Annotated in this window: 100 protein-coding genes (1 of these 100 only partly in view); 50 read left to right on the plus strand and 50 right to left on the minus strand. The window is 62.1% G+C overall.

What is annotated here, in order from left to right; translation table 11 throughout:
* From M0H32_RS16845 to M0H32_RS16880, 8 genes are all read left to right on the plus strand, one after another.
* Positions 1-230: hypothetical protein (locus M0H32_RS16845; protein ID WP_248156092.1), on the plus strand; the 230-nt coding region annotated here is incomplete at its 5' end.
* Positions 231-427: 197 nt separating this feature from the next.
* The gene (locus tag M0H32_RS16850; RefSeq protein ID WP_248156093.1) at positions 428-1,642 is read left to right on the plus strand and encodes a transporter substrate-binding domain-containing protein; all 1,215 of its coding nucleotides are present in this window, start codon (positions 428-430) and stop codon (positions 1,640-1,642) included.
* Complete coding sequence (locus tag M0H32_RS16855; RefSeq protein WP_248156094.1) at positions 1,639-2,241, plus strand: ANTAR domain-containing response regulator; 603 nt, start codon at positions 1,639-1,641, stop codon at positions 2,239-2,241. Before M0H32_RS16850 ends, M0H32_RS16855 begins: the two co-directional genes overlap by 4 nt.
* Positions 2,219-3,133 (plus strand): ABC transporter permease, encoded by a 915-nt coding sequence (locus M0H32_RS16860; RefSeq protein ID WP_248156095.1) that lies wholly within the window; start codon positions 2,219-2,221, stop codon positions 3,131-3,133. Before M0H32_RS16855 ends, M0H32_RS16860 begins: the two co-directional genes overlap by 23 nt.
* A 2-nt stretch (positions 3,134-3,135) precedes the next feature.
* Positions 3,136-4,056, plus strand: coding sequence for an ABC transporter permease (locus M0H32_RS16865; protein WP_248156096.1), 921 nt, complete (start codon positions 3,136-3,138; stop codon positions 4,054-4,056).
* A 68-nt stretch (positions 4,057-4,124) separates the two neighbouring features.
* Positions 4,125-5,747: an ABC transporter substrate-binding protein gene (locus tag M0H32_RS16870; RefSeq protein WP_248156098.1), complete on the plus strand. Its 1,623-nt coding sequence runs from the start codon at positions 4,125-4,127 to the stop codon at positions 5,745-5,747.
* Positions 5,737-6,687 (plus strand): acetamidase/formamidase family protein, encoded by a 951-nt coding sequence (locus M0H32_RS16875; protein ID WP_248156100.1) that lies wholly within the window; start codon positions 5,737-5,739, stop codon positions 6,685-6,687. Before M0H32_RS16870 ends, M0H32_RS16875 begins: the two co-directional genes overlap by 11 nt.
* Before the next feature lie 67 nt (positions 6,688-6,754).
* A complete protein-coding gene (locus M0H32_RS16880) occupies positions 6,755-8,536 on the plus strand; it encodes an ABC transporter ATP-binding protein (RefSeq protein ID WP_248156102.1) in 1,782 nt (593 codons plus the stop codon).
* Between the two features lie 6 nt (positions 8,537-8,542).
* On the opposite strand, the gene maiA is transcribed toward M0H32_RS16880, so the two are convergent.
* The 6 genes from maiA to xdhA all read right to left on the minus strand — a co-directional run bounded on the left by maiA (position 8,543) and on the right by xdhA (position 17,386).
* Positions 8,543-9,187 carry a maleylacetoacetate isomerase gene (gene maiA, locus M0H32_RS16885; RefSeq protein WP_248156104.1) on the minus strand — a complete coding sequence of 215 codons (645 nt, stop codon included), beginning with the start codon at positions 9,185-9,187 and terminating at the stop codon, positions 8,543-8,545.
* Between the two features lie 424 nt (positions 9,188-9,611).
* Entirely contained in the window at positions 9,612-10,985 is a 1,374-nt protein-coding gene (guaD, locus tag M0H32_RS16890) for a guanine deaminase (RefSeq protein WP_248156106.1), read from the minus strand.
* 69 nt (positions 10,986-11,054) lie between these two features.
* Positions 11,055-12,638 (minus strand): xanthine/uracil/vitamin C permease, encoded by a 1,584-nt coding sequence (locus M0H32_RS16895; protein WP_248156108.1) that lies wholly within the window; start codon positions 12,636-12,638, stop codon positions 11,055-11,057.
* A gap of 66 nt (positions 12,639-12,704) precedes the next feature.
* On the minus strand, positions 12,705-13,559 hold the full coding sequence (gene xdhC, locus M0H32_RS16900; RefSeq protein WP_248156109.1) for a xanthine dehydrogenase accessory protein XdhC: 855 nt from the start codon (positions 13,557-13,559) through the stop codon (positions 12,705-12,707).
* Positions 13,560-13,563: 4 nt separating this feature from the next.
* The gene (gene xdhB / locus M0H32_RS16905) at positions 13,564-15,906 is read right to left on the minus strand and encodes a xanthine dehydrogenase molybdopterin binding subunit (RefSeq protein ID WP_248156110.1); all 2,343 of its coding nucleotides are present in this window, start codon (positions 15,904-15,906) and stop codon (positions 13,564-13,566) included.
* A gap of 16 nt (positions 15,907-15,922) precedes the next feature.
* Positions 15,923-17,386: a xanthine dehydrogenase small subunit gene (xdhA, locus tag M0H32_RS16910; protein WP_248156111.1), complete on the minus strand. Its 1,464-nt coding sequence runs from the start codon at positions 17,384-17,386 to the stop codon at positions 15,923-15,925.
* Between the two features lie 203 nt (positions 17,387-17,589).
* On the opposite strand from xdhA, the gene M0H32_RS16915 reads away from it, so the two are divergent.
* Positions 17,590-18,489: a LysR family transcriptional regulator gene (locus M0H32_RS16915; RefSeq protein WP_248156112.1), complete on the plus strand. Its 900-nt coding sequence runs from the start codon at positions 17,590-17,592 to the stop codon at positions 18,487-18,489.
* Positions 18,490-18,752: 263 nt separating this feature from the next.
* On the opposite strand, the gene M0H32_RS16920 is transcribed toward M0H32_RS16915, so the two are convergent.
* Complete coding sequence (locus M0H32_RS16920; RefSeq protein WP_248156113.1) at positions 18,753-20,012, minus strand: urate hydroxylase PuuD; 1,260 nt, start codon at positions 20,010-20,012, stop codon at positions 18,753-18,755.
* A gap of 131 nt (positions 20,013-20,143) precedes the next feature.
* Here M0H32_RS16920 and M0H32_RS16925 point away from each other — a divergent pair, with 131 nt between their 5' ends.
* Positions 20,144-21,061: a LysR family transcriptional regulator gene (locus M0H32_RS16925; protein ID WP_248156114.1), complete on the plus strand. Its 918-nt coding sequence runs from the start codon at positions 20,144-20,146 to the stop codon at positions 21,059-21,061.
* A 39-nt stretch (positions 21,062-21,100) separates the two neighbouring features.
* Here the strand turns inward: M0H32_RS16925 and M0H32_RS16930 are convergent, their stop codons facing one another.
* Positions 21,101-21,856, minus strand: coding sequence for a hypothetical protein (locus tag M0H32_RS16930; RefSeq protein WP_248156116.1), 756 nt, complete (start codon positions 21,854-21,856; stop codon positions 21,101-21,103).
* 70 nt (positions 21,857-21,926) lie between these two features.
* Positions 21,927-22,859 carry a LysR substrate-binding domain-containing protein gene (locus tag M0H32_RS16935; protein ID WP_248156118.1) on the minus strand — a complete coding sequence of 311 codons (933 nt, stop codon included), beginning with the start codon at positions 22,857-22,859 and terminating at the stop codon, positions 21,927-21,929.
* Between the two features lie 133 nt (positions 22,860-22,992).
* Here M0H32_RS16935 and M0H32_RS16940 point away from each other — a divergent pair, with 133 nt between their 5' ends.
* From M0H32_RS16940 to M0H32_RS16975, 7 genes are read left to right on the plus strand one after another with little or no spacing between them, the layout of a single operon-like run.
* The gene (locus M0H32_RS16940; protein ID WP_248156120.1) at positions 22,993-23,469 is read left to right on the plus strand and encodes a TRAP transporter small permease; all 477 of its coding nucleotides are present in this window, start codon (positions 22,993-22,995) and stop codon (positions 23,467-23,469) included.
* Positions 23,466-24,764: a TRAP transporter large permease gene (locus tag M0H32_RS16945; protein ID WP_248156123.1), complete on the plus strand. Its 1,299-nt coding sequence runs from the start codon at positions 23,466-23,468 to the stop codon at positions 24,762-24,764. Before M0H32_RS16940 ends, M0H32_RS16945 begins: the two co-directional genes overlap by 4 nt.
* 56 nt (positions 24,765-24,820) lie before the next feature.
* Positions 24,821-25,810, plus strand: coding sequence for a TRAP transporter substrate-binding protein DctP (gene dctP, locus M0H32_RS16950; RefSeq protein WP_248156125.1), 990 nt, complete (start codon positions 24,821-24,823; stop codon positions 25,808-25,810).
* Positions 25,811-25,868: 58 nt separating this feature from the next.
* Positions 25,869-26,969, plus strand: coding sequence for an NAD(P)/FAD-dependent oxidoreductase (locus tag M0H32_RS16955; protein ID WP_248156127.1), 1,101 nt, complete (start codon positions 25,869-25,871; stop codon positions 26,967-26,969).
* Positions 26,944-27,249: a (2Fe-2S)-binding protein gene (locus tag M0H32_RS16960; protein WP_248156128.1), complete on the plus strand. Its 306-nt coding sequence runs from the start codon at positions 26,944-26,946 to the stop codon at positions 27,247-27,249. The genes M0H32_RS16955 and M0H32_RS16960 overlap by 26 nt, the downstream gene beginning before the upstream one ends.
* Positions 27,242-28,645 carry an FAD/NAD(P)-dependent oxidoreductase gene (locus M0H32_RS29515; protein WP_282449415.1) on the plus strand — a complete coding sequence of 468 codons (1,404 nt, stop codon included), beginning with the start codon at positions 27,242-27,244 and terminating at the stop codon, positions 28,643-28,645. Before M0H32_RS16960 ends, M0H32_RS29515 begins: the two co-directional genes overlap by 8 nt.
* Complete coding sequence (locus tag M0H32_RS16975) at positions 28,642-28,983, plus strand: RidA family protein (protein WP_248156129.1); 342 nt, start codon at positions 28,642-28,644, stop codon at positions 28,981-28,983. The genes M0H32_RS29515 and M0H32_RS16975 overlap by 4 nt, the downstream gene beginning before the upstream one ends.
* 55 nt (positions 28,984-29,038) lie before the next feature.
* Here the strand turns inward: M0H32_RS16975 and M0H32_RS16980 are convergent, their stop codons facing one another.
* Positions 29,039-29,629, minus strand: coding sequence for a SagB/ThcOx family dehydrogenase (locus M0H32_RS16980; protein WP_248156130.1), 591 nt, complete (start codon positions 29,627-29,629; stop codon positions 29,039-29,041).
* Between the two features lie 252 nt (positions 29,630-29,881).
* On the opposite strand from M0H32_RS16980, the gene M0H32_RS16985 reads away from it, so the two are divergent.
* The gene (locus M0H32_RS16985) at positions 29,882-31,216 is read left to right on the plus strand and encodes a mechanosensitive ion channel family protein (protein WP_248156131.1); all 1,335 of its coding nucleotides are present in this window, start codon (positions 29,882-29,884) and stop codon (positions 31,214-31,216) included.
* Positions 31,217-31,420: 204 nt separating this feature from the next.
* Here M0H32_RS16985 and uraH read toward each other — a convergent pair whose 3' ends face one another.
* A complete protein-coding gene (gene uraH, locus M0H32_RS16990; protein ID WP_248156132.1) occupies positions 31,421-31,774 on the minus strand; it encodes a hydroxyisourate hydrolase in 354 nt (117 codons plus the stop codon).
* Positions 31,775-31,999: 225 nt separating this feature from the next.
* Between uraH and puuE the strand changes: the two genes are divergently transcribed.
* The 3 genes from puuE (at position 32,000) to M0H32_RS17005 (ending at position 35,398) form a co-directional block, all read left to right on the plus strand.
* Complete coding sequence (puuE, locus tag M0H32_RS16995; protein WP_248156356.1) at positions 32,000-33,394, plus strand: allantoinase PuuE; 1,395 nt, start codon at positions 32,000-32,002, stop codon at positions 33,392-33,394.
* Positions 33,391-33,888 carry an ureidoglycolate lyase gene (locus M0H32_RS17000; protein ID WP_248156133.1) on the plus strand — a complete coding sequence of 166 codons (498 nt, stop codon included), beginning with the start codon at positions 33,391-33,393 and terminating at the stop codon, positions 33,886-33,888. Before puuE ends, M0H32_RS17000 begins: the two co-directional genes overlap by 4 nt.
* A 70-nt stretch (positions 33,889-33,958) precedes the next feature.
* Positions 33,959-35,398: a uracil-xanthine permease family protein gene (locus tag M0H32_RS17005; protein WP_248156135.1), complete on the plus strand. Its 1,440-nt coding sequence runs from the start codon at positions 33,959-33,961 to the stop codon at positions 35,396-35,398.
* A gap of 263 nt (positions 35,399-35,661) precedes the next feature.
* On the opposite strand, the gene M0H32_RS17010 is transcribed toward M0H32_RS17005, so the two are convergent.
* From M0H32_RS17010 to bhcA, 5 genes are all read right to left on the minus strand, one after another.
* Positions 35,662-36,645, minus strand: coding sequence for a type I glyceraldehyde-3-phosphate dehydrogenase (locus M0H32_RS17010; protein ID WP_248156137.1), 984 nt, complete (start codon positions 36,643-36,645; stop codon positions 35,662-35,664).
* Between the two features lie 14 nt (positions 36,646-36,659).
* Positions 36,660-37,625: an iminosuccinate reductase BhcD gene (gene bhcD / locus M0H32_RS17015; RefSeq protein ID WP_248156139.1), complete on the minus strand. Its 966-nt coding sequence runs from the start codon at positions 37,623-37,625 to the stop codon at positions 36,660-36,662.
* A gap of 301 nt (positions 37,626-37,926) precedes the next feature.
* Entirely contained in the window at positions 37,927-39,090 is a 1,164-nt protein-coding gene (gene bhcC, locus M0H32_RS17020; protein WP_248156140.1) for a 3-hydroxy-D-aspartate aldolase BhcC, read from the minus strand.
* A 99-nt stretch (positions 39,091-39,189) separates the two neighbouring features.
* Positions 39,190-40,182, minus strand: a complete 993-nt coding sequence (gene bhcB / locus M0H32_RS17025) for a beta-hydroxyaspartate dehydratase BhcB (RefSeq protein ID WP_248156141.1) — start codon at positions 40,180-40,182, stop codon at positions 39,190-39,192.
* Positions 40,179-41,369, minus strand: coding sequence for an L-aspartate--glyoxylate aminotransferase BhcA (gene bhcA / locus M0H32_RS17030; RefSeq protein WP_248156142.1), 1,191 nt, complete (start codon positions 41,367-41,369; stop codon positions 40,179-40,181). Before bhcA ends, bhcB begins: the two co-directional genes overlap by 4 nt.
* 171 nt (positions 41,370-41,540) lie before the next feature.
* Between bhcA and bhcR the strand changes: the two genes are divergently transcribed.
* Positions 41,541-42,401 carry an HTH-type transcriptional regulator BhcR gene (gene bhcR, locus M0H32_RS17035; protein WP_248156143.1) on the plus strand — a complete coding sequence of 287 codons (861 nt, stop codon included), beginning with the start codon at positions 41,541-41,543 and terminating at the stop codon, positions 42,399-42,401.
* Between the two features lie 203 nt (positions 42,402-42,604).
* Here bhcR and M0H32_RS17040 read toward each other — a convergent pair whose 3' ends face one another.
* The 9 genes from M0H32_RS17040 to pobA form a co-directional block, all read right to left on the minus strand.
* Positions 42,605-43,477: a bifunctional allantoicase/(S)-ureidoglycine aminohydrolase gene (locus M0H32_RS17040; RefSeq protein WP_425607332.1), complete on the minus strand. Its 873-nt coding sequence runs from the start codon at positions 43,475-43,477 to the stop codon at positions 42,605-42,607.
* A 137-nt stretch (positions 43,478-43,614) separates the two neighbouring features.
* Positions 43,615-45,330, minus strand: a complete 1,716-nt coding sequence (locus M0H32_RS17045; RefSeq protein WP_248156146.1) for a thiamine pyrophosphate-requiring protein — start codon at positions 45,328-45,330, stop codon at positions 43,615-43,617.
* A gap of 73 nt (positions 45,331-45,403) precedes the next feature.
* Complete coding sequence (locus tag M0H32_RS17050) at positions 45,404-46,717, minus strand: lyase family protein (protein ID WP_248156148.1); 1,314 nt, start codon at positions 46,715-46,717, stop codon at positions 45,404-45,406.
* A gap of 54 nt (positions 46,718-46,771) precedes the next feature.
* Entirely contained in the window at positions 46,772-47,608 is an 837-nt protein-coding gene (locus M0H32_RS17055) for a 3-oxoadipate:acetyl-CoA acetyltransferase (RefSeq protein WP_248156150.1), read from the minus strand.
* Positions 47,609-47,786: 178 nt separating this feature from the next.
* Positions 47,787-48,407, minus strand: a complete 621-nt coding sequence (gene pcaG, locus M0H32_RS17060) for a protocatechuate 3,4-dioxygenase subunit alpha (RefSeq protein WP_248156152.1) — start codon at positions 48,405-48,407, stop codon at positions 47,787-47,789.
* A gap of 3 nt (positions 48,408-48,410) precedes the next feature.
* Positions 48,411-49,139: a protocatechuate 3,4-dioxygenase subunit beta gene (pcaH, locus tag M0H32_RS17065; protein WP_248156154.1), complete on the minus strand. Its 729-nt coding sequence runs from the start codon at positions 49,137-49,139 to the stop codon at positions 48,411-48,413.
* Positions 49,140-49,162: 23 nt separating this feature from the next.
* On the minus strand, positions 49,163-49,546 hold the full coding sequence (pcaC, locus tag M0H32_RS17070; RefSeq protein ID WP_248156156.1) for a 4-carboxymuconolactone decarboxylase: 384 nt from the start codon (positions 49,544-49,546) through the stop codon (positions 49,163-49,165).
* Positions 49,539-50,330 (minus strand): 3-oxoadipate enol-lactonase, encoded by a 792-nt coding sequence (pcaD, locus tag M0H32_RS17075; protein ID WP_248156158.1) that lies wholly within the window; start codon positions 50,328-50,330, stop codon positions 49,539-49,541. The genes pcaC and pcaD overlap by 8 nt, the downstream gene beginning before the upstream one ends.
* The gene (gene pobA, locus M0H32_RS17080) at positions 50,330-51,499 is read right to left on the minus strand and encodes a 4-hydroxybenzoate 3-monooxygenase (protein WP_248156159.1); all 1,170 of its coding nucleotides are present in this window, start codon (positions 51,497-51,499) and stop codon (positions 50,330-50,332) included. The genes pcaD and pobA overlap by 1 nt, the downstream gene beginning before the upstream one ends.
* Positions 51,500-51,591: 92 nt before the next feature.
* Here pobA and pcaQ point away from each other — a divergent pair, with 92 nt between their 5' ends.
* Complete coding sequence (gene pcaQ / locus M0H32_RS17085; protein ID WP_248156160.1) at positions 51,592-52,509, plus strand: pca operon transcription factor PcaQ; 918 nt, start codon at positions 51,592-51,594, stop codon at positions 52,507-52,509.
* 93 nt (positions 52,510-52,602) lie between these two features.
* Positions 52,603-52,914: a hypothetical protein gene (locus tag M0H32_RS17090; protein ID WP_248156161.1), complete on the plus strand. Its 312-nt coding sequence runs from the start codon at positions 52,603-52,605 to the stop codon at positions 52,912-52,914.
* Positions 52,915-53,063: 149 nt separating this feature from the next.
* On the opposite strand, the gene M0H32_RS17095 is transcribed toward M0H32_RS17090, so the two are convergent.
* From M0H32_RS17095 to M0H32_RS17115, 5 genes are read right to left on the minus strand one after another with little or no spacing between them, the layout of a single operon-like run.
* Positions 53,064-54,017 (minus strand): glucokinase, encoded by a 954-nt coding sequence (locus M0H32_RS17095; protein ID WP_248156162.1) that lies wholly within the window; start codon positions 54,015-54,017, stop codon positions 53,064-53,066.
* Complete coding sequence (locus M0H32_RS17100; RefSeq protein ID WP_248156163.1) at positions 54,014-55,141, minus strand: ABC transporter ATP-binding protein; 1,128 nt, start codon at positions 55,139-55,141, stop codon at positions 54,014-54,016. Before M0H32_RS17100 ends, M0H32_RS17095 begins: the two co-directional genes overlap by 4 nt.
* 33 nt (positions 55,142-55,174) lie before the next feature.
* Positions 55,175-56,014, minus strand: coding sequence for a carbohydrate ABC transporter permease (locus M0H32_RS17105; RefSeq protein WP_248156164.1), 840 nt, complete (start codon positions 56,012-56,014; stop codon positions 55,175-55,177).
* On the minus strand, positions 56,011-56,904 hold the full coding sequence (locus tag M0H32_RS17110) for a carbohydrate ABC transporter permease (protein WP_248156166.1): 894 nt from the start codon (positions 56,902-56,904) through the stop codon (positions 56,011-56,013). The genes M0H32_RS17105 and M0H32_RS17110 overlap by 4 nt, the downstream gene beginning before the upstream one ends.
* A 29-nt stretch (positions 56,905-56,933) precedes the next feature.
* Positions 56,934-58,178, minus strand: a complete 1,245-nt coding sequence (locus M0H32_RS17115; protein ID WP_248156168.1) for an extracellular solute-binding protein — start codon at positions 58,176-58,178, stop codon at positions 56,934-56,936.
* A 96-nt stretch (positions 58,179-58,274) separates the two neighbouring features.
* Here M0H32_RS17115 and M0H32_RS17120 point away from each other — a divergent pair, with 96 nt between their 5' ends.
* Positions 58,275-59,489 carry an ROK family transcriptional regulator gene (locus tag M0H32_RS17120; RefSeq protein ID WP_248156171.1) on the plus strand — a complete coding sequence of 405 codons (1,215 nt, stop codon included), beginning with the start codon at positions 58,275-58,277 and terminating at the stop codon, positions 59,487-59,489.
* A 255-nt stretch (positions 59,490-59,744) separates the two neighbouring features.
* Here the strand turns inward: M0H32_RS17120 and M0H32_RS17125 are convergent, their stop codons facing one another.
* The 8 genes from M0H32_RS17125 to M0H32_RS17160 form a co-directional block, all read right to left on the minus strand.
* The gene (locus M0H32_RS17125) at positions 59,745-60,803 is read right to left on the minus strand and encodes a sugar phosphate isomerase/epimerase family protein (protein ID WP_248156173.1); all 1,059 of its coding nucleotides are present in this window, start codon (positions 60,801-60,803) and stop codon (positions 59,745-59,747) included.
* A gap of 36 nt (positions 60,804-60,839) precedes the next feature.
* Entirely contained in the window at positions 60,840-61,889 is a 1,050-nt protein-coding gene (gene mgrA, locus M0H32_RS17130) for an L-glyceraldehyde 3-phosphate reductase (protein WP_248156176.1), read from the minus strand.
* 12 nt (positions 61,890-61,901) lie between these two features.
* Positions 61,902-63,023 carry a Gfo/Idh/MocA family protein gene (locus tag M0H32_RS17135; protein WP_248156177.1) on the minus strand — a complete coding sequence of 374 codons (1,122 nt, stop codon included), beginning with the start codon at positions 63,021-63,023 and terminating at the stop codon, positions 61,902-61,904.
* Positions 63,024-63,032: 9 nt separating this feature from the next.
* Entirely contained in the window at positions 63,033-63,779 is a 747-nt protein-coding gene (locus M0H32_RS17140; protein WP_248156178.1) for a sugar phosphate isomerase/epimerase family protein, read from the minus strand.
* A 33-nt stretch (positions 63,780-63,812) separates the two neighbouring features.
* Positions 63,813-64,904, minus strand: coding sequence for an ABC transporter ATP-binding protein (locus M0H32_RS17145; protein WP_248156180.1), 1,092 nt, complete (start codon positions 64,902-64,904; stop codon positions 63,813-63,815).
* Positions 64,905-64,914: 10 nt separating this feature from the next.
* A complete protein-coding gene (locus M0H32_RS17150) occupies positions 64,915-65,841 on the minus strand; it encodes a carbohydrate ABC transporter permease (protein ID WP_248156358.1) in 927 nt (308 codons plus the stop codon).
* Between the two features lie 68 nt (positions 65,842-65,909).
* On the minus strand, positions 65,910-66,800 hold the full coding sequence (locus tag M0H32_RS17155) for a carbohydrate ABC transporter permease (protein ID WP_248156181.1): 891 nt from the start codon (positions 66,798-66,800) through the stop codon (positions 65,910-65,912).
* A gap of 133 nt (positions 66,801-66,933) precedes the next feature.
* The gene (locus tag M0H32_RS17160) at positions 66,934-68,166 is read right to left on the minus strand and encodes an ABC transporter substrate-binding protein (RefSeq protein WP_248156182.1); all 1,233 of its coding nucleotides are present in this window, start codon (positions 68,164-68,166) and stop codon (positions 66,934-66,936) included.
* Positions 68,167-68,385: 219 nt separating this feature from the next.
* On the opposite strand from M0H32_RS17160, the gene M0H32_RS17165 reads away from it, so the two are divergent.
* The 3 genes from M0H32_RS17165 (at position 68,386) to M0H32_RS17175 (ending at position 73,653) form a co-directional block, all read left to right on the plus strand.
* Positions 68,386-69,420, plus strand: coding sequence for a LacI family DNA-binding transcriptional regulator (locus M0H32_RS17165; RefSeq protein WP_248156183.1), 1,035 nt, complete (start codon positions 68,386-68,388; stop codon positions 69,418-69,420).
* A gap of 550 nt (positions 69,421-69,970) precedes the next feature.
* Positions 69,971-70,747: a PstS family phosphate ABC transporter substrate-binding protein gene (locus M0H32_RS17170; protein WP_345779342.1), complete on the plus strand. Its 777-nt coding sequence runs from the start codon at positions 69,971-69,973 to the stop codon at positions 70,745-70,747.
* 14 nt (positions 70,748-70,761) lie between these two features.
* Entirely contained in the window at positions 70,762-73,653 is a 2,892-nt protein-coding gene (locus M0H32_RS17175; protein ID WP_248156185.1) for a bifunctional diguanylate cyclase/phosphodiesterase, read from the plus strand.
* Positions 73,654-73,930: 277 nt separating this feature from the next.
* On the opposite strand, the gene M0H32_RS17180 is transcribed toward M0H32_RS17175, so the two are convergent.
* Both M0H32_RS17180 and M0H32_RS17185 read right to left on the minus strand, forming a co-directional pair.
* The gene (locus tag M0H32_RS17180) at positions 73,931-74,947 is read right to left on the minus strand and encodes a 2Fe-2S iron-sulfur cluster-binding protein (protein ID WP_248156186.1); all 1,017 of its coding nucleotides are present in this window, start codon (positions 74,945-74,947) and stop codon (positions 73,931-73,933) included.
* Between the two features lie 35 nt (positions 74,948-74,982).
* Positions 74,983-76,770 (minus strand): ethylbenzene dehydrogenase-related protein, encoded by a 1,788-nt coding sequence (locus M0H32_RS17185; RefSeq protein WP_248156187.1) that lies wholly within the window; start codon positions 76,768-76,770, stop codon positions 74,983-74,985.
* Between the two features lie 922 nt (positions 76,771-77,692).
* Here M0H32_RS17185 and M0H32_RS17190 point away from each other — a divergent pair.
* Genes M0H32_RS17190 through M0H32_RS17220 form a run of 7 tightly spaced genes read left to right on the plus strand, consistent with a single transcriptional unit; the run spans position 77,693 to position 85,205 of the window.
* Complete coding sequence (locus M0H32_RS17190) at positions 77,693-79,054, plus strand: V-type ATP synthase subunit B (protein WP_248156188.1); 1,362 nt, start codon at positions 77,693-77,695, stop codon at positions 79,052-79,054.
* Positions 79,054-79,677: a V-type ATP synthase subunit D gene (locus tag M0H32_RS17195; RefSeq protein WP_248156189.1), complete on the plus strand. Its 624-nt coding sequence runs from the start codon at positions 79,054-79,056 to the stop codon at positions 79,675-79,677. Before M0H32_RS17190 ends, M0H32_RS17195 begins: the two co-directional genes overlap by 1 nt.
* A complete protein-coding gene (locus M0H32_RS17200) occupies positions 79,674-81,467 on the plus strand; it encodes a V-type ATP synthase subunit I (RefSeq protein WP_248156191.1) in 1,794 nt (597 codons plus the stop codon). The genes M0H32_RS17195 and M0H32_RS17200 overlap by 4 nt, the downstream gene beginning before the upstream one ends.
* Complete coding sequence (locus M0H32_RS17205) at positions 81,464-81,913, plus strand: ATP synthase subunit C (protein ID WP_248156193.1); 450 nt, start codon at positions 81,464-81,466, stop codon at positions 81,911-81,913. The genes M0H32_RS17200 and M0H32_RS17205 overlap by 4 nt, the downstream gene beginning before the upstream one ends.
* 9 nt (positions 81,914-81,922) lie before the next feature.
* Complete coding sequence (locus tag M0H32_RS17210) at positions 81,923-82,624, plus strand: hypothetical protein (RefSeq protein ID WP_248156195.1); 702 nt, start codon at positions 81,923-81,925, stop codon at positions 82,622-82,624.
* Positions 82,625-82,626: 2 nt separating this feature from the next.
* Positions 82,627-83,373, plus strand: coding sequence for a hypothetical protein (locus M0H32_RS17215; RefSeq protein WP_248156198.1), 747 nt, complete (start codon positions 82,627-82,629; stop codon positions 83,371-83,373).
* Complete coding sequence (locus M0H32_RS17220; RefSeq protein WP_248156199.1) at positions 83,370-85,205, plus strand: V-type ATP synthase subunit A; 1,836 nt, start codon at positions 83,370-83,372, stop codon at positions 85,203-85,205. Before M0H32_RS17215 ends, M0H32_RS17220 begins: the two co-directional genes overlap by 4 nt.
* A 214-nt stretch (positions 85,206-85,419) precedes the next feature.
* On the opposite strand, the gene M0H32_RS17225 is transcribed toward M0H32_RS17220, so the two are convergent.
* The gene (locus M0H32_RS17225; protein ID WP_248156200.1) at positions 85,420-86,115 is read right to left on the minus strand and encodes a nitroreductase family protein; all 696 of its coding nucleotides are present in this window, start codon (positions 86,113-86,115) and stop codon (positions 85,420-85,422) included.
* A 389-nt stretch (positions 86,116-86,504) separates the two neighbouring features.
* Between M0H32_RS17225 and M0H32_RS17230 the strand changes: the two genes are divergently transcribed.
* Positions 86,505-87,494 (plus strand): ABC transporter substrate-binding protein, encoded by a 990-nt coding sequence (locus M0H32_RS17230; protein ID WP_425607333.1) that lies wholly within the window; start codon positions 86,505-86,507, stop codon positions 87,492-87,494.
* A gap of 163 nt (positions 87,495-87,657) precedes the next feature.
* On the opposite strand, the gene M0H32_RS17235 is transcribed toward M0H32_RS17230, so the two are convergent.
* Entirely contained in the window at positions 87,658-89,169 is a 1,512-nt protein-coding gene (locus tag M0H32_RS17235) for a BCCT family transporter (RefSeq protein ID WP_248156202.1), read from the minus strand.
* Between the two features lie 289 nt (positions 89,170-89,458).
* On the opposite strand from M0H32_RS17235, the gene M0H32_RS17240 reads away from it, so the two are divergent.
* The 3 genes from M0H32_RS17240 to M0H32_RS17250 are packed head-to-tail and all read left to right on the plus strand — an operon-like array spanning position 89,459 to position 93,576.
* A complete protein-coding gene (locus M0H32_RS17240) occupies positions 89,459-91,741 on the plus strand; it encodes a putative bifunctional diguanylate cyclase/phosphodiesterase (protein ID WP_248156203.1) in 2,283 nt (760 codons plus the stop codon).
* 60 nt (positions 91,742-91,801) lie between these two features.
* Positions 91,802-93,097 (plus strand): SDR family oxidoreductase, encoded by a 1,296-nt coding sequence (locus M0H32_RS17245; RefSeq protein WP_248156204.1) that lies wholly within the window; start codon positions 91,802-91,804, stop codon positions 93,095-93,097.
* Complete coding sequence (locus tag M0H32_RS17250; protein ID WP_248156206.1) at positions 93,097-93,576, plus strand: DUF2269 family protein; 480 nt, start codon at positions 93,097-93,099, stop codon at positions 93,574-93,576. Before M0H32_RS17245 ends, M0H32_RS17250 begins: the two co-directional genes overlap by 1 nt.
* Positions 93,577-93,642: 66 nt before the next feature.
* On the opposite strand, the gene preA is transcribed toward M0H32_RS17250, so the two are convergent.
* From preA to M0H32_RS17265, 3 genes are all read right to left on the minus strand, one after another.
* Positions 93,643-94,956 (minus strand): NAD-dependent dihydropyrimidine dehydrogenase subunit PreA, encoded by a 1,314-nt coding sequence (gene preA / locus M0H32_RS17255; protein WP_248156207.1) that lies wholly within the window; start codon positions 94,954-94,956, stop codon positions 93,643-93,645.
* A gap of 37 nt (positions 94,957-94,993) precedes the next feature.
* Positions 94,994-96,340 carry an NAD(P)-dependent oxidoreductase gene (locus tag M0H32_RS17260; RefSeq protein ID WP_248156208.1) on the minus strand — a complete coding sequence of 449 codons (1,347 nt, stop codon included), beginning with the start codon at positions 96,338-96,340 and terminating at the stop codon, positions 94,994-94,996.
* 310 nt (positions 96,341-96,650) lie between these two features.
* Positions 96,651-96,905, minus strand: a complete 255-nt coding sequence (locus M0H32_RS17265) for a hypothetical protein (protein ID WP_248156209.1) — start codon at positions 96,903-96,905, stop codon at positions 96,651-96,653.
* Positions 96,906-97,213: 308 nt separating this feature from the next.
* On the opposite strand from M0H32_RS17265, the gene M0H32_RS17270 reads away from it, so the two are divergent.
* Complete coding sequence (locus M0H32_RS17270; RefSeq protein ID WP_248156210.1) at positions 97,214-98,029, plus strand: creatininase family protein; 816 nt, start codon at positions 97,214-97,216, stop codon at positions 98,027-98,029.
* Positions 98,030-98,040: 11 nt separating this feature from the next.
* Here the strand turns inward: M0H32_RS17270 and M0H32_RS17275 are convergent, their stop codons facing one another.
* Positions 98,041-98,976, minus strand: coding sequence for a LysR family transcriptional regulator (locus tag M0H32_RS17275; protein ID WP_248156360.1), 936 nt, complete (start codon positions 98,974-98,976; stop codon positions 98,041-98,043).
* Positions 98,977-99,154: 178 nt separating this feature from the next.
* On the opposite strand from M0H32_RS17275, the gene M0H32_RS17280 reads away from it, so the two are divergent.
* The 6 genes from M0H32_RS17280 (at position 99,155) to M0H32_RS17305 (ending at position 105,276) form a co-directional block, all read left to right on the plus strand.
* The gene (locus M0H32_RS17280) at positions 99,155-100,165 is read left to right on the plus strand and encodes an ABC transporter substrate-binding protein (RefSeq protein ID WP_248156211.1); all 1,011 of its coding nucleotides are present in this window, start codon (positions 99,155-99,157) and stop codon (positions 100,163-100,165) included.
* Between the two features lie 71 nt (positions 100,166-100,236).
* The gene (locus tag M0H32_RS17285; RefSeq protein WP_248156212.1) at positions 100,237-101,070 is read left to right on the plus strand and encodes an ABC transporter ATP-binding protein; all 834 of its coding nucleotides are present in this window, start codon (positions 100,237-100,239) and stop codon (positions 101,068-101,070) included.
* Between the two features lie 2 nt (positions 101,071-101,072).
* Positions 101,073-101,978 carry an ABC transporter permease gene (locus tag M0H32_RS17290; protein ID WP_248156213.1) on the plus strand — a complete coding sequence of 302 codons (906 nt, stop codon included), beginning with the start codon at positions 101,073-101,075 and terminating at the stop codon, positions 101,976-101,978.
* A complete protein-coding gene (locus M0H32_RS17295; RefSeq protein ID WP_248156215.1) occupies positions 101,978-103,282 on the plus strand; it encodes a cytosine deaminase in 1,305 nt (434 codons plus the stop codon). The genes M0H32_RS17290 and M0H32_RS17295 overlap by 1 nt, the downstream gene beginning before the upstream one ends.
* Before the next feature lie 2 nt (positions 103,283-103,284).
* Entirely contained in the window at positions 103,285-104,691 is a 1,407-nt protein-coding gene (locus M0H32_RS17300) for an FAD-binding oxidoreductase (RefSeq protein ID WP_248156217.1), read from the plus strand.
* A 3-nt stretch (positions 104,692-104,694) separates the two neighbouring features.
* The gene (locus M0H32_RS17305; protein ID WP_248156219.1) at positions 104,695-105,276 is read left to right on the plus strand and encodes an NAD(P)H-dependent oxidoreductase; all 582 of its coding nucleotides are present in this window, start codon (positions 104,695-104,697) and stop codon (positions 105,274-105,276) included.
* A 21-nt stretch (positions 105,277-105,297) separates the two neighbouring features.
* Here the strand turns inward: M0H32_RS17305 and M0H32_RS17310 are convergent, their stop codons facing one another.
* From M0H32_RS17310 to M0H32_RS17325, 4 genes are all read right to left on the minus strand, one after another.
* Positions 105,298-105,702, minus strand: a complete 405-nt coding sequence (locus tag M0H32_RS17310) for a RidA family protein (protein ID WP_248156221.1) — start codon at positions 105,700-105,702, stop codon at positions 105,298-105,300.
* Between the two features lie 88 nt (positions 105,703-105,790).
* The gene (locus M0H32_RS17315; protein WP_248156222.1) at positions 105,791-107,488 is read right to left on the minus strand and encodes a CRTAC1 family protein; all 1,698 of its coding nucleotides are present in this window, start codon (positions 107,486-107,488) and stop codon (positions 105,791-105,793) included.
* A gap of 233 nt (positions 107,489-107,721) precedes the next feature.
* A complete protein-coding gene (locus M0H32_RS17320) occupies positions 107,722-109,149 on the minus strand; it encodes a di-heme oxidoredictase family protein (protein ID WP_248156223.1) in 1,428 nt (475 codons plus the stop codon).
* On the minus strand, positions 109,146-110,324 hold the full coding sequence (locus tag M0H32_RS17325) for an ROK family protein (protein ID WP_248156224.1): 1,179 nt from the start codon (positions 110,322-110,324) through the stop codon (positions 109,146-109,148). Before M0H32_RS17325 ends, M0H32_RS17320 begins: the two co-directional genes overlap by 4 nt.
* A gap of 349 nt (positions 110,325-110,673) precedes the next feature.
* On the opposite strand from M0H32_RS17325, the gene xylF reads away from it, so the two are divergent.
* The 4 genes from xylF to xylB all read left to right on the plus strand — a co-directional run.
* Positions 110,674-111,705 carry a D-xylose ABC transporter substrate-binding protein gene (xylF, locus tag M0H32_RS17330; RefSeq protein WP_248156225.1) on the plus strand — a complete coding sequence of 344 codons (1,032 nt, stop codon included), beginning with the start codon at positions 110,674-110,676 and terminating at the stop codon, positions 111,703-111,705.
* A gap of 137 nt (positions 111,706-111,842) precedes the next feature.
* On the plus strand, positions 111,843-113,132 hold the full coding sequence (locus M0H32_RS17335) for a sugar ABC transporter permease (RefSeq protein WP_248156226.1): 1,290 nt from the start codon (positions 111,843-111,845) through the stop codon (positions 113,130-113,132).
* Between the two features lie 24 nt (positions 113,133-113,156).
* A complete protein-coding gene (locus M0H32_RS17340) occupies positions 113,157-113,924 on the plus strand; it encodes an ATP-binding cassette domain-containing protein (RefSeq protein ID WP_345779343.1) in 768 nt (255 codons plus the stop codon).
* 147 nt (positions 113,925-114,071) lie between these two features.
* Positions 114,072-114,666 carry the 5' end (the start) of a xylulokinase gene (gene xylB, locus M0H32_RS17345; protein WP_248156229.1) on the plus strand. 857 nt of this gene lie beyond the right edge of the window, so the window shows 595 of its 1,452 coding nt (coding positions 1-595); its start codon is at positions 114,072-114,074; its stop codon lies off the right edge, out of view.

The raw sequence follows: 114,666 nt of genomic DNA on the forward strand, positions 1-114,666 counted from the left end.
CTGACCAGGCGCCCCAAGAAGCGCGAAGCCCGAAGCCCAGGACAAAAACTCAAATCCTCACACCGAAACAAAATCAAAAAAAGCCCGCAAGGTACAAACCTGCGGGCTTTTTGACGTTTGGCGGGGGGGAGCCAAGGCAATGTGCCTTGGTCAGAAAACAATCACGCATGAAAAAGATCGTCTGCTGGACGGTCAAAACCAAAGAAAGCGCTGTCGTGGCGGCAATTTGAGTGTGCCGATTCTTTGAGCATTGAAGCAATTGACAAGACAACGCGCATCGGCAATCCTTGAAGATAGATAGCGGCAATCGTTCAGCCGCATGGCAATCGCGCCCCGATCTGTCGCAGGACCAACCTGCGGGTCGGGGCTTTTTTATGCCCGGTCGTACACAGTCTGATGGATTGGGACGCCGGATAGGGGAATGGGCATGGCCTTGAGGGAAATTCCGGTTGGTGTTCTGTTTTCTAAATCGGGGTCCTATGCGCTGATCGGCCAGGAAGGCTATTGGGGCACAAGGATCGCGATCGACGAGATCAATGCCTCCGGCCTCTTCGACTTCCGCTTTCTGCCGGTCGACGGCGATCCGAAGGGGGCGGCGGAAAACTATGCGGTCGAGGCCGATCGGATGCTGCGCGAGGCCGGCTGCCGCCATATCATAGGCACCCAGACCTCCTCCAGCCGCAAGGAAGTTCTACCGGTTCTGGAACGGGGCCGCGGCCTGCTCTGGTACACAACGCCATATGAAGGTTTCGAGAGCCACGACCGGGTGGTCTATACGGGCGCCTGTCCGAACCAGGGGGTTGTGCCTCTGTTCCGGCATATCGTTCCGGAAGCCGGACGGCGGGCGTTTCTGCTCGGCTCCAACTACATCTGGGGCTGGGAGACCAACCGGATCGCGCGTGAATTGCTGGCCGGTTGCGACGGCGAAGTCCTGGGCGAGCGCTATGTCGCCATCGGCGACGAAAACATCGATCACCTGATCGCGGAAATCCGCGAGAAGCGGCCGGATTTCATTTTCAACAACCTGATCGGCGAAAGCAGCTACGCCTTCCTGCGCGCCATGAAACAGCTTGCCGCGGAAGACAGCGCCTATGCACCGGACCGCTGTCCGATCCTGTCCTGCAATCTGACCGAGGCGGAACTGCCAGAGCTCGGCGAGGCGGCCGTCGGGCTGATCTCGACATCGACCTATTTCGAAACCCTGGACACGCCTGAAAACGCTGCCTTCCTGAAACGTCTGGAGGGATTGCGCGGTCCGGACACGGCCATTTCTTCCATGTTTGTCGCTCCTTACGAAGCTGTCTGGTTGCTCGCCCGCGCCATTGCCGCCTGTCGCACCGAGGACCCGGATATCGTGCTGGCCGAGCTTTGCCGGCAGTCCCATGCAACGCCCCTGCGGGACATTCGCATCGATCCGCAGACCCAGCATGCCTATCTGCAGCCGCTTGTCGCCGTGGTTGAGGCTCCGGGAGCAGAAAATGGCCGGTCGCGTTTCCGCATCCTGGAAAAGACACCGGGCCCGCTCGCGCCGGACCCCTATCTGGTGCATTACGACCCTCTCGACAGCGTTGCCGGCCTGCCAACCGAAAAGCCCGCTGCGGACAACGGCAACACCCCGAAACTGAGGTTGGTGTCGTCATGAGCACATTGTTCCGGACCCCGAGTTTCCGCGGCTGGTCGGCCATCATCCTGCACAAGCCGCATGCGGACCGGGATGCTGTCTACCGTCAGCTGGGCCGTCTCGGGATCGACGTTGAAACGGTCTGGCCGGACCTGCCGGAGACGGCGCGCCAGTCGGACCTGGTCATTTTCGATGCCGATGCCGGCCACGATGGCCAGTTCCCCTGGCCGGTGGAAGAGCATCCGATGCCAATGATCGCGCTGATGGGCAGCGAGGCGCCGGGGCGGGTCGAATGGGCCATCCGGCGCGGCGCCATCGCCCAGTTGAGCAAGCCGATCGCCTCCAGCGGCGTCTACGGCGCGCTTGTTGTTGCCACCCAGACCTTTGCCATGCGCAAGGCGTCCGAGCAGCGCATCGCCCGGCTGGAGACACGCCTGGCCTGCCGTCCGCAAGTGGCTGAGGCAATCCTCTTGCTGATGCAGCACCAGGGCGGCGATGCCGCCACCGCCTACAAGCTGCTGCAGGACATGGCCATGGCGAGCCGGCAGACCATCGAGGACGTGGCGCTCGGTCTTCTGGGCCGCACGGGAGGGCAGCATGACGGCCGACGCAAAGCCTGATGCCATGCCCGAGACCATGACAGAGACAACGCCGGACAGGCCGATGGGCGTGCTCGCGCGGGTGCTGCGCCGGAAACTGGCCGTCTTCGCGCTCATTCTGATCGGTATCATCGTCGGCGCGGCGGTGTTCGCGCCCCTGGTTGCCCCTTTCGATCCGGCGGAGCAATTCTTCGAGGGTCTGACGCTGGAAGGCGCGCCGCTGCCGCCAAACGAAACCTTCTGGCTCGGCACCGATCTTCTCGGCCGGGACCTGCTGTCGCGGCTGATCTACGGCGCGCAGACCTCGCTGATCATCGGCATCGTCGCCAATGGCATCGCGGTCGCGGTCGGCGCGCTGGTCGGCATTCTGGCCGGGTTTTTCCGCGGCTGGGTCGAAACCGTGCTGATGCGCTTCACCGACCTGATGATGGCCTTCCCGGCCCTGCTCCTGGCGATCACGCTGGCCGCCCTGTTCCGGCCCTCGCTCTGGATCGTCGCCATGGTGATCGCCATGGTCAATTGGGTGCAGATGGCCCGCGTGGTCTATACCGAGACAAGGTCTTTGTCCGAACGGGAATTCATCCTGGCCGAACGGGCGATGGGCGCCGGCCTTCCGCGGATCCTGTTCCGGCACATCCTGCCGCATCTCCTGTCGACCATCCTGGTTTTCGGCACGCTTGGCATCTCGACCACGGTTCTGCTGGAGGCCACGCTCAGTTATCTCGGCATCGGCGTGCAGCCGCCGACCCCGTCCTGGGGCAACATCATCTACGAGAACCAGACCTATTTCACCTCCGCGCCCTGGCTGGTGTTCTTCCCGGGCATCGCCATCATCGCCCTGGCGCTCGGCTTCAACCTGATCGGCGACGCGCTGCGCGAAGTGCTCGACCCGACCCAGAAGGGGAGGCACTGATCATGGCCGGTTATGTCCTGCGGCGCGTGCTGCAGTCGCTGATGATCCTGATCGGGATTTCCTTCCTGACCTTCATCCTGCTTTACCTGATCCCGGCCGACCCGGCGCGTCAGATCGCCGGCCGCAGCGCGAGCGCTCAGACGGTGGAGAATATCCGCGAGCAGCTCGGTCTCAATCTGCCGTTCTACGAGCAGTATCTTCGCTATCTGAGCGGCCTGGTGCAGGGCGATCTCGGCCGCTCCTACCTGCAGAAGACGGAAGTCGGCACGCTGATCTGGTCGCGCCTGCCGGCGACGCTTCTGCTGATGCTCGGCGCCATCGTCTGCGAACTGGTCATCGGCCTGACCATGGGGCTGATCGCGGCCCTGAAACGCAACACCGCGACCGACACCAGCCTGATGGTGCTGTCCTTTGTCGGCGTGTCCTCGCCCCAGTTCGTGATCGGCATCCTCCTGCTTTATGTCTTCGCCGTGCAGCTCGGCTGGTTCCCGATCGGCGGCTACGGCACCTTCATGCATATGGTGCTGCCGTCGCTGACGCTCGGATTTCTGGGCGCGGGCTGGTACTCGCGCATGATGCGCTCGTCGATGATCGACGTCCTACGCCAGGACTTCATCCGCACCGCGCGGGCCAAGGGCCTGAAGCGCTGGCAGGTGCTGTTCGGCCACGCCCTTCCCAATGCGCTGCTGCCCGTCATTGCCATGATCGGCATCGATATCGGCCTCTTCATGAGCGGCATCGTCGTCGTTGAAAGCGTGTTCGGCTGGCCGGGCATCGGCCAGCTCGCCTGGCAGGCGATCCAGCGCGTCGACATCCCCATCATCATGGGCGTCACGCTGGTGTCCGCCTGCGCGATCGTGCTCGGCAATTTCCTCGCCGACCTGATCGCTCCCCTGATTGATCCGAGGATCAAGCTGCGCTGACGCGCGGCAAACCGCCGGAAAAACCGCCAGCAGAGCGGCCCGGCACATCACCAACCGGAGGTAGGACTATGAAAACTGCAATCTGGGCAGGGGCCGCGGCCCTTCTTGCCGCCACCGCTCTCACACCCGCCCTGGCGGACGAGATCAAGCAGGGCGGATCGATGACCGTCACCTATAAGGACGACGTTTCCACGCTCGATCCGGCCATCGGCTATGACTGGCAGAACTGGTCGATGATCAAGAGCCTGTTCGACGGCCTGATGGATTACGAGCCGGGCACCACCAACCTGATGCCGGACCTGGCGGAAAGCTATGAGATTTCCGACGACGGCACGGTGTTCACCTTCAAGCTGCGCGACGGCGTCACCTTCCACAACGGCCGGGCGCTCACCGCCGAGGACGTCAAATATTCCCTCGACCGCGTCACCAATCCGGCAACCCAGAGCCCGGGCGCCGGCTTTTTCGGCTCCATCAAGGGCTTTGACGCCGTAGCCGCCGGTGAAGCGGACAGCCTGGAAGGCGTGACCGTGGTCGATCCGCTGACCGTCAAGATCGAACTGTCGCGCCCGGACGCCACCTTCCTGCATGTCATGGCGATCAACTTCTCCTCCGTCGTGCCGAAAGAGGAAGTGGAGAAATGGGGCGCCGATTTCGGCAAGCATCCGGTCGGATCGGGGGCGTTTTCGCTGGAAGACTGGACGCTTGGCCAGAAGCTTGTGTTCAAGCGCAACGAAAACTACTGGCGCGCCGGCGTGCCGCGTCTGGACGAAATCACCTTCGAGGTCGGCCAGGAGCCGATCGTTGCCCTGTTGCGCCTGCAGCGCGGCGAAGCCGACATTCCGGGCGACGGCATTCCGCCGGCGAAATTCCTCGAGGTGACCAAGGACCCGCAATACAAGGACCTGATCATCGAGGGCGGCCAGCTGCACACCGGCTATGTCACCATGAACGTCAAGATGCCGCCTTTCGAAAACCTGAATGTGCGCAAGGCCGTCAATATGGCCATCAACAAGGACCGGGTCGTGCGCATCATCAACGGCCGCGCCGTTCCGGCCAACCAGCCGCTGCCGCCGACCATGCCGGGTTATGACACAGCCTATGAAGGCTATCCGTATGATCCGGACGCGGCCAAGGCGCTGCTCGCCGAAGCGGGTCTCGCCGACGGGTTCGAGACGGAACTCTATGTCTTCAACACCGATCCGAACCCGCGCATTGCCCAGTCGATCCAGGCGGATCTCGCCGCAATCGGCATCAAGGCCGAGATCAAGGCACTGGCCCAGGCCAACGTGATTGCAGCCGGCGGGGAACCAGATCAGGCGCCGATGATCTGGTCCGGCGGCATGGCCTGGATCGCCGACTTCCCGGACCCGTCCAACTTCTACGGCCCGATCCTCGGTTGCGATGGTGCGGTCAAGGGCGGCTGGAACTGGTCCTGGTACTGCAACGAGGAGCTGGACAAGCAGGCAATCGCCGCCGACAGCATGACCGATCCGGCGAAAAAGACCGAGCGCGAGGAAGCCTGGCGCAAGATCTTCATTTCGGTCATGGACGACGCCGCCTGGGCGCCGGTCTTCCACGAGCAGCGTTTCACGATGCGGTCGGAGCGGCTGGGTGGTCCCGATGCCATCTTCGTCGATCCGGTCCACATCCCCGTCAACTACGACTACGTTTGGGCAAAAGATGTGCAGTAACTGCAAGGCCGCATACACGATCCATGCGGCACAGCACCATTTCGGCTGGGACAATTCCAATGTCCCGGCCGAGACGGTGGCACCGGGCACGGTGCTGGAATTTCAGTGTCTCGACAGTTCCGCCGGGCAACTGACCCCGGAGAGCACCGTCGAGGATGTCGCGTCGATGGATTTCGGCAAGGTCAATCCGGTCACCGGCCCCATCTATGTGGATGGGGCCGAGCCCGGGGACGCTTTGATCGTCAAGATCCATGAGTTCAAGCCGTCCGGCTTCGGCTGGACGGCCAACATTCCGGGTTTCGGCCTGCTCGCCGACCAGTTCAAGGATCCGGCGCTGCATGTCTGGTCCTATGACAAGGACAAGCTGGGAACCTCCGCCTTCGCCCCGTTCGGCAAGGTGCCGCTGAAACCCTTTGCCGGCACAATCGGCGTAGCCCCGGCCGAGCCGGGCCTGCATTCCGTCGTGCCGCCTCGGCGGGTGGGCGGCAATCTGGACATCCGCGATCTGGCCGCCGGAACGACGCTCTACCTGCCGGTAGAAGTCGCCGGAGCGCTGTTTTCCATCGGCGACACCCACGCCGCCCAGGGGGACGGCGAGGTCTGCGGCACAGCCATCGAAAGCCCGATGAACACGGTGATCGGTCTTGATCTCATCAAGGGTGCGGATCTGAAGATGCCGCGTTTCGAGACCCCGGGTCCGGTGACCCGTCATCTCGACGAAATGGGCTATGAGGTCACCACCGGCATTGGCACCGATCTTTATGAGGGGGCCCAGGCCGCGGTCTCCGGCATGATCGACCTCCTGAGCGCCCGTCACGGCTACAGCGCGGTTGATGCCTATATGCTGTGTTCGGTCTGCGGCGATCTCAGGATCTCGGAAATCGTCGATGCCCCCAACTGGGTCGTGTCCTTCTATTTCCCGAAGGTCGTGCTTCAGTAGCAAGCCGGGCGGCGGCCGGTGCCGCCGCCCGCATCAATCAAAACGAAACCAGACCAGGCCGCTCCGGATGTCCTTATCGCCCAACGACCCAAGCACCCTTGATGAGACGGTTCTGTCGGTCCGTGACCTGCGAACCGATGTGGCAACACCCTCCGGCCGCAAGACCGTGGTCAAGGGCCTCTCCTTTGACCTGAAACGCGGCGAGACTCTCTGCATTGCGGGCGAATCCGGGTCCGGCAAGTCGATCACGGCGCTGTCGATCATGGGGCTGCTGCCCGAACCGATGGCGCGGGTGTCCGGCGGCGAGGTCTTGTTCGAGGGGCAGGACCTGACCCGCATCGGCGAAGACGCCATGCGCCGCATCCGCGGCGGCGATATCGCCATGATCTTCCAGGAGCCGATGACCTCGCTCAATCCGGTGCTGACGGTCGGCCGGCAGTTGCGCGAGGCCATTCGCGCGCACCAGGATGTTTCACGGTCCGAGGCGGATGCGCGCGCCCTGGAGATGCTGACGTCAGTGCGCCTGAGCGAACCGGCGCGCCGGCTGAAACAATATCCGCATGAACTTTCCGGTGGCATGCGTCAGCGGGTGATGATCGCCATGGCGCTTGCCTGCAACCCGAAGATCCTGATCGCCGACGAGCCGACAACGGCGCTCGACGTCACCATCCAGGCCCAGATCCTGCAGCTGATCCGCGATCTCCAGCGCGATTTCGGCACGGCGGTGATCATGATCACGCATGACATGGGCGTGGTCGCCGAAATGGCCGACCGGGTGATCGTGATGAATCATGGCCATATCGTTGAACGCGGCACAGTTGCCGACGTCTTTGAACGACCGTCAGATCCATATACGCGGGGTCTTCTGGACGCCGTGCCGAAGCTGGGCGCGCTGACGGGCATCGACACGGCGCCGAAGGAGGCGGACTCGTCTCAGCCGCCTGTTCTGGAAGTCGAGGATCTCGTCGTGCGCTTCGACCTGCATGGCGGCCTGCTCAACCGGGTGACATCGCGCGTGCATGCGGTCGAAGGGGTGTCCTTTCGGCTCGAACCGGGGGAAACGCTCGGCCTTGTCGGCGAAAGCGGCTGCGGCAAGTCGACTATCGGCAAGGCGCTGATGGACCTCGTCGCCTGGGAGGGCGACATTCGGATCGCGGGAACTCCGGCGGGCATCGGCGGGGCGCAACAGCAGAAGCGCCTGCGCCGTGACATGCAGATGATCTTCCAGGATCCCTATGCCTCGCTTGACCCGCGCATGACGGCCGGCGACCTTGTCGGCGAGCCGCTGGTCATTCACGGACTGGCCTCGGGAAGCGATCTGAAGGACCGGGTCCGTGCCCTGTTCGAGCGGGTCGGCCTGCCCGCCGATGCGATGGCGCGCCATCCGCATGAATTTTCCGGTGGTCAGCGCCAGCGCATCTGCATTGCCCGCGCCCTGGCGCTGTCGCCCAAGGTGATCATCGCCGACGAGAGTGTCTCGGCGCTCGATGTCTCCGTCCAGGCCAAGGTGCTGGACCTGTTGCAGGAGCTGCAGGAGGATCTCGGCCTTTCCTACCTGTTCATTTCCCACGACATGGCGGTGGTTGAACAGGTGTCGCACCGGATCGCGGTCATGTATCTCGGCCAGATCGTGGAAATGGGCACGCGCCGGCAGGTGTTCGAGAACCCGCAGCATGACTATACCAGGCGGCTTTTGAAGGCCGTGCCGATCCCGGACCCGAAACGGCGACGAAATGTTTTTGATGTGCCGACTGGGGAAATTCCGTCACCGGTCCTGCCGCTCGGCCAGTCGGTCGACCGGTTGCGCTATTCGGATATCGGCGACCGGCACCTGGTCGCCGTTTCCTGAAAACGGTCAGGCGGGCGGCGCGCCGATGACGTCCGGATGGGCGTTTCTGAAGGCGCCGATTGCGTTGCAGGCGTCCGCCACGCGGGCGATCCTTGAAAAGCTCGAGAGGTCCACGCCCCAGCGTTCGGCATTGTAGAGCTGGGGGATCAGGCAGCAATCGGCCATGGTCGGCCGGTCGCCGTGACAGAACGGGCCGGTGTCATCGAGAAGATCCTCGAAGGCGGCCAGGCCCTTGCCGATGAAATGCTGCATCCAGGCTTTCTTGGCTTCGTCGCCGCCGCCGGTGATGTCGCTGAGATGTTTGACGACGCCGAGATTGCAGACCGGATGGATTTCCATGGCAATCGCGTAAGCGAGCTGGCGCACCCGGTACTGGCCGTCAATGTCGCCGGGCAGCAGCTGGGAACCGGGTATCGTGGCATTCAGATATTCGATGATCGCGAGCGATTGCGTCAGCGTCTTGCCGTCAATGATGATCGCCGGTAGCAGGCCTTGCGGGTTGAGTTTCAGATAGTCTTCTTCCAGATGCGCGCGGGTCAAGAGATTGACCGGGCGGTAGTCGGCGTCGAGCCCCAGAAGATTGAGCGCGATCCGCACCCGGTAGCTCGCCGACGAGCGCCAGTAATCATAAAAAACAATGTCTTTTGCCATCAAACCCTCCCGGACACGCAATGAGCATAGATACACCTATTCGGCAGGGAATTGGCAAGGGTGTGTGTCGGATGTTGAGGAACGTAGGGGCATTCGCCAATGGTCTGAGCGAAAAGGTGATGCTGATCCCCTCCCGCGTGTCACCCCGGACAAGCGCAGCGCAGATCCGGGGCCCGCTCGCGGGACCGCTTGCTGAAGCGAAAGAGATTTTGAGGAAGGTTGGCTGCCCACTCAAACCGCTCTGGAAATGAGTGGGCCCCGGGTCTCCGTTGCTCGCCCGGGGTGACGACTGACGAGCGGGAAAGCAGAAGACTAAGACAGCGCCAACTGCGGCCCAGAGTAACCTCTCCCAATGGGAGAGGGAGCGTGGCGGTGTCTGCAGTCAAACTTCGGTGCAAATCCGGCAGGGAAGGTCAAAGTTGGCTCAGCCCAGAACAAGTTCCTTGTCGCGGACCGGCGGTTCCTTGCGGCCGCCGGCCTGCGCGGCAATTTCCGGCGCCTTGCCCTTCTGCGCCTTGCCGGCGACATAGACCTCGTCGATGGAGCGGTCGTCGCCGAGCATTTGCAGGACGAACAGTTCCTCCGCCAGCGTTTCGGCGCGTTCCATGCGCAGGGCCATCGCCTCGGTCGCACGGGCATTGAGGACAACGATGTCGGCTTCCGTGCCTTCGTCCAGCGTGCCGATCCTGTCTTCCATCCCGAGCGCCACCGCGTTGCCCCTGGTGATCCAGTGGAAGGCGCGGAACGGGTGCAGTTTCTGGTCCTGGAGTTGCAGAATCTTGTAGCCCTCGTTGAGGGTCTGCAACATGGAATAGCTGGTGCCCGCGCCGATGTCGGTGGCAATCGCATTGGTGATACCGCGTGCTTTCAGGCCGGCATCGTCAAAGAGTCCGCTGCCGAGAAAGAGGTTCGAGGTCGGGCAGAAGACCGGCCGGGCACCGGTTTCGGCAAGCGCATCGATCTCGCGCGGCTCCAGGTGGATCGAATGGCCGAGCAGCATCTTCTCCGACAAGAGACCATAGCTCTGATAGACGTCGAGATAGTCCAGGGCCTCCGGGTAGAGCTCCAGTGTATAGGCAATCTCGTTTTTGTTTTCTGACAGATGCGTCTGCACGAAACAATCGGCATGCTCGGCAACGAGCGCGCCGGCCATTTCCATCTGGGCCGGTGTCGAGGTGATCGCGAAACGCGGCGTGATCGCGTAGGAGGCGCGGCCCTTGCCATGCCACTTGGTGATCAGCGCCTTGGTGTCGTCATAGCCGGTTTGCGGCGTGTCGCGCAGGCCGTCCGGGGCGTTGCGGTCCATCAGCACCTTGCCGCCGATCATGCGCATGTTGCGCTGTTCGGCTTCCTCGAAATAGGCCTCGGCGGAGGCCTTGTGCACCGAGCAATAGGCAACGGCGGTAGTGGTGCCGTGATTGGTCAGAAGATCGAAGAACCGGCAGGCCATTGCGGCGGCGTGATCTTCGCTCGCAAAGCGGGTTTCTTCCGGGAACGTGTAGGTGTTCAGCCAGTCCAGCAGCTGCGCGCCCCAGGAGGCAACGATCTGGACCTGCGGAAAATGGATATGGGTGTCGATGAAACCGGCCATAAGCAAGTTCGGCCGGTGGTCGACGATATCCGCGCAGCCGGCCTCGGCAACCACGTCGCAATAGGTGCCGCGCTTGAGGATCATCCCGTCCTCGATCAGGAGCGCGCCGTCCTCGATATAGTCGAAGGCGGAGGTGTCATCGGGCGTCTGTGGCTCGGAATTGAAGGTAAGCAGGCGGCCGCGAAGCAGCAGGCGGTCGGATTGCATTGGTATGCTCCAGTCATCGGAAAATCGGGGCGGAAGATCCGCCCCGAGGGATTGTTTGGAAGGGTCGGATCACTCGCCAGGAGCGGGCTGTGCCTGAGCAATCGGTTCGGCTTCCGGCACAATCGTCTCTTCGCGATGGAAGATCGGATAGATGAACAGGAAGGCGGCCGCGATCAGGTAGCCGAGGCTGACGGTCGAAAGGTCCGGCCAGTGCAGAGTTGACGAGTGGATGATGCCGACCGAGGCCATCGCGAAGGCCGCGAAAGCGAAACCGCCGGCATTGCGGAACTTGCCGTCAATGACGCTGGCAACGATCGCACCCCAGATCAGCCCGGTCAGGATCGCGCCCTGGCTGAGGGCAAGATGGCCCTCATAGTGCGCACCCTGCTGCAGAAGCGCCGCGGTCAGTTTCGGGTCTCCGAGCGCCAGCATGCCGGTGGCTCCGGTTGCACCGAGCGCACCCATCAGGGAGCCCCATTTGATCACCAGGAAACTGGAGACATGCGGCATCATCGCGATGGTGACGGCGGCCATGTGCTCGGTCTTCACCGCGTGGGCGGTGTTGGTGATCAGGCTGAGGGCGACGAACACCAGAACCGGCGCGGCGGCGGCCACGGGGATCAGGTTGTTCAGGAAGGCCAGCAGGCCGAGGAAGGCCGCCAGCGGAATGACCACGCCGACGCCGATCACGTAACCCGCATGGGCGCCCATGCGCTTGTAGGCCGGGTGACCGATATAGGCGGTGGTCGGGAAGGGCGAGCCGAACAGGGCACCGATCATGGTGCCGGCCCCGTCGGTGATCTGGCAGGTGGCGACCGGATAGTGATCGCCGGCGGCTTCCGCGCTTTCCACATTGTTCATCGTTTCGATGAAGTTGTAGATCTGCACCGGCACCAGGACCAGGAACAGTTCCGGATGGGCGAAGAGGTGCTGGATGCCGGCTACAAGATCGCCGAAATAGGGCACCGGCGGATAGAAGCCGACACCTTCGAAGCTGACCTTCGACTGGCCGATGGCAAGCGCGACGACCGTGCCGACGGCAAGCGCCAGCAAGCCGGCCGGAATGTTGAACGGCAGGCGGAACCGGCCGACCAGGCCCCAGAGGATGATGATCATCGAGGCAAAGCCGATGAACGGGTTCTCGAACACGGTCGCCAGCGGCACGGTGCCGATGAACACAAGCGCGATGCCGCAAAGCGTGCCGAGCATGCCCGCGCGCGGCGTGACCTTCTTCAGCCATGGTCCGACCAGCGCACCGAGCGCCGCAACGATGCCGCCCATGAAACCGGCACCGATGCCGACCTGCCAGGCCAGAACCGGATCGTTGGTCGACCAGTAGATCGGTCCAATCACGCCGAAGAGATAGACGAACATCACCGGCGTCGAAATGCCGTAGGGCAGGGCGGTGACATCCCGGCCATGCTGTTTGGCTGCGCGCTGCGCCAGCAGCACATAGACGGCAACGCCCGCGAGGATCGCGATGGCCGCGCCGGGAACGATCTTGCCGTAGACGATTTCGGCCGGCATCTGGAACACGAACTGGCAGATCCCCGCCAGCACCATCAGGTTCACGAGATTGTCGGTGAACAGGGCCCAAAAGGCGCTGAAGTCCCCCCTCGAGAACAGTTTGTAGTCGTACCTCCCAACCCGCATATCGGGTCTCCTTTCAGGTAAAAAGACCTGGTCGCGCCCTCTCCCGCAGGCGGACCGGCCGTTGGTTTACTGCGCGGCCTGAAGCAGCGCAGTCTCCTCCCTGCCGCCGGCCGCAAGGTCTCCCGCCGTCAGGGCGGCAAGAACTTCGGCGGCCACGAAAGCGGCAATGATTTCAGGGCGTTTGTCCCGGCTGCCGGCGGCACCGATGGGACAGGTCAGCTGGTCGATCTCAAGACCGTCGCAATGGCTGAGGCACCAGGACCGCAGCTTGGCGCGCTTGGTCGCCGAGCCGATCATGCCGACGTAGGACGCGTGGCCGAGTTCCAGCGCGGCCGAGGTCAGCAGAAAGTCGAGGCCGTGGTCGTGGGTCAGCACGATGAAGGCACTGCCTTCAGGCGCGTTGAAGATCTCGACTTCCGGAATGGCGCGCAGGCGCATGTCGACGCGAGCATTTGACTGCGCCAGTTCTTCCTTGCGCATGTCGACCAGCACGCAGTGGACCGGGGCATGCTGCAGAAGATCGGCAATTGCCCGGCCGACATGGCCGGCGCCCATGACATAAACGTGGGGAAGCGCGTTCTCGGCAGAGCGCAGCCGGCCTAGGGCGTCGTCTACATCAGACCGGCGCATGCGTTTCAGCACCAGTTCCACCCGGCCGCCGCAGCACTGGCCGATTTCCGGGCCGAGCGGCAGGTCGAGATGGGTCTCAAGTGTTCCGTCGGCCAGCATGGTGCGGGCCTTGGTGATGACGATGTGCTCCAGCTGACCGCCGCCGATGGTGCCGAACAGCCTGTCGGCACTGACGAACATTTCCGTGCCGGCTTCTCTCGGGGAGGAGCCGCGCACCCTTGTCAGTTCGATCCGGACGATCTTTGTGGCGGAGCCGAAGAAGTCCTCGGCCTGGCTGGAGCGCAAACTCATGACATCACTCCCGGTTTTTCAGCCGCTCAACGGCCATCAGAACGCGTTCCGGTGTTGCCGGGGCGTCGAGACGCGGGCATTCGCGGTAGTCCGCCACGCTGGCAACGGCCATGGACAGCGCTTCGAAGACGGAAATGCCGAGCATGAAGGGCGGTTCGCCGACGGCCTTGGAGCGCTTGACGGTGCGTTCCTTGTTTTCCGACCAGTCCGCCAGATTGACGTTGAAGACACGCGGGCGATCGGATGCGAGCGGGATCTTGTAGGTGGACGGCGCGTGGGTCCGGAGCCGGCCAGCATAGTCCCACCACAGTTCTTCCGTGGTCAGCCAGCCCATGCCTTGAATGAAGGCACCTTCGACTTGACCCTTGTCCAGGATCGGGTTCAGCGACTTGCCGACATCATGCAGGATGTCCGTGCGCTCGATCCGGTATTCGCCGGTCAGCGTGTCGACGACGACTTCCGAGCAGGCTGCGCCATAGGAATAATAGTAGAACGGCCGTCCCTTGCCGGCGGCCCTGTCCCAGTGGATCTTCGGGGTCTTGTAGAAACCGGCGGCGGACAGATGCACCCGCGCCATATAGGCCTGGCGAACCAGGTCGTTGAACGGGATCAGTTCCGAGCCTGCCTGGACCATGTTGTTGGCGAAGGTCACGTCTTCCTGGGCGACGCCATAGGTCTCCGCGGCAAAGGCGGTCAGGCGCTCCTTCAGCTGCTCGGCCGCGTTCAGCGCCGCCATGCCATTGAGGTCGGTGCCCGAGGAAGCGGCGGTGGCCGAGGTGTTCGGCACCTTTTCCGTCGTGGTCTTGGTGATCTTGATGCGCTCGAAATCGACCTGGAACGCGTCGGCGACGACCTGGGCGACCTTGGTGTTGAGGCCCTGGCCCATTTCGGTGCCGCCGTGGTTCAGGTGGATCGACCCGTCATTGTAGATATGGATCAGTGCCCCGGCCTGATTGTACCAGGTGGCTGTAAAAGAAATGCCGAACTTGACCGGTGTCAGCGCAATGCCCCGTTTGAGAATTGAGGAACGGGCATTGAACTGAAGGATCGCCTCGCGGCGGGCCTGATACTCGGAGGAGCTTTCAAGTTCACCGATCAAGCGCGGCAAGATGTTGTCCTCGACCTCCTGGTGATAGGGGGTGAGGCAGCGGCCGTCGTCGCGGTCGCCGTAGAAATTGGCCTTGCGGATTGCCAAGGGATCCTTGCCGAGCGCATAGGCGATCTCTTCGATTATGCGCTCCGCGGCGACCACGCCCTGCGGGCCGCCGAAACCGCGAAAGGCGGTGTTGGAGACCGTGTTGGTCTTCATCGGCCGGCTCTGCAGGCGGACATGCGGATAGAAATAGGCATTGTCCGCGTGGAACAGCGCGCGGTCGGTCACCGGACCGGAGAGGTCCGAGGAATAGCCGCAACGCGCCGCGAAGACGCCGTCGACGGCCTGGATGCGGCCGTCATTGTCGAAAGCGACGTCGTAGTCGACGACGAAGTCGTGGCGTTTGCCGGTGGCGGTCATGTCCTGGTCGCGGTCCGGGCGGATCTTCACCGGACGGTTCCACTTCTTCGCGGCCATCGCGGCGACCACACAGAAGAGGTTCATCTGGCTTTCCTTACCGCCGAAGCCGCCGCCCATGCGGCGCACATTGACGGTGACCGCGTTGGACGGCACGCCGAGCACATGGGCGACCATGTGCTGGGCTTCGCTCGGGTGCTGGGTGGAACAGTGGACAGCGACATCGTCGTCTTCGCCCGGAATGGCGAAGGCGATCTGGCCTTCCAGATACATATGGTCCTGGCCGCCAATGGCGATCCGGCCCTTGATCCTGTTCTCCGCGGTTTCGAAGGCAGGCGCGATATCGCCGCGTTCCAGTTTGAGCGGGTCGGTGATCAGCGGGTAGCCGGCGTCCTGGGCGGCAATCGGATCGAGCGCGTGCGGCAGCACGTCATAGTCAATCTTCGCAAGCTCGGCCGCGCGCCGGGCCGCGTCGCGGCTTTCGGCGACAACGGCAAAGAGCGGCTGGCCGTGAAATTCGGTCTTTTCCGTCGGAAAGACCGGTTCGTCATGTTTGCCCGTCGGGCTGATGTCGTTGTGGCCGGGAATGTCTTGCACCGTCAGGACGCCGACCACACCGGGCGCGGCTTTGACGGCGGCAAGGTCCATCGCCTTGATCCGGCCGTGCGCGACACTGGAAACGCCGAGATAGGCGTGCAGTGTGCCCTGCGGCTCGGCAATGTCGTCGCAATAATCGGCGCGGCCGGTGACGTGCTTCTCGGCGCTGTCATGGCGCCGGTCCTTATGGACACCGCCGCTGATGGCCGGTTTCGCATGCTGGATGACGTCGTGTTTCATCTTGTTTTGTCTCCAGTCACGCGGACATGAGGTCGACCGGCTCACCGGTCGTTTCGTCATGGGAAAGGTAAAAGCGCTTGAGCAGGTTGCGCGCGACGGTCAGCCGGTAGTCGGCCGAGGCGCGCCAGTCGCTGAGCGGGGTGAAATCGGCACCGAGCGCCTGGGCGGCGGCCTGGAAAGAGGCCTGGTTGAAAGGCTGACCTCGCAGGGCGGCTTCCGCCTTTTCGGCCCGTTTCGGTGTGCCGGCCATGCCGCCAAAGGCAAGACGGCAATCGGTGATCCGGCCGTCCGCGACCGTGACCGAGAACCCGGCGGCAACGGATGAGATATCCTCATCGCGGCGCTTGGAGATCTTGTAGGCGGCGTGGAGCTGACCCTCGCGCGGACGCGGGATCAGGATGCTTGTGACGAACTCGCCCGGCGCGCGGTCCTGCTTGCCGTATTCGACGAAGAAGTCTTCCAGCGGCAGGCTGCGCTGGGTCTCGCCCTTGCGCAGCACGATCTGCGCGCCAAGCGCGATTAAGACGGGCGGCGTGTCGCCGATGGGCGAGCCGTTGGCGATGTTGCCGCCGATGGTGCCCATGTTGCGCACCTGCCATCCGGCAATCCGGTCCCAGTAACTTTTCAGATGCGGGAAGACCTCGCAGATCGAGCCTTGCGCTTCCGAATAGGTGACGCAGGCGCCGAGTTCGAGCGCGGTGTCCGTGAGGGTGACCGATTTCAGCTCTTCCAGGTGACTGATGAAGACGGCCGGGCCGATGGGGCGCATGAATTTGGTGACCCAGAGACCGACATCGGTCGAACCGGCCACGATGGTGGCGTTGGGGTTATCATTGAGAACCGAAGCCAGATCGTCGACATCGGCCGGAACGATGGCCTGGTTGTCGGCGGGGCCGATGACAACACGCTTGGCGTCCTTCAGGTCGGCGAGGCGTTGGGTCAGGTTGGCGCGTTCCAGTTCCAGGAAATCCCGTGCCGGGCTGCCATAGCGGTTGGCGGCCATGGCGGCGGCGACGATCGGCTGGTAGCCGGTGCAGCGGCAGAGATTGCCCTGAATGGAGGTCTCGACTTCCGTTTCGCTCGGCTCCGGATTGGCCATCCAGAGCGCATAGAGCGACATGACGAAGCCCGGGGTGCAAAAGCCGCACTGGCTGCCGTGAAAATCGACCATCGCCTGCTGGATCGGATGCAGGCCGCCGTTTTCACCGCGCAAATGCTCGATGGTGACCACGTGGCAACCGTCGAGCGAGGCCAGGAACCGGATGCAGGCATTGACGGTTTCGTATTGGAGCACGCCCTTGACCAGACGGCCGACCAGAACGGTGCAGGCGCCGCAATCGCCTTCCGCGCAGCCTTCCTTGGAACCGGTCAGGCGGCGCTCCAGGCGCAGATAGTCCAGCAGCGTTGCGTCGGCTTTAACGTCCTTGAGCGAAATGTCGGCGCCATTCAGCAGAAACCGGATGTCCGGGCGGTGGGTCATTGCGTCCTCTGGAAGTTTTCTTCTCTCGAGGGAGAACGCTACGCCTCGTCACTTCATCGAAAAATCCGGTGATTCCGGAAATTCTTTCAACAGATCATTGAAAATAGCCGTGCGATACTGTTGATCTGGGAATGCGACGAAAGTCGGTGTGCACAAAGCAAGTCGCTGGAAACGCATGGCTTTTCAAACGAGGGAGGCGGTCGATGTCCTATCTGGAATCCCTGCGCGTGTTCACGCGTGTGGTCGAGCTGGGCAGCATCACGTCCGGCGGACGCGACCTGCGCCTGACCCCGGCGGTTGCCAGCAAGCGCATCAAGGAGCTGGAAAAGCATCTTGGCGTGCGTCTCTTCAACCGCACCACCCGCTCGCTGACCCCGACCGAGGTCGGCAAGGTTTTTTACGACTACGCGGTCAAGGCGCTGGAATCGATCGAGGACGCGGAAGCCGCCGTTTCAAGCTTTTCCGACACCCCGCGCGGCGTCATTCGCGTTACGGCCCCTCTAGGAGCAGGCCGCCGCATCATCGCGCCGCTGGTGCCGCGGTTTGTCGAAAAATTTCCGGCAACGGAAGTCCATATGCGGCTCTCCGACCGCAAGGTCGATATCATGTCCGACGGGCTGGACGTCGCCTTTTTCATCGGCACACCGCAGGATTCCAACCTGAAACTCAGGAAGATTTCAGACTGCCCGAGGGTGCTGTGCGCGGCGCCCGACTACCTTGAAAAACACGGCACGCCGAAGGCACCGGACGACCTTCTTTCCGACGACCACAATTGCCTGCTTCTGCGTTATCCGCGCTCGCCGGAATATTTCTGGGTGCTGCAGACGCCGGAAGGTCCGCGCAAATTGCAGGTGGCGGGAAACATGGACGCCGACCATGGCGACGTTCTCACCGACTGGGCGCTTTCCGGCCACGGCATCGTCAACAAGCCAAGGTTTGATGTCGCCCAGCATCTGGAGAGTGGCCGCCTGGTGGAGATCCTGGCCGATACCCCGCCCCCGCCAACCATCTTCGGCTGCCTTTACCCCCACCGCCGCCTCCAGGACCCGAAGATCCGGCATTTCGTGGACTTCGTGATCAGCCATGCGGATGTAGCGGGGTAGGGAATTGAAGGGGTCTCTTGCCGTCATTCCGGACAAGTGAGGCCTGCTTGCAATACTATACTGGGATCGCAAAACGGTTGACGAGCTCTCCAGCGGTCATCCCCGACGCGCTTGCGCGATCGGGGACCCAATCACTTCCAGAGCTGTGCTTGTTTTGGTCTTGCGGCAACCGTCGGTGTGGTGCTTGAACGCATTTCGTTCGTGGCGATGTGGATTGGATCCCGGCGCGAGGCCGGGATGACCACTGGAGGTTTGGCGCCGCTTTAATTCACCGCTACTCCAAACGGCAGCTTCTCCTGCGCGTTCTTGTACCACCTGATGATCGCCTTGCGCTCGTCCTCCTCCATGAAGGAGACATTGGCCGGCGGCATGGCGTTGGTGACGCCGGCCTGGAGATAGATCTCCTTGGCGGCGCGGACCACGTCGGCTTCGGTTTCCAGAAGCATGTTTTTCGGCGCCCAGTGGATGCCCTCGTAGAAGGGTTCGCGGGCGTGGCACATGCCGCAGCGGCCCGGCACGATCGCCATCACGTCCTCGAAACCTTCGGCGCTGGCAAAGACCTGTTCGGTCGGTGTCAGCTCGCGCGCTTCCGAGGCTTCCCAGCTGCTCTGCTGCAGTGGGGCCATGGAAAGCTGGATGATGGCGACGAAGAGGATCGCGGTGGCCAGCCAGGTCCAGGTCGGTGCCGGAGCGCCGGTGTGTTTGGTGTTGAAATAGTGCCGGATGGTGACACCCATCAGGAATACCAGCGCGGCGATCAGCCAGTTGTATTCGGAGGCAAAGGCGAGCGGATAGTGGTTGCTCAGCATGAGGAACACGACCGGCAGGGTCAGGTAGTTGTTGTGGGTCGAGCGCAGCTTGGCGATCTTGCCGTATTTGGCGTCCGGCGTGCGCCCGGCTTTCAGATCCGCGACCACGATCTTCTGGTTCGGGATGATGATGAAGAACACATTCGCGGTCATGATCGTGGCGGTGAAGGCACCCAGATGCAGCATGGTCGCCCGGCCGGTGAAGATCTCGTTGTAGCCGTAGCCCATGGCCACCAGCAGCGCGAACAGGAGCACCATCAGCAGCGTCGGGCTCTCACCGAGCTTCGACTTGCACAGCCGGTCATAGACCAGCCAGCCAATGGTCAGCGAGGCGGCGGAGATCAGCACGCCCTCCCACAGGGCAAGATCGGCCTTGGCCGGGTCGATCAGATAGAGTTCGCCGCCGACCCAGTAGACGATCATCAGCAGCGCCGCGCCCGACAGCCAGGTCGAATAGCTCTCCCATTTGAACCAGACCAGGTGCTCCGGCATGTTTTCAGGCGCCACCAGGAACTTGCGGATGTGATAGAAACCGCCGCCATGAACCTGCCACTCCTCGCCATGGGCGCCCTTGGGCAGGTCGGGGGCCTTTTTCAGACCGAGATCCAGCGCGACGAAATAAAAGGACGACCCGATCCAGGCCATCGCCGTGATCACGTGCAGCCAGCGCACGGCAAAGGCGATCCAGTCCCAAATGATGGCAATGTCCAGCATTGCTGCTCCTCCAAATACGTTTTGCCCAAGCTAGCGCAGGACTAGATTTTCTGGTATCTCGGGATAATTCCGAGCAGTTTCAAAAAAACCCGAATAATAGCTCGTCCGAACTCGGCTAGGGTGAACCCCACATGGCTTACTTGGAAAACATTCGCACCTTTCTGCGTGTCTACGAACTCGGCAACATGTCCGCGGCCGCCCGCGACCTGAGGATATCCTCGGCCGTCGCGTCCTCGCGCGTGTCGCAGCTGGAGGAGCACCTGAACGTGCGCCTGTTCCAGCGCACCACCCGCGCGCTCAGCCCGACAGAGCATGGCAATTTGTTCTATCGCGGTGCAACAAAAATCATCGAGGCGGTGGAAGAGGCCGAGGCCGAGATCAGCAACGTGACCCGTTCGCCGCGCGGCACGCTGTTTGTGGCTGCGCCCATCGGCATGGGCCAGCGGCTGATCGCGCCGGCAATCCCGAGGTTCAAAGCCGCCAACCCGCTGATCGACATCCGCCTGCGCCTGTCGGACCGAAAGGTCGACCTGACCGGCGAGGGGCTGGATGCCGCGTTTTTCCTGGGCACGCCGGAAGACAGCAACCTGAAGATCCGCAAGATCGCGGACTGCCGCCGGATCCTGTGCGCCTCACCGGACTATCTGACGCGCAAGGGCACGCCGACGAGCAGCGACGAGCTGGCCGCAGGTAAACACGACTGCCTCAACATGCGCTATCCGGGCGCGCCCGAATTCCAGTGGCCGCTGCAGACGGCAACCGGCGTCAAGCGTGTTGCCGTGTCCGGGCCGTTCGAATCCGACCATGGCGATGTCTTGACCGGCTGGGCCCTGGAAGGCCACGGCATCGTCTTGAAACCGGTGTTCGAGGTTGCCGACTATCTGGCCGACGGACGGCTGGTGCCGGTGCTGGAAGACGAGCCGCCGGTTCCGGTCCAGATGGCCTGCCTCTACACCCATCGCCGCCGCCAGGACCCGAAGGTGCGCCTGTTCCTCGACTTCATGGTCGCCCAGATCCAGAAGGTGCTGGCTGAGATGCCGGGGAAATAAGGCACAGCAGTCAGCGGGACCAGAACATCTGGTCGACCGCTAAAAGGTCGGTTGAGAGGATACCTTGGGCGGAAGAGCGCGCTTGCCTAGGCCATATTCCCGGTAGGCACGGTTCCACCATACTGAATTTTTGTAACCGCCGCCGGACTGGTGCCCGATACCGCGAGGAAAAGTTGCTACACTTTCCCTGCAATCTGGCGTGACACGCATCTCGCCCGTCTGGTCGATGGGACACCAGAGCCGGATTTCGGTGATCGCACCCCAGGCAAACCCATGACGGTAGCATGTCAGAGCCTCATACTCCGGTTCGATTTGGATCTCTCCGTTGTTCCACTTCATTCCGTAGAGATCGTTCTCCTGAAAGATCGACAGTCCTTGATCGCAACCAAGATAGTCTCGCAGCTTTTCCGGCGTCGGCTGCAAGGCGGAGTGTTTATCGATTGCATTGCCCTGAACATCGAACCAGAAGTGCTGCTTGTCCTTTGTCGCCCGCAACAAGGGTTTGTATTTGTCCATTTCGATCTTGTCGTAATTCGGCTGGAGCAGCACTGCGCCATCGCGCATTCTTGCGCCTTTTAGGCCTCCGGCATCAAAGATCTCAACCGCAGCTAGGCCTTTGCGTTCCAGTGGGGCCTTGCCGCAATGAAACAGGTCACCCTCGCAGGCTGTGTGGAGAATGACGCCGTCTTGTACCTGTGTCGAAGCAGGCCTCGGCGAAAAGACGCACATTGCAACGGCGGTCGCCAGAAGGATGGGCTTCGATCTCAAAAAATGGATGTAGAAATGAGCTTTCAATTTGCGTGCCCCCGTGAGTTGCGCATCGAATAAGAGAAGCTCACGGCGAAAATTCGACAGGTTTTTCCGTTTAAGGTTGATTCAACCCGGCAGACTTCTCCAGCAGCGTTCTCACCTCCCCCCGCAAGGTTTCGGCAAAACTCTCCACCAGCATGGACAGCGGCCGGTTGGCCGGGGTCAGCAGGGACATCTTCAGATGGCAATCCGGCTTGAACGGCCGGAAGACGAGACTGCTGGCCTCACCAAAGCTTTCCTGGTGGCTGACCGCCGACAGGCCTTCGCAGATGGTGTAGCAGAGGCCTTCGGAAACCAGCTGCAGGGCTGGCAGGAAGGTTCTGAGCTCGAACCGCTTGTTCAGCCGGGCGCCGGCCTCGTCGAAGGCCCTGCGTGTCTGCAGGCTGATGGCATGGTCCTCGAACAGCATGGCCAGCGGTTTGCCGTCAAGATCCGCGGGGGTGATCACTTCCCTGGTAACGAGCGGGTCGTCCTTGGGCAGGGCGCAGACGCCGGGCAGGGCAAAAATCTCCGAATTGATGGTCTGCCGCGGCGCGGGGGTTTCGGCGAAGCCGATGTCGTATTGCTGCGAGGCGATCCAGTCGGTGACCACCGGCGAGGACCGCATCATCAGCGATGCTTCCACATCCGGCTTGTCCCGCAGAAACCGGGCGAGCACACGCGGCATGAACACGCTGGAGGCGGCCGGGTTGCAGGCGATCCGGAGCTTGCCCTTTTCAAGGTTGCCGATGTCCCTGAGCGTGCGGGTGGAGCGGGTCAGCCGCTCCAGCAGGAACTCCGCCTCCTCCCTGAAATAATAGGCTTCCGGCTTGGCGACGAGACGGCCGCGTTCACGCTCGAAAAGCGGAAAGCCGACCTCGCGCTCGAGGCCGGCGATCATGGCGCTGACCGCAGGCTGGGTGCGCCCGAGCGCCCGGCCCGCCTCGGAGACGGACCCCGCACGCATCACTTCGACAAAGGTCTGCAGCTGACGGAAGGAAAGGTTCATGGCCAAACTATAAAGTCACTCTATCAAACTAGCAATATTTCGAATTTGCCTTTATGGATTTGCCGGCGCAATACTCCGCCCCCAGAGAAAGGTTCAGGTGATCCCGCGGGACACCGCAAACCGGGGGGTGGTTTTGGAACGGTTCACACAGTGCCTTTTGACGGCTCTGATCCTGATCGTCGCGCTGGGCCAGTTTGTTCAGGTCATCACGCGCTACGTGCTTCAGGTCCCGGTGATGGGGCTTGAGGAAACGATCATGTATCCGACGCTGTGGCTCTATATCTGCGGTGCAGTCAACGCCTCGCGCGAAAACAGCCATATCCGTGCCAATGTCCTGGAAATTTTTCTGAAGACCGACCGCCAGCACACCATCCTGGCGATTGTCGGCGAGATCATCAGCCTCGTGGTCGGCCTGTGGCTGCTCTCCTGGGCCTGGGACTACACCCGCTATGCCTGGCGCGTCTGGCGCGAGAGCCCGACACTCTACATCCCGACCTTCTATGCCGATGTCGCGCTGGTTGTCGGCCTGGTGCTGATGATGCTCTACACCACGACCTATCTCATCAAACACATCCGCAGCCTGTCGGCCGCCGAAGGGAGCGCACAATGATAGAGATCGCGCTTCTGGCCATCCTGGTCCTGGTCATCACGCTGACGCTGGGCGTGCCGCTGCCCTGGTGCTTCGGCGCGGCGTTGATGGTGATGTATTTCATCGGCGATGTCACCATGAAGGGCATGGTGCTCTGGGGTTTCCAGCAGCTTGGCAATCCGGCGCTGCTTGCCATCCCGCTGTTCGTGCTTGCCGGAACGATCATGTCGGAAAGCGGCATTGCCGCCGCCCTGCTGCGCTTCGTCAATTCCTTTGTCGGCCATGTCCGCGGCGGGCTCGGCGTGGTCGCTGCGGTCAGCTGCGCCATCATTGGCGCGATTTCCGGCTCCGGCCTCACCGGCATCTCCGCCATCGGTCCGCTGCTGATCCCGGAAATGGAAAAGCGCGGCTACCCGCGGGAATACGCGACCGCGCTGATCGCCAACTCGTCGATCCTCGGCCTGCTGATCCCGCCGTCCCTCTCCATGATCCTGTTCGGCTGGGTCACCGACACGTCGATCGCCGCCTGTTTCCTGGCAACGCTCGGGCCCGGCCTCCTGATCATGTTCAACTTCTCGGCCGTGAACCTCTGGATGTCGCGCCGGTTCAACCTGGTGCTGGACGAAAAGCCGACGGCGCGGGAATTCGCAAAGGACGTCGGCAAGCGCGGCGTCTATGCCTTCCCGGCGCTGCTGATGCCGGTGATGATCCTTGGCGGCATCTACGGCGGCATCATGACGCCGACCGAATCCGCCGCGCTCGCCGTTATCTACGCCATTCCGGTCGGTTTCCTGATCTACAAGGGCCTCAGGATCGACAATTTCCTCTTTGCCGGCAAGGAGGCAGCCACCGCCGTCGGCGCGATCATGCTGATGATCCTGTTCTCCATGATCCTCGGCCAGATGTTCGTCTATGAGGGCGTGCCGCAGCAGCTTGTCAAAACGATCTTCGGCATCACCGAAAACAAGGTCGTGTTGCTGATCCTGATCAACATCCTGTTGTTCCTGATCGGCATGGTCGTCAACGACGCCACCGCCATCATCCTGGTGGCGCCGCTGCTGCTGCCGCTGATGCAGGCACTCGACATCAGCCCGGTCCAGTTCGCGGCCATCATGGGCGTCAACACCGCCATGGGCGGCGTCACCCCGCCCTATGCCTCGATCCTCTATCTCGGCGCCCGCATCGGCAAGGTGAAGGTCACCAAGGTGATCCCGCCGGCGATGTTCCTGGTCCTGACCGGTTATGTGCCGGTGGTCTTCCTGACCTCCTTCTGGCCGGACCTGTCGCTCTATCTGCCGCGCCTGTTCGGCTACTGACCCTGAAACCATCGACTTCTCGGGAGGAATTCAAAATGCAAACCACGGGGAACACCATGAAGAGACTTTTGACCGCGACCGCCGTCGCAACCCTGATCGGCCTCGGCTCCGCCGCCCAGGCCGCCGATTTCAAGATGAGCCATGTCCGTCCGCAGGGCGCGACCATCGACACCGAGCTGAAGGCCTATGCCGAAGCAGTCAGGCAAGCCACCGGCGGCGACGTCAACATCGAGATCTATGCCGCCTCGGCGCTCGGCGACTACACCACCGTGCAGGAGCGTGTCTCCGTCGGCGCCATCGAAATGGCGACCCAGCCGGCAGCCACCGGCACCGACCGGCGCATGCAGATTGCGTCCGTGCCGTTCCTGGCGTCCAACTGGGAGGAAGCCCGCAAGATCTACGGTCCGGGCGGCGTGCTGCACGAGACCATGACCGAGCTGTTCGCCAAGCAGGACATCACCATGCTGGCGGCCTACCCGGTCTATTTCGGCGGTATTTCGCTGAACCGCGACGCCGTCACGCCCGGAACCACCGAGCCAAAGGGGATCAAGGTGCGCGTGCCCGGCATCAAGAGCTTCCAGCTGACCGGCGAGGCGCTCGGCTATATCCCGGCGCCGATCCCCTTTTCCGAAGCCTTCACCGCAATCCAGGTCGGTGTCGTTGACGGTGTCATCGGGTCGGGTGCCGAAGGCTATTACGCCTCGTTCCGGGACGTGACCAAGTCCTACATTCCGGCCAACACCCATTTCGAGGTCTGGTTCATGATCATCTCCAACGAGGCCCTGTCAGGCCTCGACGAAGACGATCAGGCGGCCATGAAGAAGGCCGCACAGGACTTCGAGGCGGCCCGCTGGGTGGTTGCAGAAGAAGATCAGGGTAAATGGGAACAGCGCCTTGCCGACGAGCTCGGCGCCACGGTCGTCTCCCTGAGCAACGAACAGCTGGCCGACATGGCCGAGACCGTGCGCGCGGCCGTCTGGCCGGAGCTTCTGAAGGATGTCGGCGAGGAATGGGGCCAGTCCATCCTCGACCAGGCACGCAACTAGGCACTGTCGGACCGGGCGGTTCCGGCCGCCCGGCCCTCTCTCTCATTCGGGACTTGTCATGGATACGGACTACGCCATCATCGGCGGGGGCGTCGTGGGGCTCTCCGTTGCCTGGGGCCTTCTGAAACGCGGGCTCACCGTCACCGTCATTGACGGCGACGATGGCAGCTTCCGGGCGAGCCGCGGCAATTTCGGGCTGGTCTGGGTGCAGTCCAAGGGCATGAAGCAGCCTGCCTATGCAAGCTGGTCCCAGCGCTCGGCCGCCGCCTGGAATACCTTTGCCGCCGAGCTCAAAGAGGCCACCGGCTTCGACCCGGAACTGGAGCAGAAGGGTGGCTACGACCTGCATTTTTCCGACGAGACGCTTGCCGAGACTGTCGCCAAATACGAGGAGCTTAAGGAAAAGCTCGGCGGCAATTACCCTTACGAAGTCCTGGGCCACAACGAATTGCGGCGCGAAGAGCCGGAAATCGGCCCGAAGGTGGCCGGCGCGATCCTGCATCACCAGGACGGCCATGCCAATCCGCTCAAACTCCTGAAGGCGCTGGCCGGGGACGTACGCCGGCTTGGCGGCCTTGTACTGACCGGCAAGACAGTCGAAGACGTTTCGCAAAAGGACGGTTTCCGCATTCATTGCACCGACGGCACCATCGTGAGTGCCGGCAAGACCGTTCTTTCTGCCGGCCTCGGGGCCGCCAAGCTTGGTCCGAAACTGGGCTTCAGGGCTCCGATCCGGCCCCAGCGCGGCCAGGTCCTGATCACGGAAAAACTGCCCCGGATCATCCATCGCCCGTCGCTGATTGCCCGGCAGGTGGACGAGGGTGGCATCCAGATCGGCGCCACCAACGAGGAAGTCGGCTACGACGACCGGGTCACCGCGCAAGGCATGGCCGGTCTCGCCGCCGAAGCGGTTGCCGCCTATCCGATCCTCGCCAGGGCGCAGCTTGTCCGCAGCTGGGGCGCTCTTCGCGTGCTCTCGCCCGACGGCCTGCCGATCTACCAGGAAAGCCCGGACATGCCCGGGGCCTTTCTCGTGACCTGCCACAGCGGCATCACACTTGCCGCCGCCCATGCCCGCTTCCTGCCCGACTGGCTGGAAAAAACCGCCGGGGCGCCCGATCTGGAGGTGTTCAGTGAAACCCGCTTCGCCCTTTCGTGAGCTTCAAAAGGGTGGCGGCCGTGTGCGCGTCACCTTTGATGGCCGGACGTTTGACCTGCGCGAAGGCGGCAATCTGGCGGCCGAACTGCTTGCCGCGGGCATCCGGTCCTTTCGCAAGACCCCGGTTTCCGGCGCCGAGCGCGGCCCGTTCTGCATGATGGGCGCCTGTTTCGATTGCCTTGTCGTGATCGACGGCGTCACCCGCCAGGCCTGCATGTGCGAGGTCAGTGCCGGCCTGGTGATCGACAGACCCGGGGCGGAAGGAGAGGGCGATGCTTGATGCGGATCTCATTGTCATCGGCGCCGGTCCAGCAGGTATGGCGGCGGCACGCACGGCAGCCGACGCCGGTCTTTCCGTTCTTCTTCTCGATGAACAGCAGCGGGCCGGCGGGCAGATCTACCGGGATGTTGAACGCGTTCCGGCGGAGCGGAAGAAAATTCTCGGAGACGACTATCTGAAAGGCCGCGCGCTTGCCGAAGCGCTTGATCATCCGAAGATCCGCCATCTGACCGGCGCGGTTGTCTGGCAGATCGAGGACGGCCCGCGTGTGGCCTTTACCCGGGACGGGGCGGCCGGTCTTGCCCGGGGCAAGCGCCTGCTGATTGCCACCGGCGCGCTGGAACGGCCGATGCCGGTGTCCGGCTGGACCCTGCCGGGCGTGATGACCGCGGGCGCCGCGCAAATCCTTCTGAAACAGTCCGGCCTCCTGTGCGAACGGGCCGTTCTGGCCGGAAGCGGCCCGCTGCTTTACCTGGTCGCCGCACAGATGTGCCGGGCGGGCACGCCGCCGCTGGTGCTGGTCGAGACCCAGACGCCGGCGGACCGGCGGGCTGCCTTGCGGCATTTGCCGAAAGCGCTGAAAGCCTGGCGGGTGCTTGCCAAGGGGCTTGGCCTTCTGGCCGAGATCCGCCGGGCGGGCGTCAAGCGCTACATCGGGGCAACCGGCATTGCCATTCACGGGCAGGACAAGGCCGAAGCCATAAGTTTTGAGGCCGACGGCAGGAGGCACCAGATCGCCTGCGCGAGCGTGCTGTTGCACCACGGCGTCGTTCCCAACACCCAGGCGACGCGGTCTCTGTCCCTGCCGCATGTCTGGAGCGAGGCGCAGCGGGCCTTTTCGCCGGAACGGGACCGCTGGGGCAGGACAGCCAACACGGACATTTTCGTTGCCGGCGATGGCGGCGGCATCGGCGGGGCTGTCGCCGCCAAGCTTCAGGGGGAAGTTGCGGCGCTGGAAGTTGCCTGCGATCTTGAAAAGATCTCGCATGTTAACCGGGACCGTGCAGCCGCACCGCTGCGCAAGGGCCTTGCAATCGAATTGGCCGCGCGTCCCTTCATCGACCGCGCCTATCCGCCCTATGCCAAGGCGCTTGCACCGGCCGACAGCACCATCATCTGCCGCTGCGAGGAAGTCACCGCCGGCGACATCCGCCGCTATGCCGGCTTGGGCTGCCTCGGTCCGAACCAGACCAAAGCCTTCGGCCGGCCCGGAATGGGGCCTTGCCAGGGCCGCTATTGCGGCCTGACCGTGACCGAACTGCTGGCGGCGGAGACCGGGCGGTCTCAGGAAGATACCGGCTATTACCGGATCCGCCCGCCCCTGAAACCGGTTACGCTCGGCGAGCTGGCCGTCCTGGCCGAAACCGACTTGAAAGAACAGGAAGACATTTCATGATCGAACGCATCGACGCCGGACCCCGCATGAGCAAGATCGTCAAGCACGGCGGTGTCGCCTATCTCTGCGGCCAGGTCGGTGATGGCGCCACCGTTGCGGATCAAACCCGGGATTGCCTGTCGCGGATTGACGCGCTTCTGGAAAAGGCAGGTTCCTCGCGCGAAAAGATCCTGCAGGCGATCGTCTGGCTGGCCGACATGAGCGACTTTGCCGAGATGAACGCGGTCTGGGACGCCTGGGTTCCGGCAGGCCACGCCCCCGCCCGCGCCTGCGGCGAAGCCAAGCTGGCGCGGGACGTCCTGAAGGTGGAGATCATCGTCACCGCCGCCTGCGACTGACGGCATTCCGGCAACACGGGATGGTAAGCGGTCTTCACGGGCAGCTCGAAGACGCCTAGTCCGCCGGATGGCCGACGCATTGCAGGATGAGCGGTGCCAGCGGGGCGTCAAGGCCCAGCACCTTTGCGACGGCTTCGTCGTGAAAGCCGCCGACCAGAACGGTTCCGAGCCCTTCGGCGACCGCCTGAAGCTGCAGGTTCTGCACCGCCGCGCCTGCCTCCATGTGCACATAGCGCATCCCCCGCCCGCCATAGGGGGGCTGGTTGGCGAAATGTATACTTGGTCCGACAATGTCGGCGGCGATCACGATAAGGGCCGCGGCATCGGTGATCCACTCGGGATCGCCGATCGCGGCTTCCCGGAGCGCCGCTCGCAGATCCGTGCCGTGCTGGGGTTCCAGGTCGAGCGTTTCGGGGCCGACCGCGTAGTGACCGGGGCTGAGCCCGTCCACCTCGCCGGCCACCACGAACAGACGCAAGGGACACAGCGCATGGGCGGATGGCGCGGCGCGTTTGCCGTCATCGCCGGTAATGCCCTGCGCCGCGTGAAGGAGCGCCTCCAGGGCGGCAATCGAAATTGGCTTGCCGGAATATTGCCGGACGGTGCGCCTTCGGGAGAGGGCGTCTTTGAGCGAAAGGTCGGTCAAGGGATGTCCTTCGGCTTGCGGTGGGACACAACCCCTAACAGGTTTGACAAGGCTCTGAAACCGGGCGCACGCTTGCCGGCGGGTGTATGCGATTTGCCGGATTAGAGCAGTCGCCTAGTTATGGTCTGGTGAGACAGCTTATTCGGGGAGGCTGCTGTAAATGCTTGAAACCGTTGCCGGCCTTGCCGAATATTGGCGGATGAAAACACCGGCCTGGCCGGTGCAGGCCTTTTTTGAGGATGGCAAGTGTCCATGACCCCGGAAAGCATCATCGCTGCAATCCAGTCCTGGACCAAGGTGGCGTTCAGCTACCTGACCGCGCCCTGGTTTGCCTATCAGATCGCGATCATCGCCGTGCTCTACGGCCTTGCCAAGGTCCTGAGCTTGCGCGTCGAGCCGCGGCTGGAAGAGCGGGCGCGGGAGATCAAGGGCCATCCGGGCCTGCTGCGGGTGGTGATCGCCCTGCTCCGGCGGATCGAGTGGATCCTGTTCAGCCTGTTCCTGTTTGTGGCGCTGACCATCATGCGTTCGGTGACTTGGCCGAGCCGAAGCCATTTCATTGCAATCGCGCTTTCGCTGTCGCTCGCCTGGCTGTTCGTTGCCGTGCTGTCCCGTGTGATCCGCAACCGGCTGGTCGCCAGAACGCTCAGCTGGCTCGCCTGGATCTATGTCGCCCTCGTCATTCTAGGCTTCGACGACGAGGCCGGCACGTTCCTCGACAGCCTGGCATTGCCGCTCGGTGAAATGCGCCTGTCGGTCCTGCTGGTGCTGAAGGCCGCTCTGCTCCTGATCGCCACCGTCTGGGTCGCGGTGATCCTGGGCCGCTATTTCGAGGAACAGGTGCAGCGCTCCGACGAGCTCACCCCCTCGATCCGGGTGCTGATCGGCAAGGTCGCCAAGTTTGGCCTGGTGGTCCTTGCCGGCATGATCGCGCTCTCTTCCGTCGGCATCGACCTTTCCGCCTTCACGGTCTTTACCGGCGCCGTCGGTCTCGGGCTCGGCTTCGGCCTGCAAAAGGTGATCTCGAATTTCATCTCCGGCATCATCATCCTGCTCGACAAGTCGATCAAACCCGGCGACACGATCTCGCTGGAAGGCACCTTTGGCTGGATCCGCGAGCTCCGCGCCCGCTTCGTTTCCGTGGTGACGCGCGACGGGCGCGAATATCTGATCCCGAACGAGGATTTCATCACCCACCGGGTGATCAACTGGTCCTTCTCGGATGATCTGGTGCGCCTCGACGTCAATTTCGGCGTCTCTTATGACGCTGACCCGCATGTGGTGTCGAAACTCGCCATCGCGGCGGCCACCTCCGTCGGCCGGGTCGACGACAACCGCCGCCCGGTCTGCTGGCTGACCGGTTTCGGGGACTCCTCCCTCGACTTCGTGCTGCGCTTCTGGATCCGCGACCCGCAACAGGGCCTCACCAACATCCGCGGCAAGGTGCTTTTGGCGCTGTGGGACACGTTCAAGGAAAACAACATTGGCATCCCCTATCCGCATCGCGAGATCATCATGAAGAAGGAGCCGGGGGAGATGCCTGTGAGTTTTGGGGAACCGGAGCGGAAGTCGCAAGAAACGGATTGAAAAGCAAAAAGTCGAAAGAAGGCTTCCACACCCACAACGTCATCCTGAGGAGGGCCAGGGGCCCGTCTCGAAGGATCGGGCACTTGTTTTCTCGAATTTGCAGCCGATCCTTCGAGACGCCGCTTACGCGGCTCCTCAAGATGACGCTGAGTGTGTGAATGGCGCTTTGTGAGTTCGCGCAGAGTGCAGCTGGCAACCCGCTCCTCAACTCCCCCGATAGGTCGAAAAGCTGAATGGCGAGACCAGAAGCGGCACGTGGTAATGCGCTTCTTCCGATAGGCCGAAGCGCAGCGGCACCGTGTCGAGGAATTTCGGCTCTGGCAACTCAAGGCCGGCGGCGTCGAAATAGGCGCCGACATGGAACACCAGCTCGTAGGTGCCGGTCTTGAACTCGTCCTTGGGCAGGATCGGACTGTCGGTGCGGCCATCGTCATTGGTCACCAGGCTGCGCACATAAGTGCGGCTTTCGCCGGAAATTGCATAAAGATCGATCTTGATGCCTTTTCCAGGGCAGCCCTGGGCGGTGTCGAGCACGTGGGTGGTCAGGTATCCGGCCATTCGGGCCTCCTTCAAAAACGTCGTTGGCCGCATGATGATGCGGGTGGAATGCCAGGGGCACCCGTGCTTCTCCGAAAGCACTTTCTAAAAAGACAAGAAAGTCATCCGGATTGTTCTGATTTATAAGAAGACAACTGCCAATGGTCGAATTGGGGCATAGTCCTTGCTTGTTGCAAACCACTGGTATCACGAGGAGGTCCCGTCTTGAATCGTTATTCCCGGAACATGCGCGGCTATGGTCAGACCCCGCCGGATCCGAAATGGCCGGACGGGGCCAGAGTCGCTGTCCAGTTCGTGCTGAATTACGAGGAGGGCGGCGAGAATTGCGTGCTTCACGGCGATGCCGCCTCCGAGGCGTTCCTGTCCGACATCCCGGGCGCCGCCCAGTGGCAGGGCCAGCGCCACTGGAACATGGAATCGATCTATGAATATGGCGCCCGCGCCGGCTTCTGGCGCCTGCACCGCCTGTTCACCCGCTCCAACATCCCGCTGACCATCTATGGGGTCGCCACCGCGCTGGCGCGCAGCCCGGAACAGGTCCAGGCGATGAAGGACGCCGGCTGGGAGATCGCCAGTCACGGCCTCAAATGGGTCGAGCACAAGGACATGCCGGAAGAAGAGGAGCGCGCGGCGATCGCCGAGGCGATCCGCCTGCACACGGAAGTGGTTGGGGAACGCCCGCGCGGCTGGTACACCGGCCGCTGCTCGGAAAACACGGTCCGCCTCGTCGCCGAGGAAGGCGGCTTTGCCTATGTCTCCGACACCTATGACGACGACCTGCCCTACTGGTTGGAAGTCGGCGACCGCGACCAGCTGATCATTCCCTATACGCTTGAAGCCAACGACATGCGCTTCGCGACCGCGCCCGGCTGGACCGACGGCGAGGATTTCTACAATTATCTGAAGAATGCCTTCGACATGCTCTACGAGGAAGGCCGCACGGACACGCCGAAAATGATGTCGGTCGGGCTCCATTGCCGCCTCGTTGGCCGACCGGGCAAGATCGCGGCGATCAAGAAGTTCATAGAGCATATCCGGAAACATGACGGTGTCTGGTGTCCGCGCCGGATCGAGATCGCCGAGCATTGGGCGAACACCCATCCGCCGCACAGATTTTCAAGGCCGAGCCGCATGGACAAATCCGACTTCGTCGCCAAGTTCGGCGGTATTTTCGAGCACTCCCCCTGGATTGCCGAACGCGCCTTCGACCTGGAACTCGGCCCTGCCCATGACTGCGCCGCCGGTGTGCACAACGCGCTCTGCCGGATGTTCCGCTCCGCCAGTGAGGAAGAACGCCTCGGCGTCCTGACCGCGCACCCGGATCTTGCCGGCAAGCTCGCCGCTGCCGGCCGCCTGACCGCCGAAAGCACCAATGAGCAGGCGAGTGCCGGTCTCGACCATCTGACCGACGAAGAGCGTGAGACCTTCACCAGGCTCAATACGGAGTATGTCGACAAGCACGGTTTCCCGTTCATCATCGCGGTGCGCGATCATGACAAGGCCTCGATCATGGAGGCGTTCCATCGCCGGATCGACAATGACCGGGCAACCGAATTCGACGAAGCCTGCCGCCAGGTGGAACGGATCGCCCAGTTCCGGCTCAAGGACCTGTTGCCGTGAGCCTGAGCATCGCCCCATCGCCGCTGACCGCAGAGGCTTTTGCCGCTTATGGCGACGTGCTCGAGGTCAAGGGTGCTCCGGACAAGATCATCAACCAGGGCCTATGCGGCCGGCACCACGACAGGGCAAAGCTCGACTTCGGTTCCGGGCGGGCCGGCATCAGCCTGTTCGACGCCAAGGCGCGCGCCTTTCCATACGTCGTCGACATGGTCGAGCGGCATCCGGACGGCAGCCAGGCCTTCATCCCGCTCGATGGCGTGCCGATGATCGTGGTGGTTGCCGACGACGACAATGGCCAGCCGGTGGGCCTGAAGGCCTTCATCAGCCAACCCGGCCAGTCGATCAATCTTCATCGTGGCACCTGGCACGGTGTTCTGGCTCCGCTTGGCAAAGCGGGCCGCTACGCGGTCGTGGACCGCATCGGGGACGGACCCAATCTTGAGGAACATTGGTTTTCCGACCCCTGGACTGTGGAGGCTCCCGCAACGGATTAGCCTCCCATTTTGGACGATCCCTGCCCGCGGAACGAGGCGGAGACGTCCCTTGACCTTCAGAGGAGCAGACATGTCTAACGCATCGATCGGATCGCCGGAGCAGCTCCGCGATCCCAACTACACACCGCCTTTGATGAAGGCGATCCCCCTGGGCATCCAGCACGTTCTGGCGATGTTCGTCTCCAACGTGACCCCGGCCATCATCGTGGCCGGCGCCGCCGGCTTCGGTTTCGGCTCCAATTCGCCCGACTTTCCAGAGCTTCTGTATCTCATCCAGATGTCGATGGTGTTTGCCGGCGTGGCAACTTTGCTGCAGACGCTGACGCTCGGCCCGGTCGGCGCCGCCCTGCCGATTGTCCAGGGCACGTCCTTCGCCTTCCTGCCGATCATGATTCCGCTGGTCGCCGGCAAGGGTGTCGACGGCCTCGCCGCGCTCTTTGGCGGCGTGATCATCGGCGGCATGTTCCATGCCTGCCTGGGCCTCTTCATCGGCAAGATCCGCTTCGCCCTGCCGCCGCTTGTCACCGGTCTGGTGGTCACCATGATCGGTCTGGCGCTGGTCAAGGTCGGCATTCAATATGCCGCCGGCGGCGTTCCGGCCATTGGTACACCAGAATACGGCTCGCTCCTGAACTGGACCGCCGCCCTGGTGGTGATTGTGGTGACCCTCGGGCTGAAATTCTTCGCCCGTGGCATGATGTCGGTCTCAGCCGTCCTGCTTGGCCTGATCGCCGGTTACATCTTTGCGCTCGCAACCGGCATGCTGACCTTCGGTGCGATTGCCGGGTCTTGGGACAAGGCCGCCGTTTTCGCCCTGCCGCAGCCGTTCAAATATGGCTTCGAGTTCTCGCTCGCCGCCGTCATCGGGTTCTGTTTGATGGCCATCGTGTCGGCGGTTGAAACTGTCGGTGACGTCTCCGGCATCACCAAGGGCGGTGCCGGGCGCGAGGCCACCGACAAGGAAATCGCCGGCGCGACCTATGCCGACGGCCTCGGCACGGCCGTTGCCGGGTTCTTCGGCGGCTTCCCGAACACGTCCTTCAGCCAGAATGTCGGCCTGATCGCCATGACCGGCGTCATGAGCCGCCACGTCGTCACCATCGGCGCGATTTTCCTGATCGTCTGCGGCCTGATTCCGAAGGTTGGCGCGGTCATCCGCACGGTGCCGATCGAGGTGCTCGGAGGCGGCGTCATCGTGATGTTCGGCATGGTGGTCGCTGCCGGCATTTCCATGCTGTCGGATGTCAACTGGAACCGGCGCAACATGGTGATCTTCGCCATCTCGCTCTCCATCGGCCTCGGCCTGCAGCTGGAACCGGGCGCGCTGCAGCACATGGGTGACACGGCCCGCATCCTGCTGACCAGTGGCCTGTTGCCGGCCGCCGCGATTGCGATCGTGCTCAATCTGATCCTGCCGGAAGAGCTGACGGACGAATCCACCGAGGAAGTCTCCGGCGGCATGGCCGGCCACGGTCACGGCTCCCTGCCGCACGAGGAAAAAACGGCGTAAGGACTTCATCCGACAGACAGACGAAAGGGCCGCGCGAGCGGCCCTTTTTGTTGGTTCCCTCCTCCTCCTCTCAACCGTCATTCCGGACAAGTGAGGCGTAGCCGAGCGCCGATCCGGAACCCAGATATATTTCGCGCTGCAAGCGCGGGCCATTTTTGTTTGGTGTTCGCTTTGCTCACGCTGACGCGCTGGATTCCGGATCTGTGCGCAGCGTTGCTGCACTTGTCCGGAATGATGGCGGAGGGGGAAGAGCGTTTGGTGCCCTACCGCGCCGCCATCAGCCTTGCCATGTCGATCATACGGGCCGAGAAGCCCCATTCATTGTCGTACCAGCCGAAAATGCGCACCTGATGCGCATTGGCCTCCAGGGTTTCGGGCAGGTGGATGACGAGGGATTCCGGGCGGGCGCGCATGTCGGTGGAGACGACATGGTCGTTGATGAAGCCGATCACCGGATTGCCGGAGAAGATCTCGAGCAGGCGATCGTTGAACGGCGCCTCGACGGGCTGGGCCAGGGTCACCGTCAGGTCAACGGCGGAGACGCTGATCGACGGCACACGCACCGCAGCGCCGCTGACCTTGCCGGCGAGCTGCGGCAGCACGACGCCGACAAGTTTGGTCGCGCTGGTGGTGGTCGGCACCATGGAAACGCCGCCGGCGCGGCTGCGCTCCAGCGGCCCGCGCGGCGCATCGACCATCGGCTGGCTGCCGGTGTAGCAGTGGATGGTGGTCATGTGCCCGCTCTTGACGCCGATGGCATCGTCGAGACCGCGCAGAAGGGGAGCAAGCGCATTGGTGGTACAGGAGCCGTTGGAGACGATCCGGTGGCCGTCCATCTCGTGCTCGTTGGCGCCGAGCACCAGGGTGATATCGGCGCCCTCGGACGGACCGGAGATCAGGACATTTGTCGCGCCGCCCATCAGGCCCCGTTCGGCGATCTCGCGCGTGTCGGCCTTGCCGGTGCATTCCATGACGACGTCGACCCCGGCAAGATCCAGCACCGACAGATCGGCCTCGGCGGAAAAGACGATTTCGCGGCCGTCGATGGTCAGCGTGCCGTTGCCGGCCGAGACCTCGCCCGGCCAGGGGCCGAAGACGCTGTCATATTTGAACAGATAGGCGCAGGTCTCCAGCGAGGCGATGTCGTTGATCCGCACCACTTCGATGGCGTCTTTTTCGGGAAGGCTGAGCACCTGACGCAGGACGGTCCGGCCGATCCGGCCGAACCCGTTGATCACAATCCGCATTCTCTACGGTCCGTCTAGAAATCCACGTTGATCGCGACGCCCTTTTGAATTGCCAGTTCGACAGCGGCCGATGCCACCGCGAGATCCTGAAGGCCGACGCCCGTTCCGTCGAAGAGGGTGATGTCCTCGTCCGAGGTCCGTCCAGGATGGGTAGCATTAATGACGGCGCCGATCTCAATTATATTGTCCTCAGAGACAATTCCGGCGGCGACCGCATGCTGGCATTCACCGATGGTGGCGGACTGGGCAATCTCGTCGGTGAAGAGCTTCGCCTGGCCAACCAGCGCCGTTTCGACCTCCTGTTTGCCTTTTGTGTCCGTGCCCATGCAGGCGACATGCGTGCCCGGGGTCACCTGGGCTGCCTTCAGGATCGGCTCAAAGCTGGACGTGATCGAGATGATCACATCGGCCTCCGCGCCGAGCCGGTCGAGATCGACGGATTCATACGGCAGGCCGAGCTCGTTCGCCGTCTCTTCCAGGCGCACCAGCATTTCCGGGTGCAGGTTCCAGCCAATCACCTTGTCGAAGTCGCGCTGCTCCACAGCGGCGCGCATCTGGAAGGCCGACTGATGCCCGGCGCCGATCATGCCGAGCACCTTGGCGTCTTTACGTGCCAGGTGCTTGATTGAAACGGCGGAGGCGGCAGCGGTGCGCAGGGCGGTCAACAGATTGCCGCCGACAACGGCCTTCGCCTGGCCGGTATCGGCATCGAACAGGAACACGGTCGACTGGTGGTTGGTCAGGCCTTTTGCCATGTTGCCCGGCCAGTAACCGCCGGATTTCAGCCCGAGGGAGAGGGACGACCGGTCGAAACCGGACTTGAAGCCGTAAAGCGCGTCGGCATGGCCGATGGCCTCGCGAATGACCGGGAAATTATAGGCCGCGCCGCTCGCCATGGCGGCAAATACATTCTCGACCGCCTCAAAAGCGTCCTTGCGGCCGATCAGGCCGGCGATTTCCTTTTCAGGAACGATGATCATTTGGGTCTCCAGGGAATTAAGCCACAAACACAGCCGTCATCCTGAGGAAGCGCCTTGGCGCTGTCTCGAAGGATGGGCCACGTTATCAGAGCGCGCTGCCGATCCTTCGAGACGGGCCTTCGGCCCTCCTCAGGATGACGTGGGAGTAAATCGGTGTGACACAGCCCTACCGTCGTCATGCCATGGCTTGACCATGGCATCCATGCCGTTTCCCATCTGCTCGAAAGAGATCCGAGTGGAGAAGTCACGGCATGGATTGCCGGGTCAAGCCCGGCAATGACGAACAGCAGGGAGCTGTGTCTCAGTAAGCCTTGCCGCGAGCGGAGACCGGCCAGACCGTCTCGACCTTGCCGTTGCGAACCCCGACATACCAGTCGTGGACATTGGCGGTCGGGTCGCAGTGACCCGGAACCAGCTTCAGTTTCTCGCCGACTTTCAGCACGCCATTCGGGTCGGCAATGACGCCGTGTTCGTCGGAGCATTTGACATATTCGACATCGTCACGGCCGTAGATGAACGGCAGGCCACTGTCGACGGACTGGGCTTTCAGGCCAGCGTCGCAGATCGCCTTGTCCGCCTTGGCGTGGCTCATCACCTGGGTCAGGATGAAGAACGCGTTCTCCCACTCGCCCTGGTCGATGCGGTTGCCGTTCTGATCGAGGATCCGGCCGTAATCGGCGTCCATGAAGGCGTAGGAGCCGCATTGCAGCTCGTTGTAGACGCCGGAATTGGACTCGAAATAGTAGGAGCCGGTGCCGCCGCCGGAGACGAGTTCCGGCTTGAGGCCGGCTGCTGTCAGCGCCTCGACCGCGTCCTTGACCATGGCAATGGCGATGTCGAGCTTGTCCTTACGGGCTTCATAGCTGTCCAGGTGCTGCATGGCGCCCTGGTAGGCCTGGATGCCGGTGAATTTCAGGTTTTCGGCCTTGTCGACCGCCTGGGCGATCTCGACAACGGCCTCGCTGGTGGTGACACCGCAGCGGCCGGCGCCGCAATCGATCTCGATGAAGACTTCCAGTTCGGTGCCGTGCTTGACGGCAGCCGCCGACAGGTCGGCAACATTGGCAAGGTCGTCGACGCAGACGATGGTGCGGGCGCCGAATTTGGGCAGCTGCGCCAGCCGGTCGATTTTCTTCGGGTCGCGCACCTGGTTGGAGACAAGTATGTCCTTGATGCCGCCGCGAGCGAACACCTCGGCTTCCGAGACCTTCTGGCAGCAGACGCCGACGGCGCCGCCGAGACGCTCTTGGAGTTTGGCGACATCGACGGACTTGTGCATCTTGCCGTGCACCCGGTGGCGCATGCCGTGGGCCTTGGCGTAGTCGCCCATCTTCTTGATGTTGCGCTCCAGTGCGTCGAGGTCGAGCACCAGGCAGGGGGTCTGGATATCGGCCTCGTCCATGCCCGGCAGCGCGGGAATGTCATAGCCGACTTCGAGTTTTTCAAATCCGGTTTGTGCGTTCATTTTGTTGTTCTCCAAGAAATTCAGACATTCAAGATCAACCAGACTTCGGGCTTTGCCCGAAATCTGAAAGTTGATCGATTTCTCAAATGTTGGAGCATCTTAGCTGCGCTCATCCGAGCGCAGGATGCTCCAGGGCAATTTACCGAGATCGACATTGCCGCCGGTGATGATCACGCCGACGCGTTTGCCCGCGAAGACGTCCCTGTTCTTCAGGATGGTTGCGAGCGGCACGGCCGAGGACGGCTCCATCACAATCTTGAGCCGTGCCCAGATCAGGCGCATGGCATCGACGATTTCCTGTTCCGAGGCGGTCAGGATGTCGGTGACGTGGTTGGAGACGAAGTGCCAGGTCAGCTCTTTCAGCGGTACCTTCAGACCATCCGCCACGGTATTCGGCGCGTCGTCGGCGATGATATGTCCGGCGCGGAAACTGCGCGCGGCATCATCGGCCTGTTCCGGCTCGGCAGCGTAGATCTTGACCTCGGGCGCCAGGTTCGAAAGCGTCAGGCAAGTGCCGGAAACCATGCCGCCGCCACCGATCGGCGCAATCACCGCATCGAGACCGTCAGTCTGTTCCATCAGCTCTTTCGAGCAGGTGCCTTGGCCGGCAATGACGCGCGGATCGTTGTAGGGATGCACGAATTCCGCGCCGGTGCGGGCTTCGACTTCGGCAAAGACCGCCTCGCGGCTGGAGGTCGACGGTTCGCATTCGGTGATGATGCCGCCGTAACCACGCACGGCGTCTTTCTTGGCCTGCGGCGCCGTCTTCGGCATGACCACATGGCAGGGAATGCCCCGGCGGCCGGCCGCATAGGACAGGCTCAGCGCATGGTTGCCGGAAGAGTGCGTCGCGACGCCGGCCTTGGCGGTTTCTTCATCCAGGCCAAAGACCGCGTTGGACGCGCCGCGCACCTTGAAGGCGCCTGCCTTCTGGAAATTCTCGCATTTGAAGAACAGCTGCGCGCCGGTCAGTTCGTTGAGAAACGAGGAGGTCAGCACCGGCGTGCGGTGAATGTACGGCTTGATGCGCTCATGGGCGACCAGCATGTCCTCGAGCGTCGGGATATCCTGGGTCAGGGCGTCGGTTTTCATGCGGCTTCCTTTGCAGAGAGGGCGGTTTCGCTGCGGTAATAATCCTGTGCGGCGGCCACGCCGGAGCCGAGCTGGATGGGAAGGCCCAGGTCTGCCATGACCATTTCGGCGGTGGCGAGACCCGACAGGGTCATGACATCGGTCAGGCTGCCCAGATGGCCGATGCGGAAGACCTTGCCCGCAACCTCCCCGAGGCCAACGCCGAACGCGACACCGTATTTCCCGGCTGCATGGGTGACGATGTCGGTGGCGTTGAAACCCTCGGGGGTGCGGATCGCGCTGACGCTGTCCGAATAAACATCCGGCGTTTCAGCACAGAGCTCCAGGCCCCAGGCACGGACGGCGGCACGGACACCCTCGGCGATGCGGTGGTGACGGGCAAAGACATTCTCCAGCCCCTCGGCGAGCAGCATGTCGCAGCTTTGCTTCAGACCGTTCAGCAGGCCGACGGCCGGCGTATAGGGATAGGCGTTGTTGGCATAGGCCTTCATCATGTCTCGGACATCGAAGAAGTTGCGCGGCAGTTTCGCGGTCTCGACAGAGGCCTGGGCCTTCGGCGACAGGGCAACGATGGCAAGGCCCGGCGGCAGCATGAAACCCTTCTGCGATCCGGTGACGGCGGCATCGACGCCCCACTCGTCCATGCGGAAATCCATCGAGGCGATCGAGCTGACGCCATCGACGAACAGCAGCGCCGGATGTTTGGCGGTGTTCAGCGCACGGCGGACGGCTGCGATATCGGATTTGACGCCGGTGGCCGTCTCGTTGTGGGTCGCCAGGACGGCCTTGATTTCGTGGCCGGTGTCCTTCGCCAGGATCTCTTCATAGCGGTCTGCCGGCAGGCCGGTGCCCCAGGGCGCCTCGACAACCTCGACCTTGAGGCCGTGGCGCTGGCACATGTCGATCCAGCGGTGGCTGAACATGCCGTTGCGCGCCGCCAGGATCCTGTCGCCCGGGCTCAAGCAGTTGGTGATCGTCGTCTCCCAGCCGCCGGTGCCGGTGGACGGGAAGACGAAGACCTGTGCCGTCTCTGACTTCAGAACCTTTTTGACGCCCGCAAGTGCCGGCTGCAGGATCTGGCCGAACAGGGGAGACCGGTGGTCCAGGGTCGGCATGTCGCAGGCCCGGCGCAGATGCTCCGGCATGTTCGTGGGGCCCGGAATGAAAACAGGGTTTTGGAAGCTCATGGCCGTTTCCTCTTATGGATTTGAAGAAACGGTACCGGAGACGGTCAGAGACTCGCAATTTTTTTAAAATATTTTTTCAGAATTGCGAAAAGACAAAAAATCCATACTTGTCAGTAGCTTGTATTTTTCATATGGTGAATTCGTTTTTCAAAAAAGCAAAAAGAGAGCCTCATGGCAGACCCGAAATCCGATCCTTCGACCTCCCGCAGGGCGCGCGGGCGTCCGCGTGCCTGGGACGACAAGAGCGAGCAGAACACCATCAAGTCGCTCGATCGTGCGATGGCCGTGTTCGAGCATTTGAGCACCCAGTCCGGTGTCTCGCTGTCGGCGCTTTCCGAGCAGATGGGAGAATCCACCGCAACGCTCTACCGGATCCTGTTCACGCTGGAAGCGCGCGGCCTGGTCGAGTTCGACCAGGCGCAGCAGCTCTGGCACATCGGCCCGGGCGCCTTCATCATCGGCGCGCGTTTCCTGCGCCGGACCAGCCTGGTGGAACGGGCGCGGCCGATCCTGCGCGCCCTGATGGAACAGACCGGCGAGACCGCCAATCTCGGTGTCGCCCAGGGCGACCAGGTGCTGTTTGTCAGTCAGGTGGAAACCCATGAGAGCATCCGGGCCTTCTTTCCGCCCGGCACGCTGTCCCCGCTGCACGCGTCCGGCATCGGCAAGGCTTTGCTTGCTTTCATGGACCCGGACCAGTGCATCCGCATTCTGGCAAAGGCCGACCGGCAACGGTTCACCGAACACACGCTCTGCGAGGTGGTTCCCTTGAAGGAGAATCTGGACCTGATCCGCGCGCGTGGCTTTTCCATCGACGGCGAGGAAAAAAACCTCGGCATGCGCTGCATCGCGGCTCCGGTTTTCAACCATTACGGCGAGGCGGTTGCCGGCCTGTCGGTCTCCGGCCCGACCAGCCGGGTCAGCCCGGACAAGGTCGAGGCGCTGGCGGGAGCGGTGAAGGCGGCGGCGGCGAGCCTGACGGCGGCACTGGGGGGCGAGACGGGGCCTCAACAGGTCCCACACCCAACCTGACTCTCCATATCCCCTCATTGCAGGCGCGCCCTACCCACAGACGTCATCCTGAGGAGGACCGTCAGGTCCGTCTCGAAGGAGGGGCCACACACTCTGGAGCAAGCGGCGGATCCTTCGAGACGCCGCTGCCGCGGCTCCTCAGGATGACGCTGTGGTTTGGTGCGAAGTCACGAAAATCAATGGTAAAAGCGCACCCGTCGGGTTCACTCCGCCGCGCGTTTGAAAGCCGATTGCGCGCCTGCCTCGAACCGGCCGGCGGGCTGCAGCTTCATGTGACGGTTGACGTCCTTGTAGAGCAGGTAGCGGAACGGGCCGGGGCCGCCGGCATAACAGGCCTGGGGGCAGAAAGCGCGCAGCCACATGTAGTCGCCGGCCTCCACCTCGACCCAGTCCTGGTTGAGCCGGTAGACCGCCTTGCCTTCCAGCACATAAAGACCGTGTTCCATCACATGGGTCTCCGCGAAGGGAATGACCGCGCCGGGCTGGAAGGTAACGATGTTGACATGCATGTCGTGGCGCAAGTCTTCCGGATCGACGAAGCGGGTGGTCGCCCATTTGCCCTCGGTGCCCGGCATCGGCCGTGGCGCGATCTCGTCTTCATGGGTGACAAACAGCTCTGGCCAATCGAGGCCCTCGACCGGCTCATAGGCCTTGCGCACCCAGTGAAAGCGCACCGGCTCGCTGCTTGTGTTCTGGAAGGTCCAGTCGGTCTGCGGCGGCAGGAAGGCGTAGCTGCCCGGGCGCAGGGCATGGCTCTCGCCATTCGCGGTCAGCGACGCCTCGCCCTCGACGACAAACAGAACGCCTTCCGCCATCGGATCGGTCTCTGGCCGGTCAGAACCACCGCCCGGCTGCACTTCCATGATGTATTGCGAGAAGGTTTCGGCAAAACCGGACAGCGGCCGCGACAGCACCCAGAGCCGGGTCTTCTCCCAGAAGGGCAGGAAGCTGGTGACGATGTCCCGCACCGTGCCTTTCGGGATCACCGCATAGGCCTCGGTGAAGACGGCGCGGTCGGTCAAAAGCGTTTCCTGGCCCGGATGGCCGCCTTTGGGTGCATAGTAGGAATGGGGCACGGGCAACCTTTCTTGAAGAAATTATGTTTCCCCTGACTATGCCGCTCTTTTCAGCCAAGCGCCATGGAGTCCCATCGAAGAGCTCTTTTCGGAAAAACAAGAAAATCGCACCTTGATTTCCTGTTTCTCCCTGTTAATCACGCCCGCGCAATCGCAATGTTCAGCAACACCTGGCGCCGTTCTTCCGTTGCCACCTTGATGGCGCGCTCCAGGGCGGCCGGGAAGGCCTCGCCGTCGGTCACCGTTTCCGTATAGGCCCGGCTGGCTTCGGCCGTCCGGGTGAAATCCGGGCTCGGCCGAAGCGAGGTCAGCGGCACGTCATTGGCTTTTGTGGCCAGGCCGTCCTTGTATGTGCCGACCACCGAATGGCGCACGGCGCCCCATTCCTCGTTGTTGAGCACCAGCGTGATCACCGGCAGCTCATGGGCTTCGGCGACCATGTGGCAGGCGGTCGGGTTGGCGAACATGTAGCTGCCGTCACCGATCGTGGCGAAGACCAACCGGTCCGGATCGGCCAGCTGCGCGCCGAGGGCCGCGGGCAGGCCCCAGCCGAGGCCGCCGGAATGGGGTTCCTGGAAATAGCTGTTTGGCTGGTCGAGATCGAGCGGCTCCAGCGGGCAGCCGAGTTCGTGAAAGACCGTTGCCTTGCGGCCCTTGACCGCCTTGCCGAGGCAATGGGCGACCCACTCCTTGCTCATGGGACTGCCCTTGCCGCGTTCGGCGAAGGCAACAACGCTCCGGCGCCTTTCCGTGGAAATGTCCGCGATCTTCTCTCGGCGTGCCTTCAGGGCGGCCTCGTCGCGCGGCCGCTTTTGCATTTCCGCGATCAACGCCAGCAGCGTCTCCGCCGTTTCCCCGGCCAGCGTGACGTCTGCCTGGAAGTTGCGGATCGGCGTTCTCGAAAACAGCGGGTCCGGCCCGAGCTGGATCACGTTCACATCGTCGCGCAGCGTGACCTTGTCCGGCCACCAGGGGGCAAGGGAATTGATTACCAGCACCACATCGGCCGCGGCGAGCATTGCCTCGGGCGCCGAGCCGACCTGCATCGGGTGCGACATCGGCACGGAAAGCTGGTTGGCCCAATAATGCGACAGCGGCAGTGCCCATTCGGTCAGGAAATCGCCAAGCGCGGCAAAGGCTTCCGCTGAGCCCGCGCCGCGCTGGCTGATGATCAGCGGGTTTGACGCCCCTGTCAGAAGATCTGCGGCAGTCTTGAGGTCCGCTGGCGACACCGCCGCCGTTACGGGTGCCTGTTTCGAGGGTGTTTGCAGGCCGTCCGGTGGGGTCTGCTCACACAGGACCTCCCGCGGCAGGCTCATATAGACCGGGCCTTTCGGCGTGGAATTGGCAATCGCCCAGCCCCGGTCGAAGAGATCGGCGATCTGTTCGGGAAAGCGCAGTTCATAGTCCCACTTGGTGACCTCGCGCAGCATCGCGGTCTGGTCGAACATCTCCTGGCCCCAGCCGATGGGCACGGTGCGCGCGCCGAACCGCCCCTTTTCCATCACCGGCGTGCGTCCGGACATCATCAGCATCGGGATCTGGTCGCACCAGGCGTTGATCGCGCCGGTGATGCCGTTGGAGAGGCCTACATTGGTGTGAAGCATCACCGCCTGGATCTTGCCGGAAATCTGGTAGAAGCCGTGCGCCATGCCGACGGCGACGTGTTCGTGCGGCACGGTGATCGGTACCGGCAGGTCCAGCCCGGTCTGGGTTGCCTCGATCAGGCCTTCGATGATCGGCGGAAAATCCGTGCCCGAATTGGCAAAGACATAGTCGACACCGAGCGCCTTGAGCTTGCCGAAGACGGCACCGCCCGCCGTGATCGTGCCGCTGTCAAACTTGTCCGCCATGTTGTGCTCCCGGAGTTGAGCTCGTTTGTCTTGCGCCTACCGGGCAGTCCCGAACCCGTTGCTTTGCGGAACTTCAGGTAGCGGTCCGCTTTGCGAAGATCCGCGCCGCCATCTCCCTGGAGGGTGCGAGGACGGAAGCCGGATCAAGATCCATTTTCCAGTCGATGCCGAGATCGGTGGACTTTGCCAGCGCCTCAGCAAAGGGTTCGGAGCTCGCCGCGGCCTTTGCGACAAGGTCCTTGGCGTCGCCGCGCGGAACGCCATGTTTTGTCAGCAGGAAACTTGCGGCCTCGGCCATCAGCTCCGGATTGTCGGAAAGCGTTGCGGCGAGTTTTTCGTCATTCGGTTCAAGCGTTTCGGCCAGCGCCAGTCCATGATTGAGCATGGCACCGGTGGCGATCAGCATTTGCGGCAGGAACTGCCATTCGAGCGGCCAGCGCGCGCCGTCGCGTTCTTCCAACGGTGAGGCCGCCGCCGCCAGGCCGGCCTGGGCCGCAATCGAAATCTGCTGCAGCGCCAGAATGGCTTCGGCCTGAACCGGATTGGCCTTTTGCGGCATGGTCGAGGAGCCGCCGCCAGAGCCGCTGCGCACTTCGCTGATTTCCGAGCGCCCGAGCAGCACCAGATCTCCGGCCATCTTGGCAAGTCCGGCACCGAGCTGCTGCAGCCAGGCGCCAAGGGCCAGGACCGGGGTCCGGTTGACATGCCAGGACGGGCTGTCCTGAAGATCGAGTTCTTTCGCCAGCGCGGCCGACACGGGCGATCCGTCCGGCGCAATCGCGCTGTTGATCCCCGACGCGCCGCCGAACTGGATCTTCAGCGCGGTCCGGCGCAGCTCCGGCAAAGCCAATTCCGTGTCGATCAGAGGATGGGCCCATTGCGCGATCCGGTAACCGAGCGTGATCGGCGTGGCGATCTGGCTGCGTGTGCGGCCGGCCAGCAGCCGGCCCGCATGGCGCTCGCTCTGCCGTTGCAGCGTGTCGATCAGCTTGCCGAGCTGGGCCGCCAGGAGGCCGATGGCAACTTTCACCTGCAGGACCATCGCAGTGTCGATGACATCCTGGCTGGTCGCGCCCCAATGCAGCCAGCTGCCGGCCTCACCGCCGACCCTCCTGCGCAGCTCGGCGACCAGGGCCGGCACCGGAACGCCTGCCGAAACCGTTCCGGCCGCGAGAGCCGCCGGATCGATTGTGATGTCTGAAAGCCCTGCGGCAATCGCCTCGGCGGCCTCGGCCGGGATGACACCAAGCCGGCCCTGCACAACGGCAAGCGCCCGCTCGAAGGCAACCATGTGAGCGACGTCGCTGGCGTCACTCAGGAGACGGACAAGCTCCTCGTCCGCGAAAAGACCGGAATAAAGGGCACTGGAAAACAGGGAAACGGGCATGGCTCTCAACAGGTTGGTAGGTGCTCCACATTGAGAGCCATCAGGCGTGGCGGGTCAAGCGGCCTTCAGGGGCAGGTTCAGGATCTCCCGCGCCTGCTGCCAGGTCGCGACCGGCCGCTCATATTTTTCGCAAAGGTCAGTCGCCCGTTTCACCAGCGCCGCATTGCTGGGTGCCAGCGTGTCCCGGTCCAGACGGATATTGTCTTCCAGGCCGGTGCGGGTGTGGCCGCCGGAGGAAATGCACCACTCGTTCAGGGTCAGCTGATGCTGGCCGATCCCGGCCGCGCACCATTCCGCGCCCGGAGCAAGCCGTTCGACGGTTCTGATGTAATAGTCGAAGACATCCCGGTCGACCGGCATGGCGTTTTTGACGCCCATGACGAACTGCACATAGAGCTTGCCCGGAATGCGCCCGTCTCTGTTCATGGCCACCGCCTGGTGGATATGGCTGAGATCGAACGCCTCGATCTCCGGCTTGACGTGATGGGCGCGCATTTCGCTCGCCAGCCAGTCGACCAGATCCGGCGGGTTCTCATAGACCCTTGTGGGAAAATTGTTCGACCCGACCGACAGCGAGGCCATGTCCGGCTCCAGCGGAAGCATGCCGCCGCGCGCCTGGCCGGCACCGGAGCGGCCACCGGTCGAGAACTGGATGATCATGCCCGGGCAGTGTTTTTCCAGGCCTTCCTTCAGCCGCGCGAACTTCTCCGGGTCGGAAGACGGCGTTTCGTCATCGTTGCGCACATGGGCATGCACGATGGTGGCGCCGGCCTCGAAGGCTGCCTGTGTGCTTTCCACCTGCTCGGCAACCGTGATCGGCACAGCCGGATTGTTTTCCTTCTTCGGCAGCGACCCGGTGATCGCAACACAGATGATGCAGGGTTTGCTCATGGGATTCTCGTTGTTGGGTTACCGGCCATGGGACCGGCCATTCCACCGACGTCATCCTGAGGAGGGCCGTTAGGCCCGTCTCGAAGGATGGGCGGCACGCTCGGGATCTTGGCCGATCCTTCGAGACGCCGCCATCGCGGCGCCTCAGGATGACGTTGAAAGTTTGGATGGGCTTCCATCAAACATCGAAAAAGACCGTCTCGTCTTCGCCCTGTACCTTGATGTCGAAGCGGTAGACCGTCTTGCCGTCGCGCTCGGTTCTTTCGGCGATGAGGGTGGCCCGGCGGCGTTCCCATTCGATCAGGTTGAGCACCGGATCCTTGGCATTGGCTTCGGTCTCGTCCTCGAAATACATGCGCGTGTTGAGGCCGATATTGATGCCGCGTGCGACGATCCACAGGTTGAGATGCGGTGCCTGGGGGCCGACATTGCGGCCCGGGCAGGTTCCCGGCTTGATCGTGTCGAAGCCCCATTCGCCGGTTTCGAAATCGGTGATCACGCGGCCCCAGCCGCGGAAACCGTCCTCGACGTCGCCGCCGCCTTCCGGATGGGCATAGTTGCCATCCGCATTGGCCTGCCAGACTTCCAGCATGACGTCCTTGATGGGCGAGCCCATGCCGTCCATGACGATGCCCTCGACACGGATGCGTTCGCCCCTGGCATTCGGACCGGCAATGTCCCAGCCGAGTTCCTGCTTGTAGATGTCAAACCCGGCAGCGCCCGGCGCGAGGCCGATATGAACGTAGGGACCGGCGGTTTGTGAGGCGGTTTCGGGCAGGTAATCGAGTTTCTGGGGCATGGCTCAGTTCCCCTCCAGACGGTTTTCGAACAGGGTCGAGCGGCGGCCGCGCAACACGATGTCGAACTTGTAGGCGATGGTGTCCAGCGGAATGGTGCCGTTGAGATCCAGCTTGGCAACCAGTTGCTCGATGGCCTCCGGGTCCGGAATGGTGTTGACGATCGGACATTTCGGGATCAGCGGATCGCCCTCGAAATAGCACTGAGTGATCAGTCGCTGGCAGAAGGCCGTGCCGAAGATCGACATGTGAATGTGGGCAGGCCGCCAGTTGTTGACCCAATTGCGCCAGGGATAGGCGCCCGGTTTCACCGTGCGGAAATAATAGTAGCCGTTTTCGTCGGTCAGGGTTCTGCCGCAGCCGCCGAAATTCGGGTCGATGGGCGCCAGGTATGTGTCCTTCTTGTGCCGGTAGCGGCCACCGGCATTGGCCTGCCAGATCTCCACCAGCGTGTTCGGGATCGGCCGCGCGTTTTCGTCCAGCACGCGTCCATGCAGGATGATGCGCTCGCCGATCGCGCTCTCGCCCGGCTTGGCGTAATTGTAGATCAGGTCCTTGTCGAGCGGGTCGATGTCGTTGTGGCCGAAGGTCGGCCCGGTGATCTCGGAGACCGAATTCTGCAGGCTGATCAGCGAATATTGCGGCGAGCGCGACACGCTGGTCTTGTAGTCGCGGGTCAGCGCGGGCGGCTGGCGCTCGCGGTCGCGTTGATAGAATTCACCCGGTTTGAGCATGTCCTCTCCTCCTCAAGGAGCTGTCAGGCCTGATCGGCCTCCATTTCTGCGTAAGTCTGTTTGGCCAGTTTCAGCGCCTGGTTGGCGCGCGGCACACCGGCATAAATCGCCACATGTTGAAAGGCCTCGAGCACATCCTGTTTGCTGGCACCGGTGCGCACTGTCGCCCGGATATGCATCGGAATTTCCTCGAAATTGCCGAGCGCGGCGAGCAGCGCCAGCGTCAGCATGGAGCGTTCGCGATTGCTGATGCCGTCGGACGCCCAGACATTGCCCCAGGCGGTCTCGGTGATCAGGGTCTGAAACGGCTCGTCCAGCGCCGACTTGGCCGCTTCCGCGCGGTCGACATGATCGTCGCCGAGCACGGAGCGGCGGACCTTCATGCCGGTTTCAAAACGCTCAGACATGGAGGTCCTCCTTCAGGAACTTGATGAGGTGGCCGGTAAAAACGTCCGGCTGCTCGACGCAGGGAAGGTGCCCGGCCTGTTCGATTTCATGGTAGCGGCTGCCGGGCACGAGCGCCGTTGTCGCCCGCACGATTTCGGGCGCGCTGGCGCGATCCTCCGCGCCGGCCAGGCCGAGCACGGGCAGGCGCAGGGCTGCGGTTGTTTCGGTGAGATTGGCCGCGCCAATCGCCTCGCAGCAGCCGATATAGCCTTCCACCGGCGTCCGGGTCAGCATGTTCCGCCAGGCGTCTGCCTCGGCCGTTTTCAGGAAATCGCCGCAGAACCAGCGCTCCATGATCGCGTCCGCGATGCTTTCCAGTCCGCCGGCGCGGATCCTGGCGATCCGTTCCTGCCACATCGCGGGTTCGCCCATCTTCACGGCCGTGTCCGCGAGCACCAGGCCCCGGAACCGCTCCGGCTGCCGGCTCGCCAGCACCTGACCGATCATGCCGCCGATGGAAAGGCCGACAAAGACGCATTTGTTGATCTCGAGATGATCGAGCAGCTGACCGGTGTCATCGACGAGATCGTCCAGGGAATAGGGTCCCGCCGGGCAGGAGGAGAGGCCATGGCCGCGCTTGTCGAAGCGGATCAGCCGGAGGCCGAAGCCCGACAGCCGCTCGACCACCTTGTCCCAGAGCCTGAGATCGGTGCCGAGCGAATTGGCGAAGACCACCGGCTGGCCTCTCGGGTCACCGTCTTCGCGCCAGTGGATATCGGCGGATTTGAGCTGAGCGATCTTCATCAGTAGGGCAGTCCAACGTAATTCTGCGCGAACCATCTCTGCGCAATTTCGTTGTAATGCAGCGACTCGATTTCCGCGCGCTGCATCTTCAGGTCGAACCCTGTCTGGTCCGGGAACCGGTGCAGCATGTTGGTGGTGGCCCAGCTGAAACGCTCGGCTTTCCAGATCCGGGCGAGCGCCTTTTCCGAATAGGTGTCGATGCCGTGGCTGTCCTTGTCCTGGTAGAACTGGATGAGGCCTTCATAGAGATAATGCACGTCGGAGGCGGCGGTGTTGAGGCCCTTGGCGCCGGTCGGCGGCACGATATGGGCGGCGTCACCACACAGGAACAGTCGGCCCCAGCGCATCGGTTCGCAGACGAAGGAGCGCAGCGGTGCGATGGATTTTTCGATCGACGGGCCGGTAACCAGCTTGTCGGCAATGGCTTCCGGCACCCGGCGCTTCAGCTCTTCCCAGAACTTCTCGTCGGTCCATTCGAAGATGTCGTCTTCCAGACCGCACTGGACATAGTAGCGCGACAGGTTGTCGTTGCGCATGGAACAGAGGGCGAAGCCGCGCTCCGAGTTGGCATAGATCAGCTCGTCATGGACGGGCGGCGTTTCGGACAGGACGCCGAGCCAGCCGAACGGATAGACCTTCTCGTATTCCTTCAGCACGGTGTCGGGGATGGTCTTGCGGCTGACGCCGTGAAAGCCGTCGCAGCCGGCGACAAAGTCGCAGTCGATCCGGCGCGCGCTGCCATCGACGGTAAAGGTGACATAGGGGTTGTCGCTGTCAGCGTCGCGGATCTCGACTTCCTCCACTTCAAAAATAGTCTGACCGCCGACCTTGTCCCTTGCGTCATAAAGATCCCGGGTCACTTCCGTCTGACCATAGACAATGACGTTCTCGCCGATCAGCTTCTGGAAATTGATGTCGAACATCTCGTTTTCATAGGAGATGCAGGTGCCGTGATGAACGAAACATTCCTTGTCCATCCGCTCGGCAACACCGGCCTCGCGCATCATGCCGACAAGACCGGTTTCCAGAATGCCGGCGCGGATGCGGCCAAGCACATAATCGCGCGTCTTGCGCTCCAGAATGACCGTCTCGATGCCCTTCAAGTGTAGAAGCTGGCCGAGCAAAAGGCCCGACGGGCCACCGCCGACGATAACAACCTGAGTTCGCATCTGTTCCTCCCTGATTGATTTCATATTGAATGATCAAAATCGGGAAGTAAAATGAGATATGAAGCATCTTACTTTCTGGAAACGATAATTAAATGATCGACCGGCGCATCAAGTTCCGCCACATCCAGTGTTTCGTCGAAATCGCGCAGGAGCGCAGCCTGAAACTGGCGGCGGACAAGCTGCATTTGACCCAGCCCGCCATTTCCAAGACGCTGAAGGAACTGGAGGAAATCATCGGCGCCAGCCTGATGACGCGCAACCGGGCCGGCATCCAGCTGACCCGGGAAGGCAAGGTGTTCCTGCATTTCGCGCAGATCTCGCTGGCCAGCCTGCAGCAGGGCCTGGATGGCGTCGAAAAGGAAAGCGAGGCGCGGGCGACGCTGAAGGTCGGCGTGCTGCCGAGCGTTGCCGCCAGCTTCATGCCGCCGGTGATCCGCGAATTCGCCGACCTTGCGCCCAACGTCATGGTGCAGATCATGGACGGGCCACATGGCTACCTGATTGAGCGGCTGAAGCTGGGCGAACTCGACCTGGTGATCGGCCGGCTCGGCCGCCCGGAGTCCATGGAAGGCGTTTCCTTCACCCAGCTCTATTCGGAACGGGTCGACCTGATCGTACGTGCCGGCCATCCGCTTCTGGAGAAACCCGACATCAAGCGCATTGTCGACTGGCCGGTGATCTATCCGCCGGACGGGGCCGCGATCCGGCCGTTGGTCGAACGCTTCATGATCGCCAACGGGGTTGGCGAGATCCCGAACAAGATCGAGACGGTCTCCGGCGCTTTCGGCCGCGTCTACACGCGCAAGACCGACGCGGTCTGGATCATCTCCTCCGGCGTCGTCCAGAACGAGACCGCCGACGGCCATCTTGTGCGCCTGCCGTTTGAAACCGACATCACCAAGGGCCCGGTCGGCCTGATGACCCGCCCTGACACCCAGCCGGGGCCCGAGGAACAGATGTTCCGGCTGGCGGTGCAGACGGTAATCGAGGAGCTGGGGTTGAGGTCTTGAGGTGTCGGATGATTGAATTTGAGGCGGCAAGTTTAACTCTATTTGCAGAGCTAGGCCTTGCTATTTTAATAAACGAACTTGGAGGTTAGATCATTGGATATCAATCAATATTTTGGTTTACTCGGTTATTTTCTTATGGTTTTCAGCTTTGCTTTTCTGCTGGTTTGCTGCATTGCGGAGCGCCGGTTGTTGAAAAAATGGAAAGCAGAAGAAAACAAATGGGTGAAATCAGCTCTTACTAGAGTTAATGTTATAAATTTCTATTACCTTATCAAGGAAAATGCTCCGCCAAAAGAGTTTGAGGAAGAGTTTGAAAATAGTTTTAAAAAACGATATTTTTGGATTGGGTATTCATTGTGCGTTTTTGGGTTTTTAGTTCTGGTGACTTCAAGATTTCTCAGTTAATTAGATTACTTCTTCTTGAGGGGCTGGCTTTGATGCCGGTTCCCAATTCCCGACTGTGAAAAAGCGGCGAATTCCCTAAGGTCCGAACAAGATATCTTTTGCACCTCCTATCCGGATGATCCAATCAGGAAATTGATTGCGCAGGGACCCTACATCCGCGCAGCACACCCACTCAGAGCCGCGAAATCATCATCCAGCAGATGCACCGGGATGCCGGAGACCAGCTGCTGCTGGCGGCCCTTGGCGCAGAAGGCATTGAGGAATTCAGGTTCCGACAGAAATCGCGCCAGGCTGCGGGTGACGCCTCCGGTCAGGACGATGCCGCCGAGGGACAGGAACACCAGCGCGAGATCGCCGATCACCCGGCCGAGAAACGTCACCCACTGGCGCGCGGCGGCTTCGCAGGTCTGGTCCGCGCCAGAATTGGCAAGCGCCGCAATTTCAGCGGGGCTAAGGGTGTCTGGCGCGAGGCCTTTTTCAAGGCAATGCCATTCATAGATCTCGCGTAAGCCCCTGCCGGACAGCGCCCGTTCAATTGAGGCGCGGCCACGGTTTCGGGCGAGATATTTCCAGAGCTGCAGTTCGGTTTCGGTTTCGACGGCCAGCGTGGCATGCCCGCATTCGCCCGTGCCGACATGGAGACCGCCGCTGTTCTGGAAAAGCGCCGCCGCGTTGAAGCCGGTTCCGGCGCCGACCACCAACCGGGTCGCACCGATTGAAACAGCTTGAGCGGAGCCGTAAACGGATTTGAGCCGCTCCGGCGCCACCCGGTCGAGCGAATAGGCGAGCGCCTCGAAATCGTTGAGGAAGGTGACGTCCGCCCCGCCCAGCACCTTGCCGATGCAGGTGGCATCGAAGGTCCAGGGATGGTTGGTCATGCGGATGGCCTTGCCGTTGATCGGCGCGGCGATCGCGATCACGGCCGACCTACAGGCCGGATGGCCGGCACCGGCCAGGTAGGCGTCGATGGCTTCTTCCGGCGTGCCGAAATCCCGGTTGCGGTACCGGGCAATCGTCTCCTCGAGCACCCGCCCGTTCTCCACCAGCGCAAGCCGGGTGTTGGTGCCGCCGATATCGGCCGCAAGGCCCTGCCGTCCGCTCATAGGCGCACTCCGGAATCCATGTCGAAATAGGAGATCTTGGAAAGATCGAAGGCAATCTCCGTCCGCTCTCCCGCTTGCACGTCAGCATCGGCGGAAAGCCGCGCAACGGCTTCCTTGCCACCCAGATTGATCACCGCATAGGTGTCGGCCCCGGCCGGTTCGACCACATCGAGCAGGCAGGATGCGGTCTGGATGTGGCGGTTGTTGAGCGCGCCGTTCATCTGGGCTGCATCCCGCATGGCTTCCGGACGAAGGCCGACCAGGACATTTCCATGTCCGTCGGGAAGTCGTTCGGGAGGCGTGCCGTAATCGAAGAGTTCGACTGGCACGCCGTCCGCCGCCGGGATTTCGATGCGGATCCGGTCTCCGTCGCGGGCAACTTGGGCCGTCATCAGGTTCATGGACGGCGCGCCCATGAAATCGGCGACAAAGGCATTCACCGGCGTGTTGTAGATTTCCTGCGGCGTTCCGATCTGCTGGATGACGCCGTCCTTCATCACCACGATGCGGCTGGCGAGCGTCATCGCCTCGATCTGGTCATGGGTGACATAGACGATTGAGGCACCGGTGGTCTGGTGGATGCGCTTGATTTCCGTGCGCATGGTCACGCGCAGCTTGGCGTCGAGATTGGAGAGCGGCTCGTCGAACAGGAACAGTTTCGGGTCTCGCACCAGGGCCCGCCCCATGGCGACGCGCTGGCGCTGGCCGCCGGAAAGTTCCGCCGGTTTGCGTTCCAGCAGTTGAGCGATCTTCAGGAGTTCGGCGACCTCGGCCACCTTTTGTTTCTTCTCGGCCTCCGCGACCTTCCGGACCTCCAGGCCGAAGCCGATGTTGCGCGCAACGCTCATGTTGGGAAACAGCGCGTAGGACTGGAACACCATGGCGATGTCCCGGTCGGCCGGTTCGTCATGGGTCCGGTCCTTGCCGGCAATGCCGATGGCGCCGGAGGTGATCTCCGTCAGGCCGGAAATGCAGCTGAGCAAGGTCGACTTGCCGCAGCCTGACGGGCCGACCAGAACCAGGAACTCACCCGGTTCCATGGTCAGGGTGATGTCTTTCAGGACGGCGACATCGCCGTATGTCTTGTGCAGGCTGTCGATTGTGAGAATGGAGGTCTGCTGCATAACGCGACTGTTCCTTAGGTCTTCAGGAATGGCTCAGCCCTTGACGGAGCCGGCCACCAGTCCCGAGACGATGAATTTCTGAAAGGCGATGGCGAGGATCGCCGGAGGCAGGGTCGCGAGAACCCCGACCGACGCGATAACGCCGTAGTCGGTGACCCGGCCGGCGGAAAAATCGGCGATCGCCACGGGCAGAGTCTTGGCCGACAGGTCGTTGGTGAAGATCAGCGCATAGAAGAACTCATCCCAGGCGACCAGGAAGGACAGCATGGCGGTTGCGGCAATCGCGGGCAGCGCCAGCGGCAGAACCACTTCGCGGATCGTATAGGGCGTGCTCGCGCCTTCCATGAAGGCGGCCTGTTCCACTTCCAGCGGCAAGACGTCGATATTGGCCTTCATCAGCCAGGTCGCGAAGGGCAGCAGCATCGCCGTATAGACGATCACCAGCGTGATCGTGTGGTTGAGCATGCCGAAGGTGCTGAAAGTCGCATAAAGCGGCAGGATATAGGTGATCGGCGGCATCATGATGGTCGCCAGGAACGCGAACAGAAGCACCATCGACGCGCGCCGCCGGGAAAAGGCATAGGCCGCCGGGATCGCCAGCAGAAGCGCGGCTGCCGTCGCTCCACCTGCCGTCAAAAGGGAGTTGCGCAGCGCGCTCAGGAAACGTTCGCCGTTGCCGCCCTCCAGGCTGAGCAGGCTGGCATAGCGGCTGAAATCGACTTGCGACGGGATCCAGCGCAGTGGAACCTCTGTCAGGTCGGTCGGAGCGCTGATGCTCATCACGACCAGCCAGAGAAGAGGCGCCAGGGTAAAGACCGCCAGCAGCGCGGCGCAGCCGTAAAGGACAAGGGTCTGGGAGAGGGACCGTCTCATGCCGCCGCTCCCGCTGTCTGGCGTTTCGACGCCGAATAATAAGCCAGGATCAGAACCGCGCTGATGCCTGCGACCAGCACCGCGTAGGACGCACCGCTGCCGCTCCTGAGATAGTTGAAATACTCCTGGTAGACATAGAAGCTCGCGGTCTTGGTGCTGTCGGCGGGTCCGCCGCCGGTCATGACATAGACGATGTCGAAGACACGGAAGGCCTCGATGGTTCTCAGCACCATCACCACCATCAGCGGCCCGGCGATCCAGGGCAGCGTGATGGAGACGAAGCGTTTCCAGGGACCGGCACCTTCGACGGCGGCCGCCTTGTTGAGGTCGCCGGGCACGGTCTGCAGCGCCGCCAGCGCCACATAGGCCACCAGCGGAAAGTTCTTCCAGACATCGGCCAGGATCACCATGTTCATGGCCGTCATCGGATCGCCGATCCAGCTGCGATAGTCCGAGATCAGGCCGATCTGATAGAGCAGCGAATTCAGCGCACCATAGTCCGGATGATAGATCAGCCGCCAGGCAACGGCGTTGACGATGGTCGGCACGGCCCAGGGCAGGATGATCAGCGCCCGAAGCAGCGTCCGGCCGCGGAATTCCTGGTTCAGGAGCACCGCGACGGCGACGCCGAGAATGCCTTCAAGCCCCACCGAGACGATGGTGAAATAGAGCGTTCGATAGAGCGCTGCCTGAAAATCCGGGTCGGTCAGCGCGTAGATAAAGTTTTCCAGGCCGATGAAATGCACCGGCACCGGCAGGGCCGAGATCTTCGTGTCGGTGAAACTCAGCCACACCGTGTTGGCCAGCGGGATCAGGGTGATCAGCGCGAGCACGAGAATGGCCGGCGCCAGCAAAATCCATTTTTCTTTTGTCTGGCGTCGGCCATGCATGGGTCTGTTTCCTTCAGGTCAAAGCCGGATCAACGGATCCGCTTGACGCGGTCGGCGGCCGCTTCCAGCGCCTCATCCACACCGGTCTGGCCGAGCAAAACCTGGTGGATGTTCTTCTGAAGGATGTCGGAGACTTCCGTATAGGAGGGCACCAGCGGGCGCGGATACATCACCGCGATCGACTGTTTGGCCGCGGAAATCAGCTCTTCCTGACCGTCCATGACCTTCGGCTCGGAATAGGACGCCTTCCAGATCGGCAGGCTGAGCTTGGCATAATCGTCCTGGATGTCCTTCTGGGTCAGGAAGGAGATATAGGCCCAGGCTTCGTCCGCATGCGGGCTGTTGGCCGGGATGCCGAGCCCCATGGAGCCGTTGACGCTGGAGGCTGTCGACTTGCCTTCGACACCCGGCGCCGGCGCCACCTTGACCTTGCCGGCAACCTTGCTTTCCGCCGGATCGTTGGCAAGCGCGTTCATGTAGGTCCAGTTGAGCGCGAAAGCCGCCTCGCCATTGGAGAACACCCGGCGCACATCCTCTTCGAAATATTCGCGCGAGGACGGGTTGGTGAGGCCTTCATCGAGTGTCGCCTTCATGAAGGCAACCGCGTCCCTGGCGCCGCCCGCGGTAAAGGCCGGCTGGCCTTCCTCGAAGAACGCACCGTCATTGGCGGCGGTCAGGGTGGTGAAGTCGCAGATCATGGCTTCCGACTGGGACCAGCTCCAGACCAGCGGATATTCGACAATGCCCTTGTCCTTGATCTGCTTGGCCTGGGAGACCAGTTCATTCCAGGTCTTTGGCGGTTCGGAGATGCCGGCCGCTTCCAGCATCTCGGCGTTGTAGAACAGGTATTTGGTATCGAGGATCCAGGGCATGCCGTAGCGCTTGCCGGCATATTCGACCGTGGTCCAGGCACCGTCGAACACCTTGTCGGTATAGTCGGCGGGGATGCGGTCGGTAACGTCCTGCAGGAAACCGCGTGTTGCGAATTCCGCCGGCCAGATCACGTCGAACAGGACAACGTCATAGCCATCGTCGCCCGCGCCCGCCGCCGCGATGATCTTGTCGTGCAATGCCTCGTAGGGCACGAATTCCAGATCGACGGTGACGCCGGGATTGGCGGCCTCGAACTTGGCGGTCATCGACTTGATGTCGTCTTCGCTGTAGGCCGCCTGGCTCATGAAAAGTGCATTCAAGGTGGTGTCGGCCATTGCCGTCGAGGCCATGGCCAGGGTCGCAAAGGCGGACCCTAAAATTAGTTTTCCAAACGTCTTCATCTCGCCCTCCGGTTTTTCTGTAGGCAGCGCATCCTAAGCGCGGATTTTTTATTTTGTCAAATTGATAGAAAAAATAATATCTGCTGTATTGGACGAATGAATGACAGCTCACCGATCCCCGCCTCGTTCCGCACCAGCGGCACCAATCTCACCCGCGCCAAGACCCACAATCACCGGGTTGTGCTGGAAGTGATCCGCACAAGAGGTCCGATCGGCCGCACGGAAATATCTGAAATCACGTCGCTTTCCCGGCAAACCGTTCAGAACATCGTCGGTGAACTGGAAAGCCGCGGTGTCGTTGAGATGAAGGCCCAGAAGGCAAAGGGACGCGGCCATCCGGGCATGACCGTCCAGCTGAAGGCCGACCATGCCTTCAGCCTCGGCTTTCATGTCGACCGCTTGTCGGTCACGGCAGCCGCCTGTGACCTCAACGGTCAAATCGTCTGGCAGTCCGGCGGCAGTCTGGAGGCTGCGACGCCGGAGGCCGCCAATGACCGCATCATTGCGCTGGCGGAAGAATTCAGGATGGAAAAACCGGATCTGGCCAAGCGCCTGTTCGGCGTCGGACTGGCTGCGCCCGGCCCCTTCGATCTGGTTGATGCGCCCGAAGCCAAAACCGACGCGACGACCTTTTCCGAATTCGGGTCACCGGTCAATCTCGGCAAGCTGCAGGAAGCGCTGCGCCTGCCCGTGGTGCTGCAGAACGATGCCTCGGCCGCCGCGCTGGGCGAACATGTTTATGGCATCGGTCGCGGTTACACCAGTTTCGCCTTCATTCAGTTCGGCATGGGTCTTGGAGCAGGCCTGGTTTTGAACGGCGCGCTTTATCCGGGGGCGTCCAAGAATGCCGGTGAAATCGGTCATTTGATCATCAATCCGAACGGACCGCCTTGCAGCTGCGGCAACCGCGGCTGTCTTGAGCGCTACCTGTCGCTCAATGCGCTCTGCGAGACACTGGGTCTGGACCCGACCTCGCATGCCTCCGTCTCAAGAATCGAGGCCTTGTTCGAGGCTGGCGATCCCGAGGTGCTCGGCTGGATCGACGCGGTCGCGCCGCTGACGCGCCAGATGATCAACATGGTCGACATGATGCTGGACCCGGAAGTGATCATCCTCGGCGGCATCATCCGGCCAGATTTCCTTCAGGCCATCCTGGACCGGGCCCAGCCCCTGCCGTGCCGTCTCGACGGCACCTCGCAAGCGGGCCGCATCCATATCGGTACATCCGGGGCAACCGCTGTTGCTCTTGGCGCGACGGCAGCCGCTGTCGACGCACTCTATGCGCCGTCGGTGTCGCATCTGTTGTTGTAGAGGCTGGAAGGCGACCACCCAATCAGACGCCAACAGCATTTGGCAATTGCCCGGGTATTTGAACAACACTCGGTGTCACCCCGGACAAGCGTAGCGCAGATCCGGGGCCCACTCGCAGTGCCGCTTGCTGAAGCAGAAAGTCTGTGGATTGGCGGTTTCAGAAACTCAAAAAGAATCTCTGGAAACGAGTGGGCCCCGGATCTCCCTTCGGTCGTCCGGGGTGACACCGAATTATGAGGCCACGCAGCAAAATTCTTACGAAAGGCCCAGCATCTGCCGGATCTGCGCCTGATCCGTCTCCGCGCCGGCGAAGTCGTCGAAAGCCTTGTCGGTGACCTCGATGATGTGGCTTTCGATGAAGGGCGCGCCTTCGGCGGCGCCCTGCTGCGGTGACTTCAGGCAGCATTCCCATTCCAGCACCGCCCAGCTGTCGTAACCGTAATGGGCGAGCCTGGAGAAGATGCCGGAAAAATCGACCTGGCCGTCGCCGAGCGAACGAAACCGGCCGGCCCGGTGTGCCCAGCTCTGGTAGCCGGAATAGACGCCCTGGCGTCCGTCCGGATTGAACTCGGCGTCCTTCACGTGATAGGCGCAGATGCGCTCGTGATAGATGTCGATGAAGGCCAGATAATCGAGCTGCTGCAGCAGGAAATGCGAGGGGTCGTAGTTGATCTGGCAGCGCTTGTGGCCGTCGAGCGCCTCCAGAAACATCTCGAAGGTCACGCCGTCGAAAACATCTTCGCCCGGGTGGATCTCATAGCCGACATCGACGCCATTGTCCTCATAAACGTCCAGGATCGGTTTCCAGCGCGCGGCCAGTTCCCTGAAGGCTTCCTCGATCAGGCCCGCCGGGCGTTGCGGCCAGGGATAGAGATAGGGGAAGGCGAGCGAGCCGGTGAAGCTGACGGAGGCGGTCAGGCCGAGATTGCGGCTGGCAATCGCGGCTTTCTTCATCTGGTCGACGGCCCAGTCCTGCCGGGCTTTCGGGTTGCCGTGCACCTCCGGCGGCGCGAAGCCGTCAAAGGCCAGGTCATAGGCCGGATGCACGGCCACGAGTTGGCCCTGCAGGTGGGTGGACAGCTCGGTGATTTCCACGCCGGCATCGGAACAGATGCCCTTGACCTCGTCGCAATAGGCCTGGCTTTCGGCGGCCTTGTTCAGATCGAACAGCCGGCCGTCGAAGGTCGGGATCTGGATCCCCTTATAGCCAAGGCCGGCCGCCCATTTGGCAATGGCGGGCAGCGAGTTGAACGGCGCCTCGTCGCCTCCGAATTGCGCCAGGAAAATTGCGGGTCCCTTGATCAGTCCGGCCATGGCTTCCTCCTTCAAATGACTGCGTTGCAGCAGCTGTTATTTCTTCCGGGACGGGCCCTTGCGCTCGGCCGACGCCGCCCAGAGATTGATGTCCGCCTCGCGGGTGTTGGCGGCAATCTCTTCCAGTTCCGCGTCCGAAAACTCCAGATTGGCGATGGTGCCGACACAGTCCACGACCTGGCTGGCCCGGCTGGCGCCGATCAGCGCTGTCGTCACCCGGCCCTGGCGCAACACCCAGGCGAGCGCCATCTGAGCCAGCGTCTGGCCGCGCCTTTCGGCAATCGCGTTGAGCGCCCGGATCGTTGCCAGGTTTTCCTCGCTCAGGAACTGGTCCTGCAGTGACTTGCCCTGGGTGGCCCGGCTGCCCTCCGGAATGCCTTTCAGGTACTTGTTCGTCAGCATGCCCTGGGCAAGCGGCGAAAAGGCGATGGAGCCGATGCCGAGATCTTCCAGCGTGTCGAGAAGGCCATCCTCTTCCACCCAGCGGTTGATCATCGAATAGCTCGGCTGGTGAATGAGGCAGGGTGTGCCCAGCTCCTTCAGGATGGCGGCCGCTTCCCGCGTGCGTTTGGAATTATACGACGAGATGCCGACATAGAACGCCCGTCCGGAGCGCACGATGTGGTCGAGCGCCATCATGGTCTCTTCCAGCGGTGTCTCCGGATCGAAACGGTGGGAATAGAAGATGTCGACATAGTCGAGCCCCATCCGCTTCAGCGACTGGTCGCAGGATGCAATCAGGTATTTGCGGCTGCCCCATTCGCCGTAAGGCCCGGGCCACATTTCATAGCCTGCCTTCGACGAAATGATCATCTCGTCCCGGTAGGGTGCAAAATCGGTCCTGAGCAATTCACCGAACGCCGATTCCGCCGCGCCCGGTTTCGGGCCGTAATTGTTGGCAAGGTCGAAATGAGTGATGCCGAGATCGAAGGCTGTCCGGGCAATCTCCTGCTTGCGCTCATGCGGCGTGTCGTCGCCGAAATTGTGCCACAGGCCAAGCGAGATCAGGGGCAGTTTCAGCCCGGATTTGCCGCAGCGGCGGTATTCCATTTTGTCGTAGCGCGTTGCCGCGGCAGTCCAGGTCATGAAAGCTCCAGGTTAGCTCAGGAGGGCTCGCGCGGCCTCGGGGTCGAGGGCGGCCGGGCGCTCACAGGTCGTTCCGATGTCGATGAACTGGCCGCTCTCGCCGGAGCCGAGAATCGCCGTCATCACATCGACAGCATGCAGAGCAAATTCCAAAGAGCAACGGTGCGGCCGGTTTTCCAGGATGGCCAGGGCCATATCCGCCAGGCCCGCCGTGCGATAATTGGCGTGGCCGCGGTCGTTTGCCTTGGAGAACGGATGGTCCCAGGCTTCCGACACGTTCACGAAACTGCCCTTGTCGGTCATCCGGATCTCGCCGCCGAAGAAGTTGGGGTCGGGTACATGCAGCGTGCCGTCCCGGCCGTAAAGCTCCATGTTGGAATGGCCGTGCTGCCAGACGTCCCAGCTGGCGCAATAGGTGATCTGCGCGCCGGAGTGGAACTGCAGCACCGCATGGATCGTGGTCGGCGTTTCGACCTTGATCTTCTCCCCGTTGCGCGGCTCGGAGGTGATCGTGCGGTATTCCGAGCCGGAGGAACTCATGGCGCAGACCCGTTTCACCGGACCAAGCAACTGCACAAGGTTGGAAACGTAATAGGGACCGAGATCGAGGATCGGGCCGCCGCCGGGCTGAAAGAAGAAGTCCGGGTTCGGATGCCACATTTCCATGCCCGGGCTCTGCACGAAACAGGTGCCGGACGTGATCTTGCCGACCGCGCCTTCATCGACCAGGTGCCGGGCCAGCTGATGGGCACCGCCCAGGAACGTGTCCGGTGCCGATCCGATCCGAAGCCCCTTTGGCTCGGCAATGGCGGCCAGCGCCTTGCCCTCTTCGACGCTGAGGACAAAGGGCTTTTCCGAATAGACATGCTTGCCGGCGTTCAGAATGCTTTTCGAGACCTCGAAATGGGCAGCCGGAACTGTCAGGTTGACGATGATGTCGATGTCATCGGCACCGAGCAGACCGTCGACGGTCTCCGCGCGCAGGCCGAACTCGTCCGCGCGGGCCTTTGCGGCGGCTTCGTTGAGATCGGCGCAGGCCCGAACCTCGATGCCCCTGAAGAGCGGGGCGAGGCGCATATAGGCGGCCGAGATGTTTCCGCATCCAAGGATGCCGATACCAAGAGTCTTGCTCATTTTATGTCCTCAGAACGTGCGGAAGGCGTCGATGGAGCGGCTTGCAAACCGGTCGACGTCGGAGGGTTTGTCATGTTCCATGACGAAAAGATCGGCGCCGGTGCCCTTGAGCGCGGCCATGATGCCTTTCCAGTCCATGGTGCCCTGGCCGACATCGGCCCAGCCATCCTCGTCCGCGCATTCGCCGTCCGGCGCGATGTCCTTGACATGGGCGGTGGTTATGCGGCTGGCGTATTTTTCGATCCAGGCCAGCGGATCTTGGCCACCGCGCACGATCCAGGCAATGTCCGCTTCCCATTCGATGGAGGGTGCGGCTTCAAGCAGAATGTCCATCGGCAGCCGGCCGTCGGCGCAGGTGGCGAATTCGAAATCGTGGTTGTGCCAGCCGAAGCGCAGGCCGGCGTCGCGGACCTTCGCGCCGATGGTAGCCAGGCGGCTGGCAATGTCCTGCCACATGGCGGCGTCAGGCACGCGCTGTTCGGGCGGCACCGCCGGCACGAACAACCTCTCCATGCCGAGGGTTTTCGCGGTGTTGATCACCTTGGCCAAGTCGGTTTCGAACTGCTCCATCGGAAAGAAATGCCCGGATGGCATGGTGAGCCCGTTGGCGTCGAGGAGCGCACGGAAGGCGGCCGGGTCCTCGTAGTTGCCGCCAAAACCCTCGACCTGGGTGTAGCCAAGCTCGGCGAGCCGCTTGAGCACGCCTTCCCAGGGGGTGAATTCGCGCGCTGAATAAAGCTGGAAGGAAACGTCCATAATCATTGTCCTGAATGTCTGGGAAGAGCCGGATCAGTTCCGGTTTTCGGTTGCCTTGTCGAAAATATTGGCGCGCGCCGGGTCGAAACCGACCTGGATGGCATCGCCGTGGGAGATGTCGGCCTGGCCGTCGAGCCGCACCCAAAGGGTCCGCTCGCCGACCGTGATACGCGCCAGCGTGTCCGAGCCGAGCGGTTCCACCAGCTCGACCTTACCGTCGAGCCGGACCGGTGCGTTTGCGGTCTCGGCGCCACTGACCATGTGTTCCGGACGGATGCCGAACCAGGCATCGCCGCTGGCCGGAGGGCCGTTCTGGAAGGTGTAGCCGTCCAGCGGGAACACGGTGTCCCCGGTCTTGAAGGCGTAGCTGCCGCCGATTTCTTCCAGGGATCCTTCGAAGAAATTCATGGTCGGCGAGCCGATGAACTCGGCGACATATTTGCTGGCCGGGCGGTTGTAGATCTCGTTGGGCGAGGCCAGCTGCAGGATCCGGCCGCCGCGCATGATCGCGATCCGGTCGGCCAGGGTCATGGCCTCGATCTGGTCATGGGTGACGTAGATCATGGTGTTGTGCAGCTTCTGGTGCAGCTGCTTGATCTCGACCCGGAGGTCCGCGCGCAGCTTGGCGTCGAGGTTCGACAAGGGTTCGTCGAACAGGAACACGTCGGCATCGCGCACCAGTGCCCGGCCGATGGCGGCGCGCTGGCGCTGGCCGCCGGAGAGTGCCGCTGGCTTGCGCTTCAACAGCGGTTCGATCTGCAGGATCTTCGCGGCGCGGTTGACGCGCTCCTCGATTTCCGCCTTGGGCAAGCCGGCGTTCTTCAGGCCGAAGCTGAGATTTCCGCCGACCGTCATTTGCGGATAAAGCGCATAGGACTGGAACACCATGCCGATGCCGCGTTGGGACGGCTCTTCCCAGGTGACGTTGCGCCCGCCAATGAAGATCTGGCCGCCGGTGACGTCCAGAAGGCCGGCAATACAGTTCAATAGCGTGGACTTTCCGCAGCCGGACGAGCCGAGCAGCACCAGGAATTCCCCTTTGCCGACGTCCAGATTGAGATCCTTCAGGACTTCGAGATTGCCGAAACTCAAGGACAGATTGTTGATGGCGATGCTTGTTTCCATGAGAGTCTCGTCAGCCTTTCACTGCCCCGGCGGCGATGCCGCGGACGAAGAGTTTTCCGGAAATGAAGTAGATGGTGAGGGGAACCAGGCCGGTCAGGATCGTCGCGGCCATGTTGACGTTGTATTCCTTCACCCCTTGGGTCGAGTTGACGATGTTGTTGAGCTGCACCGTCATCGGATAGAGATCCGGCTTTGTGTAGATCACGCCGAACAGGAAGTCGTTCCAGATGCCGGTTACCTGCAGGATCATGGCGACGACGAAGATCGGCAGGCTCATCGGCACCATGATCTGGAAGTAGATCGCCCAGAATCCGGCTCCGTCGACCCTGGCCGCCTTGAACAGCTCCTGCGGCACGGACGCGAAATAGTTGCGGAACAGCAGTGTCAGGATCGGCATGCCGAAAATGGTGTGCACGATCACAAGCCCGGTCAGGCTGCCGTAAAGGCCGACTTCCCGGAGCATGATCACGATCGGGTAGATCATCACCTGATAGGGAATGAACGCGCCAACGATGAGGATGGTGAAGAAGGTTTCCGAGCCCTTGAACCGCCAGTTGGCGAGTGCGTAACCGTTGATCGAGGCAATGATGATCGACAGGATCACGGACGGCACCAGGATCTTCACCGAGTTGAAGAAACCGCGGGAGAGACCGTCGCAATTGAGGCCGGTGCACGCCTCCGCCCAGGCCTTTACCCAGGGCTGGAAGGTGACCTCCACTGGCGGCGCGAAGATGTTGCCAAGGCGGATTTCCGGCATGCCCTTCAGTGAGGTCACGATCATCACGTAGAGGGGCAGCAGGTAATAGAGGCAGACCACGATCAGGGTGCCGTAGATCAGGATGTTCCGGCGGGACAGTGCCTTGCGCGGCTTGCGTCCGGCCGGACCGTCCACGATGCGGTTTGCCGCGGACGCGCCGCTGCCGGGCCGCAGGGACATGTCGGGTCCGGTGTCGGCAGGGCCGCCGTCATATGTCATCGACGCTTTGAGGAGGTGAGGCGCCTTGGTCATTTGCGTTTTCCTCCGAATTCGAGATAGGCCCAGGGCACGACGATGATCACGACGGTCAGCAGCATCATGGTCGAAGCGGCGAAACCCTGGCCGAGATTCTGCGACAGGAACATGGCGTCATAGACGTATTTGGCGGGCACTTCGGACGAGATGCCCGGCCCGCCGCCGGTCTGTGCGACGACCAGGTCGTAGACCTTGATGATGCCGGAGGCGATCAGCACGATCGCGGTGATGAAGATGCCGCGCATCATCGGAATGACGATGAAGATATAGGTCTTCCACATCGGGATGCCGTCGATCTTGGCGGCCTTCCAGATGTCCTCGTCAATGCCGCGCAGGCCGGCCAGCATCAGGCACATGATCAGGCCGGTGCCCTGCCAGAGGCCGGCGATCAGAATGCCGTAAATGACGATCTCCGGATTGTAGAGAGGATCGAAGGCAAAACTCTCCCAGCCGAGATTGCGCACCACCTGCTGGACGCCGAAATCCGGATTGAGAATCCATTGCCAGGCGAGGCCGGTCACGATGAAGCTCAAAGCAAAGGGATAGAGCAGGATGGTCCGGAACGTGTCCTCGAATCGGATCTTCTGGTCGAGAAGCGCCGCCAGCACGAAGCCGATCAACAGCGAGAATACCAGCGAGAAGGCTCCATAAATGGCGAGGTTCTCGATGGAGATCAGCCATTTGCTGCTGCTCCAGAGCCGGTCGTACTGGGCAAGGCCGACGAATTTTTCGCGTGGCAAGAGTTTGGAATTGGTGAAGGAATAGACCACCGTCCAGACCGTCCCGCCGATAAACACCACCAGGGCGGTGACGATCATCGGGATCGCAGCCAGTTTGGCGTTCAGATTGCGATGCCACCGGCTCGGCTTCGTCGCTGCGGCCATGCCTCGTTGTCCTTGTCGCTGAGAAAGTCGGATACAGCCCGAGAGCTCCCTGCGCGCATCGCTGCGCGCAGGGCTGGAGGACGCCAGCCGCCCGGAAGCCCCCGGATGACGGCTGGCGAACCGTGAGCCGGATTTAGTCGGCGTTGGCGACGATCGAGGCGAACAGCTTCTGGGCGTCTTCGGCCGTCATGGACGGGCTGTTGAAGAACTCGACGAAGAGGTCGTTCACCTGTGTCAGGCTGTCGGCGGACATCAGCTGGTCCGGAGACTGGATGACGTTACCCTTGGCGAGGATGTCGAGACCCTTTTTCATGCAGTCGTTCGCTGCATTTAGGTCAACGTCGCCGCGCACAGGCAGAGAGCCTTTCTTCAGGTTGAAGGCCACCTGCGTTTCCGGAGACAGCATGACCTTGGCAAGTTCGCCCTGGGCTGCGGTGATCGCTTCGTCGTCAACCTTCGGGAAATAGAAGGCGTCACCACCTGTCATGATGACTTCGTTGACGCCGAGGCCCGGCAGACAGGAGTAGTCTTCGCCCGCCACCTGGTTGGCAACCTGGAATTCACCCTGCGCCCAGTCGCCCATGATCTGGCCGGCGGCCTTGCCGGTGATCACCATGGTTGTGGCGTCGTTCCAGTTCTGGACGTTGGAATTCTTGGCCATGTCACGGGCCGTTGCGGCCGCCTGGAACACCTTGGCCATTTCCGGGCCGGCAGCGAGATCGGCATCCTTTCCGCCAAAGACCTGGGTATAGGCGTCCGGACCGATCAGGGCGACCAGAAGCACCTGGAAGGCAAGTGTCGTCTGCCAGGGCTGCTGGCCCATGGCCAGCGGCACGATGCCGGCCTCTTCAAGCTTCGGAGCGGCGGCAACATATTCGTCCCAGTTGCTCGGCACGGCCAGGCCGTTGTCCTCGAACACCTTGTTGTTCAGCCACAGCCACTGCTGGGAGTGGATGTTCACCGGCACACAATAGATGCGGCCGTCCAGCGTGCAGCTGTCGAGCAGGCTGCTCGGGCGGACCACCTCTTTCCAGTTGCCTTCTTCGGCGATGTCGGTCAGGTCGCGCATCAGGCCGGCTTCGACCAGCTCTTCGGCCTGGCGGCCGTGGTTGAACTGTGTGGCGCCCATCGGGTCGCCGCCGGTGATGCGGCTGATCATGATCGGGCGGGCGGTGCCACCGGATCCGGCAATGGCGCCGTCGACCCATTTATTGCCGGTGGCGTCAAATGCCTTGGCGAATTCCGCGACGGCGGCGGCTTCACCTCCGGAGGTCCACCAATGGGTGACTTCCAGGTCCGTGGCATTGGCAGCACTGGCTGCACACAGGGCGGTGGTTGCTGCAAAAACTGCGCGTAATGCTTTCATTCTGTCCTCCCATCGAACGGATCGTCCGATTGTCCTCACGATGCGGCCTCCACCGCATGTTTTGTAATCGATTACATTTTGTTGTATTCTTCATGTAATCGATTACATTCATCATTCTCGGGAAACGCTTCCGTGTCAACCCGGAATGTCGCGACCCGGGCACGTGCACACGGGCCGTGGTCTGAAAACAAATGACAATCAAAAGCTTGGGAGAGCGGCTTGGTTCCAAAAAATGCGCGCATTCGGGACGTCGCCAGGGAGGCGGGCGTCTCCACGGCAACGGTGAGCCGCGCCCTGAGCAACCCGGATCTGCTGTCGGAGGCGACCCGGGAACAGGTCTTCGCGGCGATCCGCTCGACTGGTTACCGCGTCAACCGGGCCGCGCGCAACCTGCGCACGCGTCAGGCCGGCGCCGTTCTGGTGCTCGTGCCCAATCTCGGCAACCCGTTCTTCTCCCAGATCCTGGCAGGCATCAGCGAGTCCTTTGGGGATCGCGACACGTCGGTGCTGATCGCCGACACGAAGGATCCGGCCAGCACGGGCCGGCGGTTTGTCGACTATTTTCTGGACTCTCAGATCGACGGCATGATCTGCCTCGATGGCGGGTTGCCGCGAGACGAGCTGCAGCTGCTAGAGGACAATGACGTTGCCGGTCGGGTCGTCTTTGCCTGCGAGTGGATGCAGGGTGTCCACCTTCCGTCCGTGCGCAGCGACAATGTCCATGGCGCGCGTCTCGCGGTCCGGCACCTCTACGATCTCGGGCATCGCAAGATCGCGCATATCACCGGGCCCGAGGACAATGTTCTGACCCATGCGCGGCGGGAAGGCATGCTGGAAGAGCGCGCCAGGCTCCAACTGCCCACCCGCGACGACTGGATTATCCGGGGCGACTTCTCACTGGCTTCCGGCCGTGTTGCGGGGGAACGCATCCTGGCGATGGACGACCGTCCGACCGCCGTTTTTTGCGCCTCCGACCAGGTGGCTTTCGGTCTGATGGCGACACTGACGGGCAATGGGCTTCGGGTGCCGGAAGACATATCGGTGATCGGTTTCGACGACATCGAACTGTCCGAGTATTACGTGCCGGCGCTGACCACCATCCGCCAGGACCGGCATGAGCTTGGAGCGAAAGCCTCGTCCTTGTTGCTGGAGCGTATCGAAGCAGGCGACGCACCGGCGTCAGCCGACCAGGATCCGGTTATGGTCGATGTGGAACTTGTCGTCCGGGCAAGTGTGGCCGCACCCAGGAACTAGGGTCCTGGCCCTAGTCACCCGAATCTGAAGCTCGTCTTATTTCCCGGCACACTCGGAACGAGCTTCAGATTCAAAAGGGTGACTAGCAAGCATATGTTTCTAGTGTGGTTTTCGAATTTGAAATTCGCTTCGATGGTCGCTGCAACAATGAGGCGAATTTCAAATTCACCACACTAGGGGCGGCACGCATAGGTCTTCCCTAAAGGGAAATATAACCTTCTCTTAGAGGGATGAGGGTGAAGGGCCAATTCAACGTAAGTATCACTGCGAAGAACTTAGATGGCGATGAATTAAACTGCTGTATGCGTTAATATTAGGCAGAGGTCTATATGGGTTGGGCAAAAATTGCCCAATAGGCAAATAATGCCGAGAGCGTATTTTGATTTCAATTTGCAGACTTGTTCACTTCTATTTCTTAGGAGCGTTTTGAATACATATTTATTGTAAATTTTCTGGGGGTTTTAGTGTTTGGTTAACTTGAATGTGGCATTCTAAGTCATACAAGCAAACATTGGTGGTAGATATGCGTTCTTTGGCAGTTGGCTTGGCAATGTCACTTTGCTCTCTCGTCTTGTCGACGGGGCCCCTCTCTGCCCAGGCGGGATTGAAGGTCGTCGGAACAGGAGACGGCCTTGAAATGCTGCGCGAAATCGGAAACGGTTTTGCGGCGGAGCATCCGGATATCGCGTTGGAAATCCCGCCGAGCATAGGTTCGGGTGGCGGCATCGCTGCCGTCGGCTCCGGGGCGGAACGGATGGGACGTGTCGCCCGGCCGCTCTCCGAAAGTGAAGTCGAATACGGTCTGGAATATCTGCCGATCGCGAAGATCCCGAGCGCAATTTTCACCCATCCTTCTTCAGGCGTCGAAACGCTGACGAGCGACCAGCTTGTCGGGCTCTATTCCGGTGCGATCACCAACTGGTCGGAATTGGGCGGTGCCGATCTGCGCGTCCGTCTGGTTCGGCGCGAGGACGCTGACAGCACGTTGCAGGTCCTGAAGAGCACGATGCCGGGCTGGAAGGATCTGGAATTTTCGCCCCGCTCCAAAACAGCCCTGACGACCCAGGATGCCATCGAGACCGCACGGGAAGTGGAAGGCGCCATTGCATTCGGGCCGTATTCCCGGCCGCTCGAGGACGGCCTGACCGTTGTAAAGATCGACGGCCATCATCCGACCGACGATGGTTATCCGAGTGCGGTTACCCTTGCCCTCATCTACAAGGCGGGCACGCTGGACGCCGACATGGAGGCCTTTCTCGCCTTCAGCCGGTCAGATCAGGCTCGCGCATTGATCCGCAATTACGGTGGCGTTCCCACCGGCAACTAGCGGTCTGAACAGTCATGATCCGTCACTCATCCCTTCTCTGGCATTACACCTATGGCGCGGTTTTCACCGCTGTCTGCGCCTTTGCCGGTCTCATAGGGCTGGTGGCCTACCAGCTGGAAGGCAGCATGGCGCGGCAGGAGACGGAACTCCTCAACCTGTCGCATGCGCGCTTGCTGGAAACCCTGAGCGCGGACGTGAAACTGGCGGGTACGCGGCTTGAGTTCCTGTTTCAGGACCGGCTCCGCCGGGTGAATGCCATTTCGGAGCGTGTCGATACCGCCAAGGCGGTCGAATCCCGCAACAATGTCGCCATGTCCGAGCTCTTGGGGCCGGCCGCCAAGCTGGCCGACGTCGACAGCCTGATTGTTCTCGACGAAAAAGGCCGGGTCATCGGTGCGTCCGCTTATTCCGCGGATCTGGTGACGCTCAACGACAGGATCCAGAAATTCGGCTTCTTCGGTGAAATTGCAGCGTCGCTGAAGAGCAGTTATCCCGGTGAGAAGCTGACTTTCTCGGCCGTCCTGCCGCGGGACGACACCAGCATCTTTGTGCCCGGTGATACGGTCAACGCCGTCTCTCAGGTGATCTTCGTGCCGGTGTTCGATGATTTCGGCTATGTCATCGGCGGATTGCTGGCGCAGCGATGGTTGCGGACCGAAGAACCGCTGCTGGCGGATCTCGCCGAGATCAATTCCTTCGAGCTCGCCGTCGTTTTCGACAATATGGTGATCTCGCGGGCCAATTTTTCCGGAAGCCTGGCAGATCTGGAGACTTCGCCGACCGCGCCGAACATCACCTATAACGGCGCCAGGATCATCGAATGCGGCGTTCCGGTCTCACCGATGACCGTCTGCGCCCTGCTGCCGATCGAGGAATTGACGGCAACACAGGCCGAACTGACCCGCATCGGCACCGAAGAAGAGCAGAAGCTGTTGCGCTGGCTGTTCCTGTTCGGGCTGCTGGCTCTGGTGGCCTTTGCCGCGGTCGCCTTCCTTCTGTCCCGGCAGATCACCCGGCCCTTGACCAAGATCACACGCGTGCTGACCGGGATCGCGGCGGGCGACTTCGAAAGCCAGGTCGCCGGCACGGAACGGATGGATGAAGTTGGCGACATCGCCCGGTCCGTCGTGTCGCTGCAGCGCTCCGTGAAGGAGCGCGATGCCCTGCGAAACCGGGTGCACGAGAAAAACACCATCCTGCGCTCCCAGGAAGCGCAATTGCGCGAACAGAACATTCTGTTCGACGCGGCACTCAATAACATGTCTCACGGCTTGTGCATGTTCGACCGGGAGGGCCGCCTGATCGTGTCCAACCAGCGGTTTGCCGAACTGTTCGAGTGCCGGAGCGGCAGGGTCAAGCCGGGCATGACCGCGACTCAGGTGGTTGCGGCTCAGCAATCCGAAACGCTTGAACCGGAGGAAACCACACGCAAGGACGCGCGCAATGCCGAGCACCGGACCCCTTCCGGCGCGCAAAGCACGAAGCTGGAAAAGACCCGTTCCGGCCGGATCGTCCTGACCACGCGCCAGCCCCTGGCGGACGGCGGCTGGGTCGCGATTTCCGAAGACGTGACCGAACGCCAGGAAGCCCGCGACAGGCTGGCGTTCCTGGCACGGCACGATCTTCTCACCCAGCTGCCGAACCGCATCGAGTTCCGGGAGCAGCTGGATCTGCTGCTACGGCGGCAAAAAGATGAGGGCGGCGAATTCGCCATCCTGTGTCTCGACCTGGATGAGTTCAAGACCGTCAACGATTCCCTCGGGCATCCGATTGGCGACGAATTGCTGCGGCAGGTGGCCGACCGGTTGCGGGACCTGTGCGGCGAAAGGGATCTTGTCGTGCGGCTGGGCGGCGATGAATTCGCCATCCTGACCAAATTGCCCGTCAAGACGAACGAGGTCGAAGACCTGGCCGAACTCATCACCTGGGAACTGTCGCAGCCGTTCCACATCGCCGATCATGAGATCGTCATCGGGGTGAGTATCGGCATTTCCGTCGCTCGGGCCGACGGCATTGTTGGCGACGAATTGTTCAAACAGGCGGATCTCGCACTCTATCGGGCCAAGGAAGACGGCCGCAACACCCACAGGTTCTTCCAGGCCGACATGGGGACAGCCGTCAATGACCGCCGCGAATTGATCACCGATCTGCGCAGCGCGGTGGCCAACAACGAGCTGGAACTGTTCTTCCAGCCGCAATATGCGCTCGACGATTTCCGGATCTCCGGCTTCGAGGCGCTGGTGCGCTGGAACCATCCGAGGCGCGGAATGGTGCCGCCGGGCGATTTCATCCCGATCGCCGAGGACACAGGCCTGATCCTTCAGGTCGGCGAATGGGTCCTCAACGAAGCCTGCCGGATCGCCGCAGGCTGGCCGGAAGACCTGCGCGTCGCGGTCAATTTGTCGCCCCGGCAACTGCGCGGGCATGCCTTCGGCCCGGTTTTGGTCAAAGCGCTGTCGGACTCAGGCCTGCGAGCGGACAGGCTGGAGCTCGAAGTGACGGAAACCGTGCTTCTGACCGACTCGGAAGAAGTGCTCGAAGCCTTGCACCAGGCCAAGTCCCTGGGCGTGAAAGTGTCGATGGACGACTTCGGCACGGGCTATTCATCGCTCAGCTATCTGCGCCGTTTCCCGTTCGACAAGATCAAGATCGACCAGTCCTTTGTCCGGTCGATGGCCTATTCGGAGGATTCGATCTCGATCGTGAAAGCGGTCATCGAGCTGGCCAAGAACCTGGACATGACCACCACCGCCGAAGGTGTGGAGACCCGAGAGCTTCTGGATATGCTGACCGAAATCGGCTGCACGGATGCACAGGGCTACTATCTCGGCCGTCCAATGCCGCTTGAGCGGGTGGAAGAGCTGATTTGCAACAGCCAGTCATCGCTGACAGCCGCGGCCCAGTAATACCAACCGCACTAAATAGGAACCGATCTGATGTCGCTGTTCCGGTTTGCCGGCAAGGCGCGTTGCGCAGGACGGCCTGGTTGGCCGTTCAAGCGGCGCAACGCCGTCCGGCGGGCCGGAACAGGCCACCGAAGGCCGCGTTTGGAGGCTGTTCTGCCGCGTCGCAGATTTTGGACGATACCCCGTATCGCCCTGCAATCTGCTCCTTGCCGAACAGTCTCCAAACTCGGTCAGATGGGTTTGTATTTATTGCGGTTGGTATAAGGCCGCGGCCTGGTCAGCCCGCTGTCGCGCCGCTGAAGGGAGCCGAGGCTTTACGCAGCAGATTACCGGCAAAGGCCGCAAGACCCTTGTCTTCCTCGGCGACATAGAACGGATCCGCATAGAAGGTGGCACCGGCCCGGCGGGCCAGCTCCCGCATGGCTTCCACATGTGCCGGGGCGCCGGCCGAATAGACGACATGATCGGATGTCAGCGATCCAATCAGCTGATGCGGCCGGTCGGTCATGACGGTGTCGTTGTCGCCGTCGCTCGCCGTCAGGGTGATAGGAATGCCGCGTGCCTGCAGCCAGCGGACTGCGTCGCGCATATAGAGCCCGTCCCGCGTGCGCGCGCCGGCGATCAAGCGAATCTCCCGGCCCGGCTGGCCCATGCTAGCGGCCACCGCAATCGACCAGATCGGTGCGAAGCCGGTTCCCGTTGACGTGAGTACGAGGGGCTCGGGCTGCCGGCGCAGGAAGGCGTTGCCGAACGGCCCGCGCAATTTGACCGCGTGGCCGATACCGATCTCCTTGCCGAGTTTCGACGAAACGATGCTGTCCGGATAGACCTTGATGTGGAAGACGATGATGTCTTCTTCCGCATCGAGATTGAGCGGCGTCGTCGGGCTGTAGTCGCGGGGCGGATAGCCGGCGAAACTGGCCCGCAGATACTGTCCGGGCAGCCAGGTCACCGGACGCACGACCCGAACGCGCACTTCCAGGTAATCGTCCTTGATGGCGCGGATGCTTTCCACCTTGCCCTTGGTGGTCTTCACGATCGGCACCGGATCGTAGGCAATCTCCGCGTCGCCTTCCAGCATCGCGAGGCAGCCGAGCACGGTGTCCTTTTCCCGTGTGCCCTGGTCGTCGATCTGACCGCTCAGCACCCGCACCTTGCAGGTTTCGCACTGCCCGGAACAGCAGTCATGCGGAAGGACCAGACGGCCACCGAGACCCGCATCGATCAGCGTGTCGCCGACATTCGCCTTGATCTTCTTCCCGTTGATGGTGACGGTGCAGGTGCTTTTCGACATGGAGGCGGGTCCGTTTTTCGAAACGTTGGAAAGGATCAGTTGAAGGTCAGCCGCACCGGGCGCGAGTGGCGCGTGTGCCGGGTCTGGTTGTGATCGAATACCGACAGCCAGATGAAAAGACCGTCCGTCATCGCAAGGTCCTGGTCGTGGCCGGTATCCATGTCACGCACCACTTCAAGCGTCCAATAGCCGTCCTGCCATTTCGAACCGCCAAGAAGGTCCGCGCGGCTGCCGGAATATTCGCCCTGGATCAAAACGCCGGGGATGACGGTGCCGACCGGAATCTCGGCGTCTTTTGCCGACGAATAGGGCACGCTTTCATCTTCGAACATCCACCATTGCGAGCCTTCGTCCTCGATCGCTTCCACGGACAGGTCGATCGTGCCCATCTTGGCGGCGGTGGCCTTGTAGTCCTTGGGCAGGCGTATGGCATCGACACTGCTCAGGTAATCCGAACCGTCTTTCTTGTGATAATTGTAGACGTAGAACGAGGTGCCCTTGTCCGCGTTATAGCCGGCGCTGTAGCGCGCCTTGCCGGCGACATGCGCCTCGCTCGGTTCGACCGGTGTGCTGAAATGCATGTCATCGACCCGGCCGAGCATGCCGCCGCGCGAGGCCTTCCACTGCCAGACATCCACCAGGCTGCCATCCGTGGTGTAGTGGAAGCCGCGGCCGTGAAAGGCCTTTGGCTTGTCGCTGATCGGTTTCGGTCCCATGTGCGTCGATGCGCCGCCGCCAAAGGCGTCGGTGGTCGAAAACGCGACGGAGAACTTGTCTTCATAAAACGCGGTTTCGTCGGAGAGGTCCGCCCGGTTGTTGAGCATGTGCCAGCCGTCTTCCCTCTTGACCAGGGGGTGCCGTTTCAGGGAGCGCGTGGCGTCTTCCCAGCGGAAGGCGAACACAATCTTGTCACCGACCTGGACCGCGCGCATCTCCACGGTCGAAGCGCCGGTGCCCTTCAGGTTCGAGCCCTGCTGGGTTTCGACAAACACCGGTTCGGCATTTTGCCAGGCGGCATCGTCCAGGACGCCGTCCAGCTCGGGAAGCACATCGGCCTTGGCAACGACCAGTTCGTCCAGCGTGCTGTAATTCAGCGTTATCGCCCCGGCGAGAACCACGGCGCCGATCATGAGCGCAATGGCAAGCGGATGAGCGGCCATGCCTGGAAAGCGGCGCAGTTTCTGGGGCCGGAACAGGCGCAGCAGCTGCTGCAGACCGCCATAGGCATAATGCAGGACCACATGCGCAACGATGTAGGTCAGCACCACAAGGGCGGCGGTGTAGTGCACCGTCACCCAGATGCCGCCATGACCGAGATAAAGCCAGACACCCGTGGCCGTCAGGGTCAGGACGGCACCGAACAGGATCCAGTAGGCTATCACGTTGACCGCCGAAAGGCGCAGCTTCGTGCTCGCCGGCAGCGTCAGGACCACCATCTTTTTCGAGGAAATCCGCCTCTTCAGGCGCGCTAGCGACATATAGGCGGCATAGGCGAAGATCAGCGCCAGCACAAAGACCGCGGACAGGTAATGCCAGGTCCAGATCTCGCCCTGCGGCAGAATGGGTTCGAACAGTTTGGAGAACCAGGCGCCCTCCGCGTCCGAGGACAGTCTCAGCCCGGTCAGCAAACTCGTGACGATCGCCACAACCAGCGTCCAGTGCAGCAGGATCGTGCCGATATCGCTGCGAACGGGAGGCGAGCGGTCGTCGGGGCGGGCGTTCGAGGCCGGTGAACCGTTTTTTTGAGCCTGTCCGCGCGCATCGCCGGTGGGTTTGGGGGGCGAAGTCAGTTCGAGTGCGTGGTCAGTCACTTGGTCCGTCAACTTTGCCTCTCCTCATCGGGTTCGCGACCCGGTTACTTGTGAATAGAATGCAACCGAATGTTAATATCGCGCGAACAACCGCAGCCAAAAAATACCATTTTTCATAAAATGTGAAGCAAAATTGCCAATTGCAACTTGAATTAAACCTATCCTTGCGTAATAATGCATGCGTTAAAACATAACGCTGCGTCACTATTTAAATATCTTTAGACATTATATTTGGATCTGAACTGAAAAATTAAAGATTGTTGATTTTCCGGATTGGTAATATCCGACAAGATTCTCATTGAGAGTCTCTGAAATCTGGACATCAACATGTCAGCGAAGCTTCGCAAACAAACTCCAGCTTCGTGGCTTGGCACGCAGTCTACCAGAGCAGTTTGCCAGTTTCTTCTGATAAGTAGCTGAAAACAAATAAAAATTCCAGTTCGCGTAATCGATTGGCCGCCGTGGGCCTCAGCAATTGCGTCAATCATAACGCGGTGGTGTGGAGCTCGTTGTCCGTCAAGTCCGTCGCTTGAATTTTAAGTTGCGGCAGTGGGGGCATCACCAATAGGCGGAAACCGAACCCTGTCCCTGTCGGTATTGGTGAAGCCGCAGCCGCCGTCATCAGTCTGAACGACGTCGCAATCCATGCTCCACGGTAATTCGACAGATGGAACGTCGGAGGTCGTTTTGGGCGGATGGAAGTCCAGCCATGCGCCGATCGACCGCAGCGATTGATCCAGGTCATACGCGTGTAATGCTTTCTCACTTAACTTCAAACCGGTTCAGCACATCCGTTGCCGGAAGGTCTGCGGAGACGGTTGTGCGGTGCCGAGAAACCCGCCTAAGATGATTGCTTCGCGCGCCTTGAAATGACCGCCGTCGGGTGGTGACCTGCCGCGCTGTTTGAAGAAGTTCCATTGCCAAGGGGGCGTTCATGCTGGTCTCCCATACACGCATTGTCGATATTGTCGGTGACATCATCCGGATCCAGGTATCTGCCTCCCGTTCGGAGTCGGAAGGGAGGCCTTGCCTCGGCGATCTCGCCCTGGTCGACGCCGGTGGCGGCACGACATCGTTGGCGCAGGTGATCAATATTGACCGCGACATGGTGTCATTACAGGTGAACTCGGGCACCAAGGGGCTGGCCAACAACGCTTCGGTCCGCTTTCTCGGCGAAGCGGCCAAGGTGACCTATTCCGACAACATCCTCGGCCGTGTCTTCGACGGCGCCGGCCACCCGATCGACCAGGGCCCGGACCTCTCCAGCGATCCGTCGGTGCCGATCGGGGGTCCTTCCGCCAATCCGATGAAGCGTGTTCTGGCCTCGCGCATGATCCGCACCGACGTGCCGATGATCGACATCTTCAACTGTCTGGTGGAGAGCCAGAAGATCCCGATCTTTTCGGTCTCCGGCGAACCTTACAATCCGTTCCTGGCCCGCATCGGCATCCAGGCCGATGCCGACATCGTCGTCTTCGGCGGGCTTGGCCTGATCTTTGACGATTATGCCTTCTTCCGGAAGCAGTTCGAGGATGCCGGTGTCTTCCCGCGCACGGTGATGTTCATCAACCAGGCCTCCGACCCGGTGGTCGAGCGCCTGCAGGTGCCGGATATGGCGCTGGCGGTCGCCGAGAAATTCGCTGTCGAGGAAGGCAAGCGGGTGCTGGTACTCCTGACCGACATGACCGCCTTCGCCGACGCCATGAAGGAAGTCTCGATCGCCATGGAACGGGTGCCCGCCAATCGCGGCTATCCAGGCGATCTCTATTCACAGCTGGCGCGCCGCTATGAAAAAGCCTGTGATTTCAAAGGCTCGGGTTCGGTGACTATCCTGACGGTGACCACCATGCCCGGCAATGACGTCACCCATCCGGTGCCGGACAACACCGGGTATATCACCGAGGGCCAGTTCTATCTGCACTCCGGTGTTCTGGACCCGTTCGGCTCGCTGTCGCGCCTGAAGCAGCACGTCATCGGCAAGGTCACCCGCGAGGATCACAACCAGATCATGAACACCATGATCCGGTTCTATTCCGGCGCGCGCGACGCCGAGCAGAAACAGTCGATGGCCTTCGAGCTCTCGGATTATGACCGCCAGCTCTTGAAATTCGGCACTCTTTTCCGCAAACGCTTCATGGATATCGATGTGTCGAAGCCGCTGGAAGAGGCGCTCGACTTGTGCTGGCAGACCCTTGCTGAGTGTTTCAAGCCCGAACAATTGCTGATGAAACAGGGGCTCATCGACAAATATTTTCCGAAGAACGTTTCGAATGCCTATGACGAGGAGGCTGCCTGATGGCCAGGTTGGCCCTCAACAAGTCCTCGCTCGCCAAACAGGGAGCTCAGCTTGCGGAGTATAAGCGCTTTCTGCCCTCGCTCGAACTGAAGCGCTTGCAGATCATGGCCGAGCGTGCCAAGGCGAAGGAAACCGCTGCACGGCTGGACCGGGACTATGAGACGCGCTTTGCCGAGCTGGCGAATTCCCTGCCGATGCTGGCCAACCGGCAGGTGCCGCTGGAAGGTCTGGTGGTTCTCAAGAAAGTGGTGCGCGGCGAGCAGAACCTGTCGGGAACCAAGCTGCCGACCCTTGAGGATATCGAAGTCGAAACGGAAGCCTATTCGCTGCTTGCCCGGCCGCATTGGGTCGATGCCTATGTGGCCGGCATGCGGGAGCTGCTGCGCCTCAGTCTGGAACGCGACGTGGCACACGAGCGCATCAAGCGGCTGATCGAAGCAGAGGCGGTGATTTCCAGGCGGGTGAACCTCTTTGAAAAGGTTCTCATTCCCCAGGCCGAACGCAACATCAAGAAAATCCGTATGGCGCTCGCCGACGCCGAGCGGGATGCAGTCGTCCGGGCCAAGATCTCCAAGCGCAAGACAGCCGCCCGCGGCGCAGAAACCAGGGTGGCCGAGATATGAGCATCGTGCCGCTCCTCAAGGTCAACCTGATTGGTGTCCTCGACGACAAGGACAGGGTGCTGGAAGCCGCCCAGGAGTTCGGCAACCTGCATCTGATCCCATTGACCTCCGCCCAGAAGGAGCTGGAAGCCGTTCCGGCCGGGCGTGGACGCGAGGCAGCCGAGGCGCTGCGCTGGCTGGTCGACAGCCCGGCCCAACGCCGGCCGGTGACCCATCCGGAAGGCTTCAAGCTCGACGAGGTGGTGAGCGAAGCGCTCAAGAACAAGAAGGCGCTGAAAGACTGCGAAGACCGTCTCGCCCGGCTGGACAAGCGGATCCAGGACGTAGAACCCTGGGGCGAATTCAGCTTTTCCGACCTAGCCGAAATCGGGGAATACCGCCTGTGGTTCTATATCGTGCCGAACGGCAAGCTGAAGGCAATCGATCCGTCGGACAAGATCCTGGAAACCGTCCATCGCGACAAGTTCCGCAGCTACATCGTGCTGCTGTCTCCGGAGGAGCCTCCTGTCAGCGCCATGCCGGTGCCGCGCATTCATGTCGGCGCGGAGCCGCTCTCGACCCTGCAACGCCAATATGAAGACACGGCGGTCGAGCTGGAAGAACTCGACCTGGCGCGGCAGGCGCTGACCAAGTGGCGCCTGATGCTGGCGCAGAACCTTGCCGCGGCACGCGATCATTCCGCCCGCCATCGGGCCTCGCTGGAAACAGCCGACGTCGAGCGGGTTTTTGTACTGCAGGCCTGGGCGCGCGCCGACCAGATGTCCGGCATTCAGGCCCTTGCTTCGGAACTCGGTGTCGCGGTCGTTGCCGAAGCGGTCTCGGAAGAGGACAGGCCGCCGACCCTTCTCGACAACAGTCGCGCGATGGAGGCCGGCGAGGACCTGGTCGAATTCTACCAGACGCCGGGTTACCGGGACTGGGACCCGTCGGCCGTCGTCTATGTCTCCTTCGTGATCTTTTTCGGCATGATCATGACGGATGCGGGCTATGGCCTGTTGCTGCTCTTGCTGCTGTTCCTGTTCCGCAAGCGATTTGCCGGCTCCGCCCTTGGCCGGCGGATGTTCCGCATGTCGGTCTGGCTGATGGTCTCGACCACGGCCTTCGGCGTTGCCACAGGCAGCTATTTCGGCGTGACGCCTCCGGACGGCAGTCTGCTCGCCCACCTGAAAGTGCTGCATCTGAAAGACGTCGACACCATGATGAAGATCACGCTGACCATCGGTGTGATCCATATCGTGCTCGCCAACTTGATGCGCGCCTGGCACGAACGCACTTTAAGCGGCCGGCTGCAGCCGCTTGGCTGGTGCCTTGTGGCGCTTGGCGGGCTCGCCACGTTTCTGGGGCAGGGCACCGTGATGGCATCGGCCGGTCCGGCCGGCGTCGTCGCTGGGCTGTTGCTGGTCGGCTTCTTCGGCAGCGACCGCAAGGTGACTTCCCTGAAGTCGGGCGGCCTGCGCGTGTTTGACGGCCTCGCGGCGCTTGCCCGGATCGTCAACATCTTTTCCGACGTGTTGAGCTACATGCGCCTGTTCGCGCTGGGTCTGGCGGCGGCCTCGCTCGCCGAGACCATCAATTCCCTGTCCGGTCAGCTCAATCACGCGGTGCCGGGCATCGGCCTCCTGATCGCGATCACCGTGCTGGCTCTCGGCCACGCCATCAATATCGGCCTCGGGCTGATCGCCGGCTGCGTCCACGGGCTGCGGCTCAATGTCATCGAATTTTTCAATTGGGGTTTGAAGGACGAAGGCACGCCTTTCCGTCCGTTCAAGAAAGAGGAGACACGCCTGTGAACGAATTTGTGGTGGCTCTCGGCTGGTTTGGGCTATTCGCACCGGTTGCACTCGGCGCCATTGGCAGCGCCTGGGGCTGCGCGCTCGGCGGCAGCGCCGCGATCGGCGCCATGCTGGACAGCGACGGCGGCTATGGCCGGTTCATCGGCGTCTCGCTGATGCCGTCCTCGCAGGTGATTTACGGGATCGTGATCATGTTCTCGCTGCAGCAGGCCCAGATCGACGCGGCCAATGGCGCCGCGCTGTTCGGCATCGGTCTTCTCTCCGGCGTTACCATGCTGTTCACCGGCATTCGTCAGGGCGAGGTGCTGGCGTCGGCCATTCATGCTTCCAAGGCCAAGCCCGAAATCTTCGGCATTTCGCTGGCACCCGCCGCGGTGCTGGAAGGTTTCTCGGTGTTCGCGCTGGTATTCGCGCTGGTCCTGGCCGGCTCGATCCCGAGCTAGGAGGCGACGATGTCCAAGCATGATCCTGCAAAAGACCTGGAAAACGCCGCCGGTGCTGGCGTCCAGGCCCTGATCCAGCGCCTCAAATCGGAAGGTGTCGCCGCCGGCCAGTCCGAAGCCGACGACATTCTGGCCAAGGCGAAGGCCAAGGCCGAGGAGATCGTGTCCGCGGCGCAAACCAAGGCGGACGGCCTCCTGGCCGAGGCGCGTGCCGAGGCGGCCAGGGAAAAGGCGGCGACGGAAGATGGTCTCAAGGTCGCCGCCCGAGATCTGGTTCTGAACCTGCGCAATGAGTTGGGGGATCGCATTCAGCAGGAGGCCGGCCGCCTGGTGGCAACGTCCCTGGCGGACGAGCAGTTCCTGCAGCAACTCATCCTGGCCATGGCCGGCAATGCCAGGGACAATGCCTCCGTCAGCGACAGCGAACCGATGGAGATCGTGCTGCCGGAAAAGGTCGTCACCTTCGAGGAGCTGAAACAGTCTCCCGAAGCGGTCGAGCCGGGCACGCTGACCCATTTTGTGATCGCGCTGGCCGGTCAGGCCTTGCGCGACGGGGTGACCTTCTCCACAGCGCCGGGCTTTGACGGCATCAAGGTAAAGCTGACCGACCGGAATGTCTCGATCGATCTGACCGAGGAGGCCATCGCGATCCTTCTGAAGCGTCATCTGCAGCCGCGCCTCAGAGCCGTGATGGAAGGGGTCCTGCGCTGATCATGAGCCGGCCGCACCAATATATCGCGCTGGTGACCAGCCTGCCTCATCTCGGCAAGCTGTTTACCCGCAAGGAAGTTCCAATCTCAGAATACCGGCTGAAACAGCGTCTTTCGATGCTGGAGCCGGAGCATGCGCGCCTCCTGAGGAAGATCGTCGAAATCACCGCCTGGTCTGGTGTCGCAAAGTACCGGGAAGACCGGGATGTCATTCGCCGGGCGACCCAGGTGGTCGCGGATCTGAAGGACTTCCCCGATCTACAGCATCTGGTCGGCACGCGCATGGAGACGCGCACCCTGATCGCCGCCTTGCGCCGGCGCCGGGACGGGCAGGAAAGTGCGGGCGACATAAAGACCTGGGGCTATGGCCGTTGGTGCAGCCGGATCAGGGAAAACTGGAACGATCCGGCCTTCGGGCTCGGCCATTTCATGCCCTGGATCGGCGACGCGCACCGGCTGATGCAGGCCGGAGACCAGATCGCCATGGAACGGCTGGCACTGACCCAGGTGTTTCGCCAGCTCGACCACTACAACGCCTTGCACGAATTCGATTTCGAGGCGGTCGCCATTTATGTGCTGCGCTGGGTCATTGTCGAACGCTGGTCCCGCTACAACGCGGACGATGCTGCCGAGCGGCTGAAACAGCTCATGGCCGCCGCACTTGGACACGACACCGGCACAGACGCACCTGCCGGCGAGCGCGATCTCTTCGCAAACCCATCTGTTGCTTTTGACGGAGCCCCCTCATGACCAGCCATGTCCAGCTTCCGGAGCCGACCGCGGAAATCATCGCCGTCCAGGACGATCTCGTGACGCTGTCCCCGCTGGGCAACGCGCCGCTGATCAAGAACGAGGTGGTCTATATCATCCCGCACGGGCCGGAACGGGACGGCAAGCCGCGCGAATATCTGAAAGCCGAGGTTCTGCGGGTGCGCGGCGCCTCCGCCGAGGCCCAGGTGTTTGAAAGCACGCATGGCGTCCGTGTCGGCGACAAGGTGATCCAGAGCGGCGAGATGCTCTCCGTCGCGCTCGGGCCGGGGCTGCTCAGCACCGTCTTCGACGGCCTGCAGAACCCGCTTGGCGAGATTGCGGCCGAACACGGCTTTTTCCTGCCGCGCGGTGTCCTGACCAATGCCCTTGACCAGAAGCGCAAATGGTCGTTTGAGCCCAAGGTTTCCTCCGGGGCGGGCGTCAAGGCGGGCGAGACGCTTGGAACGGTTCCCGAGGGCCGGTTTGAGCACAAGATCATGGTTCCGTTTTCGCTGACCGGTGCCTGGACGGTCGACCGCATTCGCGAAGGCACGTTCACCGTCAACGAGGTGGTGGCAACGCTCAGGAACGAGCGTGGCGACACCAGGGACCTCACCATGGTGCAGCACTGGCCGGTCCGCCGGGCCATTCCGGAAGGCCTGGTCAAGGCGGGCCAGAGCGAGCGGCTCTATCCGAGCGAGCCGCTGATCACCACCTTGCGCCTGATCGACACATTTTTCCCGATCGCCCGTGGCGGCATGGGCTGTATTCCGGGCCCCTTCGGCGCCGGAAAGACAGTTCTGCAATCGCTGATCTCGCGCTTTTCGGCGGTCAACATCGTGATCGTGGTCGCCTGCGGCGAGCGCGCCGGCGAGGTTGTCGAGACCATCACCGAGTTTCCACATCAGCCGGACCCGTCCGGCGACGGCACGCTGATGGACCGCACGGTGATCATCTGCAACACCTCGTCCATGCCGGTCGCCGCGCGCGAGGCCTCGATCTATACCGGCATCACGCTCGGCGAATATTACCGCCAGATGGGCTATGACGTTCTGCTGATCGCCGACAGCACCTCGCGCTGGGCTCAGGCCATGCGCGAAACCTCCGGCCGCCTGGAGGAAATCCCCGGCGAAGAGGCCTTCCCGGCCTATCTGGATTCGGCGATCAAGGGCATTTACGAGCGCGCCGGTGTTCTCAGAACCGCGACGGGGGACACCGGCAGCCTGACCATGATCGGCACCGTGTCGCCGGCCGGCGGCAATTTCGAGGAACCGGTAACGCAATCGACGCTTGGCACGGTGAAGACCTTCCTCGGCCTTTCTTCCGAACGTGCCTACAAGCGCTTCTACCCGGCGGTCGACCCGCTCCTGTCCTGGTCGCGTTATCACGCCCAGCTTGGCGATTGGTACCAGAACAACATCGGACCGGACTGGGTGCCACGGGTCGAGGAAATGATCGATCTCCTGGCCAGAGGCGACGAAATCACCCGGATGATGCAGGTGACCGGTGAAGAGGGTGTCTCGACGGAAGATTTCGTGCTGCAGCAAAAGGCGCTGTTCCTCGACATGGTCTATCTGCAGCAGGACGCGTTCGACGATGTCGACGTCTCCGCGCCGCTGGCCCGTCAGCAGGAAACCTTCAACCTGGTCTACAAGATCGCCAAGACGGATTTCGCCTTCGACGACAAGGACGCGGTCCGCACGTTCTTCACCGAACAGACCTCGCTTTTCAAGAACCTCAATTATGCCGCCGACGGCAGCCAGGACCGCAAGGATCTTCTGGCGAAGATCAAGTCCAATGTCAGCGCCGCGCCGACACATGTGACGGGGTGAGGCGTTCCGGTTTTGATGGCCAAACTACATACCAAAGCCTCATCCTGACGGCCTGTCTCCAAACACCAACGTCATCCTGAGGAGCGCGCTTGCGCGCGTCTCGAAGGAGCGGCCACACACTCTGTAACAAGGGGCCGATCCTTCGAGACGGACCTCACGGTCCTCCTCAGGATGACGTCATTGTTTGTGGCAACGGTTTGCCAGAAATGCCCACTCACCCCTCAAACACGCTCAGGATCTCTTCCAGCGGCTTTTTCTTCTTGGCGATGGCCGGCACCGTGGCGTCTTCGGCCGGGTGGCCGACGGCGAGGATCATGATCGGTTTTTCCGCTTCCGGGCGTCCCAGAATCTCGTTCAGGAACTTCATCGGGTTGGGCGTGTGGGTCAGGGTCGAAAGACCTGCATGGTGGAGGGCCGTGATCAGGAGTCCGGTGGCGATGCCGACGCTTTCGGGCACGTAATAGTGCTTGTAGCGGCTGCCATCGTCATAGGTGCCCCAGCGCTGCGCGAAAATCACGATCAGCCAGGGGGCGATGTCGAGATGCGGTTTGGAGGCATCGGTGCCGATCGGTTCCAGCGCCTTGATCCATTCCTCGCCCGCGCCGCCGTCATAAAACCGGCGCTCCTCGTCTTCGGCGGCCAGCCGGATCTTGTGCTTCAGCTCCGGATTGGAGATGGCGACAAAATGCCAGGGCTGCTGATTGGCACCGCTCGGCGCGGTGCCCGCCGCCCTGACACAGGTTTCGATCACCGACCGGTCGACCCGCTGATCGGAAAACTGGCGCACGGTATGCCGCGTGCGCACGTCCTCATAAAACTCTTCCGCCCGCGCCAGCATGTCGGCGTCGTTGAAATCGCGCCGGTCGGGCAGCGGCAGCGGCTGATAGGTCAGGGCCGATTTTGAGATCATGTGATTTCCCCCACTTTGGTGACGAACCGGTTTTCTCCTCGTCCGGGAACTATGCCTCGATTAACCATGCGGCAGGCAACCCAAAATGCAAAATTGGGATTTTGCAACCTTAAGAAGGTCGAATAAGCTGCCGCAACGGGCTCATTTGGCCCTGATCAAAAAATAACCTTGACCAGTGACACGGCAGCTTTCTAGATTTTCTTGACCATTTGGTCAGTGCGTCGCGTCAGGAAGGCAAAAATGCCCCGGCGTCCAGCTTTGGCCAAATTGCCGGGGTGCAGTGAGATGTGTGGGAGCCATCCTGTTTCGGCCCCGGCGATAAGGTTTGACGAATTCCAGAGACGGGTTTGCTAAAAAGGGCGGACCCCATAACCAGTAGGGGAATGGCAATGAAGGCATTGAAAAGTCTGGCGCTTGCATCGATTCTGGGCGCGAGCCTGGTTTCGGGCGCGGCCGAGGCTGCAGACGAACTGACGCTGCAGCTGAAATGGGTCACCCAGGGCCAGTTTGCCGGCTATTACGTAGCCAAGGACAAGGGCTTTTACGAGGAAGAAGGCCTCGACGTCACGATCAAACCGGGCGGCCCGGACATTGCACCGCCGCAGGTGATCGCCGGTGGCGGCGCCGACGTCATCATCGACTGGATGCCGTCCGCGCTGGCGTCCCGCGAAAAGGGCGTGCCGCTGGTCAACATCGCCCAGCCGTTCAAGAAATCCGGCATGATGCTGACCTGCCGCAAGGAAACCGGCATTTCCATTCCGCCGGATCTCAAGGGCAAGACCCTTGGTGTCTGGTTCTTCGGCAACGAATACCCGTTCCTGTCCTGGATGAGCCAGCTCGGCATACCGACCGATGGCAGCGATGGTGGCGTGACGGTTCTGAAACAGGGCTTCAACGTCGATCCGCTGCTGCAGAAGCAGGCCGACTGCATCTCCACCATGACCTATAACGAATACTGGCAGGTGATCGATGCCGGCATTCCTGCGGAGGACCTGGTTGTCTTCAAATATGAAGACCAGGGCGTCGCCACGCTCGAAGACGGTCTTTATGTGCTGGAATCCAGCCTGGACGACCCGGCGATGGTCGACAAGCTGGCGCGCTTCGTGAAGGCGTCCATGAAGGGCTGGGCCTATACGGCGGAACATCCGGAAGAAGCTGCTGAAATCGTTCTGGAAAATGACGCCACCGGTGCCCAGACCGAAAAACACCAGATCCGCATGATCGGTGAAATCGTCAAGCTGGTGGATGGCTCCGACGGCAAGCTGGACATGGACGCCTATGACCGGACGGTGAAGTCTCTCCTGAGCGGTGGGTCCGCACCGGTGATCACCAAGTTCCCGGAAGGCGCCACCTCAACGGCAGTGACCGACAAGCTCTGAGCGATCAGGGAAAACGCAATAGCGATGAAGGCCGCCCACTCTGGCGGCCTTTTTCGTTTCAGGTCAGGGTCAGGTGTCCGATCCGGGCCCCTTGCGCATGACCAGCCAGATCATGGCGCCGATAAAGGCGAAGGTGCCCAAATTCATTAGCGTGTCGAGCGGGTCACCGATCAGCATGGGACGGTTCCTTTCTGGCATCCAGCATCAGTGCCCGCACAAGGCAGGCAAGCAGCAGAACGGTGATGAAGACAAAAGGCAGTGCGCCGAGGGCGATCAGCGTTTTGACTGCCTGCATGGAGCCCGACAGGATCATCGCCGCGCCAAGAACACCCAGGATACCGCCCCATATCACCCGCACTCTGGCACTTGGGTTCGGATCGCCGCCGGTTGAAAACGTGCCCAGCACGAAGGCGGCGCTGACCACGCTGGTGACGATGAACAGGAAGGCGGCGAGCACCGTGGCCAGGGTCGTCAGGGTGGCCAGCGGCAGGCGCTCGAGCAGTGCGAAGGTCATGCGTTCGACATTGGTCTGGGTCATGGCGAGAAGCTCTCCCCGGCCCTCAAGGGCCTCATAGATGCCGATGCCGCCAAAAGCGCCGAACCAGATGGTCGAGAACAGCGTCGGACCGATCAGCACGCCGAGCACGAATTCGCGGATCGTGCGGCCCTTCGAAATGCGCGCTACAAAAACCCCGACAAATGGTCCCCAGGCTATCCACCAGACCATGTAGGTCAGGGTCCAGTCCTGGAACCATTTGCTGACCGCGTCATCGAAGAAGGTGAAGGTTTCCAGCCCGCGCGGGATCACCACCGAGACATAGTTTCCGATGCCGCCGATGATGGAATTCATCAGGTATTCGGACGGGCCGAGCACGATCGTATAGATCACCAGCCCGATTGCGAGCGCCATGGCGAGGTTGGAGAGCCGCGCCATGCCGCTGCCGAGATCGACCAGCAAGGGTGGAATATAGGCGGCGATCATGAGCAAAAACACGGTACCGACCAGGAGTGGCGATGCCGATGGGGTGCCGAACAACACGGAGAGGCCGTCCGCCACCTGAAAGACCCCCATAGCCACGGAGCCGCCGACACCGATGGCGATGGCGGCAATGGCCATGAAATCGGAAAACCAGCCGACCGCAATGGCCCAGGCCTCACCGGGAAACAGGTTCTTGACCGGTGCGCTGACCAGCATGGGGGTGCCGCGCCGGTAGCTGAAATAGGCAATAGCGAGTGCCGTCGTGCCATAGATTGCCCAGGCATGGATGCCCCAGTTGAAATTGGCTGCCAGCAGAGCTTGTTCGGCGGCGAGCGGTGCGGGCAATGCTTCTTGAGCAAAATGAAAATGGGTCAGTGGTTCCGCTACCGCCCAAAACAGCAGCCCGACCCCCATGCCCGCGGCGAACAGCATGGCGATCCAGGTCGTCGTGGAATAGTCGGGCCGGTCCGTGTCGGCGCCCAGGCGGATGTCGCCGAACCGGGTGAAGACCAGGCCGAGGCAGAACAGCAGCATCACCGTGACGGAAAGCATCACGAACCAGCCACGGCTGATGAAATACCGGTCGACAACGGCGCTGGCGATGGCGAGCAGGCTGGCCGGGTCCAGTACACCCCAGAGCCCGATGACGGCACACAGGCTAAGGGAAGCGGTCAGTAACGTGCGGGATCCCTGCATGATGTCTCCTGGCGGTCGGTTTCTTCGGCTACCGGCACCATAGACGGCTCAGGATCGGGTTCAATCCTCCCGTTCGGCTGGAGCACGGACTGACGGAGCTCCCAACCGGCTAGCCGGACCGTTCCGCCGAATGGATTCAAACGGATGCCGTGTCTCCGGGCAGCTGCTTTCGGCAAGGGAGAGAGGCGTTCGGGTTGTACGGCGCTTGCTTTTTTACAACCGGGCAGAAAAAATTAAATGTTTCCGTAGAACATTATCTGTTGGCACACCAGTAAGACCTGGAAGCACGATGCGCGATCGGTCTGAGCGACCAGACATAATCGAAGATGTTAGACGGCCCCGGCAAGCGGCCGAGGCAGGGACGCGGCGCGCCCGATCCACCATTCTTGGCATCCCCTCCGGACTGGTCATCGCGCTGATGTTCTGCGCCGTCATCCTTTCCTTCGGCGCCGTTCTGTTCAAGGTCGTGGCGGCGGAAGGCGAGGCCGCGAAACGCGAGCTCAGATCGGTTGCCCGTGTCTTTGAGAATCACAAGCTCTTTCTGCTGAAGGACCTGGAGCGCTACGCGGCGTCCAACGCCGCCTATATCAACATCGAAACGGACCGGTCGCAGGACTGGATCCAGCAGCGCTTCGGCGTCGATATGGCTTTGGACTTTGTGCATGATTACACCGCGCTGATCGACCGGAACAGCGACGTGCTGCTCGCGATGGACCTTTACGGAAGACACAAGGATGCGTTCTACCAGAATGAGATCCTTCCGGGTTTCGACAAGACGCTGGAGCGCATCCGGAAAAATTACGTCAGCGCTCTTGTGAGGTCCGAGACAGGGGACGTCCGCTTCGCCGGACGGCTGGCGGATATTTCCGGCGTGGATGTTCTCGATATCGACGGCCAGCCGTACATCGTTTCCGCCTTTGCGATCGTCCCGGACCCGGGCGGCATCAGAATGGTCGACAAGCCGCCCAACATCCTGATCACGGCCTTCGAGATCGATGCGATCCATCTCAGCAATCTCCTGGCCAGCCTGTCGCTCGACAATCTGGTCTTTGCGAAATCCATACCCGATCATATGATCGGCATTCCGCTGGAGAATGAGGACGGGCAAGTCCTGGGTTATCTCGCCTGGTTGCCGATGAGCCAGGCATCGGCCATCATCCTGTCCTCCATTCCCGTTCTGGTCCTGTCTCTGGGGATCATCCTGACCGTCGCGCTGATTGCGGTGCGACAGAATGCCAATGCCCAATCCGACCTGGCTGAACGCGAGCGGGAGGCGCGTTACGCGGCCAACCACGACCCGGTAACCGGCTTTGTCTCCCGCGGCTATTTTCTTGCTGCCGCGGCAAAGCGGTTGAACCTGTTGACGGCCCGCGGCAAAGGCGCCTGGGTGATCTATCTCGATGTCGACAATCTCAAACAGGTGAACGACATTCACGGCCATACTGTTGGAGACAGTCTGATCCTGGCACAGGCCAGACGGATCCGGGAGGCGTTCGGCGGATATGATTTGATCGGCCGGATCGGCGGCGACGAATTCCAGATCCTGACGGAGCGCTGGGAAACCACCGAAGACGCGCTCGCGGAAATCGGCCCGCTGTTCGAGAGCCTGCGTCAGCCGGTCGATTGTGACGGCAAGCGGATCGAAACCTCGGTCAGCGCAGGCATTGCGCGCTTCCCCGACCATGGCCAGACGCTGACCGGCGTGATCCGGGCGGCGGACATCGCGCTCCAGCGCTGCAAGAGCGAGCAGAAGAGCGCGTTCCGTTTCTATGACACGCGCATGGATGACTGCTTGCGTGAGCAGCGCGAAATGCGCGTCGAGCTCGACACCGCGCTGCGCGAGGATCAGCTTGAAGTGTTCTATCAGCCGATCGTGCGTTCGGCTGAAAGCGAGACGGAGTATTACGAGGCGTTGATCCGCTGGCGCCATCCTGAAAAAGGTCTGGTGTCTCCGGGAGTGTTTCTACCCGTCGCTCAGGAGGCCGGCCTGATGCCGGTCATCGGCACCTGGGTCCTGGAGCGTGCCCTGCGGGACGCCGGCGGCTGGCAGACGGCCGGGGTGTCGGTCAATGTCTGCACCAGCCAGATCCAGAAGCCGGGCTTTGCCGAGGAGGTCGCCGCCCTCTTGAGGAAATATGATTTTCCGCCCGAGCGGCTCATTCTGGAAATCACCGAGGACCTGATGCTGGAGGAAAGCCCGCTGACCCGGGACACCTTCCTGAAGCTGCGGGACCTCGGCGTGGAGCTCGCGATCGACGATTTCGGCACGGGCTATTCCAGTCTCAGCTATCTGCACAAGTTCCGTTTCGACAAGATGAAGATCGACCGCAGTTTCGTCTGGCGCATCGGCCAGGACGCGGAAGCCGACATGCTGGTGCGCTCTCTGCTCGGCCTGGCCAAGGTGATGGGCATGCAGACCGTCGGCGAAGGGGTCGAGACCGAGGCCCAGCGAGCCTTTCTGGTCACCTCCGGCTGCGACTATCTGCAAGGCTACCTTTTCGACAAGCCAAAGCCGCTTGAGGAGTTGGCGGACCAGGCCGCTTCGCTGGGACAAGCTGCCGCCTCCAATTAGTTTTACATGCAAGTGTCGCCGCTCTAAGAGCATCCTGTTGAAGGCCGTAGGGCAAGTTACATGAAGCAGGCTGTAGTTCTCGGGGCATATGGCTTTATCGGTGCGGCATGCGTGCGTGCGCTTCAGGCACGGGGCTATGCGGTCAGATGCGCGGGCCGGTCGGAGCGTGCAGCCAGGCGGGCCTTTCCCGGGCTTGACTGGGCTCTGTTCGATTTCGCAACTGCGGATGTGGGCACCTGGCGAAAGGCACTTTCCGGGGCGGATGTCGTAGTCAATGCCTCCGGCGCGCTTCAGGACGGCGCAAGAGACAATCTGGTAGCTATCCATGAAACCGCGGTCGCCCGCATGTCAGAGGCTCTTGCCGGGACCGATACCCGCTTCGTCCAGATCTCCGCCGCGGGGGTCTCGAGCGACGCTTCCTCAAGTTTTTTTCGCACCAAGGCGCGCGGTGACACGTTGGTCATGGCGTCACGTCTGGACTGGATCGTGCTGCGGCCGGTTCTGGTGCTTGGCCCCGAGGCCTATGGCGGCACGGCGCTGTTGCGGGCCAGCGCGGCCTTGCCGTTGGCGGGCGCACGGATCTTCAGCGATGCCCAAATCCAGACAATCCATGTCGAGGACCTCGCCGAAGCGGTTGCCGAGTGCGCGGACGGGCAGCGTGGCAGCCGCTTTGTCGCGGACCTGACCGAAGACCACGGACAGTCCTTCCTTGAGCTGACACGCACAATGCGGGACTGGCAGGGCTTCCCGCCCTGGAAGATCACAGTTCCGGTTCCCGAACCGCTTGTCTGGGGGCTCGGGCGCGTCGCGGACATGCTCGGCTGGCTCGGCTGGCGCTCGCCCTTGCGCACCAACGCGCTGTTGCCGTTGAATGCGGGCATTCACGGCGATCCGGACACCTGGCGGCAACAGGGAGGTCGCCGGATCGGGCCTTTGGCCCAAACTCTGGACCGCCTTCCCGCCACGGTCCAGGAGCGGAGTTTTGCAAGGGTATACCTCGCTTTGCCGCTCTCAATCCTTTGCCTGTCCCTGTTCTGGCTGCTCTCCGGTGTGATCGGCGTCTTGTCCTTCAACGCGGCGACAGAGGTTCTGACCAGTGCCGGCTATTCGGCGGTCTTCGCTGGAACGGCGGTTCTGGGAGGCGCCGTGCTCGATATTTCGCTCGGGCTGGCGGTTCTTTGGCGGCGCTGGTGCCGTTCGGCCTGTCTCGGCATGCTGGCGGTCTCCGCCACCTATCTGGCGAGCGGGACCCTGCTGACGCCGGAGCTCTGGGCGGATCCGCTCGGACCGCTGGTCAAGATCTTCCCGGCTATGATGCTCGCCCTTTTTGTGGCCCTTCTGCTGGAGGAACGCTGATGTGGTACGAGCTGTTGCGCTTTGCCCATGTGATCGGCGCCTGTGTGCTGCTCGGCACCGGCGCGGGCATCGCGTTTTTCATGGTGATGTCCAACCGTTCGCACAATCCGGCCCTGATCGCCCATGTGGCCGGCATCGTGGTGCTCGCCGACACGGTCTTCACCGCGACGGCGGCGCTGTTCCAGCCGGTCACGGGCTACCTGCTGGCACAGGAAGTCGGCTGGCCGCTCCTGGAGGGCTGGGTGTTCGTATCACTCTGTCTTTATGTCTTTGTCGGCGCGTTCTGGCTGCCGGTGGTCTGGATCCAGATCCGCCTGCGCCGCCTGGCGCTGGCTGCGGCTGAACAAGGCGCTGCTCTTCCGGATGCTTATCACCGGCTCTACCAAATCTGGTTTGCCTGCGGCTTTCCAGCCTTTTTCGCGGTTCTCGCCATCATCTGGCTGATGCTGACAAGACCCGATCTCCCCATAGGCCTTTAAAAAAGAAAACGCGGGCAGGGGAGGATCCTGCCCGCGTCTTGTGTGACCGTTCCGGGAGGGAGACGCCTATTCGGCGGCTTCGGTGACGGCCATCGGATTGTTCGGATGGGTCGTCCAGTTGGCGTAATCCTTTACGACCGGCTTCTTGGTGCGCGGATCGATGCTGCCAGGCGCCATCGGCTCCATGGTGATGCAGTTCTCGACCGGGCAGACATTAACGCACAGGTTACAGCCGACGCATTCCTCGTCGATCACCTCGAACATGCGTTCGCCATTGACCATGTTGGTGATCGCCTGGTGAGAGGTGTCCTCGCAGGCGATGTGGCAGCGGCCGCACTGGATGCAGAGGTCCTGGTCGATCTTGGCCTTGGCGATGTAGTTGAGGTTCAGATACTGCCAGTCGGAGACATTGGGCACCGCGCTGCCGACAAACTGGTCGACGGAGGTGTAGCCCTTCTTGTCCATCCAGTCGCTGAGGCCGTCGATCATGTCCTCGACCACCTTGAAGCCGTAGGTCATCGCTGCCGTGCAGACCTGCACCGAGCCGGCGCCAAGTGCCATGAACTCGGCCGCATCCCGCCAGGTGGTCACCCCGCCAATGCCCGAGATCGGCAGGCCGTGGGTGGCCGGGTCGCGGGCGATTTCAGCGACCATGTTGAGCGCGATCGGCTTGACCGCCGGGCCGCAATAGCCGCCATGGGCACCCTTGCCGTCGACGGAGGGCGACGGCGACATGATGTCGAGATCGACGCCCATGATCGAATTGATGGTGTTGATCAGGGAGACCGCGTCCGCCCCGCCCGCCTTGGCGGCCTGGGCCGGCTTGCGCACATCGGTGATGTTCGGGGTCAGCTTGACGATGCAGGGCATGCGCGAATGCTGCTTCACCCAGCGCGTGACCATCTCGATATATTCCGGCACCTGACCGACGGCCGAGCCCATGCCGCGCTCGCTCATGCCGTGCGGGCAGCCGAAATTGAGTTCGACGCCGTCTGCCTCGGTCTCTTCGACACGGCGCAGGATGTCGATCCAGTTCTGCTCCTCGCAGGGCACCATCAGCGACACGACCAGAGCCCGGTCGGGCCAGTCGCGCTTGACCTGCTTGATTTCGCGCAGGTTCACTTCCAGCGGCCGGTCGGTGATCAGCTCGATGTTGTTGAGGCCGATCAGCTGCCGGTCCTTGCCGTGGATCGCGCCGTAGCGCGGGCCGTTGACGTTGACCACCGCAGGGTCCTCGCCGAGCGTCTTCCAGACAACGCCGCCCCAGCCGGCCTTGAAGGCGCGGACGACGTTGTATTCCTTGTCTGTCGGCGGCGCGGAGGCCAGCCAGAACGGGTTCGGCGATTTGATGCCGATGAAGTCTGTACGCAAGTCAGCCATGATGGCTCTCCCTCGAAATCCGTGACACCGGGCGCCTTCAAGCGCTCAAGGCGGCGTTGATGCTTTCAGCGGCGACCTTGCCGTCTTCGACGGCCGCGACCGTGAGGTCTTCGCCGCCAAGAATGCAGTCGCCACCGGCCCAGACATCGGAAAGGCTGGTCCTGCGGTCGTCGCCAACCACGATCCGGCCCTTGTCCAGGGTGAGCGCGTCGCCGAGATCGGCCTTGACCAGGGTTTGGCCGACGGCCTTGAAGACCATGTCGGCCGGCAGGGTCACGGTCTCGCCGGTGCCTTTCAGGGAGCCATTCTGCTCTTCGGTGCGTTCCAGCTCAATCGCGGTGATGGCACCATTGGCTCCGACCAGCGCCTTGGGCTGGGCCCAGGTCATGATCTTGACGCCGGTGGTCTGGGCCAGATGCTGCTCGTATTCCGAGGCGTTCATCCGGTCCTGGCCACGCCGGTAGGCGATGGTGACATCGTCCGCGCCGAGCAGTTTGGTCTGGACGGCGATGTCAACGGCGGTCATGCCGCCACCGATGACAACGATCCGGCGTCCGACAGGCAGCTTGGAGAGATCGCCTGCCTGGCGCAGGTCGGCAATGTAGTCGACCGCGTCGAGCGAGCCGCTCTTGTCCTCGCCATCGAGGCCGAGCGCGTTGACGCCGCCGAGGCCAATGCCGAGGAACACCGCGTCATAATCGGACCGCAGCGTGGCCAGATCCAGATTGTCGCCAAGGCGCATGCCGGTCTTCAGTTCAATGCCGCCGATGGAGAGAATGAACTCGACTTCGCGGGCCGCGAAATTGTCGACGGACTTGTAGGAGGCGATGCCGAATTCGTTCAGGCCGCCGGCCTTGTCCCTGGCATCGAACAGCGTGACGTCGTGGCCATGGACAGCCAGCCGGTGGGCGCAGGAAAGGCCCGCCGGGCCGGCGCCGACCACGGCGACCTTTTTGCCCGTCGGCGCGGCGCGGGTAAACGGCGTGGTGTCGTTCTCGGCCATGTAGTGGTCGGTGGCATAGCGCTGCAGCTGGCCGATCTTCACCGGCTTGCCTTCGGCCACTTCACGCACGCAGACCTGTTCGCACAGGGTCTCGGTCGGACAGACGCGGGCGCACATGCCGCCGAGGATGTTCTGCTCGAAGATCGTCTTCGCCGACCCGGTCGGGTTGCCGGTCGAGATCTGGCGGATGAATTGCGGAATGTCGATGCTTGTCGGGCAGGCCTGCATGCAGGGCGCGTCGTAGCAAAAATAGCAGCGGTCGGCCTCGACCTGCGCCTCGTGCGGTTCCAGCAAGGGGTGCAGATCGGAAAAATTCTCTGCGTATGCGTCCTCAGGCAAGCGCCCGGCGGCAATATCCGGGCCGGCTTTGGTCTGGGTCATGGAGATCTCCGGAAGGTTGGCGATCGTTTTTGAAAGCGGCCGCCTTCGTTGAATGAGGAGGCTCACCACTACATTGGAGGAAAATTTGAACAGTTAGTCAAATTTTTTTTGGAACGATTATAAACTTGAGGAAAAAAATCAGAAATAAAGTTGCCGATTTTCCAGCAGCTTAGTACGAAAATATATGGATGATGAAATTTGCGCCATGGCGCGGTTTCCGGCTCCAAATTGGCAGCCAGAAACGAAAACCGACATGCAGACAGAACGGACCGCTGTCCGGAAGAGAGGGTTTCGCGCGTGTGTTTTGCGGTCAGTTGGACCTATGCACGAGTCTCAGGGCGGGCGCATACGTCTTGCGCGACGCGCGCTCACACAAGGCCTGGAAAATAACAAGCAGGCTCATCGCCACAAGCGTGACCGGCCAGAAAAGGGATGTGACCAGAACGCTGGCCAGACTGGTGGGCGTACTCAAGCCGCTATCGAGCAGCTCCGCCGACGACAGGATCAGAAATACAAGCGTGACGGCGCCATAGAGGACGACCGCTACAAAGAACGCAACAACCATGCTATTGCCCACCTTCTCCTACCCAAAGCCACGGCCCGAGCCTCACCGCAGCGATCCACCGGCTTCATCACAGGGTAAATATTTGGTGTAAATGTGACCGGCACCACTTTGCGGAGATGCGGGCGCGCCCAAATTTTCATCACTGTGGACGGTTGGGGATAAGCTCTCCTCTCGTGCAAAGCGGGCCGGGGCGATTGGTGACCGTCCACAAAAAGGCAGCGGGCTGCGGACATAATGATGCTTTTCATGTGCCGGGTACCTGCCTAACTCTCGGGAACGACTTGTGAAACGAGGGTTGGGCAGCGCCGATGGCCAGGCATTTCTTCTGGAACGAACTGAACGCGTCGGATTTTGCGTCCCTGGACCCGGAGCGGGTCATCGCCATCCTGCCGACGGCGTCGACCGAGCAGCATGGGCCACATCTGCCGATCGCGACGGACGTCGCCATCGCTCAGGGCATGCTGGAGGAAACGCGCAGGCAGCTTCCGGAAGATCTCGACATCCTGGTGCTGCCGATCCAGGAGATCGGCAAGGCCAACGAGCATAAATATGGCCCCGGAACCCTGTCCCTGAGCGCCGAGCTTCTTATTCCGGTCTGGACAGCAATTGGCCAGAAGGTCTGCGAGGCCGGGCTGCGCAAGATGGTGATCGTCAATTCCCATGGCGGCAATACGGACATCATCAGCATTGTCTCACGTGAGTTGCGGGTCCGCTTCGACATGGCGGTGCTTGTGACCCAATGGGGCCGGTTCGGCCATCCGGAGGGCATGATCTCGGCTCATGAGACAAAGTTCGGCATTCACGGCGGCGAGGTCGAAACCTCGCTGATGCTGCATTTCCGGCCCGAGCTTGTGCGCATGGACAAGGCCGAGAATTTCGCCTCGAAGGCGGAAGAAATGCAGAAGCTGTCAAAATTCATCCAGCCGACCCCGCCCCATGCCCTGGCCTGGATTGCGCACGACCTCAATCCGGCCGGCGTCGTCGGCGATGCCTCGAAAGGCACGGCCGAAAAAGGGGTTGCCATCAGTGTGCACCAGGCGGCCGGATTCATCGAGATGCTGCGAGACTTCAGGGACTATTCGCTCGCCGATCTTTATGTGCCGAGCCAGGGCGAAACCTCTTAACAATCCCGTTTTCAGGCGGGCAGGCTGCCTGCGCGCTGCAACTCTTCCACTTCGGCAACGAGTTCTTGCAGAAGAAATTCAACGAACAGGCTGGTCGCCGCGTCCATGGAAGCGCGCGCCCGCGTGAACAGCTTCATTGGCTGATGATGCGTGCGCGCCGCGTTCAGCGGCCGGAACACCAGTTCGCCGCGCCGGCATTCAGCCAGCACGTCGAGCGGGTTGAGCAGGCTGATGCCGATGCCGCGGCGGACCAGCTGGCGGACGGTTTCCGATGAATTGGTCTCCAGCACCGGTTCGACCGGGATTGGCACCGAGGACAGAACCAGGTTGATCACATCGCGCAGACTGGTCCCTGACTGGGCCAGAACCAGCCGCTCCTGGACCACATCGACCAGATCCACCGGGCCGGTTTCCTGCGCGAGCCGGTGATCCGGAGGCACCACCGCGCCGATCGGAATGTCGAAGGTCGCGAGCGTGCGCAGCCCGGGTGTCGCGGCAATATTGAAGCCAAGGCCGATATCGACCTCGCCCGTTAGCACGGGATTGATGGTCGTGGTGCCGCCGTCGCTGCGCAGCTTGATGTGAACGCGCGGATTTGTCTCGATGAATTTGGCGATGATCTCGGGCAGCGGGCCGGAGGCGAGCCCAACCGTGGTGACCAGCGACACCTGGCCCGCATGCGGCATCTTGAGCGCCCGGATCCGGGTCTCCAGCCTGGCATAGTCCTTCAGAACACCGCGGATGTGCTCGATGCAGAGTTCTCCCGCCGCCGTCAGGCGCAGCCCGCGCGGCAGCCGCTCGAACAGGGGCACACCGAATTCCTCTTCCAGTGCAAGGATCTGACGGTTGATGGCCGAGGAGGAGACATTGAGGCGGTCCGCTGCCTTCCTGATCGATCCCGACCTTGCGATCTCGTCCAGATAGAGCAGCTTTCTCGAATGGAGCAGGGCCAATTAATGCCTCCTTTTTATGCATGCGGCACATTTGATCACCAGAAAACCCAGCGATGACAATAAGGCATCGCTGCAGGCGAATTTTGATGCTTTTCAACGTGCGCTTCAAGGGCTCAAATCGTTTTGGAAATGCGCGGTTTTGCGCCGGATTTGTTATACTGGAGGCTCTCGAATGACAGTTTTTCCATCCACCAAGACGGTTCTAGCGACTGTTTTGTTCACCGGGCTCGCTGCGCATCAGGCTGTGGCTTTGGACGAAGTGACCTACGGCACCAACTGGCTGGCACAGGCCGAGCATGGCGGATTTTACCAGGCGGTCGCGGACAGGACCTATGAGAAATACGGCCTCAAGGTCACGATCGCGCCGGGCGGGCCGCAGGCGGCCAACGATGCCCTGCTGATTTCCGGCAAGATCGATTTCTACATGGGTGGTACGCTGAAGGGCTTCGACCATGTCAAGGAAGGCATTCCCTTCATCAACGTGGCCAGCATGTTCCAGAAGGATCCGCAGATCCTGACTGCGCATCCGGACCAGGGCATCGACAAGTTCACGGACCTCGCCAAGCTCGAAACCATCTACATGGGCAAGGACGGCTACGTCACCTATTTCGAGTGGATGAAGAAGAACTTCGAGGGCTTTTCCGATGCCCAGTTCAAGCCCTACACCTTCAACCCAGCCCCCTTCATCGTCGATCCGAAGTCCGCGCAGCAGGGCTACCTGACGTCTGAGCCCTACGAGATCGAAAAACAGGCCGGCTGGGCGCCGAAAGTGTTCCTGCTCGCTGATGAGGGCTGGACGCCCTATTCGACCATGATCACCACCTCCAAGGCCCTGGTCGAGGACAACCCGGACCTGGTCCAGCGCTTTGTCGATGCCTCCATCGAGGGCTGGTACAACTATCTTTACGGCGACAATGCCGCGGCGAACGAACTGATCAAGGCGGACAACCCGGAAATGACCGACGGGCAGCTCGCCTATTCCCTCGCCAAGATGAAGGAATACGGCATCGTCGACAGCGGCGAGACCATCGAAAAGGGTATCGGCTGCATGACCGACGCACATTTCAAGCAGTTCTTCGACACGCTGGCATCGATCGATGTGGTTGAGGCAGGGCTTGACTACACGCAGTCTTATACGACGGAATTCGTCTGTAAGGGCGTCGGCCTCGATCTGAAGAAGTAAGGCCGGGTCCGGCAATGATCCGCTTCGCGCGCACCTGCGCGGGGCGGCCGTCTCCAGACGCAGAGTTGAGCATGGTCACAGCCGAACCGGGCAGCACGGCACTTTCAACAGCCCGCAGTACTCCGTCTTCCCGCCCCCTCGTGGCGATGGACGCCGTCTCGAAGGTCTTCTCCAACGGCACGCTTGCCCTTTCGGGCATGTCGATGACGGTGCGTCCCGGCGAGTTCATCAGCCTGCTTGGGCCCTCCGGCTGCGGCAAGTCCACCGCGCTCAGGATCATCGCCGGTCTTGGTGGGATCTCGGAAGGAAGCATCGACTGGCCGAGTTTCCGCATTAACGCGCGTGGGCTGCCGGACGGCGACATCAGTTTTGTCTTCCAGGAGCCGACGCTGATGCCGTGGCAGACCGTCTTCGGCAACGTCTACCTGCCGCTGCGCCTGAAGGGCCTGTCGAAAAAGGCGGCGGCGGACAAGATCTACGCAGCCCTGGAGAGCGTCGGGCTAGAAGACTTTGCCGACGCCTATCCGCGCGAACTTTCCGGCGGCATGAAGATGCGGGTCTCGATTGCCCGCGCGCTGGTGACCGAACCGAAGCTGTTGCTGATGGACGAGCCCTTCGCGGCGCTCGACGAAATCACCCGGCAGAAGCTCAATGACGACGTGCTGGCGCTTTGGAAGGCAACAGGTATAACGGTGATCTTCGTGACCCATTCCGTCTATGAATCCGCCTATCTCGCCAACCGGATCGTTGTGATGAAGGCCCGTCCCGGCCGGGTCCACGCCGATTTCCCCCTGCATACCAGCCTGGAGCGGGACGTCCGCTATCGCACGTCCGAGGAATACCGGCAGGCCTGCGCGGACGTCTCCGCCAAACTGTCCGAAGCCATGGGAGGCGAGGAGCATTGACGATGACATCCGCCAATGAAGACCTGCAGCCCGCGCCGACGACCGATCATGCAGGCGCGTCAAAGTCGAAAGCACCGGCGGCTGTGCAATTGCCGACCAGGGAAAGCGCCGCCGCAATCAAGCGCCGCGACCGGCTCCTGACGATCCTTGTCCCAATCTGCGTCATCGCCTTCCTGATCGCGTTCTGGCAGATCATGGTCACCGTCAATGAGACGCCGCATTACATCCTGCCCGGGCCGGATCTGGTGGTGAAATCGCTGATCTCGGACTGGCATATACTGCTGCCCGCGCTCTGGGTCACCACCAAGATCACCATCGCCTCGCTGGCCCTGGCGCTGATCGGGGGCGGCGGCATGGCCATTCTGCTGGTCCAGTCGCGCTGGATCGAGGTCGCGCTTTACCCGATCACGGTGATCCTGCAGGTCACACCGATCATCGCCATTGCGCCGCTGATCCTGATCTATGCGCCGACCACGCAATCGGCGCTCCTGATCTGCGCGTTCGTGGTCGCCTTTTTCCCGATCCTCTCCAACATGGTGCAGGGCCTGAAAAGCGTCGATCACAACCTGCTCAACCTGTTCGAGCTTTATGGCGCCTCGCGCTGGCAGACGCTGATCTACCTGAAGCTGCCTGCTTCCCTGCCCTATTTCATGACAGGCCTCAGGATCGGCGGCGGGCTGGCGCTGATTGCGGCGGTGGTTGCCGAGTTTGCCGCCGGGTCCGCCGGCGCGGGCTCGGGCCTTGCCTTCCGCCTGCTGGAATCCCAGTTCCGGCTCAACATTTCACGACTCTTCGCCGCGCTGTTCCTGCTGGCGAGCCTGGGCGTGCTGATTTTCGCGCTGACCTCCTTCATCTCCTGGTGGACGTTGCATCGCTGGCACGAAAGCAGCCTGAAGCGGGAAAACTGATGTCGCTGGTCCTTCCTTCAAGCAGCCGTTTCGTGCTGCGCACCGCAACCCTGCCGGTCGCTGTCGCGCCTGGATTTGACGGTCCCACGAAAGACGGCCTGTGCTCCGCGGATCTAGTCATTTCGGACGGCCGGATCGAGGCCGTTCTGCCCGCGGGCTCCGCGCCTGGGGACCTTGAGGGGGCTGATCTTCACAACAGGATGGTCTGGCCCTGCTTTGCAGACATGCACACCCATATCGACAAGGGCCATATCTGGGACCGGCAGCCCAACCCGACGGGTGATTTCGATGGCGCGCTTGCGGCGGTCCGCGCTGATCGGGAAGCCAACTGGACGGCGGCGGATGTCGAAACGCGCATGGATTTCTCCCTGCGCTGCGCCTATGCCCATGGAACCTCGCTGCTGCGCACCCATATCGACAGCCTGGCGCCGCAGCACCGGATCTCCTTCGACGTTTTCACGGAGATGCGCGCGCGCTGGCAGGACCGGATCAACTTGCAGGCGGTGGCTCTCTTTCCAATCGATGCAATCGATGACAAGGCTTATTTCGCCGATCTGGTCGAGGTGGTCTCAACAAGCGGCGCCCTGCTCGGTGGGGTCACCTACCCGATGCCGGATCTGGACAAGAGACTGGACATCCTGTTCCGGACGGCGGCGGACAAGGGGCTCGACATCGACCTCCACGTCGACGAGACCCAGGATGCCGGCGTCCTGACGCTGCTTGAAATCGCCGAAGCCAAGCTTCGCAACGGCTTTGAAGGTGCGGTCACGGTCGGCCATTGCTGTTCCCTGGCACGACAGGACGACGACACCGCAAAAACCACGATCGAGAAGGTTTTCGAGGCCGGGCTGTCCGTCGTCTCCCTGCCCATGTGCAACATGTACCTGCAGGACCGGCAGGCGCACCGGACCCCGCGATTCCGGGGCATCACGCTGTTGCACGAGCTTGCGGCCGCCGGCGTGCCGGTCGCGGTTGCCTCCGACAACACCCGCGATCCGTTCTACGCCTATGGCGATCTCGACATGGTCGAGGTCTTTCGCGAGGCGGTCCGGATCGCGCACCTGGATCACCCGCTCGATCATGCTGCCAAGGTTGTCACCAGCCTGCCGGCCGACATTTTGAAGGTGCCTGAGGCAGGCCGTATTGCCGCAGGTCTTGGCGCCGACCTGGTGATTTTCCACGCCCGGAGCTGGAGCGAATTTCTGTCCCGTCCGCAGGCGGACCGCATCGTGATGCGGAATGGCATGGGCATCGACCGCCGCCTGCCGGATTATTCTGAACTTGACCCGCTGATGAGAGGCTGACCATGGCCGACTATGAAAAGATCAAGGCCGAACTCGACGGCATCGCCGTGGAAGACAATCCGCGCCTGGTTCAGGCCAAGAGCCGCGATTTCTATTGGTATTCCCCGGTTCTGAAAGCCCAGCTCGACAACGTTACCGGCGATCTGCTGGTCTCGCCGAAGGACGAGGCGGAAGTGATCCGGGTGCTGAAGACCGCCTTTGCGCACGGCGTTCCGGTGACACCGCGCGGCGCCGGCACCGGCAATTACGGTCAGGCCATGCCGTTGTCGGGAGGCATTGTGCTCGACATGTCGAAAATGGACGGGGTCAAGGAAATCGCGCCGGGCCGTGTGGTTTGCGGCCCGGGCATCGTCATGGCCAAGCTCGACAAGATCACCAGGGACCATTCCGGCCAGGAGCTGCGGTTTCATCCGTCCACCGCGCAGACCGCCACCATCGGCGGCTTCATCGCCGGCGGCTCGGGCGGTGTCGGCTCCGTCCACTGGGGCGGCCTTCGGGATCTCGGCAACATCCTGCGCCTGCGTATTGTCACCATGGAAGCCGAGCCCCGGGTGCTTGAGCTGTCCACCTGGGATCTGCAAAAAGTCAGTCACGCCTATGGCACCAATGGCATCATCACCGAAGTCGAGATGCCGCTCGCGACCGCCCATGACTGGGTGGATGTCATCGTCGGCCATGAGACCTTCATGGACGCGGTGGTCTTTTCCGACAAGCTGGCGCGCAGCAACGGTCTGCTCCTGAAGGAAGTCGCGCCGATCGCCGCGCCGATCCCGTTCGACTATTTCACCCGGCACAAGCCATGGCTGAAGGAGGGCGAGTCCGTCACGGTTCTAATGGTGGCACCAAACTCGATGTCGGCCGTAGAAGCGCTTGCCGAACGCATGAAGGGCGAGATCCGCTTCCGCTCCGACGAAGTGGAGAGCATGAAGGGCATTCCCCATGCCTATGAGCTTGCCTGGAACCACACCACCTTGCGGGCGCTGAAATTCGACAATTCCTTCACCTATCTGCAGACCCAGTATCCCGGCCCGAACCATGTGGAGCTGGTTCGGAAAACGACGGAAATGTTCCCGGGCGAAATCTTCGGCCATCTGGAATTCCTGCGTTTTGACGGCCAGGTCCAGTGTTCCGGCCTGCCGCTGATTCGCTACACCACCGAAGAACGGCTGGGCGAGATCATCCGCCTGCACGAGGAAAACGGCTGCCCGGTGTTCAATCCGCATCGTTACACGCTGGAAGAGGGCGGCATGAAACAGACCGATCAGGTCCAGCTTGCCTTCAAGAAGGAAACCGATCCGAAAGGTCTGCTCAATCCCGGCAAGATGATTGCCTGGGACAATCCGGATTTCGATTTCTCGGCCGGCAAGAACTACCTTTTCCCGGGCCTCCAGGCCTTTGCAGAGGCCTGAGGAATGCGCGTCCTTGTCCTTCATTCGCATCCGCAGGAGCAAAGCTTCGGCCGGGCGCTCTACCAGAAAACCTGCGACAGCCTGGAAAAGGCCGGTCACGAAGTCGATGGCTGCAATCTCTACGCGGAAGGCTTTGACCCGGTCCTGTCGGCATGGGACCGGGACATCTATCACACCATTCCGGACAACCGGCAGAAGGTCGACAGCTATTGCGAGCGCCTCAAGGCCGCCGAGGGCCTGGTGATCTGCACGCCGGTCTGGAATTTCGGCTTTCCGGCCATTCTGAAGGGCTATTTCGACCGGGTCTGGTTGCCCGGCGTCTCCTTCGACCTGGAAGACGGCAAGCTGACCCCGACCCTGCGCCACATCCGCAAGCTGGCGGCCGTGATGACCTATGGCGGCGACCGTTGGCGGGCGTTTCTGGTCGGCGATCCGCCGCGCAAGATCGTCAAGCGGGTCATCCGCGCGCAGATCAAGCTTGGCGCCCCGGTGCGCTACCTGGCCCATTACGACATGAACAACTGCACGCCGGAGACGACGGGTGCTTTTCTGGACAAGGTCGGCCGGGAAATGGAGCGGTTTTGAGACCGCTCCACGGTTCTTGTCCTAGAAAACCTTCGCCGCTGTCACTTCCACTTCGACCAGAAACTCCGCGCGCGTGAAACCGCCGACTACGAGCAGGGTCGACACTGGCTTCAACGGGCCTGTGTAGCGGTCACGCACGGCCATGTAGTCAGAAAAGTCTTCACGCCGGGTCACGAAGCCGGAAATGCGGATGACATCGTCGAAGCTCATGCCGGCATCCGCCAGGATGGCCTTGACGGCCTCGAAGCAGAGTTCGGCCTGACCGGTCACGTCGGGCGGGATCGTGTCGTCCGGCCGGATGCCGAGCTGGCCCGAGGTCACCAGCAGGCTGGCGCCGGGGGGCACCAGCAGGCCGTGGCTGTAATTGCCGAACGGCGCGCGTACCGAGGCGGGGTTGAAGCTTGTCTTGTCCGCGCGATCAGCCATGGGAGGGGTTCCAAATCATTGATTGTCCGCCGTATTTTCCGGCAGGCATCTTGAAATGTCACCCCCTGGGAACGCCTGTTTTTTGGGCTTATTCCGGGTACCAGAGCTTGGCTTTTTCCGCGCCGCGCTCGATGATCACGTGGCTGTTGGCAAAGACGCGGTAGGTGTGGCTCCAGTCGCCGTCCGGCCACTTGATGCGCACATTCGCCCGCTCGGCGACACCAAGGCCGAAATGCAGGAACCCCATCTGGCCGGAGGCATGGCCGGCGCCGATCTGGATGTCCTTGACCCGGGTGTGATTGCCGGTCTTGACGCTGATCTTGGCGCCGACCGCGCGGCTGTTGGGCTGGCCGGGCTGGCGCACATCGATCGCCAGGAAATTGCCGAGCGGTTTCGGAGCGGCTTCCGTGCCCCGGCCGACATTTCGGAACAGGCTGACGGGCGCCGCCCGGTTGACGACCACCAGGTCGAGAAGTCCGTCGGAATTGAAATCCGCCAGGCCCGCGCCCCGGCCGCGCCGGTCAAGACCGATCCCGGCGGGACCGCCTGCTTCGGTGAAGGTACCGCCCCATTGGCCTATCAAGAGATTGTCCGGGTCATAGGCGGCAAAGTCCGGCATGGCTTCCACGTTGCCCTTGGCAATGAAGAGATCCCATAGCCCGTCATTGTTGACGTCCTGGAATTCCGAATGCCAGCCGGTCGACGGCTTCAGGTCCTCGCCCTTGTAGGGCCGGTGCGCGGTCACGCCGAGATCGAAGGCAATGTCCTGATAGACGGGGACGGTTTCGTCCGCCTCCACATCGAGTTTCTGCAGTTTGGTGTCGCCCATGGACGTGAGCGCATATTCCGGGAACCCGTCGACATCGAGATCGACGGAGGCAATGCCCATGCCCCAGATCTTCAGGTGCTGCCAGCCGTCCGACTTGCGGTAGGGCCGGGGCGGGCGTCCCGGCGGCACGGCCCAGAGCTGTTCCTCGCCGCCGCGATAATAGTGGCGGTCGTTGGAAATCCGGAGCGCGGCTTCGCCGGACCGGTTCCAGTCGGTGAACAGGATAGACAAGGTGCAATAGCCGGGCGACAGCCGGCTCGGCTCCGGATAGGAAACGCCGCCCTCGGCGGTCTTTTCCGGCCGGAACAGGAAATTGTCGTGGCAGGTACCCCAGGGCGAGCCGGGCGCGGAGCGGTCGACATAATTGCCGAAGGCCAGGGTCGGATACTCAAGTCCGGGCTCGAAGGTCGCCGAAAAGGCAGTGGTCCATTCGCGTCCGCCGTCAAAACCGAGAGCCCGGTTGGCAACGGTGAAGCTGCAGTCGCCCTTGCCTTCCAGGAGCAGGTTCTCGCCGAGGCGCAGGATTGCCAGATCAATGACGTCGTCATTGTTGAAATCGAGCGGATAGGCCCCGAGGATCTTGTCCGCCTCCCGGTCGCCGAGGCCGGTCGCGACAGCGGTGAATTTCAGCGCGCCGCCGGTCGGACTGTCGTTGCGGAAAAGCTGCGCCGGATTCTTGCCGCCGGCCAGAAAGAGATCCGGCCGCCGGTCGCCATTGCAGTCGAGTATGGCGGCACCGCCACCGACAAAAAACTCCCAGGCCCCGTCATAGGTATGATCGAGACCGGCAGCCTGCGCTTCCTCGACATAGGTCGGGACCGGAGCGAGGGAGGTGAGTATCTCGTCCTGTGCTGCGACTGGTGCAGTCGCAGACAGAACTAGCGCAATTGCCGAGAACGCGGACCAGGTTGTTTTCCGGGTGACGGAACCGCCTTCATGCGTCTGCACTGGTGCCATAAGGGCACTCCGGCATGCACCACACCCGGTGTCACCCCGGACAAGCGTAGCGCCGATCCGGGGCCTACTCGCCTGGCCGCTTGCTGAAGCGGATCGTGTTTCAACCTCGGACAGAGCAAACCAAACCGAGTCTCTGGAAATGAGTGGGCCCCGGTTCTCCCTGCGGTCGACCGGGGTGACATCGGTGTTTGTGGTGCTCTCGCCGGATGCGGCAAACGCCTTGGAAATACGGGTCATTCGGCGATCTCCAGGCTGCGCAGGAAGGCGATGATGGACTGGCGTTCGTTTTCGCCAAGCGCGGCATAGGCCTTGCGGCTGCCGGCCGCCTCGCCGCCATGGGCCAGGATAACCTCGTCCAGGGTGGTGAGGTCGCCGCGATGGCCGTAAGGCGCCGTGCTGCCGATGCCCCAGAGTTCCGCTGTAATGAAGACATCCCGCGCGACAAACCGTTGGGCCAGCAGTTCATTGCCGAAAGTGTCATTCTTCGCGTCGGCGATCTTGTGGCGTTTCAGGTCGCCGAACAGCGGCACCAGAACACGACCCTCCGCGTCCCTCGGCAGGGCCTTGACCCAGTCCAGCGTGCCGAGATCGTAGCTGAGCGGCATTCCGACATCGCTCTGGCGCAAGGTACCGGCGGTATCAAAAGGGCCGGGATCCTGAAAGGTCAGGCTTTCCAGCGGCAGCGCCGGGATGTGACAGGAGGCGCAGCCGATCTCGCCGAAGAGCGTTTCCCCTTCCTTTGCCGCGGTCTGCCAGATGTCCGGAAGGTCCTGTTTGCGGGTCGGCGCGGCCAGAGTTGCCTGCCAGGCCACCAGGGCGGAAATCTGACCGGGAGACAATTCGTCCGTATGGCCGTCGCCGTCGAAGTCGTCCGAACCGGTCCAGTCCGCGCCGAAGCGTTCGCTCGCCTGCATGCCGTGATGGTCGTTCATGGCATTCACCGTGAACTGGCGCAGCGAGGTAAAGACGCCCTTCTGGCTGAACGGGCGCAGGGTCAGGTCATCGTCGATGCCCTCGATCCCCGAAACATCCAGCGTGCCGTCCGGCCCGGCCGTCAGCGTTCCGAAGGCAACGCCCTTGGTTTCAAGGGCAACCGTTTCCGGCTGACCGCTTGCGCGCGCCTTCGTCAACACCGCCTGCCGTTGAGACCGCAAGTCGGCGGTCATTTCGCGGGCGAGCAGCTCGATCAGGCCGGCACCCTGGATGGCGTTGGTGTTGCGTTCGTTGGAAAATTGCGGGTCGATCGTGTCGAAGTCTGCGCTTTCGAAACCTTCCGAGACGAACACGTTGGCGGTGAAGGCGCCGGCGCCGCCCGTGACCGGCTCGTTGTGGCAGGAGGCGCAGGCATTGGCATCCATGCCGGCAAGGCGCTGGAACGCCAGATGGGATTTCCGGCGCACCTTGGTCGGCACGATAGCCCCGGTCGCATCCGGACGTCCTGCGCCGTCCAGCGTCGTGAACTTGGCCTTGAACAGTTTTTCGCCGAGCGGCTGCAGCACCGCGATCGGATCTTCTTCGGAGGCCGCAAGGGCGTCGAGGTCGACATCCTCTGTCAGGGCCCGTTCGCTCCAGGGCGGCAGATCAGAATCGGCAAGGACTGCCTGGGGCAGCAGGAGCATCAACGCCAGTCCCGAGGCGGAAAGGCCGATAGGGCGGATCATGCGATCAACTCCTTGCTGTCGGGCCGGGCGGAGCCCTTGGCGGACGCGCTTCCGAGAAAGTCCTTGTCCAGCCGTTCCATCGACTGGGCGATCAGGCCACTGCGGATGAAATCCTCGTTCCAGGGCATGACGTCGAGCGAGAAATTGTTCCTGAGATCGGCGACCAGAGCCTCTTCGAGGCCTTCCCACATGCCCTTTTCCATGAAGGCAAAGGCACGCATGGCCGCGCCGGTCAGGACGACCCGTTTCGGGTCGATCATCGCGATCACCCGGGCAAGACCGTAGCCGAGCACCCGGCCGGCCTCGTGAAAGGCCTTGCAGGCATCGCTGTCGCCGGACCCGGCCAGTTCGATCAGCCGGGCGAGCCCGCTGACCCCGGCGCGGATCGTGATCGGGTCGGTGTCCTCCGGCAGGTGGGAGGCCGCGCGGACCAGGGCATAGTCGGAAAGATAGGCTTCCAGGCAGCCCTTCTTGCCGCAGCGGCAAAGCGCGCCGCCGGGCACATGATTGGCATGACCGAATTCGGCCGCCGTGCCGCTTGCCCCGGAAAACAGCTGGTTGTTGAGATAAAGCCCCATGCCGACACCGTAATCGAGCATGATCACCGCGAAGGTGCCGCTGTAGCGGTTCGGATCCGACCAGTGCAGCGCTTCGGTGATCATGTTGGTGTCGTTGGAGATGTAGCACTCGGCGCCGAAGGCATCGTGCAGCGGCCCGACGATCGGGATCTTGCGGCCCGCGAAGGCCGGGCTCCAGGCGACCATCCCGGTTTCGGTCTCGACCACGCCCTGCGCGGCGACGCCGATTTCCCGGACCCGGTTGGTGCCTATGCCGGCTTCCTGCAGGAACTGCCGGATCGCCGTGACCAGCGCATCTGGGAAGCTGTCCGCGTCGGCGGTCGCGGTGTCGAAGCGCGTTCGGATCTCCCTGACGACCTCGCCGGCGAAATCGACCAGCGACAGGTCGATCGTGTTGACGGCGAGGCGCACGCCGATCGTGTAGACCGCTTCCGGATTGAGCTTCAGGAGCGTGCGTGGCCGGCCGCGTGCCAGCGGCGCTTTCGGCTCCTCGCTCTCCAGGGACAGGATCAGTCCCTGGTCCAGCAGATCGGAGGTGATCGCCGTCACGGTTGCAGGGGACAGGCGTGTCATCTGACCGAGATCGATCCGAGCCATCGGACCGTTCCGGCGCAGGGCCTGTAGAACAATACTTCTGTTTTGCCGCCGGATCTGATCCCGGTCCGCCTTGCGAGTCATGTGCGCTCAGCTCTTCCCACGGTGTTTCCTCTGCCCCGGGTTTTTCCCGGTTTTCCGCCCTTCTTCGGGATTTTTCAAGCCCGCGGAGCGAAGTTTTGCAAAACCATGTTGACAGGAGCTGCGCTTTCCTGCAACTTTTTTTCGGACACCAAAAAAAATAACAATAAGGTTGTCCTATCTGAAAGCGCCTCGACAAGGCGCTTCGAAACAGACGCATTTTCGGTGCAGCCGTTCGACGTGGACTGCACCAACTGGAGGAAACATCGCAATGCGTAAAATCACCACTTTGCTGGCGGGCGCCCTGCTGTCCGCAACCGCTCTGAACCTCGCTCATGCTGAAGATGTCGTTGTCGGCGTCAGCTGGTCGAACTTCCAGGAAGAACGCTGGAAGACCGACGAAGCCGCCATCAAGGGCGCTCTGGAAGCCGCCGGCGCGAAATACATTTCCGCCGATGCGCAGAGCTCTTCCGCTAAGCAGCTTTCCGACGTGGAAGCCCTGATCGCGCAGGGCGCGACCGCTCTGATCATCCTGGCTCAGGACGCACAGGCCATCGGTCCGGCTGTACAGGCCGCTGCTGACGAAGGCATCCCGGTTGTCGGCTACGACCGTCTGATCGACGACCCGCGCGCCTTCTACCTGACCTTCGACAACGTCGAAGTCGGCCGCATGCAGGCTCGTGAAGTGCTGAAAGCTGCCCCGAAGGGCAATTACGTCATGATCAAGGGCTCCCCGACCGACCCGAACGCGGACTTCCTCCGCGGCGGCCAGCAGGAAGTCCTGCAGGCGGCAATCGACGCCGGTGACATCAAGATAGTGGGCGAAGCCTATACCGATGGCTGGCTGCCGGCGAACGCGCAGCGCAACATGGAACAGATCCTGACGGCCAACGACAACAAGGTTGACGCCGTGGTCGCGTCCAACGACGGCACCGCCGGCGGTGTTGTTGCCGCTCTGACCGCTCAGGGCATGGACGGCATTCCGGTTTCCGGCCAGGACGGCGACCATGCCGCTCTGAACCGCGTCGCCAAGGGCACCCAGACCGTGTCCGTCTGGAAAGACGCCCGTGAACTCGGCAAGGCTGCCGGTGAAATCGCCGTTGCACTCGGCGGTGGCGCCGAGCTCTCCGACGTTGAAGGTTCCGCGGCCTGGACCTCGCCGTCCGGTACCGAACTGACCGCCAAGTTCCTGGCGCCGCTGCCGGTCACCAAGGACAACCTGACCGCTGTCGTCGACGCGGGCTGGATCTCTCAGGCAGACCTCTGCCAGGGCGTCGAAAACGGTCCGGCACCCTGTAACTAATAACAATACGCGATAAGCGCGGCCCCGGTTACTGTTAACCGGGGCCTTTAAACAGGGACCGCTTGCTGAAGAAGCCGTTCCCCGGGATGGGCCACCCGATGCGAAAGCATGATGGTCTCCAAGCAGGAGTGACCTCTATGTCCGATACCGCTCTGTCCGGCCAAAAAGGCCCGACAGCACGAAACATGTTTGCCGCGTTGCAGCTCGATACCCGGCTATTGGGCATGATCGGGGCGTTTGTTGTTCTGTGTCTGGTGTTCAACTTTTTCACCGATTTCCGCTTCCTGACACCGCGCAACATCTTCAATCTGACGATCCAGACCGTCTCCGTGGCCATCATGGCGACCGGCATGGTCTTCGTCATTGTCACCCGTCATATCGACCTCTCCGTCGGCTCGGTACTGGCCACCGTCGCGGCGATCATGGCTGTCGTCCAGACCGATGTCCTGCCGGGCATTCTCGGCCTCGGCCATCCCGCGATCTGGATCCTGGCCATTCTCGCCGGCATGGCCGTCGGCATTGCCATCGGCGCCTTCCAAGGCTGGATGATCGGCTATCTCGGCATCCCGGCCTTCATCGTCACGCTCGGCGGCTTGCTTGTCTGGCGGAACGTTGCCTGGTTCATCACCTCCGGCCAGACCATCGGTCCGCTCGACGAGACCTTCACCATGATCGGTGGCATCGGCGGCACCATGGGCGAAACCGGGTCCTGGATCTTCGGCATCCTAGCGGTTGCCGCAGCTCTCTGGCTGCAGGTGGCGTCACGCCGGCGCAAGTCGTCGCATGGCTTTCCAGTGAAACCGGCCTGGGCCGAAGTCACTATGGGTGTGACCACCTCGATTGCCATTCTCGGCTTTGTCTGGATCCTGAATTCCTATGACATTCCGAAAGCCCGTCTGAAGCGTATTTTCGAGGCCTCCGGGGACACCCTGCCGGACGGCTTGACCATGGGCTACGGCATTCCCTATTCGGTTCTGCTCCTGATCGTGGTTGCCGTGGTCATGACCGTGGTGGCGCAGCGCACGCGCCTCGGCCGCTACATCTTTGCAACCGGCGGCAATCCGGATGCTGCCGAACTGTCGGGCATCAACACCCGCTTTCTGACCGTGAAGGTGTTCGCCATAATGGGTGCGCTCAGCGGATTGGCGGCGGCCGTTGCCGCGGCACGTCTCGGCTTCTCGACCAACGACATCGGCACGCTCGACGAACTGCGCGTCATCGCGGCCGCGGTGATTGGCGGCACGGCGCTCGCCGGCGGTGTCGGCACGATCTACGGCGCCATTCTCGGGGCCCTGATCATGCAGTCCTTGCAGTCGGGCATGGCCATGGTCGGCGTTGACGCGCCGCTTCAGAACATCGTTGTCGGCACCGTGCTGGTTCTCGCCGTGCTGGTCGACATCATCTATCGCAAGCGCACGGGAGACTAAGACATGGACGCGCCTCTCGTAGAAATGAAAGACATGTGCATCTCCTTTGGTGGGGTGCGCGCCGTGGATCACGTCACGGTCGATCTTTATCCCGGTGAAGTGGTCGGATTGCTCGGCCACAACGGCGCCGGCAAGTCGACCCTGATCAAGATCCTCTCCGGGGCCTACAAGGCCGACAGCGGCGAAATCCGCATCAACGGCAAGGAAGTCCACATCCACTCGCCGCGCGACGCGCGGGCGCAGAACATCGAGACTATCTACCAGACGCTCGCGCTGGCGGACAATCTCGATGCCGCGTCCAACCTGTTTCTCGGCCGTGAACTGACCTCGCCGCTCGGCTTTGTCGACGACGACGCCATGGAAGCGGAAACCCGCAAGATCATGGGCCGGCTCAACCCGAACTTCAAAAAGTTCCATGCGCCGGTGAAAGCCCTGTCGGGCGGTCAGCGCCAGTCGGTGGCGATCGCCCGGGCGGTCTATTTCAATGCCAAGATCCTGATCATGGATGAGCCGACGGCGGCCCTCGGGGTCCACGAGACCCAGATGGTGGCCGAGCTGATCCAGGAGCTTAAGAAACAGGGCCTCGGCATCTTCCTGATCAGCCACGACATCCACGATGTCTTCCAGCTGTGCGACCGGATTGCCGTGATGAAAAACGGCCAGCTGGTCGGCACCGCCAAGACCACCGATGTCACCGACGACGATGTGCTCGGCATGATCATCCTGGGCAAATGCCCGGATGGGGCGATCCCGGGACCGGGTGCTCTTGTCGACGACAGCGTGGTCGGCTAAACCAACGCGGCCTGCGGGTTTTGACCCGCGGGTCTTTGCACCGGTGTCAGGGGCTGACTCCTGAGGCAAGACGGTGCGAAGATCCCTGCCGATCCCCCGGAAACGGGCTTCGGCATTCTTTTTGATTCATTTTGAGGAACGCACCTCATGTATATCGGTCTCGATATCGGCACCAGTTCGGTCAAAGCCATTCTGCTTGGCGAAGACCAGTCCCTGATTGCCTCGGCAACGGCAGACCTGACCGTCGAGCGTCCGCATCCGGGCTGGTCGGAGCAGGATCCGGACAGCTGGTGGACGGCTTGCGAAACCGTCCTCGATACGTTTAAGCGGCAGGCGCCGAAAGAGCTCGCCGCTGTCAGGGGCATCGGACTTTCCGGCCACATGCATGGCGCCACCCTTCTGGATGCCGCCGGCAAGCCGCTGCGCCCGTGCATTCTCTGGAACGATGGCCGCTCGGGAAAACAATGCCTAGAGCTGGAACGGGCCGAGCCGAAATTCCTGGAACTTGGCGGCAACCGGGTGATGCCGGGCTTTACCGCGCCGAAGCTGCAATGGGTGCGCGAGAACGAGCCGGACATCTTCGCAAAGACCGCCATGGTCCTGCTGCCCAAGGACTATGTGCGTTTCAGATTGACCGGCGAATACGTCGGAGACATGTCCGACAGCGCTGGCACGCTCTGGCTCGACGTTGCCAAACGCGACTGGAGCGCTGCACTTCTGGCCGCGACCGGCCTCACCCGTG

The sequence above is a fragment of the Roseibium sediminicola genome (genome assembly GCF_023156505.1).
GTDB classification, from domain to species: Bacteria; Pseudomonadota; Alphaproteobacteria; order Rhizobiales; family Stappiaceae; genus Roseibium; species Roseibium sediminicola.

Excerpts from the sequence above, each read along its gene's own strand:
- M0H32_RS16915 (WP_248156112.1), top strand. The coding sequence starts at position 17,590 with ATGTCCTATCTGGAATCCCTGCGCGTGTTCACGCGTGTGGTCGAGCTG.
- M0H32_RS17175 (WP_248156185.1), top strand. The coding sequence starts at position 70,762 with ATGATCCGTCACTCATCCCTTCTCTGGCATTACACCTATGGCGCGGTT.
- M0H32_RS17150 (WP_248156358.1), bottom strand. The coding sequence starts at position 65,841 with ATGTCCCTGCGGCCCGGCAGCGGCGCGTCCGCGGCAAACCGCATCGTG.
- M0H32_RS17155 (WP_248156181.1), bottom strand. The coding sequence starts at position 66,800 with ATGGCCGCAGCGACGAAGCCGAGCCGGTGGCATCGCAATCTGAACGCC.
- M0H32_RS17160 (WP_248156182.1), bottom strand. The coding sequence starts at position 68,166 with ATGAAAGCATTACGCGCAGTTTTTGCAGCAACCACCGCCCTGTGTGCA.
- M0H32_RS16935 (WP_248156118.1), bottom strand. The coding sequence starts at position 22,859 with ATGAACCTTTCCTTCCGTCAGCTGCAGACCTTTGTCGAAGTGATGCGT.
- pobA (WP_248156159.1), bottom strand. The coding sequence starts at position 51,499 with ATGCGAACTCAGGTTGTTATCGTCGGCGGTGGCCCGTCGGGCCTTTTG.
- M0H32_RS17280 (WP_248156211.1), top strand. The coding sequence starts at position 99,155 with ATGACAGTTTTTCCATCCACCAAGACGGTTCTAGCGACTGTTTTGTTC.
- M0H32_RS17340 (WP_345779343.1), top strand. The coding sequence starts at position 113,157 with ATGAAAGACATGTGCATCTCCTTTGGTGGGGTGCGCGCCGTGGATCAC.
- M0H32_RS17195 (WP_248156189.1), top strand. The coding sequence starts at position 79,054 with ATGGCCAGGTTGGCCCTCAACAAGTCCTCGCTCGCCAAACAGGGAGCT.
- pcaD (WP_248156158.1), bottom strand. The coding sequence starts at position 50,330 with ATGAAGATCGCTCAGCTCAAATCCGCCGATATCCACTGGCGCGAAGAC.
- M0H32_RS17190 (WP_248156188.1), top strand. The coding sequence starts at position 77,693 with ATGCTGGTCTCCCATACACGCATTGTCGATATTGTCGGTGACATCATC.
- M0H32_RS17240 (WP_248156203.1), top strand. The coding sequence starts at position 89,459 with ATGCGCGATCGGTCTGAGCGACCAGACATAATCGAAGATGTTAGACGG.
- M0H32_RS16850 (WP_248156093.1), top strand. The coding sequence starts at position 428 with ATGGCCTTGAGGGAAATTCCGGTTGGTGTTCTGTTTTCTAAATCGGGG.
- M0H32_RS17230 (WP_425607333.1), top strand. The coding sequence starts at position 86,505 with ATGAAGGCATTGAAAAGTCTGGCGCTTGCATCGATTCTGGGCGCGAGC.
- M0H32_RS17335 (WP_248156226.1), top strand. The coding sequence starts at position 111,843 with ATGTCCGATACCGCTCTGTCCGGCCAAAAAGGCCCGACAGCACGAAAC.
- M0H32_RS17310 (WP_248156221.1), bottom strand. The coding sequence starts at position 105,702 with ATGGCTGATCGCGCGGACAAGACAAGCTTCAACCCCGCCTCGGTACGC.
- M0H32_RS17050 (WP_248156148.1), bottom strand. The coding sequence starts at position 46,717 with ATGCCCGTTTCCCTGTTTTCCAGTGCCCTTTATTCCGGTCTTTTCGCG.
- M0H32_RS17110 (WP_248156166.1), bottom strand. The coding sequence starts at position 56,904 with ATGCATGGCCGACGCCAGACAAAAGAAAAATGGATTTTGCTGGCGCCG.
- M0H32_RS17300 (WP_248156217.1), top strand. The coding sequence starts at position 103,285 with ATGGCCGACTATGAAAAGATCAAGGCCGAACTCGACGGCATCGCCGTG.
- M0H32_RS29515 (WP_282449415.1), top strand. The coding sequence starts at position 27,242 with ATGCTTGATGCGGATCTCATTGTCATCGGCGCCGGTCCAGCAGGTATG.
- M0H32_RS16865 (WP_248156096.1), top strand. The coding sequence starts at position 3,136 with ATGGCCGGTTATGTCCTGCGGCGCGTGCTGCAGTCGCTGATGATCCTG.
- M0H32_RS17295 (WP_248156215.1), top strand. The coding sequence starts at position 101,978 with ATGTCGCTGGTCCTTCCTTCAAGCAGCCGTTTCGTGCTGCGCACCGCA.
- M0H32_RS16860 (WP_248156095.1), top strand. The coding sequence starts at position 2,219 with ATGACGGCCGACGCAAAGCCTGATGCCATGCCCGAGACCATGACAGAG.
- M0H32_RS16925 (WP_248156114.1), top strand. The coding sequence starts at position 20,144 with ATGGCTTACTTGGAAAACATTCGCACCTTTCTGCGTGTCTACGAACTC.
- guaD (WP_248156106.1), bottom strand. The coding sequence starts at position 10,985 with ATGCAATCCGACCGCCTGCTGCTTCGCGGCCGCCTGCTTACCTTCAAT.
- xdhB (WP_248156110.1), bottom strand. The coding sequence starts at position 15,906 with ATGAAACACGACGTCATCCAGCATGCGAAACCGGCCATCAGCGGCGGT.
- bhcA (WP_248156142.1), bottom strand. The coding sequence starts at position 41,369 with ATGAGCTTCCAAAACCCTGTTTTCATTCCGGGCCCCACGAACATGCCG.
- M0H32_RS17320 (WP_248156223.1), bottom strand. The coding sequence starts at position 109,149 with ATGATCCGCCCTATCGGCCTTTCCGCCTCGGGACTGGCGTTGATGCTC.
- M0H32_RS17215 (WP_248156198.1), top strand. The coding sequence starts at position 82,627 with ATGAGCCGGCCGCACCAATATATCGCGCTGGTGACCAGCCTGCCTCAT.
- M0H32_RS16975 (WP_248156129.1), top strand. The coding sequence starts at position 28,642 with ATGATCGAACGCATCGACGCCGGACCCCGCATGAGCAAGATCGTCAAG.
- M0H32_RS17315 (WP_248156222.1), bottom strand. The coding sequence starts at position 107,488 with ATGGCACCAGTGCAGACGCATGAAGGCGGTTCCGTCACCCGGAAAACA.
- M0H32_RS17260 (WP_248156208.1), bottom strand. The coding sequence starts at position 96,340 with ATGACCCAGACCAAAGCCGGCCCGGATATTGCCGCCGGGCGCTTGCCT.
- M0H32_RS17045 (WP_248156146.1), bottom strand. The coding sequence starts at position 45,330 with ATGGCGGACAAGTTTGACAGCGGCACGATCACGGCGGGCGGTGCCGTC.
- xdhC (WP_248156109.1), bottom strand. The coding sequence starts at position 13,559 with ATGAGTTTGCGCTCCAGCCAGGCCGAGGACTTCTTCGGCTCCGCCACA.
- M0H32_RS17180 (WP_248156186.1), bottom strand. The coding sequence starts at position 74,947 with ATGTCGAAAAGCACCTGCACCGTCACCATCAACGGGAAGAAGATCAAG.
- bhcC (WP_248156140.1), bottom strand. The coding sequence starts at position 39,090 with ATGAACGCACAAACCGGATTTGAAAAACTCGAAGTCGGCTATGACATT.
- xylF (WP_248156225.1), top strand. The coding sequence starts at position 110,674 with ATGCGTAAAATCACCACTTTGCTGGCGGGCGCCCTGCTGTCCGCAACC.
- M0H32_RS16945 (WP_248156123.1), top strand. The coding sequence starts at position 23,466 with ATGATAGAGATCGCGCTTCTGGCCATCCTGGTCCTGGTCATCACGCTG.
- pcaH (WP_248156154.1), bottom strand. The coding sequence starts at position 49,139 with ATGCTCAAACCGGGTGAATTCTATCAACGCGACCGCGAGCGCCAGCCG.
- M0H32_RS17140 (WP_248156178.1), bottom strand. The coding sequence starts at position 63,779 with ATGGACGTTTCCTTCCAGCTTTATTCAGCGCGCGAATTCACCCCCTGG.
- M0H32_RS17005 (WP_248156135.1), top strand. The coding sequence starts at position 33,959 with ATGTCTAACGCATCGATCGGATCGCCGGAGCAGCTCCGCGATCCCAAC.
- bhcD (WP_248156139.1), bottom strand. The coding sequence starts at position 37,625 with ATGATCATCGTTCCTGAAAAGGAAATCGCCGGCCTGATCGGCCGCAAG.
- bhcB (WP_248156141.1), bottom strand. The coding sequence starts at position 40,182 with ATGAAAACCGACGCCCTGACCCAGGATATCCCGACGCTCGAGGACATG.
- M0H32_RS16880 (WP_248156102.1), top strand. The coding sequence starts at position 6,755 with ATGTCCTTATCGCCCAACGACCCAAGCACCCTTGATGAGACGGTTCTG.
- M0H32_RS17135 (WP_248156177.1), bottom strand. The coding sequence starts at position 63,023 with ATGAGCAAGACTCTTGGTATCGGCATCCTTGGATGCGGAAACATCTCG.
- bhcR (WP_248156143.1), top strand. The coding sequence starts at position 41,541 with ATGGCAGACCCGAAATCCGATCCTTCGACCTCCCGCAGGGCGCGCGGG.
- mgrA (WP_248156176.1), bottom strand. The coding sequence starts at position 61,889 with ATGACCTGGACTGCCGCGGCAACGCGCTACGACAAAATGGAATACCGC.
- M0H32_RS16920 (WP_248156113.1), bottom strand. The coding sequence starts at position 20,012 with ATGCTGGACATTGCCATCATTTGGGACTGGATCGCCTTTGCCGTGCGC.
- preA (WP_248156207.1), bottom strand. The coding sequence starts at position 94,956 with ATGGCTGACTTGCGTACAGACTTCATCGGCATCAAATCGCCGAACCCG.
- M0H32_RS17235 (WP_248156202.1), bottom strand. The coding sequence starts at position 89,169 with ATGCAGGGATCCCGCACGTTACTGACCGCTTCCCTTAGCCTGTGTGCC.
- M0H32_RS17105 (WP_248156164.1), bottom strand. The coding sequence starts at position 56,014 with ATGAGACGGTCCCTCTCCCAGACCCTTGTCCTTTACGGCTGCGCCGCG.
- M0H32_RS17170 (WP_345779342.1), top strand. The coding sequence starts at position 69,971 with ATGTCACTTTGCTCTCTCGTCTTGTCGACGGGGCCCCTCTCTGCCCAG.
- M0H32_RS17125 (WP_248156173.1), bottom strand. The coding sequence starts at position 60,803 with ATGGCCGGACTGATCAAGGGACCCGCAATTTTCCTGGCGCAATTCGGA.
- M0H32_RS17285 (WP_248156212.1), top strand. The coding sequence starts at position 100,237 with ATGGTCACAGCCGAACCGGGCAGCACGGCACTTTCAACAGCCCGCAGT.
- dctP (WP_248156125.1), top strand. The coding sequence starts at position 24,821 with ATGAAGAGACTTTTGACCGCGACCGCCGTCGCAACCCTGATCGGCCTC.
- pcaG (WP_248156152.1), bottom strand. The coding sequence starts at position 48,407 with ATGCCCCAGAAACTCGATTACCTGCCCGAAACCGCCTCACAAACCGCC.
- M0H32_RS16895 (WP_248156108.1), bottom strand. The coding sequence starts at position 12,638 with ATGCGGGTTGGGAGGTACGACTACAAACTGTTCTCGAGGGGGGACTTC.
- uraH (WP_248156132.1), bottom strand. The coding sequence starts at position 31,774 with ATGGCCGGATACCTGACCACCCACGTGCTCGACACCGCCCAGGGCTGC.
- M0H32_RS16875 (WP_248156100.1), top strand. The coding sequence starts at position 5,737 with ATGTGCAGTAACTGCAAGGCCGCATACACGATCCATGCGGCACAGCAC.
- M0H32_RS16855 (WP_248156094.1), top strand. The coding sequence starts at position 1,639 with ATGAGCACATTGTTCCGGACCCCGAGTTTCCGCGGCTGGTCGGCCATC.
- M0H32_RS17010 (WP_248156137.1), bottom strand. The coding sequence starts at position 36,645 with ATGCGGATTGTGATCAACGGGTTCGGCCGGATCGGCCGGACCGTCCTG.
- M0H32_RS17145 (WP_248156180.1), bottom strand. The coding sequence starts at position 64,904 with ATGGAAACAAGCATCGCCATCAACAATCTGTCCTTGAGTTTCGGCAAT.
- M0H32_RS17225 (WP_248156200.1), bottom strand. The coding sequence starts at position 86,115 with ATGATCTCAAAATCGGCCCTGACCTATCAGCCGCTGCCGCTGCCCGAC.
- M0H32_RS17100 (WP_248156163.1), bottom strand. The coding sequence starts at position 55,141 with ATGCAGCAGACCTCCATTCTCACAATCGACAGCCTGCACAAGACATAC.
- M0H32_RS16985 (WP_248156131.1), top strand. The coding sequence starts at position 29,882 with ATGACCCCGGAAAGCATCATCGCTGCAATCCAGTCCTGGACCAAGGTG.
- M0H32_RS17250 (WP_248156206.1), top strand. The coding sequence starts at position 93,097 with ATGTGGTACGAGCTGTTGCGCTTTGCCCATGTGATCGGCGCCTGTGTG.
- puuE (WP_248156356.1), top strand. The coding sequence starts at position 32,000 with ATGCGCGGCTATGGTCAGACCCCGCCGGATCCGAAATGGCCGGACGGG.
- M0H32_RS17095 (WP_248156162.1), bottom strand. The coding sequence starts at position 54,017 with ATGAGCGGACGGCAGGGCCTTGCGGCCGATATCGGCGGCACCAACACC.
- M0H32_RS17325 (WP_248156224.1), bottom strand. The coding sequence starts at position 110,324 with ATGGCTCGGATCGATCTCGGTCAGATGACACGCCTGTCCCCTGCAACC.
- xdhA (WP_248156111.1), bottom strand. The coding sequence starts at position 17,386 with ATGACCCACCGCCCGGACATCCGGTTTCTGCTGAATGGCGCCGACATT.
- M0H32_RS17120 (WP_248156171.1), top strand. The coding sequence starts at position 58,275 with ATGAATGACAGCTCACCGATCCCCGCCTCGTTCCGCACCAGCGGCACC.
- M0H32_RS17115 (WP_248156168.1), bottom strand. The coding sequence starts at position 58,178 with ATGAAGACGTTTGGAAAACTAATTTTAGGGTCCGCCTTTGCGACCCTG.
- M0H32_RS17210 (WP_248156195.1), top strand. The coding sequence starts at position 81,923 with ATGTCCAAGCATGATCCTGCAAAAGACCTGGAAAACGCCGCCGGTGCT.
- M0H32_RS17220 (WP_248156199.1), top strand. The coding sequence starts at position 83,370 with ATGACCAGCCATGTCCAGCTTCCGGAGCCGACCGCGGAAATCATCGCC.
- M0H32_RS17305 (WP_248156219.1), top strand. The coding sequence starts at position 104,695 with ATGCGCGTCCTTGTCCTTCATTCGCATCCGCAGGAGCAAAGCTTCGGC.
- pcaC (WP_248156156.1), bottom strand. The coding sequence starts at position 49,546 with ATGTCTGAGCGTTTTGAAACCGGCATGAAGGTCCGCCGCTCCGTGCTC.
- M0H32_RS17200 (WP_248156191.1), top strand. The coding sequence starts at position 79,674 with ATGAGCATCGTGCCGCTCCTCAAGGTCAACCTGATTGGTGTCCTCGAC.
- M0H32_RS17290 (WP_248156213.1), top strand. The coding sequence starts at position 101,073 with ATGACATCCGCCAATGAAGACCTGCAGCCCGCGCCGACGACCGATCAT.
- M0H32_RS17270 (WP_248156210.1), top strand. The coding sequence starts at position 97,214 with ATGGCCAGGCATTTCTTCTGGAACGAACTGAACGCGTCGGATTTTGCG.
- M0H32_RS17055 (WP_248156150.1), bottom strand. The coding sequence starts at position 47,608 with ATGAGCAAACCCTGCATCATCTGTGTTGCGATCACCGGGTCGCTGCCG.
- M0H32_RS16870 (WP_248156098.1), top strand. The coding sequence starts at position 4,125 with ATGAAAACTGCAATCTGGGCAGGGGCCGCGGCCCTTCTTGCCGCCACC.
- pcaQ (WP_248156160.1), top strand. The coding sequence starts at position 51,592 with ATGATCGACCGGCGCATCAAGTTCCGCCACATCCAGTGTTTCGTCGAA.
- M0H32_RS16955 (WP_248156127.1), top strand. The coding sequence starts at position 25,869 with ATGGATACGGACTACGCCATCATCGGCGGGGGCGTCGTGGGGCTCTCC.
- maiA (WP_248156104.1), bottom strand. The coding sequence starts at position 9,187 with ATGGCAAAAGACATTGTTTTTTATGATTACTGGCGCTCGTCGGCGAGC.
- M0H32_RS17245 (WP_248156204.1), top strand. The coding sequence starts at position 91,802 with ATGAAGCAGGCTGTAGTTCTCGGGGCATATGGCTTTATCGGTGCGGCA.
- M0H32_RS17265 (WP_248156209.1), bottom strand. The coding sequence starts at position 96,905 with ATGGTTGTTGCGTTCTTTGTAGCGGTCGTCCTCTATGGCGCCGTCACG.